Source organism: Pseudomonas sp. SC3(2021) (genome assembly GCF_019856535.1).
GTDB lineage: Bacteria > Pseudomonadota > Gammaproteobacteria > Pseudomonadales > Pseudomonadaceae > Aquipseudomonas > Aquipseudomonas monsensis.
The window spans coordinates 6,061,799-6,176,026 of the sequence record NZ_CP082236.1; the positions used below are offsets into that span (position 1 = coordinate 6,061,799).

Annotated in this window: 107 protein-coding genes, 3 pseudogenes and 1 riboswitch (1 of these 111 running past the window's edge); of the genes and pseudogenes, 36 read left to right on the forward strand and 74 right to left on the reverse strand. The window is 59.8% G+C overall.

The window, feature by feature from the left end:
• Window positions 1-155: 155 nt before the first annotated feature.
• Entirely contained in the window at window positions 156-638 is a 483-nt protein-coding gene (locus tag K5Y35_RS26860; protein WP_123465930.1) for a hypothetical protein, read from the forward strand.
• Window positions 639-784: 146 nt separating this feature from the next.
• A complete protein-coding gene (locus K5Y35_RS26865; RefSeq protein WP_123465928.1) occupies window positions 785-2,056 on the forward strand; it encodes an OmpP1/FadL family transporter in 1,272 nt (423 codons plus the stop codon).
• A gap of 127 nt (window positions 2,057-2,183) precedes the next feature.
• Here the strand turns inward: K5Y35_RS26865 and K5Y35_RS26870 are convergent, their stop codons facing one another.
• The 14 genes from K5Y35_RS26870 to cobO form a co-directional block, all read right to left on the reverse strand.
• Window positions 2,184-2,744: a glutathione peroxidase gene (locus K5Y35_RS26870; RefSeq protein ID WP_186748353.1), complete on the reverse strand. Its 561-nt coding sequence runs from the start codon at window positions 2,742-2,744 to the stop codon at window positions 2,184-2,186.
• Between the two features lie 54 nt (window positions 2,745-2,798).
• Complete coding sequence (locus tag K5Y35_RS27995) at window positions 2,799-2,921, reverse strand: hypothetical protein (protein WP_256591474.1); 123 nt, start codon at window positions 2,919-2,921, stop codon at window positions 2,799-2,801.
• Entirely contained in the window at window positions 2,918-4,126 is a 1,209-nt protein-coding gene (locus K5Y35_RS26875) for an MFS transporter (RefSeq protein ID WP_222833377.1), read from the reverse strand. Before K5Y35_RS26875 ends, K5Y35_RS27995 begins: the two co-directional genes overlap by 4 nt.
• Window positions 4,127-4,178: 52 nt before the next feature.
• Complete coding sequence (locus K5Y35_RS26880; protein ID WP_123465922.1) at window positions 4,179-4,583, reverse strand: MarR family winged helix-turn-helix transcriptional regulator; 405 nt, start codon at window positions 4,581-4,583, stop codon at window positions 4,179-4,181.
• A 192-nt stretch (window positions 4,584-4,775) separates the two neighbouring features.
• Window positions 4,776-5,507 carry an adenosylcobinamide-GDP ribazoletransferase gene (locus K5Y35_RS26885; RefSeq protein ID WP_123465920.1) on the reverse strand — a complete coding sequence of 244 codons (732 nt, stop codon included), beginning with the start codon at window positions 5,505-5,507 and terminating at the stop codon, window positions 4,776-4,778.
• Between the two features lies 1 nt (window position 5,508).
• A complete protein-coding gene (gene cobC, locus K5Y35_RS26890; protein WP_222833378.1) occupies window positions 5,509-6,084 on the reverse strand; it encodes an alpha-ribazole phosphatase family protein in 576 nt (191 codons plus the stop codon).
• Window positions 6,081-7,136: a nicotinate-nucleotide--dimethylbenzimidazole phosphoribosyltransferase gene (gene cobT, locus K5Y35_RS26895; RefSeq protein ID WP_222833379.1), complete on the reverse strand. Its 1,056-nt coding sequence runs from the start codon at window positions 7,134-7,136 to the stop codon at window positions 6,081-6,083. Before cobT ends, cobC begins: the two co-directional genes overlap by 4 nt.
• Window positions 7,133-7,654, reverse strand: a complete 522-nt coding sequence (gene cobU / locus K5Y35_RS26900; protein WP_222833380.1) for a bifunctional adenosylcobinamide kinase/adenosylcobinamide-phosphate guanylyltransferase — start codon at window positions 7,652-7,654, stop codon at window positions 7,133-7,135. The genes cobT and cobU overlap by 4 nt, the downstream gene beginning before the upstream one ends.
• A gap of 148 nt (window positions 7,655-7,802) precedes the next feature.
• A complete protein-coding gene (locus tag K5Y35_RS26905; RefSeq protein WP_222833381.1) occupies window positions 7,803-9,254 on the reverse strand; it encodes a cobyric acid synthase in 1,452 nt (483 codons plus the stop codon).
• A complete protein-coding gene (gene cobD / locus K5Y35_RS26910) occupies window positions 9,251-10,243 on the reverse strand; it encodes a threonine-phosphate decarboxylase CobD (RefSeq protein WP_123465910.1) in 993 nt (330 codons plus the stop codon). The genes K5Y35_RS26905 and cobD overlap by 4 nt, the downstream gene beginning before the upstream one ends.
• Window positions 10,236-11,144, reverse strand: a complete 909-nt coding sequence (gene cbiB / locus K5Y35_RS26915; RefSeq protein WP_186748361.1) for an adenosylcobinamide-phosphate synthase CbiB — start codon at window positions 11,142-11,144, stop codon at window positions 10,236-10,238. The genes cobD and cbiB overlap by 8 nt, the downstream gene beginning before the upstream one ends.
• A complete protein-coding gene (gene bluB, locus K5Y35_RS26920; protein WP_186748367.1) occupies window positions 11,141-11,791 on the reverse strand; it encodes a 5,6-dimethylbenzimidazole synthase in 651 nt (216 codons plus the stop codon). Before bluB ends, cbiB begins: the two co-directional genes overlap by 4 nt.
• A 47-nt stretch (window positions 11,792-11,838) precedes the next feature.
• Window positions 11,839-13,188 carry a cobyrinate a,c-diamide synthase gene (locus K5Y35_RS26925; protein ID WP_222833382.1) on the reverse strand — a complete coding sequence of 450 codons (1,350 nt, stop codon included), beginning with the start codon at window positions 13,186-13,188 and terminating at the stop codon, window positions 11,839-11,841.
• Window positions 13,185-13,796: a cob(I)yrinic acid a,c-diamide adenosyltransferase gene (gene cobO / locus K5Y35_RS26930; RefSeq protein WP_123465901.1), complete on the reverse strand. Its 612-nt coding sequence runs from the start codon at window positions 13,794-13,796 to the stop codon at window positions 13,185-13,187. The genes K5Y35_RS26925 and cobO overlap by 4 nt, the downstream gene beginning before the upstream one ends.
• 80 nt (window positions 13,797-13,876) lie before the next feature.
• Window positions 13,877-14,109: riboswitch (cobalamin riboswitch) on the reverse strand.
• A gap of 163 nt (window positions 14,110-14,272) precedes the next feature.
• Here cobO and K5Y35_RS26935 point away from each other — a divergent pair.
• Window positions 14,273-14,857, forward strand: a complete 585-nt coding sequence (locus K5Y35_RS26935) for a hypothetical protein (RefSeq protein WP_186748369.1) — start codon at window positions 14,273-14,275, stop codon at window positions 14,855-14,857.
• A gap of 66 nt (window positions 14,858-14,923) precedes the next feature.
• On the forward strand, window positions 14,924-16,237 hold the full coding sequence (locus tag K5Y35_RS26940; RefSeq protein WP_186748371.1) for a PQQ-dependent sugar dehydrogenase: 1,314 nt from the start codon (window positions 14,924-14,926) through the stop codon (window positions 16,235-16,237).
• Between the two features lie 128 nt (window positions 16,238-16,365).
• On the opposite strand, the gene K5Y35_RS26945 is transcribed toward K5Y35_RS26940, so the two are convergent.
• The 5 genes from K5Y35_RS26945 to K5Y35_RS26965 all read right to left on the reverse strand — a co-directional run bounded on the left by K5Y35_RS26945 (window position 16,366) and on the right by K5Y35_RS26965 (window position 21,039).
• Window positions 16,366-16,902 (reverse strand): C40 family peptidase, encoded by a 537-nt coding sequence (locus K5Y35_RS26945; RefSeq protein WP_123465896.1) that lies wholly within the window; start codon window positions 16,900-16,902, stop codon window positions 16,366-16,368.
• 219 nt (window positions 16,903-17,121) lie between these two features.
• Window positions 17,122-17,736 (reverse strand): C40 family peptidase, encoded by a 615-nt coding sequence (locus K5Y35_RS26950; RefSeq protein ID WP_123465894.1) that lies wholly within the window; start codon window positions 17,734-17,736, stop codon window positions 17,122-17,124.
• Between the two features lie 227 nt (window positions 17,737-17,963).
• The gene (hda, locus tag K5Y35_RS26955; RefSeq protein ID WP_007919828.1) at window positions 17,964-18,668 is read right to left on the reverse strand and encodes a DnaA regulatory inactivator Hda; all 705 of its coding nucleotides are present in this window, start codon (window positions 18,666-18,668) and stop codon (window positions 17,964-17,966) included.
• Window positions 18,669-18,874: 206 nt separating this feature from the next.
• Complete coding sequence (locus K5Y35_RS26960; RefSeq protein WP_123465892.1) at window positions 18,875-19,948, reverse strand: AI-2E family transporter; 1,074 nt, start codon at window positions 19,946-19,948, stop codon at window positions 18,875-18,877.
• A 35-nt stretch (window positions 19,949-19,983) separates the two neighbouring features.
• Window positions 19,984-21,039 (reverse strand): DUF2066 domain-containing protein, encoded by a 1,056-nt coding sequence (locus K5Y35_RS26965; protein ID WP_222833383.1) that lies wholly within the window; start codon window positions 21,037-21,039, stop codon window positions 19,984-19,986.
• A gap of 374 nt (window positions 21,040-21,413) precedes the next feature.
• Here K5Y35_RS26965 and purM point away from each other — a divergent pair, with 374 nt between their 5' ends.
• Genes purM through K5Y35_RS26980 form a run of 3 tightly spaced genes read left to right on the forward strand, consistent with a single transcriptional unit; the run spans window position 21,414 to window position 23,844 of the window.
• Window positions 21,414-22,472 (forward strand): phosphoribosylformylglycinamidine cyclo-ligase, encoded by a 1,059-nt coding sequence (purM, locus tag K5Y35_RS26970; protein WP_222833384.1) that lies wholly within the window; start codon window positions 21,414-21,416, stop codon window positions 22,470-22,472.
• Complete coding sequence (gene purN, locus K5Y35_RS26975) at window positions 22,472-23,122, forward strand: phosphoribosylglycinamide formyltransferase (RefSeq protein ID WP_222833385.1); 651 nt, start codon at window positions 22,472-22,474, stop codon at window positions 23,120-23,122. Before purM ends, purN begins: the two co-directional genes overlap by 1 nt.
• An 8-nt stretch (window positions 23,123-23,130) precedes the next feature.
• Complete coding sequence (locus K5Y35_RS26980) at window positions 23,131-23,844, forward strand: DUF3108 domain-containing protein (RefSeq protein ID WP_222833386.1); 714 nt, start codon at window positions 23,131-23,133, stop codon at window positions 23,842-23,844.
• 274 nt (window positions 23,845-24,118) lie between these two features.
• Here K5Y35_RS26980 and K5Y35_RS28345 read toward each other — a convergent pair whose 3' ends face one another.
• From K5Y35_RS28345 to K5Y35_RS26990, 3 genes and pseudogenes are all read right to left on the reverse strand, one after another.
• Window positions 24,119-24,982 (reverse strand): methyl-accepting chemotaxis protein, encoded by an 864-nt coding sequence (locus K5Y35_RS28345; protein ID WP_410055937.1) that lies wholly within the window; start codon window positions 24,980-24,982, stop codon window positions 24,119-24,121.
• A 39-nt stretch (window positions 24,983-25,021) separates the two neighbouring features.
• Window positions 25,022-25,744 (reverse strand): annotated as a pseudogene (locus K5Y35_RS28350) (MCP four helix bundle domain-containing protein); the annotation flags it as partial.
• Window positions 25,745-25,874: 130 nt separating this feature from the next.
• Window positions 25,875-26,930 carry an amidohydrolase family protein gene (locus K5Y35_RS26990; RefSeq protein ID WP_123465880.1) on the reverse strand — a complete coding sequence of 352 codons (1,056 nt, stop codon included), beginning with the start codon at window positions 26,928-26,930 and terminating at the stop codon, window positions 25,875-25,877.
• Window positions 26,931-27,058: 128 nt separating this feature from the next.
• Here K5Y35_RS26990 and K5Y35_RS26995 point away from each other — a divergent pair, with 128 nt between their 5' ends.
• Window positions 27,059-27,475 carry an OsmC family protein gene (locus K5Y35_RS26995; protein ID WP_123465878.1) on the forward strand — a complete coding sequence of 139 codons (417 nt, stop codon included), beginning with the start codon at window positions 27,059-27,061 and terminating at the stop codon, window positions 27,473-27,475.
• Between the two features lie 61 nt (window positions 27,476-27,536).
• Entirely contained in the window at window positions 27,537-28,403 is an 867-nt protein-coding gene (locus K5Y35_RS27000) for a pirin family protein (RefSeq protein WP_222833388.1), read from the forward strand.
• Window positions 28,404-28,603: 200 nt separating this feature from the next.
• On the opposite strand, the gene K5Y35_RS27005 is transcribed toward K5Y35_RS27000, so the two are convergent.
• The 4 genes from K5Y35_RS27005 to K5Y35_RS27020 all read right to left on the reverse strand — a co-directional run bounded on the left by K5Y35_RS27005 (window position 28,604) and on the right by K5Y35_RS27020 (window position 32,311).
• Window positions 28,604-29,332 (reverse strand): dienelactone hydrolase family protein, encoded by a 729-nt coding sequence (locus K5Y35_RS27005; RefSeq protein WP_222833389.1) that lies wholly within the window; start codon window positions 29,330-29,332, stop codon window positions 28,604-28,606.
• 67 nt (window positions 29,333-29,399) lie between these two features.
• Window positions 29,400-31,304 carry a molecular chaperone HtpG gene (htpG, locus tag K5Y35_RS27010; RefSeq protein ID WP_123466006.1) on the reverse strand — a complete coding sequence of 635 codons (1,905 nt, stop codon included), beginning with the start codon at window positions 31,302-31,304 and terminating at the stop codon, window positions 29,400-29,402.
• Window positions 31,305-31,385: 81 nt separating this feature from the next.
• Complete coding sequence (locus tag K5Y35_RS27015) at window positions 31,386-31,838, reverse strand: PaaI family thioesterase (protein ID WP_123465872.1); 453 nt, start codon at window positions 31,836-31,838, stop codon at window positions 31,386-31,388.
• Window positions 31,835-32,311 carry a PaaI family thioesterase gene (locus K5Y35_RS27020; protein WP_123465871.1) on the reverse strand — a complete coding sequence of 159 codons (477 nt, stop codon included), beginning with the start codon at window positions 32,309-32,311 and terminating at the stop codon, window positions 31,835-31,837. The genes K5Y35_RS27015 and K5Y35_RS27020 overlap by 4 nt, the downstream gene beginning before the upstream one ends.
• A gap of 158 nt (window positions 32,312-32,469) precedes the next feature.
• Here K5Y35_RS27020 and K5Y35_RS27025 point away from each other — a divergent pair, with 158 nt between their 5' ends.
• Window positions 32,470-32,706: a hypothetical protein gene (locus tag K5Y35_RS27025; RefSeq protein WP_123465870.1), complete on the forward strand. Its 237-nt coding sequence runs from the start codon at window positions 32,470-32,472 to the stop codon at window positions 32,704-32,706.
• Between the two features lie 75 nt (window positions 32,707-32,781).
• Here the strand turns inward: K5Y35_RS27025 and K5Y35_RS27030 are convergent, their stop codons facing one another.
• The 12 genes from K5Y35_RS27030 to sdhC form a co-directional block, all read right to left on the reverse strand.
• Entirely contained in the window at window positions 32,782-33,183 is a 402-nt protein-coding gene (locus K5Y35_RS27030) for an MAPEG family protein (protein WP_128614442.1), read from the reverse strand.
• Window positions 33,183-33,920 carry a DUF599 domain-containing protein gene (locus K5Y35_RS27035; RefSeq protein ID WP_123465868.1) on the reverse strand — a complete coding sequence of 246 codons (738 nt, stop codon included), beginning with the start codon at window positions 33,918-33,920 and terminating at the stop codon, window positions 33,183-33,185. The genes K5Y35_RS27030 and K5Y35_RS27035 overlap by 1 nt, the downstream gene beginning before the upstream one ends.
• A 258-nt stretch (window positions 33,921-34,178) precedes the next feature.
• On the reverse strand, window positions 34,179-35,492 hold the full coding sequence (brnQ, locus tag K5Y35_RS27040; protein WP_123465867.1) for a branched-chain amino acid transport system II carrier protein: 1,314 nt from the start codon (window positions 35,490-35,492) through the stop codon (window positions 34,179-34,181).
• A 403-nt stretch (window positions 35,493-35,895) separates the two neighbouring features.
• Window positions 35,896-36,777, reverse strand: coding sequence for a succinate--CoA ligase subunit alpha (gene sucD / locus K5Y35_RS27045; protein ID WP_007919877.1), 882 nt, complete (start codon window positions 36,775-36,777; stop codon window positions 35,896-35,898).
• Window positions 36,777-37,943, reverse strand: a complete 1,167-nt coding sequence (sucC, locus tag K5Y35_RS27050; RefSeq protein ID WP_085732277.1) for an ADP-forming succinate--CoA ligase subunit beta — start codon at window positions 37,941-37,943, stop codon at window positions 36,777-36,779. The genes sucD and sucC overlap by 1 nt, the downstream gene beginning before the upstream one ends.
• Window positions 37,944-38,145: 202 nt before the next feature.
• Complete coding sequence (gene lpdA / locus K5Y35_RS27055; protein ID WP_123465866.1) at window positions 38,146-39,582, reverse strand: dihydrolipoyl dehydrogenase; 1,437 nt, start codon at window positions 39,580-39,582, stop codon at window positions 38,146-38,148.
• Between the two features lie 108 nt (window positions 39,583-39,690).
• Window positions 39,691-40,911: a 2-oxoglutarate dehydrogenase complex dihydrolipoyllysine-residue succinyltransferase gene (gene odhB, locus K5Y35_RS27060; protein WP_186748379.1), complete on the reverse strand. Its 1,221-nt coding sequence runs from the start codon at window positions 40,909-40,911 to the stop codon at window positions 39,691-39,693.
• Between the two features lie 42 nt (window positions 40,912-40,953).
• Window positions 40,954-43,785, reverse strand: coding sequence for a 2-oxoglutarate dehydrogenase E1 component (locus tag K5Y35_RS27065; protein WP_222833390.1), 2,832 nt, complete (start codon window positions 43,783-43,785; stop codon window positions 40,954-40,956).
• A gap of 259 nt (window positions 43,786-44,044) precedes the next feature.
• A complete protein-coding gene (locus K5Y35_RS27070; RefSeq protein ID WP_038364054.1) occupies window positions 44,045-44,749 on the reverse strand; it encodes a succinate dehydrogenase iron-sulfur subunit in 705 nt (234 codons plus the stop codon).
• A gap of 11 nt (window positions 44,750-44,760) precedes the next feature.
• Window positions 44,761-46,533: a succinate dehydrogenase flavoprotein subunit gene (gene sdhA / locus K5Y35_RS27075; protein WP_123465862.1), complete on the reverse strand. Its 1,773-nt coding sequence runs from the start codon at window positions 46,531-46,533 to the stop codon at window positions 44,761-44,763.
• 3 nt (window positions 46,534-46,536) lie between these two features.
• Entirely contained in the window at window positions 46,537-46,905 is a 369-nt protein-coding gene (gene sdhD, locus K5Y35_RS27080; RefSeq protein WP_007919900.1) for a succinate dehydrogenase, hydrophobic membrane anchor protein, read from the reverse strand.
• Window positions 46,899-47,273: a succinate dehydrogenase, cytochrome b556 subunit gene (sdhC, locus tag K5Y35_RS27085; RefSeq protein WP_045122948.1), complete on the reverse strand. Its 375-nt coding sequence runs from the start codon at window positions 47,271-47,273 to the stop codon at window positions 46,899-46,901. The genes sdhD and sdhC overlap by 7 nt, the downstream gene beginning before the upstream one ends.
• A gap of 362 nt (window positions 47,274-47,635) precedes the next feature.
• Here sdhC and gltA point away from each other — a divergent pair, with 362 nt between their 5' ends.
• Window positions 47,636-48,925, forward strand: coding sequence for a citrate synthase (gene gltA, locus K5Y35_RS27090; protein WP_003222994.1), 1,290 nt, complete (start codon window positions 47,636-47,638; stop codon window positions 48,923-48,925).
• A gap of 891 nt (window positions 48,926-49,816) precedes the next feature.
• On the opposite strand, the gene K5Y35_RS27095 is transcribed toward gltA, so the two are convergent.
• The 3 genes from K5Y35_RS27095 to K5Y35_RS27105 all read right to left on the reverse strand — a co-directional run bounded on the left by K5Y35_RS27095 (window position 49,817) and on the right by K5Y35_RS27105 (window position 52,883).
• Window positions 49,817-51,475, reverse strand: a complete 1,659-nt coding sequence (locus K5Y35_RS27095; RefSeq protein ID WP_222833391.1) for a cation acetate symporter — start codon at window positions 51,473-51,475, stop codon at window positions 49,817-49,819.
• Window positions 51,472-51,783, reverse strand: coding sequence for a DUF485 domain-containing protein (locus tag K5Y35_RS27100; protein ID WP_007919908.1), 312 nt, complete (start codon window positions 51,781-51,783; stop codon window positions 51,472-51,474). Before K5Y35_RS27100 ends, K5Y35_RS27095 begins: the two co-directional genes overlap by 4 nt.
• Window positions 51,784-52,031: 248 nt before the next feature.
• Entirely contained in the window at window positions 52,032-52,883 is an 852-nt protein-coding gene (locus tag K5Y35_RS27105; protein WP_123465857.1) for a glycine betaine ABC transporter substrate-binding protein, read from the reverse strand.
• A 286-nt stretch (window positions 52,884-53,169) separates the two neighbouring features.
• On the opposite strand from K5Y35_RS27105, the gene K5Y35_RS27110 reads away from it, so the two are divergent.
• Window positions 53,170-54,765: a beta (1-6) glucans synthase gene (locus tag K5Y35_RS27110; protein WP_222833392.1), complete on the forward strand. Its 1,596-nt coding sequence runs from the start codon at window positions 53,170-53,172 to the stop codon at window positions 54,763-54,765.
• 122 nt (window positions 54,766-54,887) lie between these two features.
• Here the strand turns inward: K5Y35_RS27110 and K5Y35_RS27115 are convergent, their stop codons facing one another.
• Entirely contained in the window at window positions 54,888-55,256 is a 369-nt protein-coding gene (locus tag K5Y35_RS27115; protein ID WP_222833393.1) for a hypothetical protein, read from the reverse strand.
• Window positions 55,257-55,480: 224 nt separating this feature from the next.
• Between K5Y35_RS27115 and K5Y35_RS27120 the strand changes: the two genes are divergently transcribed.
• Window positions 55,481-56,779 (forward strand): serine/threonine protein kinase, encoded by a 1,299-nt coding sequence (locus K5Y35_RS27120; protein WP_123465851.1) that lies wholly within the window; start codon window positions 55,481-55,483, stop codon window positions 56,777-56,779.
• Complete coding sequence (locus K5Y35_RS27125; RefSeq protein ID WP_123465849.1) at window positions 56,772-57,560, forward strand: VacJ family lipoprotein; 789 nt, start codon at window positions 56,772-56,774, stop codon at window positions 57,558-57,560. The genes K5Y35_RS27120 and K5Y35_RS27125 overlap by 8 nt, the downstream gene beginning before the upstream one ends.
• Window positions 57,561-57,688: 128 nt before the next feature.
• Here the strand turns inward: K5Y35_RS27125 and K5Y35_RS27130 are convergent, their stop codons facing one another.
• The gene (locus tag K5Y35_RS27130; protein WP_128614998.1) at window positions 57,689-58,603 is read right to left on the reverse strand and encodes a DUF808 domain-containing protein; all 915 of its coding nucleotides are present in this window, start codon (window positions 58,601-58,603) and stop codon (window positions 57,689-57,691) included.
• 133 nt (window positions 58,604-58,736) lie between these two features.
• Between K5Y35_RS27130 and K5Y35_RS27135 the strand changes: the two genes are divergently transcribed.
• Entirely contained in the window at window positions 58,737-59,345 is a 609-nt protein-coding gene (locus K5Y35_RS27135) for a TetR/AcrR family transcriptional regulator (protein ID WP_123465845.1), read from the forward strand.
• Window positions 59,346-59,455: 110 nt separating this feature from the next.
• On the opposite strand, the gene K5Y35_RS27140 is transcribed toward K5Y35_RS27135, so the two are convergent.
• Window positions 59,456-59,914, reverse strand: coding sequence for an REP-associated tyrosine transposase (locus K5Y35_RS27140; RefSeq protein ID WP_222833394.1), 459 nt, complete (start codon window positions 59,912-59,914; stop codon window positions 59,456-59,458).
• Between the two features lie 209 nt (window positions 59,915-60,123).
• The gene (locus K5Y35_RS27145) at window positions 60,124-60,564 is read right to left on the reverse strand and encodes a GlcG/HbpS family heme-binding protein (protein WP_128614996.1); all 441 of its coding nucleotides are present in this window, start codon (window positions 60,562-60,564) and stop codon (window positions 60,124-60,126) included.
• Between the two features lie 268 nt (window positions 60,565-60,832).
• On the opposite strand from K5Y35_RS27145, the gene gcl reads away from it, so the two are divergent.
• The 8 genes from gcl to K5Y35_RS27185 all read left to right on the forward strand — a co-directional run bounded on the left by gcl (window position 60,833) and on the right by K5Y35_RS27185 (window position 70,488).
• Window positions 60,833-62,608, forward strand: coding sequence for a glyoxylate carboligase (gcl, locus tag K5Y35_RS27150; RefSeq protein WP_123465839.1), 1,776 nt, complete (start codon window positions 60,833-60,835; stop codon window positions 62,606-62,608).
• An 89-nt stretch (window positions 62,609-62,697) separates the two neighbouring features.
• Window positions 62,698-63,480 (forward strand): hydroxypyruvate isomerase, encoded by a 783-nt coding sequence (gene hyi, locus K5Y35_RS27155; protein WP_123465837.1) that lies wholly within the window; start codon window positions 62,698-62,700, stop codon window positions 63,478-63,480.
• A 202-nt stretch (window positions 63,481-63,682) separates the two neighbouring features.
• Entirely contained in the window at window positions 63,683-64,576 is an 894-nt protein-coding gene (locus tag K5Y35_RS27160) for a 2-hydroxy-3-oxopropionate reductase (protein WP_222833395.1), read from the forward strand.
• 161 nt (window positions 64,577-64,737) lie between these two features.
• Window positions 64,738-66,012 (forward strand): glycerate kinase, encoded by a 1,275-nt coding sequence (locus K5Y35_RS27165; protein ID WP_222833396.1) that lies wholly within the window; start codon window positions 64,738-64,740, stop codon window positions 66,010-66,012.
• Window positions 66,009-67,424, forward strand: coding sequence for a pyruvate kinase (gene pyk / locus K5Y35_RS27170; RefSeq protein ID WP_222833397.1), 1,416 nt, complete (start codon window positions 66,009-66,011; stop codon window positions 67,422-67,424). Before K5Y35_RS27165 ends, pyk begins: the two co-directional genes overlap by 4 nt.
• A gap of 200 nt (window positions 67,425-67,624) precedes the next feature.
• Window positions 67,625-68,539 (forward strand): urea transporter, encoded by a 915-nt coding sequence (locus tag K5Y35_RS27175; protein WP_186748451.1) that lies wholly within the window; start codon window positions 67,625-67,627, stop codon window positions 68,537-68,539.
• A 21-nt stretch (window positions 68,540-68,560) separates the two neighbouring features.
• The gene (locus tag K5Y35_RS27180; protein WP_123465825.1) at window positions 68,561-69,385 is read left to right on the forward strand and encodes an ion transporter; all 825 of its coding nucleotides are present in this window, start codon (window positions 68,561-68,563) and stop codon (window positions 69,383-69,385) included.
• A gap of 104 nt (window positions 69,386-69,489) precedes the next feature.
• Window positions 69,490-70,488, forward strand: coding sequence for a sulfate ABC transporter substrate-binding protein (locus tag K5Y35_RS27185; RefSeq protein WP_123465824.1), 999 nt, complete (start codon window positions 69,490-69,492; stop codon window positions 70,486-70,488).
• Between the two features lie 514 nt (window positions 70,489-71,002).
• Here K5Y35_RS27185 and K5Y35_RS27190 read toward each other — a convergent pair.
• Window positions 71,003-71,623 (reverse strand): DUF5666 domain-containing protein, encoded by a 621-nt coding sequence (locus K5Y35_RS27190; protein WP_222833398.1) that lies wholly within the window; start codon window positions 71,621-71,623, stop codon window positions 71,003-71,005.
• Window positions 71,624-71,865: 242 nt separating this feature from the next.
• Between K5Y35_RS27190 and K5Y35_RS27195 the strand changes: the two genes are divergently transcribed.
• Window positions 71,866-73,053, forward strand: coding sequence for an MFS transporter (locus K5Y35_RS27195; protein WP_128615909.1), 1,188 nt, complete (start codon window positions 71,866-71,868; stop codon window positions 73,051-73,053).
• Between the two features lie 63 nt (window positions 73,054-73,116).
• Here K5Y35_RS27195 and K5Y35_RS27200 read toward each other — a convergent pair.
• Window positions 73,117-73,239: pseudogene (locus tag K5Y35_RS27200) on the reverse strand (type II toxin-antitoxin system HicA family toxin); the annotation flags it as partial.
• Between the two features lie 219 nt (window positions 73,240-73,458).
• Between K5Y35_RS27200 and K5Y35_RS27205 the strand changes: the two are divergent.
• From K5Y35_RS27205 to K5Y35_RS27215, 3 genes are read left to right on the forward strand one after another with little or no spacing between them, the layout of a single operon-like run.
• Window positions 73,459-74,115, forward strand: a complete 657-nt coding sequence (locus K5Y35_RS27205; RefSeq protein WP_222833399.1) for a peroxiredoxin-like family protein — start codon at window positions 73,459-73,461, stop codon at window positions 74,113-74,115.
• Between the two features lie 27 nt (window positions 74,116-74,142).
• Window positions 74,143-74,862: an SDR family oxidoreductase gene (locus K5Y35_RS27210; protein WP_123465816.1), complete on the forward strand. Its 720-nt coding sequence runs from the start codon at window positions 74,143-74,145 to the stop codon at window positions 74,860-74,862.
• Between the two features lie 57 nt (window positions 74,863-74,919).
• A complete protein-coding gene (locus tag K5Y35_RS27215) occupies window positions 74,920-75,807 on the forward strand; it encodes a LysR family transcriptional regulator (RefSeq protein WP_222833400.1) in 888 nt (295 codons plus the stop codon).
• Between the two features lie 312 nt (window positions 75,808-76,119).
• Here K5Y35_RS27215 and K5Y35_RS27220 read toward each other — a convergent pair whose 3' ends face one another.
• The 10 genes from K5Y35_RS27220 to ccmA form a co-directional block, all read right to left on the reverse strand.
• Window positions 76,120-76,524, reverse strand: a complete 405-nt coding sequence (locus K5Y35_RS27220; RefSeq protein ID WP_128615814.1) for a hypothetical protein — start codon at window positions 76,522-76,524, stop codon at window positions 76,120-76,122.
• 25 nt (window positions 76,525-76,549) lie between these two features.
• Window positions 76,550-77,752, reverse strand: a complete 1,203-nt coding sequence (ccmI, locus tag K5Y35_RS27225) for a c-type cytochrome biogenesis protein CcmI (protein WP_123465811.1) — start codon at window positions 77,750-77,752, stop codon at window positions 76,550-76,552.
• A complete protein-coding gene (locus K5Y35_RS27230; protein ID WP_123465809.1) occupies window positions 77,749-78,219 on the reverse strand; it encodes a cytochrome c-type biogenesis protein in 471 nt (156 codons plus the stop codon). The genes ccmI and K5Y35_RS27230 overlap by 4 nt, the downstream gene beginning before the upstream one ends.
• Window positions 78,216-78,752: a DsbE family thiol:disulfide interchange protein gene (locus tag K5Y35_RS27235; RefSeq protein ID WP_007961670.1), complete on the reverse strand. Its 537-nt coding sequence runs from the start codon at window positions 78,750-78,752 to the stop codon at window positions 78,216-78,218. Before K5Y35_RS27235 ends, K5Y35_RS27230 begins: the two co-directional genes overlap by 4 nt.
• Window positions 78,749-80,737: a heme lyase CcmF/NrfE family subunit gene (locus K5Y35_RS27240; protein WP_222833401.1), complete on the reverse strand. Its 1,989-nt coding sequence runs from the start codon at window positions 80,735-80,737 to the stop codon at window positions 78,749-78,751. The genes K5Y35_RS27235 and K5Y35_RS27240 overlap by 4 nt, the downstream gene beginning before the upstream one ends.
• Before the next feature lie 3 nt (window positions 80,738-80,740).
• A complete protein-coding gene (gene ccmE, locus K5Y35_RS27245; RefSeq protein ID WP_222833402.1) occupies window positions 80,741-81,196 on the reverse strand; it encodes a cytochrome c maturation protein CcmE in 456 nt (151 codons plus the stop codon).
• Window positions 81,193-81,369, reverse strand: coding sequence for a heme exporter protein CcmD (ccmD, locus tag K5Y35_RS27250; RefSeq protein WP_123465805.1), 177 nt, complete (start codon window positions 81,367-81,369; stop codon window positions 81,193-81,195). The genes ccmE and ccmD overlap by 4 nt, the downstream gene beginning before the upstream one ends.
• Window positions 81,366-82,121 (reverse strand): heme ABC transporter permease, encoded by a 756-nt coding sequence (locus K5Y35_RS27255; RefSeq protein WP_123465803.1) that lies wholly within the window; start codon window positions 82,119-82,121, stop codon window positions 81,366-81,368. Before K5Y35_RS27255 ends, ccmD begins: the two co-directional genes overlap by 4 nt.
• 90 nt (window positions 82,122-82,211) lie before the next feature.
• Complete coding sequence (ccmB, locus tag K5Y35_RS27260; protein ID WP_034151525.1) at window positions 82,212-82,880, reverse strand: heme exporter protein CcmB; 669 nt, start codon at window positions 82,878-82,880, stop codon at window positions 82,212-82,214.
• On the reverse strand, window positions 82,877-83,512 hold the full coding sequence (gene ccmA / locus K5Y35_RS27265) for a cytochrome c biogenesis heme-transporting ATPase CcmA (protein WP_123465801.1): 636 nt from the start codon (window positions 83,510-83,512) through the stop codon (window positions 82,877-82,879). The genes ccmB and ccmA overlap by 4 nt, the downstream gene beginning before the upstream one ends.
• A gap of 197 nt (window positions 83,513-83,709) precedes the next feature.
• Between ccmA and K5Y35_RS27270 the strand changes: the two genes are divergently transcribed.
• The 4 genes from K5Y35_RS27270 to K5Y35_RS27285 all read left to right on the forward strand — a co-directional run bounded on the left by K5Y35_RS27270 (window position 83,710) and on the right by K5Y35_RS27285 (window position 88,302).
• On the forward strand, window positions 83,710-85,284 hold the full coding sequence (locus K5Y35_RS27270) for a flagellar hook-length control protein FliK (RefSeq protein WP_222833403.1): 1,575 nt from the start codon (window positions 83,710-83,712) through the stop codon (window positions 85,282-85,284).
• Complete coding sequence (locus tag K5Y35_RS27275) at window positions 85,281-85,610, forward strand: EscU/YscU/HrcU family type III secretion system export apparatus switch protein (protein WP_222833404.1); 330 nt, start codon at window positions 85,281-85,283, stop codon at window positions 85,608-85,610. The genes K5Y35_RS27270 and K5Y35_RS27275 overlap by 4 nt, the downstream gene beginning before the upstream one ends.
• A 277-nt stretch (window positions 85,611-85,887) precedes the next feature.
• Window positions 85,888-87,612: a hypothetical protein gene (locus K5Y35_RS27280; protein WP_222833405.1), complete on the forward strand. Its 1,725-nt coding sequence runs from the start codon at window positions 85,888-85,890 to the stop codon at window positions 87,610-87,612.
• Window positions 87,613-87,654: 42 nt separating this feature from the next.
• On the forward strand, window positions 87,655-88,302 hold the full coding sequence (locus K5Y35_RS27285; RefSeq protein WP_222833406.1) for a hypothetical protein: 648 nt from the start codon (window positions 87,655-87,657) through the stop codon (window positions 88,300-88,302).
• Between the two features lie 80 nt (window positions 88,303-88,382).
• Here K5Y35_RS27285 and K5Y35_RS27290 read toward each other — a convergent pair whose 3' ends face one another.
• The 15 genes from K5Y35_RS27290 to flhA all read right to left on the reverse strand — a co-directional run bounded on the left by K5Y35_RS27290 (window position 88,383) and on the right by flhA (window position 104,664).
• The gene (locus K5Y35_RS27290) at window positions 88,383-90,026 is read right to left on the reverse strand and encodes a hypothetical protein (RefSeq protein ID WP_222833407.1); all 1,644 of its coding nucleotides are present in this window, start codon (window positions 90,024-90,026) and stop codon (window positions 88,383-88,385) included.
• 218 nt (window positions 90,027-90,244) lie between these two features.
• A complete protein-coding gene (locus K5Y35_RS27295; protein WP_123465795.1) occupies window positions 90,245-90,640 on the reverse strand; it encodes a DUF2802 domain-containing protein in 396 nt (131 codons plus the stop codon).
• Complete coding sequence (locus K5Y35_RS27300; protein ID WP_007919980.1) at window positions 90,641-91,126, reverse strand: chemotaxis protein CheW; 486 nt, start codon at window positions 91,124-91,126, stop codon at window positions 90,641-90,643.
• 90 nt (window positions 91,127-91,216) lie between these two features.
• Window positions 91,217-92,173, reverse strand: coding sequence for a CheW domain-containing protein (locus tag K5Y35_RS27305; RefSeq protein WP_222833408.1), 957 nt, complete (start codon window positions 92,171-92,173; stop codon window positions 91,217-91,219).
• Window positions 92,174-92,175: 2 nt separating this feature from the next.
• A complete protein-coding gene (locus K5Y35_RS27310) occupies window positions 92,176-92,964 on the reverse strand; it encodes a ParA family protein (RefSeq protein WP_008077691.1) in 789 nt (262 codons plus the stop codon).
• A 43-nt stretch (window positions 92,965-93,007) separates the two neighbouring features.
• Window positions 93,008-93,898: a flagellar motor protein MotD gene (gene motD, locus K5Y35_RS27315; RefSeq protein ID WP_064586597.1), complete on the reverse strand. Its 891-nt coding sequence runs from the start codon at window positions 93,896-93,898 to the stop codon at window positions 93,008-93,010.
• 15 nt (window positions 93,899-93,913) lie between these two features.
• Window positions 93,914-94,654: a flagellar motor protein gene (locus K5Y35_RS27320; RefSeq protein WP_003222929.1), complete on the reverse strand. Its 741-nt coding sequence runs from the start codon at window positions 94,652-94,654 to the stop codon at window positions 93,914-93,916.
• Window positions 94,654-95,790 (reverse strand): chemotaxis response regulator protein-glutamate methylesterase, encoded by a 1,137-nt coding sequence (locus K5Y35_RS27325; protein WP_123465791.1) that lies wholly within the window; start codon window positions 95,788-95,790, stop codon window positions 94,654-94,656. Before K5Y35_RS27325 ends, K5Y35_RS27320 begins: the two co-directional genes overlap by 1 nt.
• Before the next feature lie 49 nt (window positions 95,791-95,839).
• Window positions 95,840-98,116: a chemotaxis protein CheA gene (locus tag K5Y35_RS27330; protein ID WP_222833409.1), complete on the reverse strand. Its 2,277-nt coding sequence runs from the start codon at window positions 98,114-98,116 to the stop codon at window positions 95,840-95,842.
• A 36-nt stretch (window positions 98,117-98,152) separates the two neighbouring features.
• On the reverse strand, window positions 98,153-98,941 hold the full coding sequence (locus K5Y35_RS27335; RefSeq protein WP_095190695.1) for a protein phosphatase CheZ: 789 nt from the start codon (window positions 98,939-98,941) through the stop codon (window positions 98,153-98,155).
• Window positions 98,942-98,959: 18 nt separating this feature from the next.
• Window positions 98,960-99,331 (reverse strand): chemotaxis response regulator CheY, encoded by a 372-nt coding sequence (locus tag K5Y35_RS27340; RefSeq protein ID WP_003183998.1) that lies wholly within the window; start codon window positions 99,329-99,331, stop codon window positions 98,960-98,962.
• Window positions 99,332-99,498: 167 nt separating this feature from the next.
• Entirely contained in the window at window positions 99,499-100,239 is a 741-nt protein-coding gene (gene fliA, locus K5Y35_RS27345) for an RNA polymerase sigma factor FliA (RefSeq protein ID WP_003222919.1), read from the reverse strand.
• The gene (gene fleN, locus K5Y35_RS27350; RefSeq protein ID WP_003222917.1) at window positions 100,236-101,066 is read right to left on the reverse strand and encodes a flagellar synthesis regulator FleN; all 831 of its coding nucleotides are present in this window, start codon (window positions 101,064-101,066) and stop codon (window positions 100,236-100,238) included. The genes fliA and fleN overlap by 4 nt, the downstream gene beginning before the upstream one ends.
• A 116-nt stretch (window positions 101,067-101,182) precedes the next feature.
• Window positions 101,183-102,523, reverse strand: coding sequence for a flagellar biosynthesis protein FlhF (gene flhF, locus K5Y35_RS27355; RefSeq protein ID WP_123465787.1), 1,341 nt, complete (start codon window positions 102,521-102,523; stop codon window positions 101,183-101,185).
• 11 nt (window positions 102,524-102,534) lie between these two features.
• Complete coding sequence (gene flhA / locus K5Y35_RS27360) at window positions 102,535-104,664, reverse strand: flagellar biosynthesis protein FlhA (RefSeq protein ID WP_123465785.1); 2,130 nt, start codon at window positions 104,662-104,664, stop codon at window positions 102,535-102,537.
• Window positions 104,665-105,330: 666 nt separating this feature from the next.
• Here flhA and K5Y35_RS27365 point away from each other — a divergent pair.
• The 5 genes and pseudogenes from K5Y35_RS27365 to K5Y35_RS27385 all read left to right on the forward strand — a co-directional run bounded on the left by K5Y35_RS27365 (window position 105,331) and on the right by K5Y35_RS27385 (window position 112,721).
• Window positions 105,331-105,690 (forward strand): DUF6124 family protein, encoded by a 360-nt coding sequence (locus K5Y35_RS27365; RefSeq protein WP_186748458.1) that lies wholly within the window; start codon window positions 105,331-105,333, stop codon window positions 105,688-105,690.
• Between the two features lie 469 nt (window positions 105,691-106,159).
• Complete coding sequence (locus K5Y35_RS27370) at window positions 106,160-108,451, forward strand: hypothetical protein (RefSeq protein ID WP_222833410.1); 2,292 nt, start codon at window positions 106,160-106,162, stop codon at window positions 108,449-108,451.
• 17 nt (window positions 108,452-108,468) lie between these two features.
• Window positions 108,469-108,843, forward strand: a pseudogene (locus K5Y35_RS28355) (hypothetical protein); the annotation flags it as partial.
• A gap of 266 nt (window positions 108,844-109,109) precedes the next feature.
• Window positions 109,110-111,806 (forward strand): hypothetical protein, encoded by a 2,697-nt coding sequence (locus K5Y35_RS27380; RefSeq protein ID WP_222833411.1) that lies wholly within the window; start codon window positions 109,110-109,112, stop codon window positions 111,804-111,806.
• A 555-nt stretch (window positions 111,807-112,361) separates the two neighbouring features.
• Window positions 112,362-112,721, forward strand: a complete 360-nt coding sequence (locus K5Y35_RS27385) for a DUF6124 family protein (protein WP_222833412.1) — start codon at window positions 112,362-112,364, stop codon at window positions 112,719-112,721.
• Window positions 112,722-112,952: 231 nt separating this feature from the next.
• On the opposite strand, the gene flhB is transcribed toward K5Y35_RS27385, so the two are convergent.
• Both flhB and fliR read right to left on the reverse strand, forming a co-directional pair.
• Window positions 112,953-114,092 carry a flagellar biosynthesis protein FlhB gene (flhB, locus tag K5Y35_RS27390; protein WP_222833413.1) on the reverse strand — a complete coding sequence of 380 codons (1,140 nt, stop codon included), beginning with the start codon at window positions 114,090-114,092 and terminating at the stop codon, window positions 112,953-112,955.
• Between the two features lie 3 nt (window positions 114,093-114,095).
• Window positions 114,096-114,228, reverse strand: partial view of a flagellar biosynthetic protein FliR gene (gene fliR, locus K5Y35_RS27395; protein ID WP_222833414.1) — the end only. It continues 653 nt past the right edge of the window; 133 of the gene's 786 nt are visible here — the last part of the coding sequence; the start codon falls outside the window, past its right edge; the stop codon is at window positions 114,096-114,098.

Sequence of the window (114,228 nt, forward strand, 5' to 3'; positions counted from 1 at the left end):
GCCGGAAATATTTTAAAAACAGACCTTTACATCGCGAATATGACACTACACTTCAACTCAAGCGGCTTGATCCGCTTGCGGCGAGCCTGAGTCGATCCACCGCTGCCAAGGCCCCCTTCAGGACTCGCCGAACCATTACAAGATCCGAGGGTTTTATGGGTATCGCTGCCAGCGAACTGTGCCGCTATGTGATCCGTCCTACATTGATTTACCTGGGACGCCACTGCGCAACCGCCGAATCCCTGCTACTGGGCATCGCCGCCAGCCAGTCCGCCCTCGGATCCGCCCTGCATGACCGCCGTGGCCATGGCCTCTACCGTATTGCCGAGCATCGCCATCAGGCCCTTTGGGATGACTATCTGGCCCTCGACCCGGAGCGCGCCAGCCTGGTGCGCGGCCTCGCCAGTCAGCACGCTTTCCTCAGCGGCCCGCACCTGGAATTGACCGTTAATCTGCGTTACGCCACTGCCATTGCCTGGCTGCTGGTCGAAGAACAAAACCCCACCCTCCCCGACCCGAACGACTTGCTGGGAATGGCGCGCATCTGGCGTCAGACCTTTCAACCCCAAGGTCGTCTGCGCGACTTCACTTACGCCTGGCACACCTGTGTTTCAACGGTGAATCAGGTCGCTTGCTGACCGCCCGGTTTCAGAAGATCGGCCAACAGGTCGCGAATCTGGTCTGATTGTCCTACAAAACCGCTCTAACTCAAGGCATACGGACTATAGCGCTGGGACGAAAATGTTGGTAATTTTCGCCCCGGTGATCACCAGGAGTTCTAATAATGAAAAAAGTCATGCTCAAAACCACCCTTAGCCTCGCCGTTACCCTTGCTTCCACTCAAATTTTCGCGGCCGGCTTTGCCCTAAACGAACAAAGCATCAGTGGGATGGGGACTGGTTTTGCCGGGCGATCTTCTGCTGCCGACGACGCAAGCACTGTTTTTGGCAACCCTGCCGGCATGTCGCGCCTCAAGCGTGAACAAGTTACCGGTGGTGTAGCCGTTGTCGATGCTCATACCGATATCAGCAATGCCAGTTCCAGCCCCAATGGCGGCAGCAACAAAGGCGACATGGTGCCCTTCACCGCTGTACCTATGGGCTTCTACGTCAAACCAATTGATGAGCACTGGGCATTCGGCCTGGGCGTGTACGTGCCGTTCGGTCTGATTACCGACTACGAAAAAGGCTTTGCCGGCCGCTACTTCGGCAGCAAGTCCGAAGTACAAGTGATCACATTCCAGCCAACTGTCAGCTACGCCTTCAACGACAAGGTATCGATCGGTTTCGGTCCGACCATCAACCGCATCGACGGCTCGCTGGAGTCCAATCTGTCGATCTCTCCGGCATTCCCGGACGGCAAGGTCAAGATCAAGGGTGACGACACCGCACTGGGCTACAACGTCGGCGTACTGGTGCAAGCCACCGACACCACGCGCCTGGGTCTGACGTACCACTCGAAAGTCGACTACAAGCTCGAAGGCGACACCAAGGTCAACTATGGTCTGCTCGGCGCAGTCGGCCTGGGCGCCAACCAGAAGTACGACGCTTCGCTGAAGATCACCACGCCTGAATCCATCGACTTCTCGGTCACCCAGGCAATCAACGATCGCTGGAACGTCTATGCCGGTACCACTTGGACCCGCTGGAGCCAGCTGGAAAAAATCACCGTCAAGAACTCCGGTGTACAACCGCTGCTGGCCGGTCAGTTTGGCGAGATCACCGAAGACCAGAACTGGCACGATTCCTGGGCTTACGCCTTGGGTACGTCGTACCAGTTGAACAAGGAATGGGTACTGCGTACCGGCCTGACCTTCGACCAGTCGCCGACCAACAACGTCGACCGTTCGCCACGCATCCCGACGGGTGACCGGACCATCTTCAGCATCGGCGCTGGCTGGAGCCCGACCGAAGACCTGACCATCGACGTCGCTTACTCGTACCTGAAGGAAGAGTCGGTCAAGATCCGCAACGAAAACGCACGTGGCCAGACCTACGACGCCAAGTATGAAAACTCGGCAAACGGTTTCGGTGTCGGCGCGACCTACCGCTTCTGATGCTGCCGGGCGGGGTTAACCCCTCGCCCACTAAAAAGCCCCGCTCTCTTGTACAGAGGCGGGGCTTTTTTAATGACTTGAGACTCCTGCTGAAATACACAAGGCTCCCACCAAAGCACTCAACGCATCAGGGCTTCAGCGGTTTCGAAGCGATGGCCTTCTCGATCGCCGCAATAAACTCCGGATCATCCGGCTTGGTCAGGCTTGAAAAACTGGCGATCACCTTGCCCTGGCGATCGACCACGTATTTGTAGAAGTTCCACTTCGGCGCGCTACTCTGCGCAGCGAGTACCTGAAACAGATGCGTAGCGTCATCTCCCCGAACTTTTTGAGGCTCGGTCATGGCGAAGGTCACGCCGTAGTTGGCGTAGCAGACCTTGGCGGTCTCTGCGCTGTCCTTGGACTCTTGCTTGAAGTCATTTGAAGGAACCCCGAGCATTTGCAGCCCTTGCGCCTTGTAGCGCTGATTGAGCGCCTCCAGGCCTTCGAACTGCGGGGCAAAACCGCAGAAGCTGGCAGTGTTGATCACCACCAGCGGTTTATCGGCGTACTGCTGGCACAGGTCGATGGACTCCTTGGCCCGCAATTTGGGCAGCGAACCTTGCAGCAGATCGGGACAGTCAGCGGCCTGGGCCAGGCCAGTCAACGCCATCAGCAACGCGGGAACAGCACACCAGCGCATCAGCATGTCGAGCATCCTTAAGCAGTCATCAGGCTTCGAAGTTACTCGCCACGCCCCGTTCTAGCAAATGCTCATGCCCAACTGCATCAAGGCCAGGCCGCCCTGATGCCAGCCCCACCACACCAACGCCAGCAGAGCAGCGCCGAGGGCAGCGAAGACGAAACGCGGCCAGAGTCGGCTCATGCGGCGTGCGCACGGGATTGCAGACGCGCGACAGGTCGCTCGCGCACCGGCCAGTTCAACGCGGCGGCCAACAGGCTCAGAAGAATTGCCACTTGCCAGATCAAGTCATAACTCCCGGTACGGTCATAGACCACCCCGCCCAGCCAGCCGCCCAGAAACGAGCCGAGCTGGTGGAACAGGAACACGATGCCGCCAAGCATGGACAGATTGCGCACACCGAACAAGGTCGCCACCGTACCGTTGGTCAACGGTACGGTCGACAGCCACAGGAAGCCCATGGCCATACCGAACAGATAGGCCGAGGTGGTCGTCACCGGCAGCCAGAGGAACAGCACGATCACCACCGCACGCAGCAAATACAGAGCGGTGAGCAGACGCGGCTTGGACATGCGCCCGCCCAGCCACCCGGCCGTATACGTGCCGAAGATATTGAACAGACCGATCAGCGCCAGCACTGTGGTGCCAACGGTGGCCGGCAAATGTTGATCGACCAGATACGCCGGCAGGTGCACACCAATGAACACCACTTGAAAACCGCAGACGAAAAACCCGAACGCCAGCAGCCAGAAACCGGAATGCGAACAGGCTTCGCGCAACGCTTCGGACAGGGTCTGTTCATGCCCCGACACTGGCAGCGGCTTGTCCTTGAGCATGCTCACCAGCGGCACGATCAGCGCCACCAGCAGGCCGAGCACCAGCAACGCCGCCGACCAGCCGAGCCAGCCGATCAGGCCGAGCGTACCCGGTAACATGGCAAACTGGCCAAAGGACCCCGCCGCACTGGCGATGCCCATGCCCATGCTGCGTTTTTCCGGGAGTACGGCACGGCCGACCACACCGAGGATCACCGAGAACGAAGTGCCGGACAGACCGATGCCGATCAACAGACCGGCACTCAAGGACAGGGTCAACGCCGAATCGGACAACCCCATGCATACCAGGCCCAAGGCGTAGAGCACGCCGCCGATCAGCACCACTTTCGCCGCACCGAAACGATCGGCCAACGCGCCGGTAAACGGCTGCGCCAGACCCCAAATCAGATTCTGCAAGGCAATGGCGAAGGCAAACACTTCGCGCCCCCAGCCGAACTGCGCGCTCATCGGTGACAGAAACAACCCGAAGCCGTGTCGCACGCCCAATGACAACGCCAGAATCAGCGCACTCCCCAGCAACACCCAACCGCACGTACGCCACATCGTTGTCATTGTTATTCTCCAGTCGCGGGTATATACCCGCTTGAACCCGAAAAAACCGGCATCAGGCCAGTTCGTCCAGTAATTTCAGCAAGGTTTCACGCTTCTCGGCACCCAGACGGTCAATCAACCGTTGCTGCGCCGCTTCCCAGGCTGGCAGTGCAGCGGCCAGACGTTGCGCGCCGGTTTCGGTGAGCCGGACGATGCGGTTGCGCATGTCTTCGCCCTCGGCCAGCGCCACCAGACCGTCGCCTTCCAGCACCCGCAGATTGCGGCCCAGGGTGCTGCGATCCAGGCCCATGGCTTCGGCCAGTTCCGAGATGCTCGGCTGATCCAGACGCTGCAGGTTACACAGCAAAGAATACTGGGCAACGTTGATCCCGAAGCCGTCGAGGGCGCCGTCGTAATGCCTGCTGACGCCACGCGCGGCGCGACGCAGGTTGGTGCACAAACACTGAGAAGGAAGCATGATGCGTGTATATACCCGCGACTGTGTTAAATCAAGTTACACATGAGTTTATCAATAAGATTTGTGGCGTCTGCCCCACCGCCATCGCTGGTCCCACAGTTTTTGCAAGTCGTCACAAAATCTGTAAACGCCCTCAATACCTGAGGGCGCTGGCTTGCCAGCGAAGAGGCCTGAACATTCACCATAAACCGGTCAGACCAACGCCAACCCCACCAGTACCGCCATCTCCAGCAATTCCAGCAACGCCCCCGCCGTATCGCCCGTAGTCCCGCCCAACCGCCGCATCATCACCTGCCGCAGCCAGACAAACATCCCGAACGCAACAACCAGCGCAACAACCGCTTCAACCCCGGCGATCAGCAAAGAGCCCAGCATACTTGCGCCAAGCACCCACCATCCTGCCCTGCGCGGCAGATGATCGGCCAACGCCTGCCCCAATCCTCCCGCCCGCACATACGGCGTGGTCAAAAACAACCCCAACAGCGCCGCACGCCCCAGCATCGGCACGATGAGCAACACCACGCCCTGCTGTTGCTCGATCAGCGCCAGCAATGCGGCAAACTTGAGCAGCAACACCAACACCAGCGTGACCACCGCAATCGGCCCGCTGCGCGGATCCTTCATGATTGTCAGGGTGCGCTCCCGATCACCGAAGCCACCAAGCCAGGCGTCAGCGCTGTCGGCCAGTCCGTCGAGATGCAGCGCGCCGCTGAGCAGCACCCACACGGTCAGCAACAGCGCCGCATGCAACAACAATGGTGCGCCGGCCAACGCCAGGTTCAACCCCCAGAGCATCACCCCGAACAGCAACCCCACCAGCGGATAACACAGCAACGAACGGCCGAGCTGCTCCGGCTGCGGCATCCCCGGCAGACGAATCGGCAGACTGCTGAGAAATTGCAGGGCGATCCACAGTGGCAACATGTCAGTGACCTTCCTTGAGCGAACCATTGGCTTCGACCGTCAGGGAAAACACTGATGCATGCGCGACCTCGACACTCAGCAACTGCTCACGGGGCAGCCCCCGCGCCTGCGCCAGCAACAGGCGCATCACGCCGCCGTGACTGATCAGCAAGACGCGCTCGCCAGCATAGGCCTGATGCAGGCGCGTAATCGCGCCGAGCACGCGAGCCGCAAAATCGCTGACCGCCTCACCCTGTGGCGGGGTGAACGCATACGGGTCCGCCCAGAACAGCCCCAGCGCCTCGGCATCGGACTCCATGAGCGCTGCGGCACTTTGCCCTTCCCAGGCGCCGAAATGCAGTTCCTGCAGATCCTTGTCCAGTTGCACCGGCAGATTCAGTTGCTCACCCAATTCTGCAGCGAACCGTGCACAACGCTGCAGCGGCGAGCTGACCAGCCGATCCCACGGCCCGCCTGCGACCACTGCCGCGCGCATCTGCGCCCAGCCTTGTTCGGTCAGCGCATCATCGAGACTGCCGCGCAAACCACCGCCCAGTTCAGTCTCACCGTGACGCAGCAGATCCAGACGCAAGGTCATGCCGGACGATCCGCCACCGCCGCTTCGGCGAAGGTCGCCATCTGTCCATGCAGGTCGCACGCCAGACGCAACAACGGCACCGCCAGCGCTGCCCCGCTGCCCTCGCCCAGACGCAAGCCGAGTTCCAGCAGCGGTTCGGCGCCGAGGGTTTCCAGCACATGGCGATGGCCCGGTTCGGCACCACGATGACCGAACAGCAGCCATTCGCGGCAGGCGGGATTCAAACGCACGGCAACCAGCGCGGCGACGCTGCAGATAAAGCCGTCGACCAACACTGCAACGCCTTCCTGGGCTGCCGCCAGGTACGCACCGACCAGCGCCGCAATCTCGAAACCGCCGAGGTTGAACAGGGTTTGCAGCGCGTCGCCACGCTGTGCAGCGTGCAGGGCCAACGCGCGCTCGATGACTTGGGCCTTATGGCTGACACCTTCGGCATTCAAACCGGTACCGGGACCGGTCAAGTGGGCCACCGGGCAATCGAGCAAGGCGCAGGCCAGCGCACTGGCAGCGGTGGTGTTGCCGATGCCCATTTCGCCACCGATGAACAGCTGCGCACCCACCGCTTTCGCCCGCAACACGCTGTCGCGACCGGCCTGCAAGGCGAGTTCGCCCTGCGCTGGAGTCATCGCCGCGCCCTTGACGAAGTTCGCCGTGCCCGGACCGACATTCAGGTGCAACACGCCCGGCAGGTTCAACGACGGCGTCACGGTGCCGAGGTCCACCACTTCCAATTGCGCACCGAGTTGGCGCGCCAGCACACTGATCGCTGCGCCACCACTGACGAAGTTGAGCAGCATCTGCCCGGTGACTTCCTGCGGGAACGCAGACACCCCTTCGGCGACCACGCCGTGATCGCCGGCAAAAATCGCGATCCAGATCTGCTTAAGCGTCGGCTTGACCTGCCCTTGCAGGCCCGCCAGTTGTACCGCCACGGTTTCCAGGCGACCGAGGGAGCCGGCCGGCTTGGTCAATTGCTGTTGCCGCGCCGCCGCTTGGGCGACAACCTCGGCATTCACCGGTTTGCACGGATTGAGCCACCAGGTTTGAGTCATAACGCAGGTCCTTTCAGAGTCAGGGGCAGGCCGGCGACGGTCAGGACGACACGCTGACAGCGCTCAGCCAGAGCTTGATGCAGCCAACCGGCTTCATCGACGTAGCGGCGAGTCAATTCGCCCAGCGGCACGACACCCATTCCGGTCTCGTTGCTGACAAAAATGATTTCCCCCGGCAATGACGCCAGGCCGTCCAGCAGGGCGTCACGTTCAGCGACCAGACGCTCTGCGTCATCGAGCATCAGCAGATTGGTCAGCCACAGAGTCAGGCAATCGACCAACAGGCAGCGCTCGGCACTGGCAGACTCGCGCAGCACGCGGGCCAGTTCGAGCGGCTCCTCGATCAGGGCCCATTCCACAGGACGGCGGGCGCGGTGATGGGCGACGCGGTCGCTCATTTCGCCGTCCAGCGGTTGGCTGGTGGCGATATAAGTGACCTGCAACTGGCTGTCGCTGGCGAGTTTTTCCGCCAGGCGACTTTTGCCGGAGCGGGCGCCGCCGAGGATCAGTTGGAGCATTTTTTTATCCAGAAAAGGTTTAGTGAGATCACCGGCCTCATCGCGGGCAAGCCCGCTTCCGCAGGTTTCAGTGGTGTTCACAAAATATGTACCCGACATCAAACCCTGTGGGAGCTGGCTTGCCAGCGATGGGGCCTGGTCAGGCCACTCAAATCCCACAGAGCTGACGCAATAGCCCGGTATCCAGATGCTTTTCCACCAGATCCGCCAGCCGTTCGATATCGCGCTCGCGCAGTCTGTGGTAATCCACCTCCTGCACATCGCTCAACCCGGCCCAACGCAACAGCGCCGCACAGGCTTGCGGCGATTCGAACAGACCGTGCAAATAGGTGCCGAACACCTGCCCGTCCAGACTCTGCGCACCGTCGCAACGACCGTCATCCAGATGCACCGCCGCGTTTTCCAGCGCCGGCCCCACCGTCACGCCTGCATGGATTTCATAGCCGCTGACCTCTGCGTCTTCCAGCGCCAGCCGCCCGCGCACGTTGCGTAATTGTTTTTCGGCTTCCAGCGTCGTGTCGAACGCCAGCAAGCCCAACCCGGCGCTGGAACCTGCGGCCCCTTCCAGCCCCAGCGGATCGTGCACCTGCTCGCCCAGCATTTGCAGACCGCCGCAAATCCCCAGCACTTTGCCGCCGTAGCGCAAATGCCGGTTGATGGCTGCTTCCCAGCCATTGGCGCGCAGATACGCGAGATCGCTGCGCACACTTTTCGACCCCGGCAGGATGATCAGATCGGCGGCAGGAATCGCCTGCCCCGGGCCGATGAATTGCAGGTCCACTTGCGGGTGCAAACGCAGCGGATCGAAATCGGTGTGGTTGCTGATGCGCGGCAACACCGGCACCACCACTTTCAGCACCTGTTCGGCCTTGTCGGTCTGGCGCTGATCGATGCCGTCCTCGGCCTCCAGATGCAGATCCATCACATAGGGCAAGACGCCAACCACCGGTTTGCCGGTGCGTTGTTCCAGCCAGTCGAGGCCTGGTTGCAGCAAGGCGATATCGCCGCGAAAGCGGTTGATGATGAAGCCTTTGACTCGCGCCTGCTCGCTCGGCGAGAGCAGCTCCAGCGTGCCGACCAGATGCGCAAACACCCCACCGCGATTGATGTCGGCAATCAGCAACACCGGGCAATCCACCGCCTCGGCAAAACCCATGTTGGCGATGTCACCGGCACGCAGATTGATCTCCGCCGGCGAGCCTGCACCTTCGACCATCACCAGCGGATACGCTGCAGTGAGGCGTTGGTGCGAAGCGAGCACCGCCTGCATGGCGATGGCTTTGTAGTCGTGATACGCCACGGCGTTCATGCTGGTGACGGCGCGGCCGTGGATGATCACTTGCGCGCCGGTATCGCTGTTGGGTTTGAGCAGCACCGGGTTCATGTCGGTGTGCGGCTCAAGAAACGCCGCCTGCGCCTGCACCGCTTGCGCACGGCCGATCTCGCCGCCGTCGGCGGTCACCGCGCTGTTGAGCGCCATGTTCTGCGGTTTGAACGGCACGACCGCCACGCCCTGACGGGTCGCCCAGCGGCACAGCGCTGTCACCAGCGTGCTTTTGCCGGCGTCGGAAGTGGTGCCCTGCACCATCAGGGTGGTCATTTCGATTCCTTGGTAAAGGCTTGCAGCGCTTTTTCGAGCCGCGCCTCTTCAGCCGCGTCGGCGGGCAGGCCGAAACGCAGACTGCTGTTGTGGGTGAAGAGACGCAGGAGAATGCCGCGGCGGGCCATGAATTCATGCAACGTCGCCGCATGCTCGGTGCTCAGCCACTGGAACAGTGCGCAACCACCCTGCGGCTTGAAACCATAACGCTCAAGCAACGAGGCCAGGCGCTCGCTGGCTTCGTCGCTGCGAATGCGTTGACGTGTATGACCTTCAGTGTCTTGCAGACAGGCCTGCCCGAGCACCCGCGTCGGTCCGCTGACGGCCCACGGCCCGACCTGTTCGGCGAGCAATCGGAGCAGCCGGCGTTCGGCCAGGACAAAGCCGAGGCGAACGCCGGCCAGACCAAAAAACTTGCCGAACGAACGCAAGACAATCAGACCGACCAGATGAGTGTGCGCGGCCAGACTCAGCTGCGGCGTGTTGTCCATGAACGCCTCATCGACCACCAGCCAGCCGCCACGCTGGGCGAGCCGCGCGTGCCAGTCGAGCAGACGCGCCGGGGTCAGGCTCAGGCCGGTCGGATTGTTCGGATTGACCACCACCAGCACATCGAGGCTGTCGAGAAAAAACTCGACTTCCTGTTCCAGCACTTCGCGCACGATATAGCCGCTGCGCCGCCACGCTTCGGCGTGTTCGGCATAACACGGCGACAACACACCGACCTTGCCGGCGCGGCGCAAACGCGGCAACAACTGGATGGCCATCTGCGAACCGGCCACCGGCAATACCTGCGGTGCGCCATAGTAGTCGCACGCGGCCTGCTCCAGACCGTCATCGGTTTCCGGCAGGCGCGCCCAGGCGCGCAGCGGAATCGCCGGGACCGGAAACGGCCACGGCGCCAGACCGCTGGACAGATCGAGCCAGTCGGCCTCGGCGATACCGTAATCGAGTGCAGCCTTGCGCAGCCGGCCACCGTGCTCAAGCATAGAATTCAGCCCCCACGCAGAGAATCAGCAGCCATAACCATACCCCGCGCTGGACCAATTGCCAGCCGCGATCAATGGAATCGGCATCGGCCGGCACACCCTCACCGAGTTGTGGACGCTCGTGCAGTTCGCCGTGGTAGATCGCCGGGCCGCCCAGCTCCACACCCAGCGCGCCAGCGCCGGCCGCCATGACCGGGCCAGCGTTGGGGCTGTCCCACTTGGGCGCCTGGCTACGCCAGCACTTCCAGGCCAGTCGGGTATTGCCGAGCAACGCGTAGGTCAACGCCACCAGACGCGCAGGAATGTAGTTGAGGACGTCGTCGATTTTCGCCGCTGCCCAACCGAAGCGCTCGAAGCGTTCGTTGCGATAGCCCCACATCGCGTCGAGCGTATTGCTCAAACGATAGAGCACCACGCCCGGCGCACCGGCGACGATAAACCAGAACAGCGCGGCGAACACCGCGTCGCTGCCGTTTTCCAGCACCGATTCGGTGGCGGCGCGAGCGACGGCGGTGCTGTCCAGTTCACAGGTCTGGCGGCTGACCAGATAGCCGACGCGCTTGCGCGCCTCTTCCAGATCATCGCTGCGCAGGGCTTTGGCTACGGGCTCGACGTGTTCGCCAAGACTGCGCATGCCGAGGGCGCAATACAGCGCGAGAATCTCGACGATCCAGCCCACGTAAGGCGCCCAGGAAAACGCGGTGGCGAGCAGCGTCAGCGGCAGCACGGCGATCACCCACGCGGTGACCCCATGGCTGCGCCAGCCGCGCCCGCCCGCATTGAAACGTTGCTCGATGCGCCCGGCGAAATTGCCGAACGCCACCAGCGGATGCCAGCGTTTCGGTTCACCCAGCAGCGCATCCAGCGCCACGGCGGCGACACTCAACAACGCCACACTCATTGACTCACTCCCCAAAAATTTTCAAACAGCAACTCATTCAGCGGACGCGCCTGCGCCCACCCTTCGAGGACCAGCATCGGTGCCGGATAAAATGCCTTGACCGGCCCCAGACACAACACAGCCAGCGGCTTGGCCCCGGCCGGCAGTTGCAGCAGATCGGCCAGCGCCTGCGGTTCGAACAGCGACACCCAGCCCATGCCCAGGCCTTCGGCGCGAGCGGCCAGCCACAGGTTCTGGATCGCACAGGACAACGAGGCCATGTCCATTTCCGGCAACGTGCGGCGACCGAAAATATGTTTTTCGCGATCGTCCATCAGCGCCGCGACCAACACCTCGGCGCAGTCGTTGATGCCTTCGACCTTGAGCTTCATGAACTCATCGCTGCGCTCGCCAAGGGCTTCGGCAGTGCGGATGCGTTCTTCTTCCACGAGGTTCTGGATCTGCCCGCGCAAGGTGCGATCACTGATGCGGATGAAGCGCCACGGCTGCATCAGACCGACGCTGGGCGCCTGATGCGCGGCTTCGAGCAGACGGCGCAGCAGCTCCGGCTCGACCGTGCCGCCAGCAAAGTGGCGCATGTCGCGGCGTTCGGCGATGGCTCGATAGACGGCTTGGCGCTCGGCCTCGGTAAATGCGTTGTCGGTCATGGCCTCTTCGCGAGCAAGCTCGCTCCCACATTGGACGGGGTGCTTGCTCAAGAAACGCGATCCCCTGTGGGAGCGAGCTTGCTCGCGAAGGCGGCGTCACGATCTGGCGCAAACAATGCGGCAATCGCAGCAGGATTCGACGGAAAATAAAAGTGCACATACGAAGCCGTCATCCGCCCCTCGCGATAAACCGCCTCGGCCCCGCGTCCGCCATTCGGGCTCAAGCCACGGGCAATCGGTGTCAGCTCAGTGGTGGTCAGCGAATGATGATAGGTGTGGCCGCGCAACGAACCTTCCGGCAGGTCCACCGCTTGCAGCGCCAGTGCCGCCAGACGTTTTTGCATCACCGCATCACCGCGCAGCAGCCCGAGCAGTTCGGCACGGCGGCCTTCGACATCGGTCAACGAATCAAGCAGATAGAGCATGCCGCCACATTCGGCGAGCAACGGCTTGCCGGCCGCATGGTGCGCGCGGATCGCGTCGAGCATTGCGGTGTTTTGCGACAACGCCGCGTGGTGCAGTTCCGGGTAACCGCCAGGCAGATACAGGCTGTCGGCCTCGGGCAATTGCGTGTCGCGGATCGGCGAGAAGAAACTCAACTCGGCGCCCATCGCCCGCAACAGGTCGAGGCTGGCGCCGTAGATAAAGGCAAAGGCTTCATCGCGGGCGACGGCAATGCGCACGCCTTCGAGCAATGGTTCGGCGGTGATGACTTCAGGCGCGGCAAATTCCACGGCCGGTGGCAGCGCTACCTCGCAACTGCTGGCCAATGCTTCGGCGGCCGCGTCGAGACGCAGATCCAGGTCATTGAGTTCACTGGCCTGCACCAGACCGAGGTGCCGGCTCGGCAACTCGATTCCGGTTTCGCGGGACAACGCACCGTACCAGCGCAGGCCTTCAGTGAGGCTGCCTTCGAGCAATTGCGCGTGACGCAAGGTGCCGACGCGGTTGGCCAGCACGCCGGCGAACGGTAGATCCGGTTGATACTTCGCCAGGCCCAGCGCCAACGCACCGAAAGTCTGCGCCATCGCGGTGCCGTCGATCACGCCAAGTACCGGCACACCAAAATGCCGCGCCAGATCGGCGCTTGATGGCGTGCCGTCGAACAGGCCCATCACACCTTCGATCAGGATCAGATCGGCCTCGGCGGCCGCTTCCCACAGCAAACGCCGACTGTCCTGCTCGCCGACCATCCACATGTCCAGCTGATACACCGGCGCACCGCTGGCGCGCTCGAGAATCATCGGGTCGAGAAAGTCCGGGCCGCACTTGAAGACGCGCACCTTGCGCCCCTGATTGCGATGCAAACGCGCCAGCGCAGCGGTGACGGTAGTCTTGCCCTGACCGGAGGCCGGCGCGGCGATCAACACCGCCGGGCAGTGACGTGGCTGATTCAAAGTTCGACGCCTTTCTGCGCTTTGATGCCGGCCTGGAAGGCATGTTTGAGCATGCCCATTTCGGTGACGGTGTCACCCATCTCGATCATTTCCGGCTTGGCTGCGCGACCGGTGACGACCACGTGCTGCATCGGCGGACGCGCCTGCAAGTCGCTCAGTACCCGATCGAGGTCGAGGTAGCCGTGCTTGAGGGCGATGTTCAATTCATCCAGCACCACCAGGCCGATCGACGGATCGCGCAACAGCTCGCGGGACACTTCCCACGCTGCTTCGGCGGCGGCGATATCGCGCTGACGATCCTGGGTTTCCCAGGTGAAGCCCTCGCCCATCACATGAAAGCGCACTTGCTCCGGGAAGCGGCGGAAAAACAGCTCTTCGCCGGTACTGTTACGGCCCTTGATGAACTGCACCACGCCGCACTGCATGCCGTGGCCCATCGCGCGGGCAAGCATGCCGAACGCCGAACTGCTTTTGCCTTTGCCGTTGCCGGTCAGCACCAGCACCAGACCGCATTCATCGGGCGAGTTGGCGATGCGCTCGTCGATCACGGCTTTTTTGCGCTGCATGCGCGCCAGATGGCGTTCATCACGCTCGGGGGAATCAGTCATGGGGGAGCTCTCCGTTGAGGCTGAATAACGGCGGGCAGGCACAAGAATAGACGGCAAAAAGCCTGGCATCGCCCACCGTGATGCCGCTAGATGGATCAGGCCGGTCTCCGGGCTCATGAGCGGCGATGCGCCTGGCTGCGCGCCTTCCCGCTTCTGTCGAGGCAGTGGCTCAAGGCGCAGCTTTTACTCATTTACCGTTGCGGGGGCAGCGCCGGGATTGTGGTGGTTCTTCGCGCGAAGACAACCCTCACCGGCTTCCCTGTTTCACTCTGTCGACGGGGTGTCACAGAGCACCTGAAACAAGCCGCGAAGGTTAGAGGGTTGGGGGTGGAGCGTCAATTAAAGAGGGGGACATCGGTCGAATAACTGCCGTCGATCAATTATCTGACGCCAATCTTGTGCCACACTGATACAAGTGATATCAAAGAGCCATGCTTTTCTCGGAAAAGCTCATCACAACAATAAGGATGATGACGATGCAAGGCATGATCATCAGCAACCCGCGCCTGGAATTCCTGCGCCCGGTGCTTGAACGCTGGTTTGACTGTATCGACCGTTACAACGCCGTGCGCGGCGACAGCGACACGCCTTACTGGCATGACGAGAACGCCAATCTCGGATTGCTCTCGGCGGCAGCCTGGATGGCCGAGCTGGTGACCCTCGGCCAGACGCCCACCCGCAAACAGAACGAGGATGGCGAGCGCAACGCCCGCGCCGATCTGTTTATCGCCGGGACTGACGACCGCGCCTTCATTCAGGCCACGCAGCGCTGGCCCCGGGTCAACAACCTCAACCTGACCCAGGCCCTGCAGGACATCACCAGCGACGCCAAACGCATCAGCTACGCCAGTGATCTGCGGCTTGGCTGCCTGTTCGTCGCCCCGCAAAAGGCCCAGCACAGCGCCAGCCCTGAAGAATTGCAGGACATGGTCGACGACCTGCAAAAGGAACACACCTGCGCAGTCGCCTGGTACTTCCCTTACGCCTACCGAAAACTGCGCAGCGAAGCCGGCAACTATCACCCGGGCATCGCCGTGCTGTTCAAAGAGGCCCGTGGCTAAGCGGTTGAACCATCGGGCGCGTCAGCTCCTCTATGATTAGGAATGCATTCATAGGGAAGATCAGTAATGCGCAAAACCCGACTCGCTTTCGTCATCGCCCTCGCCGGAGGGCTCACCGCCTGCGGTGAATCCTCCAGCCTGCAAGTCTCCGACGGCACCGGCCCGTCACCGAAACTGCCCGAACCGAACAAGACCCTGATCCCGACAGTGAACATCGCTCCGGCAGTCGGCTGGCCCGCCGGCGGCAAACCAACCGCTGCGGCCGGCACCCAAGTGGCCGCGTTTGCCGAAGGCCTCGATCATCCGCGCTGGCTCTACGTACTACCCAACGGTGACGTGCTGGTAGCGGAAACCAACGCCCCGCCGAAACCGGACGACAGCAGCGGCATTCGTGGCTGGGTCATGAAAAAAGTCATGGGCAAGGCCGGTGCCGGCGTGCCGAGCCCGAACCGCATCACCCTGCTGCGCGATGCCGATCACGACGGCGTAGCGGAGACCCGCACAGTATTTTTGCAAAACCTCAACTCGCCGTTCGGCATGACACTGGTGGGCAATGACCTGTATGTCGCCGACACCGATCGCCTGCTGCGCTTTCACTACGAACCCGGCGCGACCGAGATCAAGACGCAGCCGATCAAGGTCACCGATCTTCCGGGCGGCACGCTGAATCACCACTGGACCAAAAACGTCATCGCCAGCAAGGACGGCAGCAAGCTGTACGTCACCGTCGGCTCGAACAGCAACGTCGGCGAAAACGGTCTGGATAAAGAAGAAGGACGCGCAGCGATCTGGGAGGTGGATCGCGCCACTGGCAATCACCGGATCTTCGCCTCGGGCATCCGCAACCCCAACGGCCTGGCCTGGGAACCCACCACGGGCGCACTGTGGACGGCGGTCAACGAGCGTGACGAAATCGGTAGCGACTTGGTGCCGGACTACATCACTTCGGTCAAGGACGGTGGCTTCTATGGCTGGCCATTCAGCTATTACGGGCAGCATGTGGATGAGCGCGTGAAACCGCAAAACCTTGATCTGGTGGCCAAGGCCATCGCCCCGGACTATGCCGTAGGCCCGCACACCGCTTCGCTGGGCCTGACGTTCGCCGAGGGCAATAGCCTGCCGGCGCAGTTCAAGGAAGGCGCGTTCATTGGGCAGCACGGCTCATGGAACCGCAAGCCGCACAGTGGCTATAAAGTGATTTTTGTCCCGTTCAGCGCTGGCAAACCGAACGGAACACCGGTGGATGTGCTGACCGGTTTCCTCGACAAGGATGAGAATGCGCTAGGTCGCCCGGTGGGCGTGGTGATCGACCAGCAAGGGGACTTGCTGGTGGCCGATGATGTGGGCAACAAAGTGTGGCGAGTATCGTCCGCCAAATAACTTTTGCCTGAACCAAAACAACTGCAGGAGTGAGCCTGCTCGCGATGACAGCGTCATCTTCAACATCACTGTTGATTGACCGCTATCGCGAGCAGGCTCACTCCTGCATTGGAGGGTGAGTCATTGAACTAAGGGTTACGCGCCAGGTGCTCAGGTTGCAACACGCGCTTGGCACTCAGATACGCTTTCTGCCAATACGCCTTCGACAGGCTGTCCAGCTTCACCGTACCGCCGGTTGCCGGCGCATGCACGAAGCGCCCTTCCCCGACATAAATCCCCGCATGACTGACCTGCGAACCGCCATTGGTGGCAAAGAAGATCAGGTCACCGGTCTGCAAGCCTTCCTTGCCGACATTCGGCGCCTGCATCACGATCATCTCTCGCGTGGAACGCGGCAAGCTGATACCCGCCGCATCACGGTAGACGAAACCGATCAGACCACTGCAATCAAACCCGGAGTCTGGTGTATTGCCGCCCCAGCGATAAGGCGTGCCAACCAGGCCCAGGGCGCGAAACAGCACGTCTTCAGCAGCGGGTGAGAATGACTGGGAGGGTCCGAACACTACCGGGGCGCGCACCACAGGCGCGGGCGGTGGTGTGCGACTGGCGCAGGCGCTGAGCAGCGCTGCGCAGAAGATCAAAGCAAGGCGGGCCGACATCGTCATAAGCAGAACATCCTGATCTGGCTGCGGCTTTCTCTGCCGGATGGACAGAAAACAAAACCGCCTGCGGAGCACGCAGGCGGTTTGCCATCAATATAGATACAGGATTCTAGCGGCTATACGACAAACTTCAAGTAAGACTTTAACTTCACCTTGTAAAGTCTGGGTCTACTCGGCTGCCGGCGCCGTTTTGGTCGCCACGGACGTGGCGACAACGGGGAATTACTTGCGAGCGGTGACCACGGTCGGAGCCATCGCCAGGGCGCGCTTGGCTTCAATGAAGGTTTTGCTCCAGTAGCTGTCACCCAGGCTGTCGATGCGAACACCGCCGCTGCGACGACTGCTGGAGTGAATGAACTGGTTGTCACCCAGGTAGATCCCGGCGTGACTCACACGACCGCGACGACCGTTGGTGGCGAAGAACAGCAGATCGCCCGGTTCGAGGTTGCTGCGCGAGACCAGCGGGGCATCCACGTTGATCATTTCGCGAGTGGAGCGCGGCAGGTTCATGCCGGCTTCTTCGCGGAACAGATAGCCGATGAAACCGCTGCAATCGAAACCGGCTTCAGAGGTGCCGCCGAAACGGTAACGGGTACCGATCAGGGACATGCCGCGTTCGAGAATGCTGTCGGCCAGAACAGGCAGCTCATACGGCTTCTTGTTGAAGTCCGACAGCTCTTTTTCGGTGTCCAGCTCTTCCTGGAAAATAACGGAAGACTGGGCAGTGGCAGAATTTTTAACCTGTTGAGGCTGCTCTTGAACTGGAGAATGAGCAGCGCAACCGAACAACAGGGTGACGAGTGCGAGAGGCACGAGGGGTGCGAAGCGATTTAGCATGGGCACGACCGTGGCTGATAGTTGTAAAGAAGCCGAGACTATGCCCGCTATCGACCTCATTTGCAAATTCAATCGACCTTTTTGTGACTTCTCGGTTTCTCGTTTACATCTAAGCGCTTAAGCCCATTTGAACCGATACGCAGCCTGCCAACCGTGCAGGAAAGCGGATTTTCTGACGCCTGAAATATGGCAAAACCCGCTGCAAGCCGCAGTTTCAGCGGGTTTGGCTACCAGCCCAGGGTTTCTTTGAGGAAAGGAATAGTCAGCTTGCGCTGGGCCTGCAAAGAGGCCTGATCGAGTTGTTCGAGCAGATCGAACAATGCACTCATGCTGCGGGTACCGCGCGTCAAAATAAAATGACCGACTTCATCGGTCAGGTGCAGACCGCGACGGGATGCGCGCAATTGCAGCGCACGCAATTTGTCTTCATCGGAAAGAGGACGCATCTGGAAAATCAACGCCAGGGTCAGGCGCGATTTCAAGTCCGCCAGTTTGACGGGCAACTCACGCGGCGAAGTGGAAGCGGCGATCAGCAGGCGCCGTCCGCTGTCACGCAAGCGGTTGAACAGATGAAACATCGCCTCTTCCCAGTCAGCCTTGCCGGCGATCACCTGCAGATCATCCAGGCAAACCAGCTCGTACTGCTCCAGGTTGTCGAGGATTTCAACGCCGCGATCCATCAATTCGGCCAGTGGCAGGTACACCGCCGGCTCGCCCATCTGCTCGAAACGCAGGCAGGCCGCCTGTAACAGATGCGTACGCCCTACGCCGTGTTTGCCCCACAGGTAGATCAGGCTTTCTGTCCAGCCGGCGTCGGCTTCGCATAGGCGCTCGACATAGCCGAGTGCAGCGGCATTGGCGCCTGGGTAGTAGTTGATGAAGGTGGCGTCGTCACGCAGACGCACACCTAGGGGCAGCTGAATCGGTTTCATGCTGACTGAACAGTTCTCAAGGAACCGTTAGTGGCCTCTGTGTAAAGTTTGCGAAGTTTATACCCGTGAAGCTGAGCGCACAATGCGACAGAGTCCAAGCAAAATCAAAGGTTTGCGTTAACACGCTGGTTTTATGACAGATTCTTTGGCGCCAGGGCCTGCAGGACACGGGCCAACCCGGCGCTTCGCCGGGTTGGCCCTCTCCTCTACAGCTCTGGCTCATCCACGCCACTATAGATGTCGGAATCCTTGTACAAGTCGTGCACATGGCGCACCAGCACCATGATCACCGCCGCCACCGGCAGCGCCAGCAGCACACCGGTGAAGCCGAACAACTCGCCACCGGCGAGGATGGCAAAGATCACCGCAACCGGGTGCAGACCGATGCGATCGCCGACCAGCAGCGGCGTCAGCACCATGCCCTCGAGCGCCTGACCGACCATGAACACCGCGACAATCCCGATCATCGGATACAGGTCGCCACCGAACTGGAACAACCCGGCAATCAGCGCCGCGCCAATCCCGATCACGAACCCCATGTACGGCACGATCGCCGCCAGCCCCGCAATCAAGCCAATCAACAGACCCAGTTCCAGGCCGACGATCATCAACCCCGCGGCATAGATCACGCCCAGTGCCAGCATTACCAGCAATTGCCCGCGCACAAACGCGCCGAGCACCTCATGGCATTCACCGGCCAGCGAGACGATGGTCTCCTCACGATCACGCGGCAACAGGCTGCGGATCTTGGCCATCATCACGTCCCAGTCGCGCAGCAGGTAAAAGCTCACGACCGGAATCAGCACCAGATTCGCCAGCCAGCCGATCAGCGCCAGGCTGGAAGCCGTGGCCTGACTCAGCACCACACCGACAATGTCAGTGGTCTGCCCCATGTGCTCGCTGATCGCCGCCTTGACCTTGTCGAACTTCCAGAAGCCGTCTGACAGCCCCAGTTTCGACTGCGCCCACGGCAACGCCGTGTGTTGCAGCCAGTCGAGCATCTGCGGCGCCAGTTCATACAAACGCAGCAACTGCTTGGCGAGCATGGGCACCAACACCAGCAACAGGGTTGTGACGATCAGCGTGAACAAGGCAAACACCGCGATTACGCCCCAGGTTCGCGACAGGCCGAGCCGCTCAAGGCGATCCACCAGCGGATCGAACAGATAGGCCAGCAGCAAGGCCACCAGAAACGGCGTGAGGATCGGATGCAGCAACCAGACAAACGCGCAAAGCAGGACTACCCCACCGAGCCAGAACCAACGCCGCGAATCGGCCATGTACCCACTCCTGTTGCTTCTATATAAGGAAAGACTTACCAGCGAAACCGCAACGATGGCGCCACAGGTGCCGGAGCCGCAGCGACAACCGGCGCTGCACCGGCAACCGTCGGTTGTGGCGCCGCCGGTGCCGGCGCTTCAGCCGGCAATTCCTGCAACTTCGCCAATGACAATTGCGCACGCAACTGATCGGCACTGCCGTTGACCCGATAGACGATGCGATCACCCTCGACACTTTGCAGACGCACACCGAACGGCTCGAGTAACCGCAGCAATGCGGCGTAGTGCTCCAGATTCATCCCCTGCACTTCCAGGGTCTGTTGCCCCGACACCCCAGGCTTGGCAACAAACCGCGGTGCCAGACGCTCGGCCACCGCCAGCATCACCGCGTCGGCCACCGCCGCCTGGTCGGCGCCCTGCACGCTGCCGGCCTCTTTCTGATCGCCCAGCCACAGATGCCATTTGGCCTGCCACTGCCCGCCCTCTTCACGCGCATGCACCGCCAGCAAGGCGTCAGCGCTGTAACGTTCCGAAGCGCCACGCAGTGGTGCCGGATCGGTGCCTTCCAGCGCGGGCGCGGTAGCCACCAGTTGCTCGCTCAGATCCGCCAGCGGCAAACGCAGCGGTAATCCGCGATGCTGGGCAGCGGTGCGCAACGGCGCAGCTGCGGCCTGACCGTCACCGACCAGGCTTGAGCCTTCAGCCGAATCGTTCAGCCACCAGCTCAGAATCGAGGGACGACTGGCACCCCACAATGACAACCCGGCACGACGCAGCGCCTGCTCGGTGGTGGCCGGATCGAAATCGACTTTCAGCACCTCCGGCGGCCCGGCATCGAAACCGAACTGACTGATGATCTGCTGCGGATCCTTGCGAATGGCCGCCAGTCCCGGATTTTGCACAGCCTTCGGGTCGCCGGTCAGGCGCAGCACCAACGTGTCCAGCGCGGCTTGCGTGGCGCGATCACGCTCTTCCGGCGCCTGACCGTGGACCGGCTCACGCACCTGATAAAGGCCTTTGAGGTTTTCGGCATGACTCGCCAGGCTGACCAGAGACAAACAACCCACAAACAACAATTTACAAAAACGCATGGAAAATTCCCGTCGACAGGAGCGGCTGGAACAGGCCGCGTGAACCGGTTGAGCAAGGCTGTGACAATCTGCCATCGCAAAACATTCACACGGCGGCGGTAAGTTTTTGCACAGTGATAACGATAGACGGTTAATTGAGCCACCTTATACAGGCACCCGCACGCCTCAATTGCAAAAAATTTCCGCTGATATGGCTCTGCCCGTCGGTGCGAGGATGGCCGCTGCCCCTCAAGCCTGATAAAATCGCGCGCCTTCGCAGACCGGCAACAGCCGGGCACCCCGAACTTCGCGTGAGGCAATCGCCCCTGTCGGATTCGGTGTTCCCGCTGAACTCGGTCGTTACCCCTGAATCCCCTCCCCTAAAGGCCTGGATCATGAGCAAGCAACCCTCCCTGAGCTACAAGGACGCCGGTGTAGACATCGACGCCGGTGAAGCATTGGTCGAACGCATCAAGAGCGTCGCCAAGCGCACTGCGCGCCCGGAAGTCATGGGCGGCCTGGGCGGTTTCGGCGCCCTCTGCGAAATCCCGGCCGGCTACAAGCAGCCTGTACTGGTTTCCGGCACTGACGGTGTCGGCACCAAGCTGCGTCTGGCGCTGAACCTGAACAAGCACGACAGCATCGGCATCGACCTGGTCGCCATGTGCGTCAACGATCTGGTGGTGTGCGGCGCTGAGCCACTGTTCTTCCTCGACTACTACGCCACCGGCAAACTGAATGTCGACACCGCTGCCCAGGTTGTGACTGGCATCGGCGCCGGCTGCGAACTGTCCGGCTGCTCGCTGGTGGGCGGCGAAACCGCTGAAATGCCAGGCATGTACGAAGGCGAAGACTACGACCTGGCCGGCTTCTGCGTCGGCGTCGTGGAAAAATCGGAAATCATCGACGGCTCGAAAGTCGCCACCGGTGACGCCCTGATCGCCCTGCCTTCGTCCGGCCCGCACTCCAACGGCTACTCGCTGATCCGCAAGATCATTGAGGTATCCGGCGCCGACATCGAAAGCATCCAGCTCGACGGCAAACCGCTGACCGACCTGCTGATGGCCCCGACCCGCATCTACGTGAAGCCGCTGCTCAAGCTGATCAAAGACACCGGCGCCGTCAAAGCCATGGCCCACATCACCGGTGGCGGCCTGCTGGACAACATCCCGCGCGTTCTGCCAAAAGGCGCTCAGGCCGTGGTCGACGTAGCAAGCTGGACTCGCCCTGCCGTGTTCGACTGGCTGCAAGAGAAAGGCAACGTCGACGAGACCGAGATGCACCGCGTGCTGAACTGCGGCGTTGGCATGGTGATCTGCGTGGCTCAGGAGCACGTTGAAGTCGCCCTGAACACCCTGCGTGACGCCGGCGAACAGCCTTGGGTCATCGGCCAGATCGCCGTGGCCGCCGAAGGCGCCGCTCAGGTTGAGCTGAAGAACCTCAAGGCTCACTGATGTCCAAGACCTGTGATGTTGTGGTGCTGTTGTCCGGCACCGGCAGTAACTTGCAGGCTCTGATCGACAGCACGCGGACCGGCGACAGCCCGGTCCGCATCGCTGCGGTGATTTCCAACCGCGCCGACGCCTACGGCCTGCAACGTGCCAGCGACGCGGGTATCGCCACCCGCTCGCTGGATCACAAGGCTTTCGAAGGTCGCGAGGCCTTCGATGCTGCCCTGATCAAACTGATCGACGAATTCAACCCCAAACTCGTGGTACTGGCCGGTTTCATGCGCATTCTCAGCGCCGATTTCGTGCGCCACTACCAGGGTCGCCTGCTCAACATCCACCCCTCGTTGTTGCCCAAATACAAAGGGTTACACACTCATCAGCGGGCGCTTGAGGCCGGCGACAGCGAACATGGCTGCTCCGTGCATTTCGTCACCGAGGAACTCGATGGTGGACCACTGGTCGTACAGGCAGTAATACCGGTAGAGTTGCACGACACGCCGCACAGTCTGGCGCAGCGAGTCCACGTTCAGGAACACCTGATCTACCCGATGGCCGTACGCTGGTTTGCCGAAGGCCGGCTGGCACTCGGTGAACACGGTGCTTTACTGGATGGCCAGTTACTCGCGGCCAGCGGCCACTTGATTCGAAACTAGGAGATATTATGCGTCGCGCCCTGCTCTTCGCTTGCGCTCTGCTCGCCCTGCCCTTCGCGCAGGCAGCCGAACTTCAACCGTTCTCCGCCAGCTACACCGCCGACTGGAAGCAGTTGCCCATGAGCGGCACCGCCGAGCGCAGCCTGACCAAGGAAGCCAACGGCACCTGGAAACTCAGCTTCAAGGCCTCGATGATGATCGCCAGCCTGACTGAAGAAAGCACCCTGACGCTGGACAAGGACACGCTGCTGCCACAGTCCTACCACTTCGAACGCGGCGGCCTGGGCAAAGCGAAAAAGGCCGATCTGGACTTCGACTGGACCAACAAGCTCGTCACCGGCACCGACCGTGGTGACGCGGTGAAGATCCCGTTGAACCGTGGCATGGTCGACAAGTCCACCTATCAACTGGCGCTGCAGCACGATGTCGCCGCCGGCAAGAAGACCATGAGCTATCAGGTGGTCGATGACGGTGAAGTCGATACCTATGACTTCCGCGTGCTCGGTTCGGAGAAAGTCGAGACCAAGGCCGGCCAGATCGATGCGATCAAGGTCGAGCGCGTACGCGATCCGACACAAAGCAAGCGCATCACCGTCCTCTGGTTCGCCAAGGATTGGGATTACCTGCTGGTTCGTCTGCAACAGGTTGAAACCGACGGCAAGGAGTACAACATCATGCTCCAGGACGGCACGGTCAACGGCAAGGCTGTCAAAGGCAGCTGATCCGCCGCTACAGCAAAGAGCCCCGCGAAATGCGGGGCTTTTTTTCGCCTGCGTTTAACCCGGCTTTTTGTGCCACCTTTGCCCCTCACCCGAGCCCTCTCCCGAGGGAGAGGGATCTGACCGAGATGTCTGAGGCTATGTATCGACCTGAAAGATCGAGTCGATTATGGATTCACCCAGGCAGTTTCAGGTCGACGGATGTACAAAGCATCGCACGGTCGGTCCCCTCTCCCTCCGGGAGAGGGCTAGGGTGAGGGGCTTTTGAAGGCGAAACTCAAACCGAAAATTTCGCCACCATGCTGTTCAAATCCACCGCCAACCGCGACAACTCCTGACTCGCCGCACTCGTCTGATTGGCCCCCGCCGAGGTCTGCATCGCCAGATCGCGAATGTTCATCAGGTTGCGATCCACCTCTCGCGCCACCGCCGCCTGCTCCTCCGAAGCACTGGCTATCACCAGATTCCGTTCATTGATCAGGGTAAATGCCGAGGCAATCTCCTCCAGCGCGGTGCCGGCCGCTTTCGCCAGCTCCAGCGTCGAACGCGCCCGGGTGTTGCTTTGCTGCATCGAACTGACCGCCGAATCGGTGCCCTGTTGGATGCCACCAATCATCTGTTCAATCTCCTGCGTTGACTGCTGGGTGCGATGGGCCAACGCCCGCACCTCATCGGCCACTACCGCGAATCCGCGTCCGGCATCACCGGCCCGCGCGGCTTCAATCGCGGCGTTCAATGCGAGCAGATTGGTCTGCTCGGCGATTGAACGAATCACATCCAGCACCTTGCTGATGCCATGAACCTTCTGCGCCAGATCTTCGACCTGCGACACATTGTTGGTCACGTCTTCGGCGAGTAACTCAATCGACGAAACGGTTTGCTGCACTTGTTCGCGACCATGCTGGGCAATGCGGTCAGACTCGCGCGACGCCTCGGAAGTCGCCACCGCATTGCTCGCCACCTCTTCCACGGCAGCGGTCATCTGATTCACCGCCGTGGCGGCCTGCTCAATCTCCAGGCTCTGCTGATGCAAGCCGCGCGTCGCGTCTTCCGTGACGCAGCTGAGCTCCTCCGACGCCGACGCCAGTTGACTGGACGACTCGGAGATCTTGCGAATGGTGTCGCGCAGGTTGTGTTGCATGCTTTTCAGCGCATGCAGCAGCCGCGCCGGCTCGTCCTTTCCGGAGATGCTGATGTCGCCGGTCAGATCGCCGCCCGCCACCACTTCGGCAACACCCAGCGACTGCGCCAGCGGCAGCACAATGCTACGGGTCAGCAGCAGCGCCAGTCCGATCGTAATCAGCGCCGTGACACCGATCATGACCCCGACCCACAACCGCGAATTGATAAACACCAGTCGCGCCGCCTCGGTGGCGAGACTGGCATTGTGTTTGTTCAGCTCGACCAGTTCTTTGAGGGTCACCGCCATCTCATCGGCCAAGGGACTCATCTCGCCGTTGAGAATCGCAGCGGCTTCCTCCACGCGGTTTTGCGCGGACAACTGCATGACCTGCGCCTGCAACTCCAGGTACTTGTGCTCGGCAACCTTGAAGCGGTCAAACAGCTTGCGCTCCTCGGGCAGCACGATCAGCACGTCATAACGCTGCTGGGCCTCGCTGAGTACCCCACGCAGATCATCAAGCTTGGCGACATTCTGCGAAATCGCTTGCGGATCGCGATTGAGCAGCAGCCGCATGGTCAGGGCCCGCAAGCGCAGTATGTCCTGACTCATCTCGCCCACTGCCATGACGCTCGGCAGCCAGTTGTTATCGACTTCATCGGATTGCGCCCGCATGTTCGACATTTGCAGCAAGGCGAAAGCCCCCAAGGCAAATACCATCAAACCCAGCAAGCCAAACCCCAGCCCGGCGCGCGGGGCAATATTGAGACTTCGGATACTCATTACGCTGGTTCCTTCCAAAAGCGCTGCATCAACCCTGCAGCTGGTTGCTTTAGAAGGTATCGGCCCGGCGAAAATTTGCGTAAGACCAAAAGGTGATATCAAAAGGCCTTAATACTTCGAACCTTTGGCATTAACGTTTCAGCGAGGTTTTCCCGGACTTAGCCGCTGTTCGCGGCAATATAGCCAGGAAGTTATCCCGGGCGACTTTACGGGCAACGTCTTCGGGCAAGGCATCAAGAAAGGGCGTGAAACTGTGCATCTCTCGGCCGAGCTTGTTGAATCGGCCGACGACGTCAGAGCCGAGCATGAAGCGCTCCGGGTATTTCTCCACCAAGGCCAGCCATTCCGCACGTGGTCTGCCCTGCTCATCCAGCAGATACGGCGTGAGCATGCTCCACGACAGATCGACGAACAGATTCGGATAAGCCTCAAGCAACCGGCTGACGGTGGGCAGAAGAAATTTCAGTTGCGTCTGGTGCCGATGAATTTCCGCGCTCGTCCCCGCGTGCGCCCAGATAAAGCGCGTATGCGGATGATTGCGCAGCGGCTCTTCGATTTCCTTCAGGTACAGCGGATTTTTCTCACGCTTGGAGGTGATGTTCGAATGCAGCATCACCGGCAGATCGTTTTCCGCCGCCAGGTGATAGATCTTCGTCATCGCCTCATTGTTGGCACGCGGCGTGTCACCGGAGGTCAGCGCCGTGAGATCGTCGTGACGCGTAAACACCTCGCCAATGCCCTGCCACAGCCCCGGATACAGATCGAGCATGCGCTGGATGTGCGCAGCAGAGTTCTTGTCGTTGGGATTGAACCCCGAGAGGAATGGGTGAAAGTACGGACGCTGCTCCGGGGCGAGTTTTTGCACCGCATCGGCGATGATCACATCGGTGGCGCTGTACCAATAGGCATCAGCGTCATCACCGGCGTAATAGCGCGGGCGCTTGGGTTCGTCTTCATGCCACTTCTTCGCCACCGGAATACCGGAAATCATCACGTGCTCGACGGAGTTGTCCTTCATCGCTGTCAGCAGTTTCGCCATACCCGCGGTCTCCTGGAAAAAATCCACGTAGTGCAGGTGCGCATCGCTGTAGGTGTAATCGCGGGCACTGGCGGCGCCGGCAAATACCAGCAAGCAGGCAAGACTCAAACGAAACAAGGGCACAAGTAATCTCCGGCAGGTAGACATAGCCTAGACCCCGAGCCGGCGACAAGGGTTCATCCTGCAGGAAAGTGGAACGCACCTCTGTAGGAATGCTCTATAACTGCAAGGTCTTTTTTGATCGAATGACTTTTCCTACTGCCAGTGAGGTTGCCATGACCGTTACCGTCAATACCGTCTCCGCCGAAGGTTTTCGTCACACCGTACAGATCGACGACCACGAATTGTTTGCCGACGTACCGAAGTCTGCCGGTGGCGAAGGCTCGGCGCCCGAGCCACACGATTATTTCGATGCCGCACTCGGTGCCTGTAAAGCCTTGACCCTGAAGATGTACGCGAAGAAGAAAGACATCCCGCTGACCGGCGTCGGTGTCGAGGTCAAACGCGACAACAGCGAAGAGCAGAAAGGCAAATATGTGCTGCACGTGACGCTCACCCTTAAGGGCGTCCTCACCGATGCCCAGCGTGAGGAGTTGCTGCGCGTAGCGGATCGCTGCCCGATCCACAAGCTGATGACCACCAGCGAAGTGACCATCGAAACCCACGCCCCACAGGGCTTCGACAGCCAGTAATCACCCTCTTGCCAGCGGCGGGTTATGCTTCTGGCATCACCCGCTCAGCCTGGAATGCACCATGGACACGCAACCTCTGATCATCCGCCCGCGCGCCGAAGACGTCGAAGGCCAGCCGATTCTGCGCCCGTTGCCGTCAGCCAAATGCCGCAGCGTCGGGCCTTTCGTGTTTTTCGACCACATGCTTGAAACGGTTTATCCGACGGGCAAAGGCATGAACATCCGACAGCATCCGCACATTGGTCTGTCGACACTCACCTATTTGTTTGAAGGGCAGATCCAGCACAAGGACAGCCTTGGTTCCGACCAGGTGGTCCAGGCCGGTGATGTCAGCTGGATGACCGCCGGCAGTGCGATCGCGCATGTCGAGCGCACACCGGAAGCGTTGTGGGAACAAAGCTTCACGATGCACGGCTTGCAGATCTGGTTGGCCTCGCCCAAGGAACACGAACAAGGTCCGGGGCACTACAGCCACTATCCGGCGGCAACTTTGCCGGTCAGCGATAACCTTGGCGTACAGATCCGCATGATTGCCGGGTCAGGCTTTTGCCTGGAATCGCCGGTGCCGGTGCTTTCTCCTACGCTGTACGCCGAAGTGCAGATGCAAACCGCGACCACGCTGCTGATTCCCGCCGAGCATGAGGAGCGGGCGGTGTATGTGTTAAGTGGTGATGCGCAGTTGAACGGTGAAGTGATCGAACCGCATGCGCTGGTGGTGTTGCCGACAGGCGAAGAGATGAGTCTGTTTGCCGACAGCAATGTACATGCGGTGGTGTTCGGCGGCGCGGCGCTGGACGGCCCGCGGCGGATCAACTGGAATTTTGTCGCGAGCGATCCGGCGGCGATTGATGAGGCGCGGCGCAAGTGGGCGGCCGGGGACTGGCCGACGGTGCCGGGAGAAATCGAGCGGATCGAATTGCCGCGTTAAGCCTTGACCCTCACCCCAGCCCTCTCCCAGAGGAAGAGGGCTGGGGTGAGGGTCATACACCGACCTGAAAAGTCTTGGCGATTATGGATTCACCAACACACTTTCAGGTCGGGTTAACTCATCAACATCCCCCATTCAGCCCCCTCTACCTCCGGTAGAGGGTTAGGCGGACGGCGTTCCGATGAGGGGCTTTTCACTTCTCAGTCCTTGAACACTTCATCCAGCAAATCATGCATCGACTTGAACGCGCGCTTGGCGGTTTTTGCGTCGTACATCATCTTGCCCGGCACATTGGCTTGCGGATCGGTGAACGAGTGCACCGCACCGCCATAGCTCAGCAACTGCCAATCCACGTTCGCTGCATTCATCTCATCTTCAAATGCCGGCAATTGCTCTTTCGGCACCAACGGATCGGCAGCGCCGTGCAGCACCAGCACCGAGCCTTTGATGTTCTTCGCGTCTGCCGGGTTCGGCGAATCCAGCGTACCGTGGAACGACACCGCCGCCTTCACCGGCACGCCTGTGCGCGCCAGATCCAGTGCGCAGCAACCGCCGAAGCAGAAACCGAACACCGCCAGTTTCGAGGTATCGACCGCCGCTTCGCCCTGCTTTTGCAACTGCTCGAACGCCGCCTGCATGCGCTTGCGCAGCAGTGCGCGGTCGTCCTTCAGCGGCATCATCGCGGCACCTGCCTGATCCGCGTTTTGCGGACGCACGGCCTGACCGTAGACGTCGGCAATCAACACCACGTAGCCCTTGGCCGCAACTGACTTGGCGATTTCTTCCGCGCCAGCGCTGACGCCCATCCAGTTTGGCGCCATCAACAGGCCCGGGCGTGCGCCCTTGTGCTCGGCGTCAAACGCCAGACGACCTTCAAAAGGCTGGCCATCAAGCTGATAGACCACGGAACGTACAGTGACTTGGCTCATTTATGACTCCTGAATGTTAAACACCAGAATGAAAAAACCCGCCGAAGCGGGTTTTTCTACAACGTGATTAAGCTGACAGCTCAACCAGCAGCTTGTTCAGACGGGTCACGTAAGCGGCCGGGTCTTTCAAGCTTTCGCCAGCCGCCAGAGCGGCCTGATCGAAGAGGATGTGCGACAGGTCGCCAAAACGCCCTTCGTTCTGCTCGCCGTCGAGTTTCTCGATCAGCGGGTGGCTCGGGTTGAATTCGAAGATCGGCTTCGAATCCGGCACTTTCTGGCCGCTGGCTTCAAGGATCTGGCGCATTTGCAGGCCCAGGTCCTGTTCGCCGATGGCCAGAATGGCTGGCGAGTCGGTCAGACGGTGGGACACGCGAACCTCGGCAACGGAATCGCCCAGCGCGGTTTTCAGGCGCTCGACCAGACCTTCTTTGGACTTGGCGACTTCTTCTGCGGCCTTCTTGTCCTCTTCCGAGTCCAGGTTGCCCAGATCGAGATCACCACGTGCCACGTCAACGAAGGTCTTGCCGTCGAATTCGCTGAGGTAGCTCATCAGCCACTCGTCGATGCGGTCGGTCAGCAGCAGCACTTCGATGCCTTTCTTGCGGAAGACTTCCAGGTGCGGGCTGTTCTTGACCTGCGCGTAGGTTTCGCCGGTGAGGTAATAGATCTTGTCCTGACCTTCCTTGGCGCGGGCCAGGTAGTCGGCCAGACCGACGATCTGCTCGCCGTCGTCGCCATTGGTCGATGCGAAACGCAGCAGACCGGCAATTTTTTCCTTGTTGGCGAAATCTTCTGCCGGGCCTTCTTTCATGACCTGACCGAAGTTCTTCCAGAAGCCCTTGTATTGCTCAGGCTCGTTTTTCGCCAGTTTTTCCAGCATGTCCAGTACGCGCTTGGTCAGCGCGGTTTTCATCGAGTCGATGATCGGGTCTTTCTGCAGGATTTCCCGCGACACGTTCAGCGACAGGTCGTTGGAATCGACCACGCCTTTGATGAAGCGCAGGTACAGCGGCAGGAAGGACTCGGCCTGATCCATGACGAACACACGCTGCACGTACAGCTTCAGGCCTTTCGGCGCTTCACGCTGGTACAGGTCGAACGGTGCACGGGCCGGCACGTACAGCAGCGAGCTGTATTCGAGCTTGCCTTCGACCTTGTTGTGGCTCCAGGCCAGCGGGTTTTCGAAGTCGTGGGCAATGTGCTTGTAGAACTCCTGGTATTCCTCGTCCTTCACCTCAGTGCGCGGACGGGTCCACAGGGCGCTGGCGCGGTTGACGGTTTCCCATTCAACTTCAGGCTTCTCTTCGCCTTCGGCAGCAGCCACTTCTTTCGGCAGCTCGATCGGCAGCGCGATGTGATCGGAGTACTTCTTGATGATATTGCGCAGACGCCAGCCATCGGCGAACTCGTCTTCACCGGATTTCAGGTGCAGGACGATGCGAGTACCGCGCTCTGGCTTGTCGACAGTGGCGACTTCGAACTCGCCCTCGCCTTTTGACGACCAGTGCACACCTTCGCTGGCCGGGGTGCCGGCGCGACGGCTGTACACGTCAACTTTGTCGGCAACGATGAAGGCAGAGTAGAAGCCGACACCGAACTGGCCGATCAGGTGCGAATCCTTCTTCTGATCGCCCGAGAGATTCTTCATGAAATCGGCGGTGCCCGATTTGGCGATGGTCCCCAGGTGGGTGATCACATCGTCACGGTTCATGCCGATACCGTTGTCTTCGAGCGTGACGGTCTTGGCGTCCTTGTCGAAGCTCACACGGATTTTCAAGTCAGCGCCACCTTCGAGCAACTCAGGCTTGGCCAGGGCTTCGAAGCGCAGCTTGTCGACAGCGTCAGAGGCGTTCGAGATCAATTCGCGAAGGAAGATTTCCTTGTTGGAATACAGCGAATGGATCATGAGGTGCAGCAGCTGCTTTACCTCGGTCTGGAAGCCCAGGGTTTCCTTTTGAGTTTCCACACTCATGGTCATCAAACTCCAATCAGATGGCATTGGCCGCGACCCGAATGGTCGGCGGCGGGTTGTTCACTGAGTTGGGGGCAGCGTTCAGGATTTCAAGGGCTCATCAATTTTGAAGTGCGCGCGGGCGGTGGCAATCGGCTCGCTTTCGGTACTTTGCCAGGCGGTCACGGCAACGTTGGCGACGCGTCGCCCCTGGCGGCAGACCTGACACTTGGCCCAGGTGTCGCGAAACTGCCCGGCCCGCAGATAATCAAGGGAGAAGTCGATAATCTTCGGTACGCCCGGTGCGCCGGTGAAGATCAACAGATGCAGGGCGGCGGCCAGTTCCATGAACCCGGCAATCACCCCGCCGTGGATCGCCGGCAGTAAAGGGTTACCAATGTTGTCCTTGTTCGCTGGCAGCTTGAACAGCAGCTCATCGCCGACCCGCGAGCATTCGATGCCGATCAGGCCGGCATATGGAATCAGCTTCAGTAACGGTGCGTAATCACCCTGAGCGTGAGCGGCTTGCAACTGTTGTTTCAGGTCGTCACTCACTGCCCCTCTCCTTTTATTTTGCCGCCAAAGCCTTGAGCGCCCTTGATGCCCTTGCCCATGCGCATAAACGTGCCGACCACGTGGGCAATGGGTGTGTCGGGATCGTCCTGATAGGCAAAACCGCGAGCGAAGATCACATCGGTGGTCACCCGATAGCATTGGGCGAAACCGTAGACATCCTTGTGCGGTTCAGCGGCGTGCATGTAGTCGATACGCAGATCGAGGGTCGGGCAGACTTCAAACTCCGGCAGCACGCACAACGTTGACATGCCACAAGCCGTGTCCATCAACGAGGTAATGGCGCCGCCATGAATCACTCCGGTCTGTGGATTGCCGACGATTTGCTGGCTGTACGGCAGGATAACGGTGAGCCCTTCGCTGGAGGCGCTGTGCACCTTCAAGCCTAGGACCTGACAGTGGCGCAAGGCGGAAAGAAATCGTGTCGCGCGCTCAAAAACGGGGTTTTCGGCCATTGGATAATTACCCTCGCTGGAGCCTTTTGCCAGTAGTAGGAATCAGCGCAAAAGTTCCGCTGCAAAACAAACTTATATATCTGAAAGAAATGAGGAACTTAACCCTCACGACCGAGTTCTTAAGGCCAGTAGTTATTTTCCATAAGGAGAAACACCCCATGCGTAAGACTTTAGCTATTGCCTTGATGTTGACCGCTTCCCTCGGTCTCGCTGCCTGCGATAAAAAATCCGAGGACAAAGCTCAAGATGCCAACCAACATGCTGAACAAGCTCAGCAAGACATGAACAAAGCTCAGGATAAAGTGAACGACGCAGCAAAAGAAAACGCCGAAGCTGCCAAAGCTCAGGCTGAATCGAATCAGGCTGCACAAGACGAAGCTGCCAAGAAGCAATAATTGCGACTTGATGCAGAAAAAGAAAACCCGCCAAGTGCGGGTTTTCTTTTGCCTGAGATTTAGCGGTCATCCGCGTTAGAGCAAAACAGTTCTAAAAGTCGGACTAATCATCAGTAACAAAGAGCAAATGAGGCCGACCAGCCACGTCAGACTGCGCAGGGACGGTTTATCAGCCAGGTACAACCAGATGTAGAGAATCCGCGCGATGACAAAGATGATCGCCAGGGCATCAATCAACCATCCCTGGGTTTGCGTGGTGTGCGCCATCAGCACGCCGACGGCAAACAGGATGAACGCTTCGATGCTGTTCTGATGGGCCGCCAGTGCCCGCGCACCGTAACCGGTAAGTTGCGCCTGTTGCTGGCGCGGCAGGTGATTGTTGTAACCGCCCTGCTCTTTCATGGCTTTGCCGACCGGCATGCGGGCGATGTAAATCAACAAGGCACTGATAAACACGCACCAGAACGGAATACTCATCAAGCAGCCTCTTTAGTCGCTTCGGGCAACGGCGCCTCAGTAGGGGTATAGACCATCACGTCGAGAACGTCGGAATGAAATTCGCGACGATACAAAACCAGCACGACGCCGGCACTCATCAACATGAACAGCCACGGGCTGACAAACCACGCCAGCATGCTCATGCCGAAGTAGTAAGAACGCAGGCCGAAGTTGAACTGGTTGGCCGCCATCGAAATAACTCGCGCCGCCCGTAATGCGAACGCCTTGCGCTCCTGCTCGGACACCTGACGCTCGCCGATCATCGGTGCCGAACCCACCAGTACAGCGGCAAAGTTGTATTGGCGCATGCACCAGCTGAACGTAAAGAAGGCATAGACGAACACCAGCGCCAGGCACAACAACTTGATCTCCGACATGCCTTGGGAGGCTTGCTGCACCATCGGAATATCCGCCAGCAAGGACACCGCCCGCTCCGACGCGCCCAGCACGGTCAGAATGCCAGCCAGGATGATCAGGGTGCTGGAGGCGAAGAACGAGGCGTTTCGCTCCAGATTGCCGATCACGCTGGCATCGGCAATGCGGTTGTCACGTAGCAACATGCGGCGCATCCAGTCTTCGCGGTACAGGTGCAGTACGCTGGCCAGGCACGCGGTGTCGCGGGCCTTCCAGCTGGCATAGCGGGTGTAACCGCCCCAGCAGGTGACAAACCAGAGCGCGGCGAGCAGGTGGATCAGGTTGGCTTGGATGAACGACATGCAATTCCCTGTGGAGTGTGAACACGGTACCTGTAGCAGTGAGCCTGCTGGCGATAACGGTTTGTCAGCCAACTTCAATGGTGACTGACACAGCGTGATCGCAAGCAGGCTCACTCCTACGTTAATTCTGTGCAGTGCTTCGACGTTAGCTCAGGGAAAAAGACACTGCCTCACGCACATAAAAAATGCCCCGTATCGTTTGATACGAGGCATTTCTGTTCAAGCGTTCAAGCCCCGCTTGTGGCGGGTCAGGGAACGTCAGGCAACGGCTTCGCTGCGCTTGCCCAGCAGGCGATCGCAAACCACCGCGACCACCAGGGTCATCACGCACGGCACCAGCCACGCCAGGCCCTGCTCGCTCAGCGGCAGGTGGGACAGTTGCGACGGCATCCAGTCGGCCAGGCCGGCACCTTTCAGCGCGTCGATCATGCCGAACACGAACGACACCAGCATCACCGGACCGATGATGCGGCCATGCTCATGCCAGAAGTCTTTGCAGAAGCTCAGCGCCACCAGCACGATGCACGGCGGGTAGATCGCGGTCAGGACCGGGATCGAGAAGGCGATCAGCTTGGTCAGGCCCAGGTTGGACACCAACAGCGAGAACGCCGCCAGAATGATCACCAGGGTCTTGTAGGACAGTGGCAGCACACGGCTGAAGTATTCGGCACAGGCGCAGGTCAGACCGACCGCCGTGACCAGACACGCCAGCGAAATCAGTACGGCGAGGAAACCGCTGCCCAGCGAACCGAAAGTGTGTTGCACATAAGCGTGCAAGACCGCGGCGCCGTTGGTGGCGCCAACAGCCACTTCGTGGCTGCCGGAACCGAGACGGAACAGGCTGACATACACCAGCGCCAGACCCACGCCGGCAATCAGCCCGGCGATGATCGCGTAACGGGTGATCAACGCTGGCGATTCAACGCCGCGAGAGCGGATGGCATTCACGATGACGATGCCGAATACCAGCGCACCCAGGGTATCCATGGTCAGGTAACCATTGATGAAGCCCTGGGAGAACGGCGCGGCGACGTACTCTGGCGTGCCTTGACCGATATCACCGGCCGGCAAGGCGAAGGCAGCGATGCCGAGAACGGCCAGTGCAATGATCTTCAACGGCGCGAGGAAACGGCCGACAGTGTCGAGCAAACGGCCCGGATACAACGATATGAAGAACACCAGCAGGAAGTACACCGAGCTGTAAAGGAACAGCGCCAGCGGGCTCTCGCCGGTCAGCGGCGCCAGGCCGACTTCGAAGGACACGGTCGCGGTACGCGGCGTGGCGAACAACGGGCCAACTGCCAGGTAGCACGCCGCCGCGAGGATGCCGCCAGCGACCTTGCCGATCGGGCTGCTCAGTGCGTCCATCGCCCCGCCGACCTTCGCCAGCGCAACGACGGTGATGACCGGCAGACCGACTGCAGTGACCAGAAAGCCCAGCGCCGCCATCCAGACATGAGGCCCGGCCTGCAAACCGACGATAGGCGGGAAGATGATGTTGCCGGCCCCGACGAACAGGGCAAATGTCATAAAACCAAGTGCCAGGATGTCCTGACCTTTCAAAACTTTCATTAAGGAAATACCACACTACTGAATCGGAATTTAGAGGGGGATTTCCCTGTGGGGTTAGGGAAATGCTGTCAGTCCGTATAAGACTGACCCGTTTAGCGCGTTGCATGCCTTGTGGGCGGCAGACGCAAAAATGGCTGCTAGCCTAACGAATTTGTCTGACAAACGCACTGTTTGAGGGCGAACTATCCGATACGCGACGTTTCCGTGTCGCGTTTTTGCATGTAATTGGGTAGATGTCTATAAATCGCCTTCGCGAGCAAGCTCGCTCCCACTTGGGAATGCGTACAAATGTGGGAGCGAGCTTGCTCGCGGAGGCGATATCACTGATGACGCAGGTGCCAGAAACGACAAAGGCCACCCGAAGGTGGCCTTTGCCTGGTGAAGCGTCAGCTAAGCGCGAGGCTTACTTGACAGCCCAACCGGTCAGCTCGGCCAGGGCCTTGCCGATGTCTGCCAGCGAACGCACGGTTTTTACACCGGCGTCTTGCAGTGCAGCGAACTTCTCGTCTGCAGTGCCTTTGCCGCCAGAGATGATTGCGCCAGCATGGCCCATGCGCTTGCCCGGAGGAGCAGTCACACCAGCGATGTAGGAAACAACCGGCTTGGTCACGTGTGCCTTGATGTAGGCAGCCGCTTCTTCTTCAGCCGAACCGCCGATCTCACCGATCATCACGATCGCTTCGGTCTTCGGGTCTTCCTGGAACAGCTTCAGGATGTCGATGAAGTTCGAACCCGGGATCGGGTCACCACCGATGCCGACGCAAGTCGACTGACCGAAACCGGCGTCAGTAGTTTGCTTAACAGCTTCGTAGGTCAGGGTGCCGGAACGCGAAACGATACCGACCTTGCCTGGCAAGTGAATGTGACCTGGCATGATGCCGATCTTGCATTCGCCTGGGGTGATCACGCCTGGGCAGTTAGGGCCGATCAGGACTACGCCCAGCTCGTCGCACTTAACTTTAGCGTCCAGCATGTCCAGGGTAGGAATGCCTTCGGTGATGCAGACGATCAGCTTGATGCCGCCGAATGCCGCTTCCAGGATCGAGTCCTTGCAGAAAGGAGCCGGAACGTAGATCACGCTGGCGGTAGCGCCAGTGGCCGCGACTGCGTCTTTAACGGTGTTGAACACTGGCAGACCCAGGTGCTCGGTGCCGCCTTTGCCCGGAGTTACGCCGCCAACCATCTTGGTGCCGTATTCGATGGCTTGCTGGGTGTGGAAACTACCTTGCGAACCGGTAATACCCTGGCAGATAACTTTGGTGTCTTTATTGATCAGGACGCTCATTATTTGCCCTCCGCAGCTTTGACAACTTGTTGAGCAGCGTCGGTCAGGCTGGTAGCAGCGATGATGTTCAAACCGCTTTCTGCCAGTACTTTAGCGCCCAGCTCAGCGTTGTTGCCTTCAAGGCGAACAACAACCGGGATTTTCACGCCGACTTCTTTCACGGCGCCGATGATGCCTTCGGCAATCATGTCGCAGCGAACGATGCCGCCGAAGATGTTGACCAGTACTGCAGCGACGTTGGTGTCGGACAGAATGATCTTGAACGCTTCAGTAACGCGTTCCTTGGTAGCACCACCACCTACGTCGAGGAAGTTGGCTGGCTTGCCGCCGTGCAGGTTGACGATGTCCATGGTACCCATGGCCAGACCGGCACCGTTGACCATGCAGCCGATGTTGCCTTCCAGGGCTACGTAGTTCAGTTCGAACTTGGCAGCGTGCGCTTCGCGCGGATCGTCTTGCGACGGATCGTGGAAAGTCTTCAGCTTAGGCTGACGGTACATGGCGTTGGCGTCGATGTTGATCTTGGCGTCCAGGCAGTGCAGATCGCCGTCAGCCTTGATCACCAGCGGGTTCACTTCCAGCAGAGCCAGGTCGTGATCCTTGAACAGCTTGGCCAGACCTACGAAGATCTTGGCGAACTGAGCAACCTGCTTGCCTTCCAGACCCAGCTGGAATGCCAGCTCGCGACCCTGGAATGGCTGAGCGCCAACCAGTGGATCGATAGTGGCTTTCAGAATTTTTTCTGGAGTGTCGTGAGCGATTTTCTCGATGTCCACGCCACCTTCGGTGGAAGCCATGAACACGATGCGACGGCTCGAACGGTCAACGACAGCGCCCAGGTACAGCTCTTTAGCGATATCAGTGCACGATTCAACCAGGATCTTGGTGACAGGCTGACCATTGGCGTCAGTCTGGTAAGTCACCAGACGCTTGCCCAGCCACTGCTGTGCGAAGGCTTTGGCGTCTTCTTTGCTGCGAACCAGCTTGACGCCGCCCGCTTTACCGCGACCACCGGCGTGAACCTGGGCTTTGACAACCCACTCGTTGCCGCCGATTTTGTCGCAAGCTTCTGCTGCTGCTTCCGGGGTGTCTACTGCGTAACCAGTGGATACTGGCAGGCCGTATTCAGCGAACAGCTGCTTACCCTGATACTCGTGAAGATTCATGCTTTTTACCGTCTTCGTTAGGTACTGCGCATTCGGCGCTGCGCTCTTGATGAGTGCCGCGCCACCTGTGACTGCTGCTTGCGTAGCCTTTCCGGGTACCCGGTGCAGCTACGCAAGACTGCGTCCAGCGGACATTCCGCGGTGAGACTTGCTCGCAAGGCTCACGACGGGCCGTTACCGCCGTGGTTTCTTATTGTGTGTCTTAACGCTTCTTGCGGTTGGCAATGTGGATGGCGCCGCCATTCACAGCCAGAGCAGCTTCGTGCAAGGCTTCAGACAGGGTCGGATGGGAGAAAACCATCATGCCCAGGTCTTCAGCGCTGGTGCCGAATTCCATACCGATCGCGCCCTGCTGAACCAGTTCTGCAGCGCTCGGACCAATCACGTGCACGCCCAATACGCGGTCAGTCTTGGCATCAGCGATGACCTTGACGAAACCACCGGTATCGTTGGCGGCCATGGCACGGCCGGAAGCGGCGAACGGGAAGGTGCCGACGTTAACTTCAACGCCTTCAGCTTTCAAGGCCTGCTCGGTTTTGCCAACCCACGCGATTTCCGGGTGAGTATAAATAACCGAAGGGATCAGGTCATAGTTCATCTGGGCTTTGTGGCCCTTGATGCGCTCGACAACCATGATGCCTTCTTCGGATGCCTTGTGCGCCAGCATCATGCCGCGAACCACGTCACCGATGGCGAAAACGCCCGGTACGGTGGTAGCGCAGTGATCGTCAACGTGCACGAAACCGCGCTCGTCCAGGGTCACACCGCTGTCGGCTGCCAGCAGATCAGTGGTCACCGGACGGCGACCAACGGCTACGATCAGCTTGTCAAAGGTGATGGTCTGTTCGCCGTTGGCATCGGTGTAGTTCACCACGACTTCGTCGCCGTTCACTTTGGAACCGGTTACGCGAGCGCCCAGCTTGATGTCCAGACCCTGTTTGGTCAGGGTTTTCAGCGCTTCCTTGGAAACAGCGGTGTCCGCTGCCATCAGGAAGGTGTCCAGGGCTTCCAGGACAGTCACTTCTGCACCCAGACGCGACCAGACCGAACCCAGTTCCAGACCGATCACGCCAGCGCCGATCACGCCCAGACGCTTCGGTACGGATTGGAATTCCAGAGCACCAGTCGAATCAACGATGACTTTCTGGTCGACCGGAGCCGGTGGAATGTCGATCGGACGCGAGCCTGGTGCCAGGATGACGTTTTCAGCTTCGATGACTTCAACCGAACCGTCTGGCTTGGTGACTTCGACTTTCTTGCCGGCCAGCAGTTTGCCGTGGCCCTGAATCGAAGTAACGCCGTTGGCCTTGAACAGGGTGGCAACGCCGCCGGTCAGGTTCTTGACGATGCCAGCCTTGCGGCCAACCATCGCAGCGACGTCCATTTTGACTTCGCCAGTCGAGATACCGTGAACGTTGAAGCTTTCTTTTGCTTCCTTGTATTTCCAGGAGCTGTCCAGCAGCGCCTTGGAAGGAATGCAGCCCACGTTCAGGCAGGTACCGCCCAGGGCTTGCTTGCCTTCGGCGTCGGTGTACTTCTCGATGCAGGCAGTGGTCAGACCCAGCTGCGCGGCCTTGATGGCAGCTACGTAACCGCCAGGGCCGGCACCGATCACTACTACGTCAAATTTCTGCGACATTCAAAAAATCCTCTTTAGCAATAAAGCTACAAGCCGCAAGCCAAAAGCTACAAGCCAATCCGCTCGTATTGAGCTTGAGGCTTGTAGCTTGACGCTTGCAGCTGCTTTTTAGATATCCAGCAACAGACGAGCCGGATCTTCCAGCAGGTTCTTGATGGTCACCAGGAAGGTCACAGCTTCTTTGCCATCGATCAGACGGTGATCGTAGGACAGTGCCAGGTACATCATCGGACGGATCACGACCTGACCGTTGATGGCCATCGGACGCTGGATGATGTTGTGCATGCCCAGAATCGCTGCCTGCGGCGGGTTGACGATCGGGGTCGACATCATCGAACCGAAGGTACCACCGTTGGTGATGGTGAAGGTACCACCGGTCATCTCGTCCATCGACAGTTTGCCGTCGCGGGCTTTTTTGCCGAATGTTGCGATGCCGCCTTCGATTTCAGCCAGGCTCATCAGCTCGGCGTTACGCAGAACCGGTACCACCAGACCACGGTCGCTGGAAACAGCAACACCGATGTCGGCGTAGCCGTGGTAAACGATGTCGCCGCCGTCGATCGACGCGTTGACAGCCGGGAAGCGCTTCAGCGCTTCGGTGGCGGCCTTGACGAAGAACGACATGAAGCCCAGGCGTACGCCGTTGTGGGACTTCTCGAACAGATCCTTGTACTTCGAACGCAGAGCCATGACTTCGGTCATGTCAACTTCGTTGAAGGTGGTCAGCATCGCCATGTTCGACTGAGCTTCAACCAGACGCTTGGCCACGGTGGCACGCACGCGGGTCATCGGCACGCGCTTCTCGATGCGGTCGCCAGCGGCGAACACAGGAGCGGCGGCAGCTGGAGCAGCAGCCTTGGCAGGCGCGGCAGCCGGAGCGGCTTTCTTGGCGGCAACAGCAGCCACCACGTCTTCCTTGGTCACACGCCCGCCTTTGCCGGTGCCGGCAACGGAAGCGATGTTGATGCCGTTTTCTTCAGCCAGCTTGCGCGCGGCAGGAGCAGCAACAGGATCGTCTTCGCCTTCAGCAGCGGCCGGGGCAGCGGCGGCCGGAGCAGCAGCTGGAGCAGCTGGAGCAGCGGCAGCAGCGCCGCCTTCAACGATGGAGCCCAGTACTTCGTCGGACAGGACGGTTTCGCCCTCGCCCTTGACGATTGCGCCCAGCACGCCATCAGCAGTAGCCAGAACTTCCAGTACGACTTTGTCAGTTTCGATGTCGACGATCAGTTCGTCGCGCTTGACGGCGTCGCCCGGTTGCTTGTGCCAGGTGGCAACGGTGCCATCGGCAACCGATTCCGGGAAAGTGGGGGCTTTGATCTCGATAGCCATTATCTGTAGTTCCTTAAATTCGGTTTCAGGTGCGCGAAGGCGTTAAACGGTAAACGCGTCTTGCAGCAGTTTTTCCTGCTGCTCGGCGTGCATCGAAGCGTAACCACAGGCTGGGGCAGCAGAAGCCTCACGGCCCGCGTACTCAAGTACGAGAGACTTGTCGAGGTTGCTGATGCTACGGCGCAAGTGATGCTGGCTGCAGTACCAGGCACCCTGGTTCATCGGCTCTTCCTGACACCAAACGGCATGTTTGACGTTGGTGTAAGGCGCCAGGACTTCTTTCAAGTCGTCCTCAGGGAATGGATACAGCTGCTCGATACGCACGATGGCGATATCTTCACGGCCTTCGGCACGGCGTTTTTCCAGCAGGTCGTAGTAGACCTTGCCGCTACACAGAACAACGCGCTCGACCTTTTTCGGATCCAGGGCATCGATTTCCGGGATAACGGTCTGGAACGAACCTTCAGCCAGATCTTCCAGGGTCGAGATGGCCAGTTTGTGGCGCAGCAGCGACTTAGGTGTCAGAACAACCAATGGTTTGCGCAGCGGGCGAATCACCTGACGACGCAGCAAGTGGTAGATCTGCGCCGGGGTAGTCGGCATGCACACCTGAATGTTGTGCTCGGCGCACAACTGCAGGTAACGCTCAAGACGTGCCGAGCTGTGCTCAGGACCCTGACCTTCGTAACCGTGTGGCAACAGCATGGTCAGACCGCAGAGACGGCCCCACTTGTGCTCGCCGCTGGTGATGAACTGGTCGATGACAACCTGTGCACCGTTGGCGAAGTCGCCGAACTGGGCTTCCCAGATCACCAGCGCGTTCGGCGTGGTGGTCGAGTAACCGTATTCGAATGCCAGTACCGCTTCTTCCGACAGGAACGAGTCGTACAGGTCAAAACGTGGCTGACCGTCGTACAGGTTCTGCAGCGGAATGTAGGTGCCCGCGTCTTTCTGGTTGTGCAACACAGCGTGACGGTGCGAGAACGTACCGCGGCCGATGTCCTGACCGGTCATGCGAATCGGGTGACCTTCGAACGCCAGGGTCGCGTACGCCATGGTTTCGGCGTAACCCCAGTTGATCGGCAGGCCGCCGGCTTGCATCTTCTGACGGTCTTCGTAGATCTTCGCGACCTGACGCTGAACCACGAAGCCTTCCGGAATCTCCAGCAGCTTGGCGGACAGTTCTTGCAGGGTCTTCAGATCGAAGCGCGTGTCGTGACGCGCAGTCCAGGCATGGCCCAGATACGGACGCCAGTCCACGAACAGCTCTTTGTTCGGCTCTTTGACCAGCGACTTCACCACGTGCAGACCGTTGTCCAGCGCGTTGCGGTACTCGTCGACCTTGGCCTGAACGCGATCAGCGTCCAGCACACCGGCCTGGGTCAGGCGATCAGCGTACAGCTCACGGGTGGTGCGCTGCTTGGTGATCTGCTGGTACATCAGCGGCTGGGTGCCGCTTGGCTCGTCGGCCTCGTTGTGGCCGCGACGACGGTAGCAGACCAGGTCGATCACCACGTCACGCTTGAACTGCATGCGGTAGTCGATGGCCAGCTGGGTCACGAACAACACGGCTTCCGGATCATCGCCATTCACATGGAGAATCGGCGCCTGGATCATCTTCGCAACGTCGGTGGCGTACTCGGTGGAACGCGAGTCCAGCGGGTTGCTGATGGTGAAACCGACCTGGTTGTTGATCACGATGTGCACGGTACCGCCGGTCTTGAAACCGCGGGTCTGCGACATCTGGAAGGTTTCCATGACCACGCCCTGACCTGCGAACGCAGCGTCGCCGTGGATGGAGATCGGCAGCACCTTCTCACCGGTAGCGTCGTTACGACGATCCTGACGGGCACGAACCGAACCTTCAACCACCGGAGAAACGATTTCCAGGTGGGACGGGTTGAACGCCATGGCCAGGTGAACTTCACCGCCGGCAGTCATCACGTTGGACGAGAAGCCCTGGTGGTATTTAACGTCACCGGAACCCAGCTCGACCTTCTTCTTGCCTTCGAACTCGTCGAACAGCTCGCGCGGGTTCTTGCCGAAGGTGTTGACCAGGACGTTCAGACGGCCACGGTGAGCCATGCCGATGACGACTTCCTTGGTGCCGTAGGAACCGGAACGCTGGATCAGTTCGTCGAGCATCGGAATCAGGCTTTCGCCGCCTTCCAGACCAAAACGCTTGGTGCCCGGGTATTTGGTACCCAGGTATTTCTCCAGACCTTCACCGGCGGTCACGCGCTCAAGCAGGTGGCTCTTGATGTCGGCGGAGTACGTCGGACGACCACGCATGCTTTCCAGACGCTGCTGGAACCACTGGCGCTGCTCGGAATCGGTGATATGCGTAAATTCAGCGCCGATGGTGCGGCAATATGTCTGCTGCAACGCTTCGTGAATTTCGCGTAGGCTCGCTTCCTCTTTGCCGATGAACAGGTCGCCGGCACGGAAGGTCGTATCAAGATCGGCATTGGTCAAGCCGTAATGATTGATCGACAGGTCTGCAGGTGCAGGACGCTGCCACAGTCCCAGCGGGTCAAGCTGGGCTGCCTGGTGGCCACGCATACGGTAGGCCTGGATCAATCGCAGCACTTCAACTTGCTTCTTCTCGTGCTCACTGCTCACGCTGCCGGCGGAAACCGGTTGGGCGCGGCGCTGGTTCTTTGCCAGCAGCACGAAATGATCGCGAATTGTGGAGTGCGAAACATCAGTGGCAGAGTTGCCGTCGGCAGGCAACTTCTGAAAGTAGGTGCGCCACTCTTCTGGCACAGCGTTAGGGTCGTGCAGGTAGAGCTCATAAAGCTCTTCCACATAGGCAGCGTTTCCACCTGAAAGGTAGGCGCTGTTCCACATGCGCTGCATCACGCTTTCTTGCATGCTTGGTCACCCTCGGTTAGGGGAACACCATCGGCGTCGACACCGAGCAAACTTGCAGAAGTCCGAATGCAGCGACCAAAACAAGCCACTTAGGATCACGCTGATAGTCCGGGTACCAGCCCGGATGCCCCTGCTTGTCTCATTTCTTCAAAATAAGAGCTGCAGCTTGTGACTACGGCTCTGGTTATAGCCATGACGCGGGTTGAAGCCCGCGCCACAGCCTCTTCGGTACAGCGGTTCTACGGTTACAGCAGCTGAATCACACGCCGCTCGAGAGCAACATGTTACGGATGTGACCGATGGCCTTAGTCGGGTTCAGGCCTTTCGGACATACGTTGACGCAGTTCATGATGCCCCGGCAGCGGAAAACGCTGAACGGGTCATCGAGCGAAGCCAGACGCTCGTTGGTCTTGGTGTCACGGCTGTCTGCCAGGAAGCGGTAGGCTTGCAGCAGCGCAGCTGGACCCAGGAACTTGTCCGGGTTCCACCAGAAGGACGGGCACGAGGTCGAGCAGCAAGCGCACAGGATGCACTCGTACAGACCGTCGAGCTTTTCACGCTCTTCAGGGGACTGCAGACGCTCGATGGCCGGAGCCGGCGTGTCGTTCTGCAGGTAAGGCTTCACCTTCTCGTATTGCTTGTAGAAGATGCTCATATCGACGACCAGGTCACGAATAACCGGCAAACCTGGCAGCGGACGAACGATCAGCTTGTTGCCTTTTACGACAGCGGACAGCGGCGTGATGCACGCCAGACCGTTTTTGCCGTTGATGTTCATGCCGTCGGAGCCGCAGACACCTTCACGGCAAGAGCGACGATAGGAAAAACCCTCGTCCTGCTCTTTGATCAGGGCCAGCACGTCCAGCACCATCAGGTCTTTACCACCGGTATCGACCTGGAATTCCTGCATGAACGGCGCAGCGTCCTGATCAGGGTTGTAACGATAAACACTGACTTGCAACATGGCGGTCACCCTTAATAAGTCCGGACTTTAGGTTCGAAAGTCGGAACAGTCTTCGGCGAGAAGTTAACGGCACGCTTGGTGACGCGCTTGTCACCCGGGAAGTACAGGGTGTGGCACAGCCAGTTTTCGTCGTCACGGTCTTCAAAGTCTTCACGGGCGTGAGCGCCGCGGGACTCTTTACGTACTTCGGCCGCGATGGCGGTAGCTTCAGCCACTTCCAGCAGGTTTTGCAGTTCCAGCGCTTCGATACGTGCAGTGTTGAACGCCTGCGACTTATCGTTGATCTTCACGTTGGCGATACGCTTGCGCAGATCGGCCAGCTGAGCGATACCCTTCTGCATGTATTCGCCGGTACGGAATACACCGAAGTAGTTCTGCATGCAGCTTTGCAGCTCGCGACGCAGGGTGGCGACGTCTTCGCCATCGGTACGGCTGTTCAGCGCGTTCAGACGCGACAGGGCTGCTTCGATATCGGCTTCGGTAGCGTCGTCGTATTCGATGCCGTCGGTCAGCGCCTTTTCCAGGTGCAGGCCGGCAGCGCGGCCGAATACCACCAGGTCGAGCAGCGAGTTGCCGCCCAGACGGTTGGCACCGTGAACCGATACGCAAGCCACTTCACCTACCGCGAACAGACCAGGAATGATCTGGTCCACGCCTTCAGCGTCCTGGGTGATCGCCTGGCCGTGAATGTTGGTGGCAACGCCGCCCATCATATAGTGGCAAGTCGGAACAACCGGAACCGGCGCAACCACCGGGTCAACGTGTGCAAACGTCTTCGACAATTCGCAGATGCCTGGCAGACGGCTGTGCAGCACTTCCTCGCCCAGGTGGTCGAGCTTGAGCATTACGTGGTCGCCATTCGGACCGCAACCGTTGCCGGCGATGATTTCTTTAACCATCGAACGAGCAACCACGTCACGACCAGCAAGGTCTTTCGCGTTCGGAGCATAACGCTCCATGAAACGCTCGCCGTGCTTGTTGATCAGGTAACCACCTTCACCACGGCAACCTTCGGTCACCAGTACACCGGCGCCGGCGATGCCGGTCGGGTGGAACTGCCACATTTCGATGTCTTGTACCGGCACGCCAGCACGCAGTGCCATGCCGACGCCGTCACCGGTGTTGATCAGGGCGTTGGTGGTGGAAGCGTAGATACGACCTGCACCGCCGGTAGCCAGTACGGTGGCCTTGGCGCGGATGTAGGTGGTTTCGCCGGTTTCGATGCAGATCGCGATCACACCGACGAATTCGCCTTCCTGGTTTTTCACCAGGTCGACAGCGTAGTACTCGTTCAGGAACGTGGTACCGGCTTTCAGGTTGCCCTGATAAAGGGTGTGCAGCAGCGCGTGACCGGTACGGTCGGAGGCTGCGCAAGTACGGGCAGCCTGGCCACCTTTACCGTAGTCCTTGGACTGACCACCGAACGGACGCTGGTAGATACGGCCTTGCTCGGTACGCGAGAACGGCAGACCCATGTGGTCCAGCTCGAAAACCGCGGCCGGGCCTTCCTGACACATGTATTCGATAGCGTCCTGGTCACCGATGTAGTCGGATCCCTTGACGGTATCGTACATGTGCCAGCGCCAGTCATCGTTCGGGTCAGCCGACGCGATGGCGCAGGTGATGCCGCCTTGGGCGGACACAGTGTGCGAACGGGTCGGGAAAACCTTGGTGATCACGGCAGTCTTGTGACCACCCTGTGCCAGTTGCAGCGCAGCGCGCATGCCGGCACCGCCACCACCAATAATGATGGCGTCGAAAGAAATCGTTGGAATGTTAGCCATGAATCAGATACCCCAGAGAATCTGCACACCCCAGACGAAGTAAGCGAACATCGCGATGCCGCAAACTGCCTGGAAAAGGAAACGTACTGCGGTCGCGGACTTGCCCAGCGCCATTGGCGTCAGGTAGTCGGTCGCGATGGTCCACATGCCGACCCAGGCGTGAGCGCCCAGGGCAACGAGGGCCAGCAGACTGAAGATACGCATCCCGTTGTGAGCGAACAGGCCGTGCCACTGGTCGTAGCCAATGCCCGGATTCGCTGCAAGGTATCCGATCAGGAAAATGAAATAAGCCGCGAGAACAACCGCAGACACACGTTGCGCCATCCAGTCATAGAGGCCCGAACGCGAAAGGTTCGTAACGCTGGTTACCATATCCAAACTCCTGCCAGAACGATCAGCACCACGGAAATGGCGATGATGATTTTCGAGCCCAGGCGGCCGCCTTCCAGCGTCTCACCGATGCCCATATCCATGATCAAGTGGCGCACACCGGCTACCAGGTGATACAGCAGAGCGGACAGGAGGCCCCATGCTACGAACTTGGCCAGCGGGCTGGTCAAGCATGCCTTCACTTCGGCAAAACCTTCCTCGGAACCCAGGGATTTGCCCAATGCATAAAGCATGAAGCCGAGGCCCAGGAAGAGGATGATGCCGGAAACACGGTGAAGAAACGACGTAACGCCGGTGATGGGGAGTTTGATGGTCCTTAGGTCTAGGTTTACAGGTCGTTGGCTTTTCACGGCTTTTTTTTCACACTGAAGAGCCCCTAACAATCAGGGCAAAGTTGTTGGGGAGTGCACTGGTCAGGTAACCACCACCCAGGGATGCGACCCCCAATAAAGCAGGCCCAAAAGCCCTTGGCGGTCGGTGGCCGAGTATAGACAGTTAGGCTACTAATGACAACGCAATCACCTACCCCAAATAGCTGATTGCACAAGTCGTATAAAAGGCGTAAATGGCAGTCAATTTCGAGGAAAAAGTACGCTTAAAGCCTTCTGGAGCAAGACTTTAGGCAAATTGACATTCGAATTTATCTCACTATAGTGGTGCGGGCCCTGCGTGGGGGGTCTGTCTGATGGTTCAAGCATAAATAGGAGGCCACATGGCTGACAAAAAAGCGCAGTTGATCATCGAGGGCGCAGCCCCCGTCGAGCTGCCCATTTTAACCGGCACCGTTGGTCCCGATGTAATTGATGTTCGGGGCCTGACGGCCACGGGCCGCTTCACTTTCGACCCAGGCTTCATGTCGACCGCCTCGTGCGAGTCGAAGATCACCTATATCGACGGCGACAACGGCATTCTGTTGCACCGCGGCTACCCGATCGAACAACTGGCTGAAAAGTCGGACTACCTGGAAACCTGCTACCTGCTGCTCAATGGCGAACTGCCAACCGCAGAACAGAAGGCCCAGTTCGTCAGCACCGTGAAAAACCACACCATGGTTCACGAGCAGTTGAAAACCTTCTTCAACGGTTTCCGTCGCGACGCCCACCCGATGGCCGTCATGTGCGGTGTAGTCGGCGCCCTCTCGGCCTTCTACCACGACTCCCTGGACATCAATAACCCGCAGCATCGTGAAATCTCCGCGATCCGTCTGGTTGCCAAGATGCCGACCCTGGCAGCGATGGTTTACAAGTACTCCATGGGGCAACCCATGATGTACCCGCGCAACGACCTGACGTACGCGGAAAACTTCCTGCACATGATGTTCAACACCCCGTGCGAGATCAAACCAATCAGCCCGGTGCTCGCCAAGGCCATGGACCGGATCTTCATCCTCCACGCCGACCACGAGCAGAACGCGTCGACTTCCACCGTGCGTCTGGCCGGCTCCTCGGGTGCCAACCCGTTCGCCTGTATCGCCGCCGGTATCGCCGCACTGTGGGGCCCTGCCCACGGTGGTGCGAACGAAGCCGTATTGACCATGCTCGACGAAATTGGTGATGTGTCCAACATCGACAAGTTCATCGCCAAGGCCAAGGACAAGAACGATCCGTTCAAGCTGATGGGCTTCGGTCACCGCGTTTACAAGAACCGCGACCCTCGCGCGACTGTAATGAAGCAGACCTGCGACGAAGTACTGAAGGAGCTGGGCATCAACAACGATCCGCAACTCGAACTGGCCATGCGCCTGGAAGAGATCGCGCTGACCGACCCGTACTTCATCGAGCGCTCGCTGTATCCGAACGTCGACTTCTACTCGGGGATCATCCTCAAGGCGATCGGCATTCCGACCAGCATGTTCACCGTGATTTTTGCACTGGCACGTACTGTCGGCTGGATCTCCCACTGGAAAGAAATGCTCTCCAGCCCGTACAAGATTGGCCGTCCGCGCCAGTTGTACACCGGCTACGAGTCGCGTGACATTACCAAGCTGGAAGACCGCAAATAAGGCTTGTCTTGCGATAACGTCTTGAAGTTGTACCGGGAACGGCCTCTATTTATATAGGGGCCGTTTTTGTTTATTTGGTCTCAGCGGCCTGCGGGCCGACTGTGACTGTGGTTAGGGGGCATATCCGTTTCTGCGGGTGTTGCCGCTGGCGGTTTCGCTCTTACAGCGAGTCACTTTTTCCAAACGCCGGAATGCCGGCCCAGCGAAAAAGTAACCCAAAAGGCTTTGCCCCGGCGTACGGCACCTCGCTGAGGACACCTTCGCTCGGCCTGCCGATGGGGCAAAAAATCAAAAGCCAAAGCCGGATCAAGAGCCCCTCACCCTAGCCCTCTCCCGGAGGGAGAGGGGACTGACCGTGGTGTTTGGGGGAGCTGCGCCGACGTGCAATACCGCGTTGAACTCAGGTTCTAAAAAGCAAACAAATCAGCCCCCTCCCATGAGGAAAAGGAGACTGACCGAGGTGTTTGGGAGAGCTACTTCGATGTGAAATACCGAGTCGAACTCAGATTTTGACAAGCCCAAAAATCGGCTCCCTCTCCCTCCGGGAGAGGGCTGGGGTGAGGGGCAGTTCCAACACAAATCCAAAGCCGAGCACGCTGCGCTCCTCACCACTCAACAGGATGAGCGTTAGCTCGGCTGCAGCTCTTGATCTGTAAGGCGACGTCGGAAGGAACCCCGAGCCCCAGCGAGCGGGCCGTACGTAGGAGCAAGCGTTTTTTGCTTACTTTTTTTGGCGCTTGAAAAAAAGTGAGTCGCCGTAAGGGCGAAACCCTAAACCGCCGTTACCGCAGCAACGGATATGTACACAGCTCAAGCCGATAACCGCCCACAAAAAATGCCCCGATCTCTCAACCGGGGCATTCAGCACAACATTACAAAACCATCAAACCATCAATGCGAAACCGCCCCACTCGCCCCCAACCCAGTCTGCGAACGCACAAACTGCGGGAAGAACAGCGCCCGCTCGTTATCAGCAGCCGCCGACTTGTCAGTAATCGAGAAGAACCAGATCCCGATGAAAGCAATGATCATCGAAAACAGCGCCGGATACTCGTAAGGGAAAATCGCCTTCTCGTGATGCAGAATCTGCACCCAGATGGTCGGGCCAAGGATCATCAAGCCAACCGCACTCACCAGACCCAGCCAGCCGCCAATCATCGCACCGCGGGTGGTCAGCTTCTTCCAGTACATCGAAAGCAGCAGCACCGGGAAGTTGCAGCTCGCCGCGATGGAGAACGCCAGGCCAACCATGAACGCAATGTTCTGGCTTTCGAACAGGATGCCCAAGCCAATCGCCAGCAACGCCAAGGCAATGGTGGTGATCTTCGAGACACGAATCTCGTCCTTCTCGTTCGCCTTGCCCTTTTTGATCACACTGGCATACAGGTCGTGAGACACAGCCGAAGCACCGGCCAGAGTCAGACCCGCCACAACCGCCAGAATGGTCGCGAACGCCACCGCCGAGATAAAGCCGAGGAAGATACTGCCGCCGACCGCGTTGGCCAGGTGCACCGCCGCCATGTTGTTGCCGCCCAACAGCGCGCCAGCAGCATCTTTGAAGGCCGGGTTAGTGCTGACCAGCAGGATCGCGCCGAAGCCGATGATGAAAGTCAGGATGTAGAAGTAGCCAATGAAACCAGTTGCGTAGAGCACGCTCTTGCGGGCTTCTTTTGCATCACTCACGGTGAAGAAGCGCATCAGAATGTGTGGCAGGCCAGCCGTACCGAACATCAGCGCCAGACCCAGCGAGAAGGCCGAAATCGGATCCTTGACCAGACCGCCCGGGCTCATGATCGCTTCGCCTTTGGCGTGAACCTTGATCGCTTCGGAGAACAGCGTGTTGAAGTCGAAGCCTACGTGCTTCATTACCATCAGCGCCATGAACGAGGCACCGGACAGCAACAGCACAGCCTTGATGATCTGCACCCAAGTGGTCGCCAGCATGCCGCCGAACAGCACGTACATGCACATCAGCACACCGACCAGAATCACCGCAACGTGGTAGTCCAGACCGAACAACAGCTGGATCAACTTGCCGGCACCGACCATTTGCGCGATCAGGTAGAACGCCACCACCACCAGCGAACCGCAAGCGGACAGCGTGCGGATCTGGGTTTGCCCGAGGCGGTAGGACGCTACGTCGGCAAAGGTGTATTTGCCCAGGTTACGCAGGCGCTCGGCGATCAGGAACAGAATGATCGGCCAGCCCACCAGAAAGCCGATCGAGTAGATCAGACCATCGTAGCCGGAGGTGAACACCAGCGCGGAAATCCCCAGGAAGGATGCCGCCGACATGTAGTCACCGGCAATCGCCAGACCGTTCTGGAAACCGGTGATCTTGCCGCCAGCGGCATAGTAGTCGGCCGCCGAGTTGTTTTTCTTCGAGGCCCAGTAGGTGATGTACAGGGTCGCGCCAACGAACGCGACGAACATCAGGATCGCAGGAATGTTCAGTGGCTGTTTGGCCACTTCACCGGTCAACGCGTCAGCCGCCCAGACACTCGGTGCGACCGCAGCAACGCTCAAAAGAGCCAGTAGACGCCGGATCATTGCTGAGCCTCCTTGAGAATCGCATTGTTCAGGTCGTCGAACTCGCCATTGGCGCGGCGCACGTAGATAGCGGTGAGGATGAATGCAGAAAGAATGAGTCCGACACCGATTGGAATTCCCCAGGTAATCGAGGATTCCGGACTGAGTTTCGCGCCCAGAATATGCGGCCCGTAAGCGATCAACAGGATGAAGCCAGAGTAAAGCCCGAGCATGATCGCCGAGAGTATCCAGGCGAACTTTTCCCTTTTTCGCACCAGCTCCTTGAATCGGGGACTGTTTTGAATCGAGAGGTAAATGCTGTCGTTCATTGTTTTTATCCTCGCAGCACAAATTATTGTTGGAACGTAGCTAATGTATGCGGCTGCGAGCGCGGTAACAGACGACCTTAGTAGTAGAACGCCATGACGTAATCGCCATTCTTGAGCACACATAAAAAACTGTGGGAGCTGGCTTGCCAGCGATGGCGTCGTGTCAGCCAACTATTAGTCAACTGACAGACCGCTATCGCGGGCAAGCCCGCTCCCACAGGGTTTGTGGTGAAAGATGCTATTTCGGGTTATTTGGTCCAGTCAGCCACGCGATCAGGGTGCTTGGCGACCCATTCCTTGGCCGCGGCGTCAGGCTTCGCACCGTCCTGAATTGCCAGCATGACTTCGCCGATCTCGTCTTTCGACGCCCACTGGAAGTTTTTCAGGAACTTGGCCACTTCCGGGGCTTTGGTGGCGAGTTCCTTGCTGCCGATGCTGTTCACGGTTTCAGCCGCGCCGTACACGCCTTTCGGGTCGTCGAGGAAGCGCAGTTTCCACTTGGCGAACATCCAGTGCGGGACCCAACCGGTAACCGCAATCGACTCGTTCTTCTTCTCGGCACGGGTCAGCTCGGCAATCATGCCGGCGCCGGAACTGGCCTTGAGGGTGTAACCGGTCAGGTCGTAATCCTTGATTGCCTGATCCGTCTTGAGCATCACGCCGGAACCGGCGTCGATGCCAACAATACGCTTTTTGAAGCTGTCGTCGGTTTTCAGGTCTTCGATGGATTTGGCTTTCACGTATTCCGGCACGATCAGGCCGATTTTCGCGTCCTTGAAGTTCGGGCCGTAATCGACCACCTGGTCCTTGTTCTTCGTCCAGTATTCACCGTGGGTCACTGGCAGCCAGGCCGAGAGCATGGCGTCGAGTTTGCCGGTGGCCACGCCTTGCCACATGATCCCGGTGGCGACGGCTTGCAGTTTCACGTCGTAGCCGAGTTTCTGCTTGATCACTTCGGCCGCCACGTGGGTGGTCGCGACGCTGTCGGACCAGCCGTCAACGTAACCGATGTTAAGGGTCTGTTTTTCAGCGCTGGCGAATGTGGAACTCATCGCAAGCACCAGAGCGGCACCTGCGCCTAAAAGTCGTCGCATCTTCATCGTTACTTCCCCGAAATGCTGCGCCCGACGGATGCCGGGCATCGTCAACGTATTGTTATGGTGCACAGCGCCCCCATCACGCCTGACCGCAAACTCGCCCGACCGTCAGTGGAGTACTGACGCTTTCGATCATCGGCCTGACGCCCGCAGCGACCTGCTCTGTCAGCGACCTCAATACACCGAGAAACGACATCAGAAAGCCATTAATTGCAGCTGAATAAATGACGCCAGATAATCCGCCCGAACTTTGCATGGCAAATCATGCCGGCCACCAACGCGTGGATAAATGCAGGTAACATGCGTCGCTTTGCAGCCACTCGGCCTGACCATGTCCGCGACGTCCCGCTTCCCGTTTATTCCTTATCTCTTCGCTTGCCTGCTCGGCCTGCTGGCCATTGGCGGCTTCTGGTACGACCTCGGCAAGCCGGTGATCCTCCCGGACGCCGCGACCCCGACGCATAAATTGCAGTGCGCCTCCTACACGCCTTTCGACAAGGATCAGTCGCCGTTCGACGTGCCGTTCAAACTGCGTCCGGAACGCATGGATGCCGACCTTGCCCTGCTGGCGACGCGCTTCGAATGCATCCGCACCTATTCGATGACCGGCCTCGAAGCCCTGCCGGAACTGGCGCGCAAGCACGGTTTGAAGCTGATGATCGGCGCCTGGGTCAACAGCAACCCGGTGGACACCGAAAAAGAAGTCGATCTGCTGATCAAGTCGGCCAACGCCAACCCGGACGTGGTCAACGCGGTGATCGTCGGCAACGAAGCCTTGCTGCGCAAGGAAGTCACCGGCGCACAACTGGCCAAACTGATCAACAAAGTCAAAAGCCAGGTCAAGCAACCGGTCACGTATGCCGATGTCTGGGAGTTCTGGCTCAAGCACCCGGAAGTCGCGCCGGCGGTGGATTTCCTGACCATTCACCTGCTGCCGTACTGGGAAGACGACCCGTCGAACATCGACGTCGCCCTGCAACACGTGGCGGATGTGCGTCAGGTGTTCGGCAACAAGTTTGCGCCCAAGGACGTGATGATCGGCGAGACCGGCTGGCCCAGCGAAGGCCGCCAGCGCGAGACCGCCCTGCCGAGCCGAGTCAATGAAGCCAAGTTCATTCGTGGTTTTGTCGCGATGGCCGAAAAGGAAGGCTGGCACTACAACCTGATCGAAGCGTTCGACCAGCCATGGAAGCGTGGCAGCGAAGGCGCGGTTGGCGGTTACTGGGGCCTGTTCGACGCGGATCGTCAGGACAAAGGCGTACTCGCCGGGCCGGTGACCAATGTGCCGTACTGGAAGGAATGGCTGGGCCTCGGCGGGCTGATTTTCCTCGGTACGCTGCTGCTCGGCGGCCGGGTGCGCAGCACACAATCGGCATTGATCCTGCCGCTGCTCGGTGCGGTGGCTGCCTGCTCGATCGGCGCCTGGGGCGATCTGGCGCGGGTGACCACGCGGTTTGCCAGCGAATGGCTGTGGGTCGGCTTGCTGACCGTGTTGAATCTGTCAGTGCTGGTGCACGCTGCGTTGACCTTGAGCGCCCGCCAGGGTTGGCGTGAACGCGCGTTCAATTGGCTGGAGCGCCGCGCCGGGTGGCTGGTCGCTGTGGCCGGTTTTGCCGCTGCGGTGATGATGCTGGAGATGGTGTTCGACGCACGTTATCGCAGCTTCGCCAGCATGGCGTTCATTCTGCCGGCGCTGGTGTACGTGTGCCGCCCGGTCAGTGTGCCGCGCCGGGAAATCGCCCTGCTGACCTTCATCATCGGCGCAGGGATTGCCCCGCAGCTGTATGAAGAGGGATTGTTGAATCAGCAGGCGTGGGGCTGGGCGCTGGTCAGTGGCTTGATGGTGGCGGCGCTTTGGCGTTGCCTGCGGGTTCGCAAGGGCTGATCTTCAGCGTCTGAACCGGCCTCATCGCTGGCAAGCCAGCTCCCACAGGTTTTCGGGGCGTACACACATGCTGTGTTCACCCACGCCCTTGTGGCAGCGGGCTTGCCCGCGATGACTGACTGTCAGGCGCTACGGGTCGCCCGGACCAGGCGCAACCCGGCAATCACCAGCGCAAACACCGCCAACGTGGTGTTGTACAACGCCAGCGCCGGCAGGCCGAACGCCAGCGCGAGCACCGCCAGCCACCACCCTGCCCGCCCGGGCAACACAAACCCCAGCAACGCTGCAACCAGCGCGGTCCAGCCCAACACCTTGAAGTGAATCATCAGCCCCAGGTTCGAGCGCACCGTACATTCCCAGCGGCTTGCCTCGTCGACGCAGATGCCGACCCACCGTCCATCCTCCATGAAGCCGTAACGCGCGCCATAGCTGGCAGCCAGCCACAACGGCAACAGGACAAGCAACAGCACCACGGGCAAGCGGCGAGACATGAATCACTCCAATCTACGGAAATCGGCGGCCAGCTTAATCGGACTTGTACCGTTGGCAAGTACTAACAACTGTTAACTGTTCATTCGACCGCTGCAAAGTGTATCGTCCAGCTACTATTACTCCGAATTCTGCCTGTTTGGTGCCGAGGCATGGCACTTTGGCGCAAGCCCGGTGGTCATAGCCTGCGAACTTCATTCGGCACCTTCCTTTAAGGGATCCAGTCATGCTCCGTTCCTTGCGCTTCGCCGCGCTGTTCAGCGGCCTTATTCTGAGTGCGTCCGCACTGGCGGTGGATATCGATGCCGCCAGTTATGGCTATCCCCTGACCAACCCGTTCGAGGCAACCATCGCCACGACGCCACCGGACCTGCGCCCGGAATTGCCGTCCAACGACGACATCAACCAGTCCGACCAAAGCATCACCTTGCGCCCGGAGCGGGCCTTCATCCTCCCTGACAACTTCTGGGCGGTGAAGAAGCTCACCTACCGCATCGCCGAGCAGGACAAACCGGCGCCGCTGATCTTCCTGATTGCCGGCACCGGCGCACGCTATGACAGCACGCTCAACGAATACCTGAAGAAGCTCTACTACAAGGCCGGTTATCACGTCGTGCAGTTGTCCTCGCCGACCAGTTTCGATTTCATCAGTGCCGCTTCACGCTTCGCCACGCCCGGTATCACCAAGGAAGACGCCGAAGACATGTACCGGGTGATGCAGGCCGTACGGGCGCAGCACCCGAAACTGCCGGTCACCGAGTATTACCTGACCGGCTACAGCCTCGGCGCCCTCGATGCCGCGTTTGTCGCGCACCTGGACGAAACCCGGCGCAGCTTCAACTTCAAGAAAGTCCTGCTGCTCAACCCGCCAGTCAACCTCTACACCTCGATCAGCAACCTCGACAAGCTGGTTCAGACCGAAGTGAAAGGCATCAACAACAGCACCACCTTCTATGAACTGGTACTGGGCAAGCTGACCCGTTACTTCCAGCAGAAAGGCTACATCGACCTCAACGACGCCCTGCTGTATGACTTCCAGCAGTCCAAGCAGCACCTGACCAACGAGCAGATGGCGATGCTGATCGGCACGTCGTTCCGCTTCTCGGCCGCCGACATCGCCTTTACTTCGGACCTGATCAACCGTCGCGGCCTGATCACCCCGCCGAAATTCCCGATCACCGAAGGCACCAGCCTCACGCCGTTCCTCAAGCGTGCGCTGCAATGCGACTTCGATTGCTACCTGACTGAACAGGTGATTCCAATGTGGCGCGCGCGCACCGACGGCGGCAGCCTGCTGCAACTGATCGACCAGGTCAGCCTGTATGCGCTCAAGGATTACCTGCACGACAGCCCGAAAATCGCCGTGATGCACAACGCCGACGACGTGATCCTCGGCCCGGGCGACCTGGGCTTCCTGCGCAAGACGTTCGGCGATCGCCTGACCGTTTATCCACTGGGCGGCCATTGCGGCAACCTTAACTACCGCGTCAACAGCGACGCCATGCTGGAGTTTTTCCGTGGCTAAATATCTCCTGCTGATTGCAGCGCTCCTCAGCGCAGGCGTGGCCCAGGCCGACAACAGCAAAGCCAACGCGCCGGTGGTGGTCGACAGCGACGGCTTCAAGGAGCCGTTGTCCAAACTCAAGTTCAACCCGGGTCTGGACCAGCGTGAGTTCGAGCGCTCGACGCTCAACGCGCTCAACGTGTATGACCCGCTGGAGTCGTGGAACCGTCGCGTCTACCACTTCAACTACCGCTTCGACCAATGGGTGTTCCTGCCGGTGGTCGACGGTTACCGTTACGTGACCCCTGGCTTCCTGCGCACCGGGGTCAGCAACTTCTTCAATAACCTCGGCGACGTGCCGAACCTGGTCAACAGCCTGCTGCAGTTCAAGGGCAAGCGTTCGATGGAAACCACCGCACGCCTGTTGCTCAACACCACCATCGGCATTGCCGGCCTGTGGGACCCGGCGACCGCCATGGGCCTGCCGCGCCAAAGCGAAGACTTCGGCCAGACCCTGGGCTTCTACGGTGTACCGGGCGGCGCCTACTTCGTGCTGCCAATTCTCGGCCCGTCGAACATCCGCGATACCGCCGGGCTCGCGGTGGACTACACCGCCGAATCGGCGATCAACTATCTGAACGTCTCGGAAGTCAGCTCCAACCATCCTGAGGTCTGGGCCCTGCGCGCCGTCGACAAGCGCTACCAGACCAACTTCCGCTACGGCCAGATGAACTCGCCGTTCGAGTACGAGAAAGTGCGCTACGTGTACACCGAGTCACGCAAGTTGCAGATTGCCGAGTAAAAACGGCTGCCACAAAACAGTGTGGGAGCGAGCTTGCTCGCGAATGCGGTAGTCCAGTCAACGTTTAAGTCGACTGATACTCCGCTTTCGCGAGCAAGCTCGCTCCCACATTTGTTTTGTGTCGCTGGTTAGCTCTTCAAGGCGCGCCAGATTTTGCCGACCACCGAAACCACCGCCAGCACCACCGCGCCCGCGATGATCCCCGCCACACCGTTGAGCAGCACCGGCACCGCAAACCCGGCACCGCCCGCCGCTGCGCCAACGCCTTCAATCCAGTGATGCACCACAGGAATGCCGTGGGTGAGGATGCCACCGCCGACCAGAAACATCGCCGCCGTACCGATCACCGACAGGCCTTTCATCATGTACGGCGCGGCGCGCAGGATCGCGTTGCCGATGCTTTTTGCTGCCGAGCCGGATTTCTGCGTCAGCCACAGGCCCAGGTCGTCGAGTTTGACGATGCCGGCCACCAGACCGTAAACGCCAACGGTCATGACAATCGCGATGCCGGACATCACGATCACTTGCTGGGTCAACGAGGCATCGGCCACGGTACCGAGGGTGATGGCGATGATTTCCGCCGAGAGGATGAAGTCGGTGCGGATCGCGCCTTTGATCTTGTCCTTCTCGTAGGCCACCAGATCGGTGGTCGGGTCAGCGACCGCCTCGGTGAGTTGCGCATGCTCGGCGTCATCTTCGGCCTTGCTGTGCAGGAACTTGTGCGCGAGCTTTTCAAAACCTTCAAAACACAGATAGGCGCCGCCAACCATCAGCAGCGGCGTCACCAGCCACGGCACGAACGCACTGATCGCCAGCGCCGACGGCACCAGAATCAACTTGTTGAGGAACGAACCCTTGGCCACCGCCCAGACCACCGGAATTTCCCGCTCGGCGCGCACCCCGGAGACCTGCTGGGCATTGAGCGCCAGATCGTCGCCGAGCACCCCGGCGGTCTTCTTCGCGGCCATCTTGCTCATCAACGCCACGTCATCCAGAACGGTGGCAATATCGTCGATCAGCACCAGCAAACTGCTTCCTGCCATGAATCTTGTTTCCTTATGTGAATAATGCCGTGCAGCATACCGCGACTGCAGGCCACACGGGCATTCTTGAGCCACGCGCGAGGCCGGTGCTACCATGCGCAACCGCCAGAACAGGCAAGGAACCACCGGGTTTATGAGCACAATCCGCGAGCGCAACAAAGAACTGATCCTGCGTGCCGCCAGCGAGGAATTCGCCGACAAGGGCTTCGCGGCGACCAAAACCAGCGACATCGCCGCCAAGGCAGGATTGCCCAAACCCAACGTCTACTACTACTTCAAGTCCAAGGAAAACCTCTACCGCGAGGTGCTGGAAAGCATCATCGTGCCGATTCTGCAGGCCTCGACCCCGTTCAACCCGGACGGCGTGCCGAGCGAAGTGCTCAGCGGCTACATCCGCTCGAAGATCCGCATCTCCCGCGACCTGCCCTTCGCCTCGAAAGTGTTCGCCAGCGAAATCATGCACGGCGCCCCGCACCTGAGCGCCGACCTGGTCGAGCAACTCAACAGCCAGGCCAAGCACAACATCGACTGCATCCAGACCTGGATCGACCGCGGCCAGATCGCCCCGATCGACCCCAACCACCTGATGTTCAGCATCTGGGCCGCGACCCAGACCTACGCCGACTTCGACTGGCAGATCTCTGCGGTCACCGGCAAGGACAAGCTCGACGAGGCGGATTATGAAGCGGCAGCGCAGACGATTATCCGATTGGTGTTGAAGGGGTGTGAGCCGGATCAGTAAGACTGCGGTGACTGCTTCGCGAGCAGGCTCACTCCTACAGGGATTTGTGAACGCCACAAATCCAATGTGGGAGCGAGCTTGCTCGCGAATGGAGCGACTCGGTTAGCCTGTCAGACCCAAATCGCATCCCACAGCGGATAGTCGCCAAACTTTTGTACTAAACCTGCCCGCAATGGGTTAGCCACGACATAACGTGCCATTTTCACCAAATCGTCTTCCCGCCTCATCGCGCGATCATGAAATCCCTGCTGCCATAAACGGCCCTTTCTACCCGCATGCATATTCACCGCCCGCGCGCTCAGGGATTTGGTCCTTTGCATCAGCTCACTAAGTGAACCCCGCTTCAAGTCAATCAACCAATGGAAATGATCGGGCATGACCACCCACGCCAACGAGTCAGCAAAGTCCTGATCCTGGGCGCTGCGAAGTTGGTCAACGACCAACCTGCCCAACGCAAAATCGTGGAAAACAGGTTCGCGATATAGGGTATTGGCAGTCAGCAGATAAATTCGGTTGGGCTCGTCGTAACGACCAAAGCGCAAGCGATGTGAAGCGGACAGTTTCGGCATTCCTTTGCCCCTTTCAAGCGATGACCTGAAAGGTTAGATCTGCAAACGGGGAGGAATCGTCAAGACTGTTAGCCAGATGTGTCCGTTGAATCGCCTTCGCGAGCAAGCTCGCTCCCACAGGGGATTTGAGGTGTTCACACTTTATGTGTCAGAACACAAACCTGTGGAAGCGAGCTTGCTCGCGAAGACTTTTGGTCAGCCGCTACTGATCAAGCCGCCACCCCAGCATCCGCCTTCAACTCCAGCGCCTCCACTGCCCTGATCGCCACCTGCTCATCAATATCCGACAGATCGCCGCTGATGCCGATCGCTCCCAGCACATTCCCCGCCTGATCCCGAACCAACACCCCGCCCGGGGCCGGGACGACGCTGCCCTGGCCCATGCTGTTGAGTGCGGCGACAAAGGCCGGGCGTTGTTGGGCGTCCAGCGCCAGCAGGCGTGAGCCCTTGCCCAAGGCGATAGCGCCCCAGGCTTTGCCGATGGCGATCTGCGGGCGCAGCAGACTGGCGCCGTCTTCGCGTTGCAGGGTGATCAGGTGGCCGCCGGTATCGAGTACCGCAATGGTCAGCGGCGCAGCGTTGATAGCGCGCCCGGCGCTGATGGCTTCGTTGACCAGGTTGACTGCGACTTTCAAGGTTAAAGCGCTCATGGTGCCGTCCTCATTTTGTTATTGGGAAAGTCGGGGGGCTGCGGTTTTGTGCCGCAGCTCGATGCAACAAATAGAACACAATGAGTTATTTTTTTGTATACAATAATTCTCGAAAAGCGCCACATGCGACGAAAAGCCACAGTAGATAAGGCTTCCGACGAATGAAACAGGCGCTTGAGAAAATGGATTGACCTGCGCCGTCCGCCGTGAATACACTCTGCGCAAAGCCACTTGTATACAATTACAAAACGTAAAGAGGCACAAAACCATGAGCAAAATGAGAGCAATCGAAGCCGCCGTTCTGGTGATGCGCCGTGAAGGGGTTGATACCGCCTTTGGCATTCCCGGCGCTGCGATCAACCCGCTGTACTCCGCCTTGCAGAAAGTCGGTGGCATCGATCACGTCCTCGCTCGCCACGTCGAAGGCGCGTCGCACATGGCCGAGGGTTACACCCGCACCAAGGCCGGCAACATCGGCGTGTGCATCGGTACTTCCGGCCCTGCCGGTACCGACATGGTCACCGGGCTCTACAGCGCCTCGGCCGACTCGATCCCCATCCTCTGCATTACCGGCCAGGCACCCCGCGCCCGTATGCACAAGGAAGACTTCCAGGCGGTCGACATCACCAGCATCGTCAAGCCCGTCACCAAGTGGGCGACCACCGTTCTGGAGCCGGGCCAGGTGCCTTACGCGTTCCAGAAAGCTTTCTATGAAATGCGCTCCGGCCGTCCAGGCCCAGTGCTGATCGACCTGCCGTTCGACGTGCAGATGGCCGAGATCGAATTCGACATCGACGCTTACCAGCCGCTGCCGCTGGCCAAGCCGACTGCGACCCGCGTTCAGGTTGAAAAAGCTTTGGCGTTGCTGGATCAGGCCGAGCGTCCATTGCTGGTGGCCGGTGGCGGCATCATCAACGCCGATGCCAGCGATCTGCTGGTTGAATTCGCTGAGCTGACCGGGATCCCGGTGATTCCGACCCTGATGGGCTGGGGCACCATCCCGGACGATCACCCGCTGATGGTCGGCATGGTCGGTCTGCAGACGTCGCACCGTTACGGCAACGCGACGATGCTGAAATCCGACGTGGTACTGGGCATCGGTAACCGCTGGGCCAACCGTCACACCGGTTCGGTCGATGTGTACACCGAAGGTCGCAAGTTCATTCACGTCGACATCGAAGGCACGCAGATCGGCCGCGTGTTCACCCCGGACCTGGGCATCGTGTCCGACGCTGCTGCCGCACTGACCGTGTTCATCGAAGTGGCGCGTGAATGGCAAGCCGCCGGCAAGCTGAAAAACCGCTCTGCCTGGCTGCAGGATTGCCAGCAGCGCAAGTCCAGCCTGCACCGCAAGACCCACTTCGACAACGTGCCGGTCAAGCCGCAGCGCGTTTACGAAGAGATGAACCAGGTGTTCGGCAAAGACACCTGCTACGTCAGCACCATTGGTCTGTCGCAGATTGCCGGCGCGCAGTTCCTGCACGTCTACAAGCCGCGTCACTGGATCAACTGCGGTCAGGCCGGCCCGCTGGGCTGGACCATTCCGGCAGCACTGGGCGTGGTCAAGGCCGATCCGAGCCGTAAAGTCGTGGCCCTGTCGGGGGACTATGACTTCCAGTTCATGATCGAGGAGCTGGCGGTCGGCGCTCAGTTCAAACTGCCGTACATCCACGTTGTGGTGAACAACTCGTACCTGGGCCTGATCCGCCAGGCACAGCGCGGGTTCGAAATGGACTACTGCGTGCAGCTGTCCTTCGATAACCTGAACGCGCCGGAACTCAACGGTTACGGGGTTGACCACATCGCAGTCGCCGAAGGCCTGGGCTGCAAGGCGCTGCGTGTGTTCGAACCCTCGGAAATCGCCCCTGCCCTGCGCAAGGCCGAACAGATGATCGAAGAGTTCAAGGTGCCGGTGATCGTCGAAATCATCCTGGAGCGTGTGACCAACATCTCCATGGGGACCGAGATCAACGCCGTCAATGAATTCGAAGACCTGGCGCTGGTCGGCAACGATGCGCCAACGGCGATTTCGCTGCTCGACTAAACGTAATTGGCCCCCTCCTCCTCCGGGAGAGGGGACTTGATCGCGTTCAGTCTGATCAACCGTGTCACATGCGTTTTTAGGAGACCACCATGCCGCGTTTCGCAGCCAACCTGTCCATGCTGTTCACCGAACAGGATTTCCTTGCCCGTTTCGACGCCGCCGCCAAGGCCGGTTTCAGTGGTGTGGAATACCTGTTCCCGTACGACTTCAGCTCCGCCGAAATCAAGGCCAGGCTCGATGCCAACGGTCTGACCCAAGTGCTGTTCAACCTGCCGGCCGGTGACTGGGCCAAGGGCGAGCGCGGTATCGCCTGCCTGCCGGACCGGGTTGAAGAATTCCGCGCCGGTGTCGATCTGGCGATCGCCTATGCGCAAGTGCTGGGCAACACTCAGGTCAACTGCCTGGCCGGTATCCGCCCGCAAGGCGTCGACGATGCCACCGTCGAAAGAACCTTCGTCGCCAACCTGAAATACGCTGCCGACAAGCTGCAGGCAGCGGGCATCAAACTGGTGATGGAAGCGATCAACACCCGCGACATTCCGGGCTTCTACCTGAACAACACGGCGCAAGCCCTGTCGATCCGCGAGCAGGTCGGCAGCGCCAACCTGTTCCTGCAATACGACATCTACCACATGCAAATCATGGAGGGCGATCTGGCCCGCACCCTGCAATCGCACCTGGGCGAGATCAACCACGTGCAGCTCGCGGACAACCCGGGGCGCAACGAGCCGGGCACTGGCGAGATCAACTACCGCTTCCTGTTCGAACACCTCGATCGCATCGGCTATCAGGGTTGGGTGGGTTGCGAGTACAAGCCGCTGACCACCACTGAAGCGGGCCTCGGCTGGCTGAAAACCCACAACGCAATCTGATTGACCACGCATAGCCCGTGTGGCGAGGGGATTTAGCGAATCGTCGCACCGCCCCGTTCGGCTGCGCAGCAGTCGTAATAGCTACACCCGCGCATTGCAAAAAATCTGGGGCAGCTTTGCTGCCCATCGGGGATAAATCCCCTCGCCACAAAAGCTCACCGACTCGGTGTTGGGAGCAAGACAAAAACAAGAGGATTTTCTCATGGCTAAAATCGGATTTATCGGCACCGGCATCATGGGCCACCCAATGGCGGCAAACCTGCAGAAAGCCGGTCACAGCCTGTTCCTGTCGGCGCACCACGACGCCGCGCCTGCCGACCTGGTTGCCGCTGGCGCCGTCGCCCTGGCCAACCCGCGCGAAGTGGCGCAGGAAGCTGAATTCATCATCGTCATGGTCCCGGACACCCCGCAGGTCGACGACGTGCTGTTCCGCGCCGACGGCGTTGCCGCCGGTATCGGCAAAGGCAAAGTGGTGATCGACATGAGCTCGATCTCGCCGACCGCCACCAAGGCCTTCGCCAAGAAGATCAACGAAAAAGGCGCGCAGTACCTCGACGCCCCGGTATCCGGCGGTGAAGTCGGCGCCAAGGCGGCGACCCTGAGCATCATGGTCGGTGGCGACGCCGATGCGTTCGAACGCGCACTGCCGCTGTTCCAGGCCATGGGCAAGAACATCACCCTGGTCGGTGGCAATGGCGACGGTCAGACCGCCAAGGTCGCTAACCAGATCATCGTCGCGCTGAACATTCAGGCCGTGGCCGAAGCGCTGTTGTTCGCCTCGAAAAACGGTGCCGATCCGGCCAAGGTGCGTGAAGCACTGATGGGCGGTTTCGCTTCGTCGAAGATCCTCGAAGTGCACGGCGAGCGCATGATCAAGGGCACCTTCGATCCGGGCTTCCGCATCAGCCTGCACCAGAAGGACCTGAACCTGGCCCTGCAAGGTGCCAAAGAGCTGAACATCAACCTGCCGAACACCGCCAACGCCCAGCAAGTGTTCAGCACCTGTGCGGCCATCGGTGGCAGCAACTGGGACCACTCGGCGCTGATCAAAGGTCTGGAGCACATGGCCAACTTCTCGATTCGCGACAAAAAATAAGCCACTGCCCCACCGCTTAAAACCTGTGGGAGCGAGCTTGCTCGCGAAGAGGGCGTGTCAGTCGACATGGATATTGACTGATCCATCGCTTTCGCGAGCAAGCTCGCTCCCACAGGGATCTCTACCGCCCTTTCGAATAACAAGAATTCCGGGAGCCCGCCATGTCGGTCGATCCGCAACAACTGCTGCGCGAGCTGTTTGCCACAGCCATCGACGCGGCCCATCCGAACCAGGTCCTTGAAGCTCATCTGCCTGCCGATCGCACTGGCCGAGTCATCGTCATCGGCGCCGGCAAAGCGGCCGCCGCGATGGCGCAAGTGGTCGAGCGCTGCTGGCAGGGTGACGTCTCGGGCCTCGTGGTGACCCGTTACGGTCACGGCGCCCCGTGCGAAAAAATCGAAGTGGTCGAAGCCGCGCATCCGGTGCCGGACGCTGCCGGTCTGGCCGTGGCCAAACGCGTGCTGGAACTGGTCAGTAACCTGACTGAAGACGACCGTGTGATCTTCCTGCTCTCCGGTGGCGGCTCTGCCCTGCTCGCCTTGCCGGCCGAAGGCATCACCCTCGCCGACAAGCAGTCGATCAACAAAGCCCTGCTCAAATCCGGCGCAACCATCGGCGAGATGAACTGCGTGCGCAAGCACCTCTCGGCGATCAAGGGCGGGCGTCTGGGCAAGGCCTGCTGGCCAGCCACGGTGTATACCTATGCGATTTCCGATGTGCCGGGCGACCTCGCCACGGTCATCGCGTCCGGCCCGACCGTGGCCGATCCAGGCACGTCTGCCGAAGCACTGGCGATCATCAAACGCTACGGCATCGAGATTCCCGCTTCCGTGCGTAACTGGCTGCAAAGCCCTGAGTCGGAAACGGTCAAACCCGGCGATCCGAGTCTGGCGCGCAGCCACTTCCAGTTGATCGCCCGCCCTCAGCAATCGCTGGATGCCGCTGCGGTGAAATGCCGCCAGGCCGGTTTCAGTACGCTGATCCTCGGCGACCTCGAAGGCGAGTCGCGCGAAGTGGCCAAGGTCCACGCCGGCATCGCCCGCCAGATCATCAACCACGGCCAGCCATTGGCGGCGCCGTGCGTGATTCTCTCCGGCGGCGAAACCACCGTGACCGTGCGCGGCAATGGCCGTGGCGGACGCAACGCCGAATTCCTCCTCAGCCTCACCGACAGCCTCAAGGGCCAGCCCGGCGTCTACGCCCTGGCCGGTGACACCGACGGCATCGACGGCTCGGAAGACAACGCTGGCGCGATCATGACCCCGGACAGCTACGCCCGCGCCGCCGCCCTCGGTTTGAGCGCCAGCGACGAGCTGGATAACAACAACGGTTACGGCTACTTCAAGGCGCTCGATGCGCTGATTGTCACCGAGCCGACCCGCACCAACGTCAACGACTTCCGCGCCATTCTGATCCTCGAGAGCTCTAAATCATGACGCCTGATAAAAAGGTCAAAATCCTCGCCACCCTCGGCCCTGCCGTCGATGGCATCGAAGACATCCGTGAGCTGGTCGAGGCCGGGGTCAATATCTTCCGCCTGAACTTCAGCCACGGCGATCACGCCGACCACGCCAAGCGCTATCAGTGGATCCGCGAAGTCGAGCGCCAGCTCAACTATCCGCTGGGTATTCTGATGGACCTGCAAGGGCCAAAACTGCGCGTCGGCAAGTTCGCGGAGGGCAAAGTGCAGCTGCATCGCGGCCAGGCGTTCCGCCTCGATCTGGACGCCACGCCCGGTGACGAACGCCGAGTGAATCTGCCGCACCCGGAGATCATCGCCGCGCTCGAAGCCGGTATGGATCTGCTGCTCGATGACGGCAAACTGCGCCTGCGGGTGGTCAGCAAATACACCGACGCGATCGACACCACCGTGCTCAACGGCGGTGAGCTCTCCGACCGCAAAGGCGTGAACGTGCCGCAAGCGGTGCTCGACCTGAGCCCGCTGACCGCCAAGGATCGCCGCGACCTGAGCTTCGGCCTCGAGCTGGGGGTGGACTGGGTGGCGCTGTCGTTCGTGCAACGTCCGCAGGACATCATCGAAGCCCGCGAGCTGATCGGCGACAAGGCCTTTTTGATGGCGAAAATCGAGAAGCCGTCGGCGGTTGAGCAACTGCGTGAAATCGCCGAGCTGAGCGATGCGATCATGGTCGCCCGTGGTGACCTTGGCGTGGAAGTGCCGGCGGAAAGCGTGCCGCAGATCCAGAAAAACATCATCAGCACCTGCCGCGAACTGGGTAAACCGGTGGTGGTGGCGACGCAGATGCTGGAGTCGATGCGCTTCTCCCCGGCGCCGACCCGCGCCGAGGTCACCGACGTCGCCAACGCCGTGGCCGAGGGTGCCGATGCGGTGATGTTGTCGGCGGAAACCGCGTCCGGTGAATACCCGCTGGAAGCCGTGCAGATGATGAGCAAGATCATCCGTCAGGTGGAAAACGGCCCGGACTATCAGACGCAGCTCGACGTCAGCCGACCAAAGGCTGAAGCGACCGTATCCGACGCGATCAGCTGTGCGATCCGCCGCATCAGCAACGTGCTGCCGGTGGCGGTGCTGGTCAACTACAGCGAGTCGGGTGCATCGACCCTGCGTGCGGCCCGGGAACGGCCGAAAGCGCCGATCCTCAACCTGACGCCAAACCTGCAGACCGCACGCCGCTTGAGTGTCGCGTGGGGGATTCACTCGGTGGTCAACGATCGCCTGCGTCAGGTCGACGAAGTCTGCTCGACCGCGCTGGAGATCGCCCAGGCCCAAGGCATGGCCGAGCGCGGCGACACGCTGCTGATCACCGCTGGTGTGCCATTCGGGCAGCCGGGGTCGACTAACTCGCTGCGTATCGAAACCTTGATCTAAAGAAAGCTACACAACCTGTGGCGAGGGGATTTATCCCCGTTCGGCTGCGCAGCAGTCGTCGCTTTTAAGGGTATGACGGTTTCCACAGAGAAACCGCATTCTCCGATGGGGGGCCGCTTCGCAGCCCAACGGGGATAAATCCCCTCGCCACAGTTATTTGCAAGACCTTTTGATTTTCCAACTGCCCAGATTTTCTCGACATGCCTGCCAATCATTTCAACACCCACTGCCCCGACTGGGCCGAGGCTTTGCTCAACGGTTTCAGTCAGATATTCCTCCAGCGCCATCCTTTGTGCGGTCTGTTGTGCCTGTTGGCGATCCTGCTGACGGCACCGGTGCTGTTCGCCGGCGCGCTGCTCGGTGCCGTCGCCGGGTTGCTCACTGCACAGCGGCGCAACTACGCCAAGGCGGATCGCCAGGCCGGATTGTTCAGTTACAACGGCGTGCTGCTCGGTTTGTTGCTGAGCCTGTATTTCCCCTGGTCGCCGCTGCTGCCGCCACTGATTCTGGCGGCTGGCGGCCTGAGCGCGATGCTCACTCAGCAGTGGCTCAAACATGTGTACCGCAGCCGGTCGATACCGGCCTACACCTCGCCGTTCGTGGCGATGAGCTGGATGTTGCTCCTGTTCGCCGAACCGTCCGCGCCAATGGCACACATCGAGATGAACACGCTGAACCTGCTCGCCGCTGAACTGCGTGGATTGGGTCAGGTGATGTTCCTCGGTCATCCGCTGGCCGGCGCATTGGTCGCCGCCGGTCTGCTGGTCGCGGATCGCCGTGCGTTTGCCTGGGCGCTATTGGCTTCAGCCATCGGCCTCGGTTCCAGTCTGCTGCACCATGAAACCCACGCGGCGTTGCTCGGCCTCGGCAGCTACAACGCCGTTCTCGCCGCCCTCGCCTTCAGTGGTCAGCGCCAACAGCCGTGGTTGCCGCTGCTCGGTATCGTGCTGGCATTGCTGGTGACGCCGCTGTTCGCCGCCATCGGCCTGGCGACGCTGACGGCGCCGTTCATCCTCGCCGGCTGGCTGATCCGCGCCGGGATCCAGGTGCTCGGCAAAGCGGCCGTGGACGGCACGCCTTGCGTACAGGGGGAGAATCAACCTAGGCTGCGCTGATCTTTAATTCAGGCGTTATCCATGGACAGCAACAACGGTTGGCGTGAACGGCTTTACGTCATGATTTTCCAGAGTGACACCCTCGCCGGGCGGCGCTTCGACGGCACCTTGCTGTTGATCATCCTCGCCAGCCTGGTGGTGGTGATGCTCGACAGTATCGACAGCATTCACCAGAACTACGCCGATGTGCTGGCCTACATCGAGTGGGGCTTCACCATCATTTTTCTCGGTGAGTACATCCTGCGGTTGTACTGCTCACCGAAACCGTTGCGCTACGCCTTCAGTTTCTACGGCCTGGTGGATCTGCTGGCGATCGTGCCGGGGATTCTCGCGCTGTACTACAGCGATGCGCAGTACCTGCTGATCATCCGGATCATTCGCATGCTGCGGATCTTCCGCGTGCTCAAGCTCAGCCCGTACCTCAAGCAAGCCAACTACCTGATGTCGGCGCTGCGTGGCAGCAAGCAGAAGATCGTGGTGTTTCTGGTCAGCGTCTGCACCCTGGTGACAGTGTTCGGCACCCTGATGTACGTGATCGAAGGCCCGGAACACGGCTTCACCAGCATCCCCAAGGGCATCTATTGGGCTATCGTGACCCTGACCACCGTCGGCTTCGGCGACATCGTGCCGAAGACCCCGTTGGGCCAGGTGATTTCGTCGCTGGTGATGATCACCGGTTACTCGATCATCGCCGTGCCGACCGGGATTTTCACCGCAGAACTGGCCAACGCCATGCGCGGCGAACAGCTGCAACACGACTGCCCGGTGTGCAAGAAAAACAGCCATGAACATGGCGCGGCGTTCTGCTCCCGTTGCGGCAATGCACTGTTCAAGAAAATGGAATAAGCACAGAGCTTTTTAATCTTTAAGCGACTATGCGTGCCCCGTTATAGTCGCTGGCAAAACGGTATCCCCCCCGACCGCTATCACGACACAACAAGGAATGCGCAGTGAAAAAACTCTTTGGCGCCTCACTTCTCGCCGCCGGTCTTGCCTTTGGCAGTGTGGCGCAAGCCGCACCGCCCCTGCTCAACGTCTCCTACGACGTGATGCGCGATTTCTACAAGGACTACAACACTGCCTTCCAGAAACACTGGCAAGCCGAGCACAACGAGAACATCACCGTGCAGATGTCTTTCGGTGGCTCGAGCAAACAGGCACGTTCGGTGATTGATGGCTTGCCGGCTGACGTCATCACCATGAACATGGCGACCGACATCAACGCCCTCGCCGACAACGGCAAACTGGTCCCGGAAAACTGGGTCACCCGCCTGCCGAACAACAGTGCGCCGTTCACTTCGGCCACCGTGTTTATCGTGCGCAAAGGTAACCCGAAAGCCCTGAAAGACTGGCCGGACCTGCTCAAGGACGGCGTGCAGGTAATCGTGCCGAACCCGAAAACCTCCGGTAATGGCCGCTACACCTACCTGTCGGCCTGGGGCTACGTGCTGAAGAACGGCGGAGACGAGAACAAGGCCAAGGACTTCGTCGGCAAGCTGTTCAAACAGGCGCCGGTGCTCGACACCGGTGGCCGCGCCGCGACCACGACGTTCATGACCAACCAGATCGGCGACGTGCTGGTGACCTTCGAGAACGAAGCGGAAATGATCGCCCGCGAGTTTGGTCGCGATCAGTTCGAAGTGATCTACCCGAGCGTCTCTGCCGAAGCCGAACCACCCGTGTCGGTGGTCGACAAAGTGGTCGACAAGAAAGGCACCCGCGCTGCGGCGGATGAATACCTGAAGTACCTGTGGTCGCCGGAAGGCCAGGAAATTGCCGCCGCCAACTACCTGCGTCCACGGGACCCGGCGGTGCTGGCGAAATACACTGACCGCTTCCCGAAAGTCGATTTCCTCTCGGTCGAGAAGACCTTCGGTGACTGGCGATCGGTGCAGAAGACCCACTTCAATGATGGTGGGGTTTTTGACCAGATTTATACCGGCCAGTAAGGCTTGAGTGACAACGAAAAAGGCGACCCTCTGCGGTCGCCTTTTTTTGTGGAAGCCTGCCCCTCACCCCAGCCCTCTCCCGGAGGGAGAGGGGGCCGACCGAGGTGTCTGGCGTCAGACATCGACCTGAAATATCGAGTCGATTATGCGGTCGCCCAAGCAGTTTCAGCTCGGTGCACCTCTCAAGCATCGCCCAATCAGTCCCCTCTCCCTCTGGGAGTGTTGGGAGAGGGGGCCGACCGAGGTGTCTGGCGTCAGACATCGACCTGAAATATCGAGTCGATTATGCAGTCGCCCAAGCAGTTTCAGCTCGGTGTACCTCTCAAGCATCCCCCAAGCAGTCCCCTCTCCCTCTGGGAGTGTAGGGGGCCGACCGAGGTGTCTGGCGTCAGACATCGACCTGAAATATCGAGTCGATTATGCGGTCGCCCAAACAGTTCCAGGTCGGCGTACCTCTCAAGCATCCCCCAATCAGTCCCCTCTCCCTCTGGGAGAGGGTTAGGGTGAGGGGCTTTTACATCGGTGGAGTGACGCCATCCTTGCCGGCGGAAATCGATTGCGCGGTCAGCGTGCCATCCGGGCCCTGGGTCACGAAGGTGACAATCTTCACCCCGACCTTGAGCAAACTGCGATCCCCCGGCGTCAGATTGACGATCGGCACATCCTCCGGCACCAGGATCCTCTGCTGCCCGCCCTTGTAATTGACGGTCAGCACCCGCCCATTACTCACCACCAGATCACCGACGCTGCCATTGGTCATGCTGCTGCCCCTGGCCAGGTCGAACGGCCGATGGCCGTCGCCACTGCCGGCCAGTTCCGGCGGGAATACGTGCACTTCAAGGGCCTTGAGCGTGCCATCCTCCTGGGGCATGGCCGCCGAACCGATGTAGCTGCCGGGTTTGATGTCTTCGATATTTGCCAGCGTGACGGCGCGGACCTTGGTGTCGGCGGTCAACTGGATGACCACGTTTTCGCCGCTGTTGACGTGGACTTTCAGCGCCTCGGCGCTGACCCCGGTGATCTCGCCGCGCACACCGATGCGCATCCCCGGGGCGTCCGCGGCCTGTACGCTGGCCGTGCCAAGCAGGCTGATCAAGGCAATGGTTACGGTGTGGCGAAGCCTCTGACGAAACATTGCAATCCTCCGGTCATGAATGTTGAACAAGCCGCTGCAAACATAAGCACGCTATCGAAGAAGATGTAAGTGAATGTATCATCGCCTTTCAACGGTCGGACGCAAAGTCCACCGATGGATGCCCCCTGACAGAAGCCAGTCATTCCGCAACGGAATAATTGATATCAACCGAAGGCTTCTTCTGCGCACCCGGTTTGTCCCTTAGCCTCACCGCATCCCCTTTCGCCGGATCGAGAAATCTTATGACCGCCACTACACACGCAATGACCCGAGGCATGGTGCTGCTGTTCGCCTTCTGCTGCGGCGCCATCGTCGCCAACATCTACTACGCACAGCCAATCATCGGCCTGATCGCCCCGGACATCGGCCTGTCCGACACCATGGCCAGCTTCATCGTCTCGCTCACGCAGATCGGTTATGCGCTGGGCCTGTTCTTTCTGGTGCCGCTCGGCGACCTGCTGGAAAACCGCCGGTTGATGATCATCACCACCGTGGTGGCGATTGCCAGCCTGCTCGGCGCGGCATTCACCAGTCAGCCGAATGTGTTCCTGCTGATTTCATTGCTGGTGGGCTTCAGTTCGGTGTCGGTGCAGATCCTGATTCCCCTCGCCGCGCATCTGGCGCCGGAAGAATCCCGTGGCCGGGTGGTCGGCGGGATCATGGGGGGTCTGCTGCTGGGTATCCTGCTGGCGCGGCCGGTGTCGAGCGTCGTGGCTGACCATTTCGGCTGGCGCGCAATGTTCATGATTGCTGCCGCGTTGATGGCGGCGATCAGCGTGGTGCTGGCGTTGACCGTACCCAAGCGTCAGCCGGATCACAGCGCTTCTTATGGCCAGTTGATCGGTTCGTTGTGGACCCTGCTGCGCCAGCAACCGGTGTTGCGTCAGCGCGCGTTTTATCAGGGCTGCATGTTCGCCACGTTCAGCCTGTTCTGGACGGCGGTGCCGCTGGAACTGGCGCGCAACCATGGTCTGTCGCAAAGCGAAATCGCGATCTTCGCCCTGGTTGGTGCCATCGGGGCCATCGCCGCCCCCATCAGCGGGCGTCTCGCGGATGCTGGACACACTCGCATCGCCTCGCTGCTGGCCATGCTGTTCGCCAGCCTGAGCTTTCTGCCGGCCTTCATTCACCCGGCCTACAGCGTGATCGGCCTGGCCGTCACCGGCGTGGTACTCGACTTCTGCGTGCAGATGAACATGGTCCTCGGCCAGCGCGCTGTCTATTCGCTGGACGCCAAAAGCCGCGGTCGCCTGAACGCCCTGTACATGACCAGCATCTTCATCGGCGGCGCCTTCGGCTCCTCGGTCGCCAGTGCGGTGTACGAACATGGCGGCTGGTTGTGGATCGTGATTGTCGGCAGCGTGTTCCCGCTGCTGGCGCTGTTGCGGTTTCTGAGTGTCTCGCAGCGTGGTGCATTGGCAACGGCGTAAGACGTCAACGCATCGCGAGCAGGCTCGCTCCCACAGGTTGCTGACTGGACCTGTGGGAGCGATGACGCTTAATACCGAACCAACTGGCGGGTTGTATCGGTGCCTGAAGATGTGATGACTGCCGGTAACCCGATCCAGCGTCCAGCCTGCCTCCTCCAGCTCCTTGATCAATAGCCTGCTCTGCACCCACCGCCTCCTTGCCTCGGCCTGTTAAAAGCAACCCTGGAGTTATCTTTACTCAAGCACAGAAATCTACGGAGTGACGTCCGGCTGTTTTACCGAATGTGATGAACGGCCCCATTCCCCCCAGGCATGAGTGCTATGCCACGCGCCTGTGTTCCGCCGCACTCGCCTCACGGTCAATCTTGAATCCAGCCACTACCGGCGCTCCTTGGGACTTCGACCATGACCCTGCAAGCAAGACTCGACGCGTTCAAAGCCGACTTCAAGGCCGGCAAGCCCCCTTACAACGCCCCCGCCGACATTCACCCGGTGATGGAGCGCGCCACCGCCGAGCTGATCGCCTCCGGCGCGGCAAACCGTGCCTTGAAAGTCGGTGACATGGCGCCGCTGTTCACCCTGAAAGACCCCGAAGGCCATCCCGTATCGTCGGCGGATCTACTGGCGCAAGGGCCGTTGGTGTTGACGTTCTATCGCGGTGTCTGGTGCCCGTACTGCAACCTGGAATTGCAGGCGTTGCAGGCCTTTCTCCCGTCGATTCAGCACGCCGGCGCCAGTCTGCTGGCCATTTCGCCGCAGATCGCGGCCAACAGCCGCAAGTCGCAACGCATCAACCAATTGCAATTCCCGATCCTCAGCGACCCGCGCAATGACGTGGCGGCGGCGTTCGGCCTGCGTTTCGAATTACCGGACTACCTGATCGAGCTGTACAAGAACCTGCGCAACGACCTACCGACCTTCAACGATGATCCAGCGTGGACATTGCCGATGCCGGCCCGTTTTGTGATCGGTCAGAATGGCGTGATTCGTTACGCCGAGGTCAACCCGGATTACACTCAGCGTCCCGAGCCTGAAGCGATGCTGGATGCATTGCGCGGCTGATCCGATCCCCTGTGCCCAGGAGTTGCCATGACCCGACGTACCTTCCTCATCACCGGCGCCAGCAAAGGCATAGGCCGGGCGCTGGCCGAGCATCTGGACCGTGCCGGACATCGGGTGGTGGGGATTGCCCGCCAGCCTGACCTGAGCTTTCCGGGCATCCTGTTTCCACTGGATCTGAGTGATCGCAAGCTGACCGGCGAGGTACTGGCGGAACTGGCACGCACCTATGAATTCGACGGGCTGGTGAACAACGTCGGACTGGTACGACCGCAGGCCTTGGGCGACATTGATCTGGACGCGTTCGACGAGGTCATGCGGCTCAATCTGCATTCGGCGTTGCAGGCGACTCAGGCGCTGTTGCCGGGGATGCGCACGCGGGGCTGGGGTCGGGTGGTGAACATCTCCAGCCTGACGGTGCTGGGCATTACTCAGCGTACAGCCTATGCCGCAGCGAAAGCAGCGCTGGTCAGCTTTACCCGTTCGTGGGCGCTGGAACTGGCGCAGACCGGCATCACCGTGAACGCCGTCGCGCCCGGACCGACCGAGACCGAGCTGTTCCGCGCCAACAATCCGCCCGGCAGCGAAGGCGAAGCGCGCTATCTGGCCGGGGTGCCGATGGGCCGCCTGGGGCAGCCGGAGGAGATCGCCGCGGCGATCGCGTTTCTGTTGTCCGAGCAAAGCGGGTTCATCACCGGGCAGACATTGTTTGTCGATGGCGGCGCCTCTGTGGGCAAAGCCGCGTTCTGAGCAACACCTTATTGCCCGGTGGGGTTACGACAACTTTCAGACTGCACAGGAATACCGATGGACCGTCTCGCCGCCATGGAAACCTTCGTCTGCGTCGTTGAAACCGGCTCGTTTTCCGCCGCTGCCCGGCGCTTGAATATCGGCCAGCCGGCTGTGTCGAAGACCATCGCTCTGCTGGAAAAGCGCCTGGCCGTCAGCCTGTTGCTGCGCTCGACCCGCGGCCTGACCCCGACCGAAGCCGGGCTGGCCTATTTCGAGCGGGCCAAACGTGCCATCGACGAAGCCGACGAGGCCGACAACGCCGCCCGTGGCAGTGCAGGCGGTTTGAGCGGCAACTTGCGCATCAGCGCGGCGGTGACCTTCGGCCGTCTGCACATCGTTCCGCACCTGGGGGCGTTTCTCGATCAGCACCCGCAACTGAACATCGACCTGATGCTCGACGATCGCAACATCAACCTCGTCGAGGAAGGCATCGACGTCGCCCTGCGCATGGGCGCATTGACCGATTCGGGCCTGACCGCGCGCAAGATCGCCGATTGCCGCCGCGTGGTGCTCGGCACCCCGGCGTACTTCGCCAGACACGGCGAGCCGAACTGCCCTGCCGATTTGAGTAAACACCAGGCCGTCGTCTACAACCTCGGCGGCGGCAACACCTGGCAGTTCGCCAAAGGCGCGGAACGACAATCGGTCATTATCAGTGGTCGCCTGCGCGTCAGTGCGGCCGAGGGCGTGCGCGAAGCCGTGCTGGCCGATCAGGGCCTGACGCTCGCCTCCGAATGGATGTTCGCCCCGGAACTGGCCAGCGGTGCGGTGAAGACCGTCATGCCCGACTGGACCCTGCCCGACATGGATTTATGGGCGGTGTTTGCGACGGGAAGGATGGCGAGCGCCAAGGCGCGGGCGTTTGTCGAGTACGTGCAAGGGTTGCTGGCTAGCGAACATTAGCACCCAGCGCTTCGTTTATTGCGATTTTCGTTTATTCGAATAAGGTCCCGACATCCCTCCTTTGCGAATGCCGGAACACCCCGTGTCGATCATCACCCATCCGCGGATTCGGCTACGGCCAGCGCTGCCGCTCAACAGCAACGATCACACTTGAAATTTCCAGCGCTGGACGTCGAACCTTTTCTCAATCTGCTACAGCGCCAAGGCCTGATTCAATCGGTGCAGGCATTGCGCAAGTTCGGCGCAATGCTCTGAAGACTCGCCCCCGAAACGCGGACAAAAAACGGCGATCCAAAGATCGCCGTTTTTTCATTACTGCCCGAACTGTTTGCCCAATCCCGGCGGCACGCCGTGGATGTTGGTGTCTTCCCACGGACCGTTGGGGCTGATCGAGCGGCTCCAGCCGTTGTTCCAGCGGTAGTAGGTGCGCTGGCGGTAGAAAGTGTTGGGCTGGTCGTCGAGGACATAGACGCCGAGCTTCTGATCCCAGTGGCTATTGCCACCCGGTGGCGGGGCGAAGCTGGCCGAGGTGCGTGGCACCGGTTTGGACGGTTTGGCCGGGATGCTTTTGCCAGGGGTTGGCGAGGTGGACGGGGTCGGGCTCGGCTGGGACGGCGGAATCGGCGGCAGATTGGTGGTCGGTTCCGGTCGTTGCACCGCACATGCACTCAAGCCCAGGGCCAGTGTGAGGACTGTGATTCGGGCGATGGTGTGCATGGCGGTGCTTTCCTGTTGTGTCCGGCTATTTGTCCGGGCTGTCGATGATCAGTTTTTGTAGCGCGGTGGTGCTGCTGGCCAGAGGCCCGCTGCGACCGACCCACTCACCAGCCGTTGGCTGGCCGGCGCGGGAGATGCGCGCAACCAGTTGGACTTCAGGGAAGTTCGACAGTTTCAACTGCGGCATCATCGCGTCGGCATCGCCCAGTTCGACAGTCACCGGCAGATCCGCCACGGTCAGGCGTTTGGCCGCCAACGGTGCCGGCGGGCCGGAGGTGGCGCGGGCAAAGATGAACACACTGTCGCCCGGTTGCACTTTGCTTCTGAGTTCGCTGGAAAGATCGACGCTGACTTTCAACAGTGCGGCTTTCGCGGCTACCGGTGCCTGAGCGACTTTGCCGCCGCTGGCTTCCAGACGCTCGGCGGCACGTTTGATCCCGCCTTGCAGCGCGGCGCGGGAGTTGTCGTCCGGCGGCAGTTGCGCCAGCAGACGATTCCAGTAATCGATCGCCTCCTGATAACGCTCGCCCTCGAACGCGGCAATACCGAGCAGGCCAAGGCTGGTGACCTCTTTCGGATCGGCCTTCAGTGCTTCGTCCGTCAGCGCCTGGATCTTCGCCGACCACTTTTTGCCGTCGGCGAAATATTGCGCCTGGGCCCACTGGCCGAGCAGTTCCGGCTGACGCCCGGCGAGGTTGGCGGCGCGCTCGAACATCTTCGCCGCGTCCGCCGGACGCTCCTGAGCCATGTAGGTACGACCGAGGAAATACAGGCCCTCGGCAGAATCCGGTTGCGCCGCGACCGCACGCTCCAGACGCTGGGTCATTTCTTCCATCGACTGCGGCGCCTGGGCGAACTCGCGGGTCAGTTCGACCTTGTCGGCAGCGCCGAAATGCAGGTACAGACCCAGGCCCAGTACCGGCACCAGGACGGCGGCCAGCAGCGGCAACGGTTTGCCCAGTTTCGACACACGTGGCGCGGCAACGCCTTCGGTATCGGCGAGCAGTTCACGGGCAGCCTCGGCGCGCCCGCTGTCCATTTGCCCGGCATCGAGTACGCCTTCGGCCTGCTGCGATTGCAACTCGGCCACGCGTTCCTGATACAACGCGACGTTCAGGGCAGTGCGATCCTCTTCACGCTGGGCGCGACGCTCACGCAGAACCGGGATCAACAGAAAACTCAGGGCGACCAGAAGCAACAGCCCTGCGGCAAGCCAGAAATCAATCATTCTTGGTTTTTATCCAACAGTTGGTCGAGACGCTGACGCTCTTCGGTGGACAGCGATGTCGGGGTCTCGGCGCGCTGGCCGCGACGACGGCGGACAATCACCGCGATCACCACGAAACCGCCAAGCAGCAGCCCGGCCGGGCCGAACCACAGCAGTGCGGTCTTGGCGTTGAGTGCCGGTTTGTAACGGACAAAATCACCGTAGCGGTCGACCATGAAGTCGATGATCTGCTGGTTGTCCTTGCCCTCGCCGAGCATGCGGAAAATCTCTTTGCGCAGGTCGGCGGCAATCGGTGCGTTGGAGTCGGCAATGTCCTGGTTCTGGCACTTGGGGCAGCGCAGCTCCTTGGTCAACTCACGGAAACGCTCGCGATCACCCTCCTTGGCGAACTCATACGTGTCGATCGCGGCGTGAGCCATGCCGGCCAGACTCAGGCCCAGTACCACGGCGGCTAAAAAGCGCTTCATGGCTTGGCCTCATCGACCAGCGCCTGATACTTGGCGGCGAGTTTTTCGCGCCAGACCTGCTCGTCGATCACGCCGACGTACTTGTCGCGGATGATGCCCTTGGCGTCGATGAAGAAGGTTTCCGGGGCGCCGTAGACGCCGAGGTTCAGACCCAGCGAGCCTTCGTCGTCACGGATGTCCAGCACGTACGGGTTGTGGAATTCGGCCAGCCACTTCAATGCATCGGCGTTGGTGTCCTTGTAGTTGATGCCGTAGATCACCACGCCGCGCTCGGCGAGTTTATTCAACACCGGGTGCTCGACCCGGCAGGAAATGCACCAGGTGCCCCAGACGTTGACCAGGGCAGGTTTGCCGAGAATGTCAGCCTTGGTCAGGGTCTTGTCGCCCTGCACGTTCGGCAGGCTGAATTCCGGGAATGGCTTGTTGATCATCGCCGACGGCAACTCCGCCGGATCGAGGTACAGACCGCGATACAGAAACACCGCCACCAGCAGGAAAATCGCCAGTGGCACCAGCATCAACCAACGTCTCATGCAGCCGCTCCCGTCATGCCCAGTGCTTCACGCACCTTGGCTTTCACCTTGACCCGATAACGCCGATCCAGCGCCGCCAGCAATCCGCCCAGACCGGTGAGCAGGCCACCGAACCAGATCCAGCGCACGAACGGCTTGACGTGAACCCGCACCGCCCACGCGCCGTTTTCCAGCGGTTCGCCGAGTGCGACGTAGAGATCGCGTGTGAAACCGGCGTCGATCCCGGCCTCGGTCATCATCGAACTCTGCACCGTGTACAGGCGTTTTTCCGGGTGCAGCACGCTGACTTCCTTACCGTCGCGGATGATCCGGACAGTGCCTCTGTCGGAGGTGAAGTTCGGCCCTTCGAAGTGTTTGGCGCCTTCGAAGATGAAGTGATAACCAGCCAGGTCCATCGACTCGCCCGGCGCCAGACGCAGATCGCGTTCAGCACTGTTCTGGCTCGACAACACCACACCGAGGGCGCATACGGCGATGCCGAGGTGAGCGATCTGCATGCCCCAGTAACTGCGGGTCAGGGCTGGCAGGCCTTTGATCAGGCCTTTATGGCGGGTCTTGTCGAAGATGTCGCGCACGCCGGCCAGCAGCACCCACGCGGCGAGCAGGAAGGTCGCGATCACCGCCCAGTTGAAATCGCCGTAAGCGATACCGGCCACCACGGCCAACGCGACGCTGCCGAGCAACACCGGGGTCAGCATGTTCGCCAGCCATTTCACCGGAGTGTCTTTCCAGCGGACGATCACACCGACGGCCATCACCACCATCAGCAACGCCATCAGCGGGATGAACAACGCATTGAAGTACGGTGGGCCGACCGACAGCTTGGCACCGCTCAGGGCATCGAGAATCAGCGGATACAGGGTGCCAAGCAGGATCATCGACGCCGCTACCACCAACACCAGGTTGTTGCCCAGCAACAGGGTTTCCCGCGACCACAGGTTGAAACCGACCTGACTCTTCACCACCGGGGCGCGCAACGCGAACAGCGTCAGCGAACCACCGACCACGAACAGCAGGAAAATCAGGATGAATACGCCGCGCTCCGGATCGGAAGCGAACGCGTGCACCGAGGTCAGCACGCCCGAGCGGACAAGGAAAGTGCCGAGCAGACTGAGGGAGAACGCGGCAATCGCCAGCAACACCGTCCAGCTCTTGAACACGCCACGTTTTTCCGTGACTGCCAGCGAGTGGATCAGCGCCGTACCGACCAGCCATGGCATGAAGGAAGCGTTTTCCACCGGGTCCCAGAACCACCAGCCGCCCCAGCCGAGTTCGTAGTAAGCCCACCACGAACCAAGGGTGATACCGATGCCGAGGAAGGCCCACGCGACGATGGTCCACGGACGCGACCAACGCGCCCACGCCGCATCAAGACGACCGCCCATCAATGCCGCGATGGCAAAAGCGAACGCCACCGAAAAGCCGACATAACCCATGTACAACATCGGCGGGTGAACGATCAGGCCAATGTCTTGCAACAGTGGATTGAGGTCAGCGCCATTGCTCGGCATTTGCGGCAGGATGCGTTTGAACGGGTTGGACGTGAGGATGAGGAACAGCAGGAAGCCGGTGCTGATCATGCCCATCACCGCCAGAACGCGGGCGAGCATGACTTGCGGCAACTGCCGCGAGAACACCGACACGGCAAAGGTCCAGCCGCCGAGGATCAACGCCCACAACAGCAACGAACCTTCGTGGGCGCCCCACACTGCGCTGAATTTGTAATACCACGGTAAAGCGGTATTGGAGTTGTTGGCGACATAGGCGACGGAGAAGTCATCGGTCATGAACGCGTAGGTCAGAATGCCAAACGCAAACAGCAAAAACGCAAACTGGCCCCACGCCGCCGGCTGGGCCAGGCTCATCCAGAAACGGTCGCCACGCCAGGCACCGACCAATGGCACCACGGCCTGCACCAGCGCAAAACACAGCGCCAGAATCATCGCCAGATGGCCGAGCTCGGGAATAAACAGTGCGGACGTCATCGATCAACCCTCCTTCGCAGGGGTCGGCGCGGATAGACCACTGTCTTTCAACGCTTTGGTCACTTCCGGCGGCATGTACTTCTCGTCGTGCTTGGCCAGCACTTCATCGGCCACTACTACACCGTCGGCATTGAGCTTGCCGAGGGCGACGATGCCCTGCCCTTCGCGGAACAGGTCCGGGAGGATCCCGCGGTAGGTGATGGTCACGGCTTTGTTGAAGTCGGTGACGACGAATTTGACGTCCAGCGAGTCCGGCGAACGTTGCAGCGAGCCCTTCTCGACCATGCCGCCGGCGCGGATGCGCGTGTCATGCGGCGCTTCGCCGTTGGCGATCTGGGTCGGCGTGTAAAACAGGTTGATGTTTTCCTGCAGGGCGCTCAGGGCCAGGCCGACGGCAGCGCCGACCCCGACCAGGATCGCCAGAATGATGATCAGACGTTTTTTGCGCAGCGGATTCACTTGCCGTTCTCCCGGCGCAGACGACGCGCCTCTTGTTGCAGATACCGCTTGCGGGCCAGGACCGGCGCCGCCACGTTGAAGGCCAGCACCACCAGACAGATGCCATAGGCCGACCAGACATACAGGCCATGATGGCCCATGGCGAGGAAGTCGCCGAATGAAGCAAAACTCATCGCGCGGCCTCCAGACTGTTCTGCACTTCTTCTTTCACCCAACTGGCGCGGGCTTCGCGCTTGAGCACTTCAAGGCGCATGCGCAGCAACAGCACGGCGCCGAAGAAACAGTAGAAACCCAGCACGGTCAGCAACAGCGGCAGCCACATCTCTGCCGGCATTGCCGGTTTTTCGGTGAGGGTGAAGGTCGCGCCCTGATGCAGGGTGTTCCACCACTCCACCGAGTATTTGATGATCGGGATATTGATCACGCCGACGATGGCCAACACCGCGCAGGCCTTGGCGGCGCTGTCGCGGTTGCTGATGGCATTGCCCAGCGCGATCACCCCGAAGTACAAGAACAGCAGAATCAGCATCGAAGTCAGGCGCGCGTCCCACACCCACCACGACCCCCACGTCGGTTTGCCCCAGATTGCCCCGGTGACCAGCGCCACGGCGGTCATCCACGCGCCGATCGGCGCGGCGCATTGCAGGGCGACGTCGGCCAGTTTCATCTTCCACACCAGCCCCACCACACCGCACACCGCCAGCATCACGTAGATCGACTGCGCGAGCATCGCCGCAGGCACGTGGATGTAGATGATGCGAAAGCTGTTGCCCTGCTGATAGTCCGGCGGCGCGAAGGCCAGGCCCCAGACGACGCCGACGCCGATCAGCAGCAACGCTGCAATGCTCAACCAAGGCAGGAACTTGCTGCTGATGCCGTAGAACCACTTGGGCGAGCCGAGCTTGTGAAACCAGGTCCAGTTCATACTGTTTCCATCACGGGTGCCGCTCATCGGTGTGAGCTGGCAAGGGTCATTCTTTAAAAAAAGTGGTCAATTTTTGACCAGACCTCATTATTATTCGCCGACGCTGATCTTCAGGCCAGCAGCTATTGCAAAGGGTGTCAGGGTGATCGCCAGGGCGGTCAGGCTACCCAGCCAGAGCAGATACCCGGTCGCCGGCATGCCTTGCAGCGCGGCCTGCAAGGCGCCACTGCCAAGGATCAACACCGGGATGTACAGCGGCAGAATCAACAGCGCCAGCAACAGGCCGCCGCGTTTCAAACCGACCGTCAGCGCTGCGCCCACCGCGCCGAGCAGGCTCAGCACCGGTGTACCCAGCAGCAACGACAACAGCAACACCGGCAGGCAGGCGACCGGCAAACCGAGCATCAACGCCAGCAACGGCGAGAGCAGAACCAGTGCCAACCCCGAAAAAAGCCAGTGTGCCAGCACCTTGGCCAGTACCAGAAGAGGCAGCGGGTGCGACGAAAGGACCCACTGTTCAAGGGACCCGTCTTCGAAATCACTGCGGAACAGCCCGTCCAGCGAGAGCAGCACCGATAACAGCGCGGCCACCCAGACTAACCCGGGGGACAGGTTTTGCAACACTTGAGTTTCCGGGCCGACGGCCAGCGGGAACAGCGCGATGACGATGGCGAAGAAAATCAGCGGATTGGCCAGCTCCGCCGGACGGCGAAACAGCAGGCGCGATTCACGGGCAACCAGCAGGCCGAACACACTCATACTGCCCAGTTCCCCAGATCGAGATCACGATAGCCGGCCGGCATCCGGCTCAGCGTGTGGTGCGTGGTCAGGACCACAAGGCCGCCGCGTTCGCAGTGCCCGGCCAGATGTTCTTCGAGCTGCGCCACGCCCTGTTTGTCCAGGGCGGTGAACGGCTCATCGAGAATCCACAGTGGCGGGCTGTCCAGATACAGCCGCGCCAACGCCACGCGACGTTGCTGACCGGCGGACAACGTGTGGCAGGGAACATCTTCGAAACCGCGCAATCCTACGGCTGCCAGCGCTTGCCAGATCGCGTCGCGCTCGGCGGGATGATGCAGGGCACAGAGCCACGAGAGGTTTTCTTCCGGGGTGAGCAAATCCTTGATCCCGGCGGCATGGCCGATCCACAGCAGGTTGCGCGCCAGTTCGCCGCGTTGTTCGGTCAGCGGCTGGCCATTGAGCAGGACCTGACCGTCGGTCGGCTGCATCAGCCCGGCGAGCAAACGCAACAGACTGGTTTTACCGCTGCCGTTGGGCCCGCTGATCTGCACCATATCGCCACTGGCCAGTCTCAATTCGAGATTTTCGAAGAGCAGCCTGAGATCGCGTTCACACGCGAGGGCAACGGTTTGCAGGACAGGACTGGTCAAGGGATCACGGGCCTTATACGGTTCAAGTCGGCTCTGGCGCGGCCGTTAAAGAGGTGCAGCATAGATGCATTGACGGCTCGATCTAGAGAGCTGGGTCAAACAATTGCTATGTTTTTTGAACGAAGCGCAAGACGGGCGGCATTATACATGCCGTGCCTTACTCTCAAGAGTGCATTTTCCTCAGGTTGTGTCCGCGTATGACAGGCGAAATGAACATCCTCCCGCTCCCGCCCGCCACCCCGGCGACCGTTCGCCCGCAGGTCGGTGAGCTGCTCAAGCTGCTGACCCCGGTCGAAGGCCTGATCGGCGCCGGGCAAAGCGCCAAGGCCGAGGTGTTGTCGCTCAAGCAAGCGGACCAGACCTTTCAGTTGCTGCTCAAGGTGACGCTGGACAGCGGCCGTCAGACCACCGTGCAAGCGACCAGCAATCTGCCGCTGCCCCAAGGCACCAGTCTGGCGATCACTCAGCCCTCGGCGGGCAATCTGGCGATTACTGTGCAACAAGCCATTGCCAGCAGCGTCGCCGCCCTCACCCGCATCGACACCGCGCAATTGCCGATCGGCACGCTGCTGCAAGGCAAAGTGCTGACCTCGCAGGCGCTGCCGCAAACGCCGGGGCAAGTGGCGGTGTTTCGCTCCTTGGTCAGTTTGCTCAACACCGCACAGAGCGGCAGCACCCTGACCATCGACAGCCCGCAGCCACTGCGCATCGGCACTTTGCTGTCGGCATTGGTCGAAGACTCACACACCCTGAAATTCCTGCCGATGAGCAGCCGCCAGGAACAACTGGCCGTGAGTCAGCAACTGCTCGGCCAGCAAAGCCGTCAGGCCTCCCTGACGGGGTTGCTGAACGCCTTGCAAAATCTGCCGAGCGATACCGATCAAACATCACAGGATCTGCGCGCAGTGGTCGACAAACTGCTCGCCAGCCTCCCCGATGTACAACAACTGAGTACCGCCAAAGGCGTGGCACTGGCCTTGGCCAACAGCGGCGTGTTCCTCGAAGGCAAACTGCTGACCGGGCAGAACCCGACGCTGGCACCGGACATGAAAGCCGACCTGCTCAAGCTGATCGCACAACTGACCCCGGGCCTGCCGGGCAACAGCAGTTTCAACGCGATCATCGCCGCCAACACCCTGGCGCAAGCGCTGCCGAGTTTCGTTCGCAACGCCCTCGGCATGCTTGGCCAGGTCAGCGCGAAACCGGTGCCAAGCAGCTTCCCGCTGCCCGAGCGTTTGCTGCAAAGCCTGGAAGGCGAAGGCGATCTGGAACAGTTGTTGCGCCTCGCCGCTGCCGCCGTTTCGCGCCTGCAAAGCCATCAGTTGTCGAGCCTGGAGCAGACCGGCGTTACCGACGACGGGCGCCTGCTCAGCACCTGGCAACTGGAAATTCCCATGCGCAACCTGCAGGACATCGTGCCGTTGCAGGTCAAGTTTCAGCGTGAAGAAGCGCCGGAAAGAGAACCGCAACCGAACGAACGTCGCGATGAGCGCGAACCCAGGCAACAACTGTGGCGCGTTGATCTGGCGTTCGACATGGAACCGCTCGGGCCAATGCAGATTCAGGCGCAATTGATCAGCGGCAGCCTGTCGAGCCAGCTCTGGGTCGAGCGGCCGTACACCGCCGACCTGATCGAAAACAACTTGTTCGCCCTGCGTCAGCGTCTGCTCGATTGCGGGCTGAATGTCGGCGACCTCGACTGCCACCTCGGCGCCCCGCCGCAAGGCAACCAAACCCGTCTCGAACACCGCTGGGTCGACGAAACCGCATGAACGATTCCACCGCACCACGCCAGGCCATCGCCCTCAAATACGACGGCAACCACGCCCCGACCCTCACCGCCAAGGGCGACGAAGAGCTGGCCGAAGAAATCCTGCGCATTGCTCGCGACTACGAAGTGCCAATCTACGAGAACGCCGAGCTGGTGCGCTTGTTGGCACGAATGGAATTGGGCGACAGCATTCCCGAAGAGCTCTACCGGACAATTGCCGAGATCATCGCGTTTGCGTGGAATCTGAAGGGGAAATTCCCCGAGGGACAGGACCCGGATGCGCCGATGGTCGAGAAGGATGTTACCGAGCGTGGGGATGATTATTAAGCCCTGAAAGCAAAAGATCGCAGCCTTCGGCAGCGCCTGCAGGGGAAACGCTAATCCTGATGTAGGAGCTGCCGAAGGCTGCGATCTTTTGATTTTGCTTGCCGCTTGAATCTTCTAGCGACGCGATCGCCCCGGCTCTGACTCGAAGCCCTACCCAGTTATACCGTTCATCGCAACTGTCAGATCTGACAGTTGCGCGAAAAGTCGCGGTTGTCGCCTGATGAAGTGACAGCTCCGATGGAATAGTTCTCGGCGCTGCACTGACAGGAGCGCTCCGATGACTTTGCCCCCCGAGACCAATGAGAACTCCACGGACAGCAATACGCTGGCCCTAGGAGCACCATATATTCCCGCATTGATTTCACCGATTGGTGGTAATGAGGGTTACCACGGCGGCATTGGCGCCGCCCCCCTTAATGCCGATCTGCTCGTCAGCGTTGATCCGTGGCTCGATAACGCAATAGGCCAAAGGTGCCAGCTCTTCTGGGGCGACGACGTAACTCCCGTACTGACGGAAATCCTCGACACCTCCGAAAAACTTACAGCCCCCATTTTTTTCCATGTACCGGCGGGCCAGATCCTGGATGGAAGGGCGTTTCCGGTTTTTTATCGTGTTATCCGTTCCAGCAACAACAAAGCCGACTCGTTCAAGCTCAACATTCTGATCAAGCGAACACTTCCGGGTGGTGTGCTCGATAAACCCGAACCACAAGGTCATCCCCGCCTGTTGTATAGCTTCATTCCCGATATCGGGAAGGGTGTCGATGCCGCAATGGCAAAAAACGGCATTGTCATGCTTATCGAACCTTATCCGAACATCACGCCATTCGACCGCATAATCGCGCGATGGGGCAATGAAGAACAGGTGATGTTTTATCCCGTCACTCCTGAGCAAATAAGTGACCCGAAAAACCATCCGATTTTAATCTTGTTCGATGAGAAGCTGATCAAGCGTGCGGGGGATGGTAAGCACTCAATTACCTTCCAGGTGATTGATCGCTGTGGCAACCGTCCACATGCCTTTGCTCCTTGGGCCATTCCCACTGAAGTCAGCGTAAACGTGAATCGCATACCTGCACCCACGGTTACAGGCGAACAAGGAGGTGTACTGGATCCTGCTTACCTTTCCAGCATTCAGGTTGTTGCCTCAGGTGCCGGTCTATTGGCCGACGACAGCGTCCGCGTTAATTGGCAGGGGCGAATAGAGCGCGAGACTACGCCCAAGACCTATTCAGGAAACGGAACACTAGAGTTCCCTATACCGTTGGCTTGGGCCAACGAAAGCGACCAAAGCGCGGTCAATGTCACCTTGCGCGTGGCTCGTGGAAGTGCATCGCCCGAGTCCGAGGCTAAATCCTTCACAGTCAAAACCACAATCATCTTGAAGCCCGCCAAAGTCCTGGAAGCCTATGGCGCGCAAGGTGATCGCCTGAAAATGTCCGACATCTACACTGCCAGGCACATAACAGTTCAGATTGAACAATATGTAGGAATGGCGATTGGGCAGACCATTCGTGTCCGTTACGCGTCCGCGCGGAATGTCTACGACAGTGCAATCACACCGGTGACGGCCGTTGGCGCAATGAACCTGAACGTTCCACGCATGGAAGTTGTGGATTCCATAGGCAGTACCGTTCCCGTCAGTTTCACGGTACGTACCTACCCGAACGGCCCATTGCACCGATCCGATCCGCTAAGCCTGGCGGTAGACGCCCAGGAATTCGTGCTACCCCCTCCAAGGCTTACCCCCGACCAAACCACAGTGACGGTGCGATATCCAGCAATGGCCAACGGATATCAGGCTCGCGTCCGTTTCGGCGGAATCATCACCCGCCGGACGCAATGGCAGGATATGAAAACAGGGGTCACTGCAGAGTTTTCAATCCCCGCGGACTGGGTATCAGAAAACAAAGGAAAAACCGTATTGATCAACTACAGCGTCAATCGGCCCGGTGACGATGAGCAAAGCCAATTTTCTCAAGTATTAAGAGTCGAGCTCTAACTTGCACAAACAACCTGGCTGTCTTTTCAGAAGGAGTTAAAAATGAGTACTCAATTGAACGCATTAAACCTTATAGCCCCCAAAGTCCTGGAGGCTTATGGCGCCGAGGGTAAGCGCCTGAACTTTAACGACGTCTATCACAGCACACATGTCAATGTGCAGGTACCACACTTCGTCGGCATGCTCGACGGACAAGCCGTGACGGTGCGCTGGACAAATGGTCGCTATAAGTACGACACCGATACATTGATCGTTGGCACCCCCGGGCCTCTCAACTTCAGAATCCCTCGGCTTGAAGTGATCGATTCCATTGGCAGCCTTGTCACGGTCAACTACGGCGTCCGCATGAGCCCTGGCGCGCCGCTGATCATTTCCAAATCGCTCTCATTGAATGTAGATCAACAAATGTTTGACCTCAGTGAACCGCGACTATCGGGGGACAGAAAAAATGTGACAGTCAAGTTTTTGAACATGACTTCGCCTTATTCCATCAGAGTCAGATGGCACGGCGTGGTCGTGCGGGATACTGAAAGCCAGCCGATTCAAAACAGTTCGTCGATGGCTTTTAGCATTCCAGCAGGCTGGATAACAGAGAACGCAGGAAAAGTCGTATTGATAAACTACAGTGTTCATCGCTCCGGCTCGAATGACAACCTGATGTTTTCTCGCGTGTTGCGCGTCATTCTTTGAATACTTGCGCAAAAAAGGCATAAGGTGCAAACGAACCACACCTTATGCCTTTGTTTTTTTTCTGAGTCGATTCATCACCCTCAACGACCTTTCAACGCCGTGGCCTGATCTCCTTCGTGAAAACTGAAAACCGTCGCAGTCCCAGGTGCGAGATCGACCCTGATAACAGGCAACACATCACCGGTCATGTTGAAATAGTCCTGCTGGATGTACTTGGCCCCGGTCACGCCAGCACCGCCACTCTGATGCTGAAGATAGAAAAACGCGTAAAGTGGCAATTGCTTTGGAATATCCTGTGGCCACAGTGAAAGAATCACTTCGTTGTGGTGCACACGCTCACTCTCAGTTTCAAGACTGCCTCTCACCGTAAGACTTAACGCAAATTGCGCAACACTTGAAATAAAACCGCACTGATGCTTATTTTTTTCTGACCAGTAACTCGATCCAGGGACTGACCGATAATGAGTAATCCATTTGGCGACCGTGTCTACCCCTTCTTCAGGGCAGGAGCGGCTATTTGCAGGGTAAGTGTTATAGGCACCACAACCGCCCGTCCCTGCACGACTCCAACTACCCGCATCGGTTGGAAATGAACAAAGCAGATTTATTGGATACGTACCCAAGCGCTCCGCAGTTGCAAAGTCTTTAAAAATAAAACCGTGAAGGTCACCCCACGCCAGTGTTGTGATGCCTAAATCCTTACGCAGGTAAGAAAAAGGAACCCCTTTCTTGTTGATTGCCGTAGGGCTTGGATTCCAGGAATGGTAAGACGGCTTGGCCCCAGTTGTACGCACTATTACACCACTGCAATAGTACGCCGACTTTCCGTTGCAGTTGTTTGAAACACTGTTATATCTACTGTTCAGTCTTTCAGCGACCAGCTGGCCAAACCTTTGATCTTTGGCATCGAAACTGAATATTTGCTTGTTGGCTGCGGCCATATTGATTTTTACAACAGGCACATACAAAGAAGTCTCAAGATAATATTCACGTTGAAATTTTTGCGCGTCTGCCAATTTGGCGGGCGCCGAAGCCTCGTAAAACACTGCCTCGACTGGAAGTTTCTCAGGCTTGCTTTCATCCCAGACTTTAACCAGAACTTCCGTTGGCTTGGCCGTCCACGCTGCATCTACGAGTTTGTGTGCCTCCAGACTGGCCTTGAATTGCGTAGCGACAACCGTACTTAACGAACATTGGTTCTTTGGCAAAGAATCATGTTCCTTGAAATTCTTCAACCATGCCGCAGCCGTAGTGGGAGAACCCCCTAACTTTGCACAATTGGCAAGATCAGGATCCGCTTGTGCCACTTTCGGTGCAAATCCACAACCGTGGTCTGCCCGTTCATTGAGTGATTCGGTCGGAAAAGGGAAAATACAACGCAGACTCACGGCCTTACCCACCGCCAATGCTGAAGTCTGGTCCTTCAAGATAAAGCCGCTTTTTCTGTTCCCATTAAGTGCAGTACTACCGACATCCGAGCGGATATAAGTGAATGCAACGGATCCAAGTTTTGTGGCCTGTGAACCATAATCCCAAAACTTGAAAGCTGTGCTGTAGTCTACCGCCCGCAAAAGAACACCAGAACAATAATAGGCAGGAGTTCCATTTGAACACTGCGCAACATTGTTTTGATATTTTGCATTCAAGTCTGCCACTAACGCCGGACCAGACATGGCATTAACAGCAGCGGAAAAAACTAAAGTCAAGAACAGTAAGAGTTTCATAGTCACACCCTGATGAAGTTGATTTCATCTTGAGTATGTTGAGCATCGAAGATTGTCATCTACTGTCAGATCTGACAGTCCCGACAGGCGGTACTTTATGCACAAATGAAAAGATCGCAGCCTTCGACCGCTCCTACATCAGGATTAGCGTTTCCCCTGTAGGCGCTGCCGAACGCTGCGATCTTTTGATTTTGCTTGCCGCTATAAGCTTGAAGCTCTTAGCTGCCCTTATGTAATTTGCGCATCAACTCCGCCTCAGCCTGGGTCAACCCGCAGGACTGAGTCAGTTCATCGACGCTCGCGCCCATGCCCACCAGTTTCGCCGCTTGGGCGAATGACAGGCTCGATGGATCGCGCTGCTCAAGCGCAACGATTTTGTCCGGCAAAGGACCGACCACCGAGCGCAACTCATGCAGGGCGTCGCCCATGCGCACGTTGCCGTTCTGGTAATCGTCGACACGTTTGGCCAGTTCCTTGATGCGCTGATCACGCAGCGCATCGCCCTGGGCCTGTTGCGCAGCGATCACCCGCTGCGCCTTGATGTACGCCAGAAACATCGCCAGCGTGCCTGCCCAGAAGAGGAACAGGACAATGACTGCAACCTCAAGAATCAATCAGATGTTCTCCAGATCCGACCATTCTTCTTCGCTCATCATCTTGTCGAGTTCGACGAGGATGAGGAGTTCGTTGTTCTTGTTGCACACGCCCTGGATGAACTTGGCCGACTCTTCGTTACCGACGTTCGGTGCGGTCTCGATTTCCGACTGACGCAGGTAAACCACTTCAGCAACGCTGTCGACCATGATGCCGACGACTTGCTTGTCGGCTTCGATGATGACGATACGGGTGTTGTCGCTGATCTCGCCGCTGTTCAGGCCGAAGCGCTGACGGGTGTCGATCACGGTGACCACGTTACCGCGCAGGTTGATGATGCCCAGCACGTAGCTCGGCGCGCCCGGCACCGGAGCGATCTCGGTGTAGCGCAACACTTCCTGAACGCGCATCACGTTGATGCCGTAGGTTTCGTTGTCCAGTTTGAAGGTCACCCATTGCAGGATCGGATCTTCAGAACCTTTTGCATTCGTCGCCTGACTACTCATACCCTGACCCCTCGAAAAAACCGCTCTGGGCGGTGTGTGTTCTGTGTGGCGGCATTCAACAATGCCGTCGCCTGATTGTTATGTCGGCTGCTACGTCGGTTTATGTAGCGGCTTGTGGCCGCCGAGGTGCTTTGCCCCACCGCTGGCGATCAACTCGGCCAGTGCGGAAACGTCAAGCAATGCACACATGTGCTCAATCACGGTGCCGGCGAGCCAAGGCCGCTGACCCCGGTGACTTCTCCATTTGATTTCATTCGGGTCCAGACGCAACGAGCGGCTGACCTGATGCACCGCCAGCCCCCACTCGTAACCTTGTACCGAAATCACGTACTGCAGGCCCTGACGGAAGTCATCGCGATAGCGATCCGGCATGACCCAGCGTGCGGTGTCCAACACTTTCAGGTTGCCGGCCTGGCTCGGCAGAATCCCGAGGAACCATTCCGGCTGGCCGAACAGTGGCGTCAGCTCGTGGCCGGCCAGCGAATAAATCGAGCCGAGGCACACCAGCGGCACGGCCAGGGTCAACCCGGCAACGTCGAACAGCAGGCATTCGAACGCTTCCGAAGCCCAGGCCGGGCGGCCATCGGTTTCCACCGGTGGCGGCGTATTGCTCGGCGGCAGATGCACTTCTACCAGCGGCGGGACCAGGGTCTGCTCGACCGGCGTACGCGCAACTGGAGCCGGAGCCGGCTCGACCACCGCCGGTTCCGGCGTGGTTTTCAGCAATTGGGTTTGCAGCAGGGGCGCGAGCGTCGAAACCGCTGCGCGCACCGGCTCAGCCTCTTCAAGCAACGTGACGGGGGCCTTGGCCACCGGGGCGGCGGCAGGCACAGCAAGCGGTGCGGCAGGCTTGGCCGCTTTCAGGGCATCACGCGCCTGTTCTTCCAGTACCGCGGCCTGGAACTCGTCCAGTGCCTCGGTGCTTTCGATCACCTCGACCGGCGCCTCAACTGGCAGCAACTCGTCAGGAATCTCCTGCAGCAAGCCATCCAGATAGGATTGCAACGCCAGTTGCGGACGCGACGTCAATTTGATCGGCCGATTCATGCTCAAGCCACCTGCGGAACAAGTTGTTGCGCCAACAGATGCTTGAGCAGCGCGCGGTAAGCCAGCACGCCACGGCTCTTGCCGTCGAATTGCGAAGGCGTGACACCGGCCCGGCTGGCGTCGCGCAGACGGGTATCGACCGGGATATACCCCTGCCAGATCTCGTCGGGGAATTTGTCGCGCAGCACGCGCAAGGTGTGCATCGAGGCTTGCGTACGACGGTCGAACAGGGTCGGCACGATGCTGAACGGCAGCGCCTGTTTGCGCGAGCGGTTGATCATCGCCAGGGTGTTGACCATGCGCTCCAGACCTTTGACGGCAAGGTGTTCGGTCTGCACCGGGATCACCAGTTGCTGGCTCGCGGCCAAGGCGTTGACCATCAGCACGCCGAGCAACGGCGGGCTGTCGATCACTGCGTAATCAAAGTCCTGCCACAACTGCGCCAGACTCTTGGCGATCACCAGGCCCAGACCACTCTGCCCCGGCGACTGACGCTCAAGGGTCGCGAGCGCGGTGCTCGATGGCAGCAGGGAAATGCGCTCGTCACTGGTCGACAACAGCAACTGCCCCGGCAGGCCTTGCGGCACGCTGCCCTTGTGCAGAAACAGGTCGTAATTGCTGTGTTCCAGGCTGTCGGGGTCGTAGCCGAAATAGCTGGTCATCGAGCCGTGCGGGTCGAGGTCGACCACAACCACGCGCTTGCCCGCCTCCGCCAGCAATCCGGCTAAAGCGATGGAAGATGTGGTTTTACCGACACCACCCTTTTGATTGGCGACTGCCCAGACTCTCATTCGGTTCGTTCCTCCCGGCCGAGATGCTCGACCGAGACATAGCTCAGCGTATTAATGCGGGTGACGGAGAATTGACGGCACTCTCGCGTCCCGGCGTCTTGACCGGGGTCGGTGCAGTTTGTGTGCCAGCGCGCTTCAACGCCGCGTCCGGTTGTGCATTGGCGGTGCCGGTGCCGGTCAGACTGCGGCGCACATCCAGATTGCGCGACACCACCAACACCACGCGCCGGTTCTTTGCGCGACCTTCGGCGGTGGCGTTATTGGCCACCGGCTGGAACTCGCCATACCCCACCGATGCCAGACGCCCGGGGTTCACCCCCTGCATCGCCAGCATGCGCACGATGCTCGCCGAACGCGCCGAGGACAGTTCCCAGTTGGTCGGGTACTGCGCGGTGCGGATCGGCTGATCGTCGGTGAAGCCTTCGACGTGGATCGGGTTGTCGAACGGTTTGAGGATCGCCGCGACCTTGTCGATGATGTTGAACGCGATGTCGCTCGGCATCGCGTCGCCGCTGCCAAACAACAGGCTGGAGTTGAGTTCGATCTCGACCCACAACTCGTTGCCGCGCACGGTCATCTGGTTGGAAGCGATCAGGTCGCCGAATGCGGCGCTGATATCATCGGCGATGCTTTTCAGCGGATCACTGGCCCCGGCGATCCCGGCGTCGACTTGCTCGGCGTCCTTGACCAGCGGCTTGGCCGGGGTCACGGTTTTCGGCCGTTCGTCACCGATCGGGATCGGCTTGAGCGAGCGGTCGGAGTCGGTGAAGACCCCGATCAGCGCCTCGGAAATGACCTTGTATTTGCCTTCGTTGATCGACGAGATCGAGTACATCACCACGAAGAAAGCGAACAGCAGCGTGATGAAATCCGCGTAGGACACGAGCCAGCGCTCGTGGTTAACGTGTTCTTCCTGATGCCTGCGGCGAGCCATAGTCCATTACCCCCATCAATCCATGAAGCCCTGAAGCTTCAGCTCGATAGAGCGTGGGTTTTCACCTTCGGCGATCGACAGAATTCCTTCCAGCAACATTTCGCGATAACGCGACTGCCGCAACGCGATTGACTTGAGCTTGGCCGCCACCGGCAGCAACACCAGGTTGGCACTGGCCACACCGTAGATGGTCGCGACGAAGGCCACGGCGATGCCGCTGCCCAGTTGCGTCGGATCGGCGAGGTTGCCCATCACGTGAATCAGGCCCATCACCGCGCCGATGATACCGATGGTCGGCGCATAGCCGCCCATGCTCTCAAAGACTTTCGCCGCTTCGATATCGCGGGCTTCCTGGGTGTAGAAATCCACTTCAAGAATGCTGCGGATGGCTTCCGGCTCGGCGCCGTCGACCAGCAGTTGCAAGCCCTTGCGCGAGTAGTTGTCCGGCTCGGCATCGGCCACGCCTTCCAGGCCGAGCAGGCCTTCCTTGCGCGCAGTGAGGCTCCAGTTGACCACGCGGTCGATGCCGCCGGCCAGGTCCACGCGTGGCGGAAACAGAATCCACGCCAGGATCTGCATGGCGCGCTTGAAGGCGCTCATCGGCGATTGCAGCAACGCGGCACCGATGGTGCCACCGAGGACGATCAGCGCCGCCGGGCCGTTGGCCAGCGCGCCGAGGTGACCGCCTTCCAGGTAGTTGCCGCCGATGATGGCGACGAACGCCATGATGATCCCGATAAGGCTTAGAACATCCATCAGATACACGCCTCGACGATGTGCTTGCCGATGTCGTCCAGGCCGTAGACCGCGTCAGCCAGGTCGGCTTTGACGATGGCCATCGGCATGCCGTAGATCACGCAGCTGGCTTCGTCCTGCGCCCAGACCGAGCTGCCGCCTTGCTTGAGCAGGCGCGCGCCTTCGCGGCCGTCGGCGCCCATGCCGGTCAAGACGACCGCCAGAACTTTGTCACCGTAGGACTTGGCCGCGGAACCGAAGGTGATGTCCACGCACGGCTTGTAGTTCAGACGCTCGTCGCCCGGGAGGATTTTCACCGCGCCACGGCCGTCGATCATCATCTGCTTGCCACCCGGCGCCAGCAGCGCCAGGCCCGGACGCAGGATGTCGCCATCCTCGGCTTCCTTGACGCTGATGCGGCACAGCTTGTCCAGACGCTCGGCAAACGCCTTGGTGAACGCCGCCGGCATGTGCTGGATCAGCACGATCGGTGCCGGGAAGTTCGCCGGCAACTGGGTCAGCACCCGTTGCAGGGCAACCGGGCCACCGGTCGAAGTACCGATGGCGACCAGTTTGTAGGCTTTGCGTTTCGGTGCCGGCGACGAAGCGCTGGCGGCCGGAGCGCGCGCCGGAGCAGGCGCCGGTGCCGGGCGAGCCGGAGCACTGGTGCTGTGGCTGCTGAAGCTCGATGCCGCCGGTGCTGGCGCAGGCGTCGGTGCAGCGGCCGGAGCCGGCGCACTGTAGGCACTGAAACGACGATTACTGCGCGAGATGCTGTGGACCTTCTCGCACAGCAGTTGCTTGACCTTCTCCGGGTTACGCGAGATGTCTTCAAAATTCTTCGGCAGGAAATCCACCGCGCCGGCGTCCAGCGCATCCAGGGTTACCCGGGCGCCTTCGTGGGTCAGCGAGGAGAACATCAACACCGGGGTCGGGCAGCGCTGCATGATGTGCCGCACTGCCGTGATGCCATCCATCATCGGCATCTCGTAGTCCATGGTGATCACGTCTGGCTTGAGCGCCAGGGCCTGATCAATCGCCTCTTTACCGTTGGTTGCGGTGCCGACCACCTGAATGCTCGGATCCGCTGAAAGAATTTCCGAGACGCGGCGGCGGAAAAAACCCGAATCGTCCACCACCAGGACTTTGACTGCCATAAACACTCCATTAGGTGCAGCGGGACGTTGTCGCCCCGCTGCCCCGGATTCAAATACGCCGTGCGGCGTAACGCTTGAGCATGCTAGGAACATCGAGGATCAGCGCGATGCGGCCGTCACCGGTGATGGTGGCGCCGGACATGCCCGGAGTGCCCTGCAGCATTTTGCCCAATGGCTTGATGACCACTTCTTCCTGGCCGACCAGTTGATCGACGACGAAGCCGATCCGCTGGGTGCCCACCGAAAGGATCACCACATGGCCTTCGCGCTGCTCTTCGTGAGCGGCGGAGCTGACCAGCCAGCGCTTGAGGTAGAACAACGGCAACGCCTTGTCCCGCACGATCACCACTTCCTGGCCGTCCACCACGTTGGTGGTCGACAGGTCGAGGTGGAAGATTTCGTTGACGTTGACCAGCGGGAACGCGAACGCCTGATTGCCAAGCATCACCATCAGCGTCGGCATGATCGCCAGGGTCAGCGGCACCTTGATGACGATCTTCGAGCCCTGGCCCTTGGTCGAGTAGATGTTGATCGAACCGTTGAGCTGGGAAATCTTGGTCTTCACCACGTCCATGCCGACACCGCGGCCGGACACGTCGGAGATCTCGGTCTTGGTCGAGAAACCCGGGGCGAAGATCAGGTTGTAGCACTCGGTATCGCTCAGGCGATCGGCCGCGTCCTTGTCCATCACGCCGCGTTTTACCGCGATCGAACGCAGGACGTTCGGGTCCATGCCCTTGCCGTCGTCGGAGATCGACAACAGGATGTGGTCGCCTTCCTGCTCGGCTGCCAGCACCACGCGACCGCCACGTGCCTTGCCCGACGCTTCGCGTTCTTCCGGCGACTCGATGCCGTGGTCGACAGCGTTGCGCACCAAGTGGACCAGCGGGTCGGCCAGGGCCTCGACAAGGTTTTTGTCGAGGTCGGTTTCTTCACCCACCAGTTCCAGGTTGATCTCTTTCTTGAGCTGACGCGCGAGGTCGCGAACCAGACGCGGGAAGCGCCCGAAGACCTTCTTGATCGGCTGCATCCGGGTCTTCATCACCGCGGTCTGCAAGTCAGCCGTGACCACGTCGAGGTTCGACACGGCCTTGGACATGGCTTCGTCGCCGCTGTTGAGACCCAGGCGCACCAGGCGGTTACGCACCAGCACCAGTTCGCCGACCATGTTCATGATTTCGTCGAGACGCGCGGTGTCGACTCGCACGGTGGTCTCGGCTTCGCTCGCCGGTTTTTCCGGTGGCGGAGTTGCTGGAGCACGAGCCGGCGCCGGTGCAGCAGCGGCAGCCGGTTTTGGCGTTTCAGCTTTTGGCTCAGGCTTGGCAGCGGCCTTCGGCGCGGCGGCCGGAGCCGCTGCAGCCTTGGCGGCAGGCGCGGCGACTGTCGACGCGGAGCCGGCCGTCGCAGCGCTTGCATCGAACTTGCCTTTGCCGTGCAGCTCGTCGAGCAGCGATTCGAATTCGTGATCGCTGATCAGGTCGCTGCCGGCAGCAGCGGCTACCGGTGCGGCAGGTGCCGCCGGTGCCGAGGCGATCGCCGACTCCAGCGCTTCCACGGCGAAGTTGCCCTTGCCGTGCAACTGATCAAGCAGTGCTTCGAATTCGTCGTCGGTGATGTCCGAGCTGTCGCCCGCCGCCGGGGCCGCAGGCGCTGCCGTCGGTGCAACGGCGTCAGGTGCGAACTGGCCTTTGCCGTGCAACTGATCGAGCAGCGACTCGAACTCGGCATCGGTGATTTCATCGCTGGCGGCCGCTTCGGCAGTTTGCACCGGTGCAGCAACGACCGGGGCTTCGGCTTCGGCCTTGACGGCGTTCAGCGAGTCCAGCAGCTGTTCGAATTCGTTATCGGTGATGTCGCCCGAATCGCCGGAATCGCCTTCGACGACCAGTTCTTCGATCATCTCGGCCACCGGTGAAGCCGGGGCTTCATCGGCCGTTTGCGGCTCGGCCAGACGCGCCAGCGCGGCCAGCAGTTCCGGGGTGGCGGCGGTGATCGGGGCACGTTCACGGACTTCGCTGAACATGCTGTTCACCGCGTCCAGTGCTTCGAGCACCACGTCCATCAGTTCTGCATCAACGCGGCGTTCACCCTTGCGCAGGATGTCGAACACGTTTTCGGCGATGTGACAGCACTCCACCAGCTCGTTGAGCTGAAGGAAGCCGGCGCCCCCTTTTACAGTATGGAAACCGCGAAAAATTGCGTTGAGCAGATCTGCATCATCCGGGCGGCTTTCCAGCTCAACCAGTTGTTCGGACAGTTGCTCAAGAATCTCGCCGGCCTCAACCAGGAAATCCTGAAGGATCTCTTCATCGGCGCCGAAGCTCATTAATGGGGTGCTCCTACAGGTCTAAAAACCTAAAACTCAAAATCCAAGGCTGGATAGCAAATCGTCCACATCGTCCTGACCGGACACAACGTCTTCTCGTTTATCGGCATGAATCTGCGGACCTTCACCCTGCGAGAGATGTTTTTGTGGATCTTTTTCTGCAAGCATCGCGGCGCGGTCATGTTCGATGCCCGCAAAGCGGTCCACCTGACTGGCCATGAGCACGAGTTTGAGCAAATTGCTTTCGACTTCGGTGACCAGCTGGGTCACGCGCTTGATCACCTGACCGGTCAGGTCCTGGTAATCCTGGGCCAGCAGGATGTCGTTGAGGTTGCTCGACACCGCACGGTTGTCCGTGCTGCTGCGCGACAGAAAACCGTCGACCCGACGCGCCAGTTCGCGGAACTCTTCAGCCCCGACCTCGCGACGCATGAAGCGACCCCAATCGGTGCTCAGGGCCTGGGCTTCGTCAGCCAGGCCATTGACCACCGGGGTGGCGCTTTCCACCAGATCCATGGTGCGGTTGGCCGCGGCTTCAGTCAGCTTGACCACATAGCCCAGGCGTTCGGTGGCGTCGGTGATTTGCGACACTTCCTCGGCCTGCGGCATGTGCGGATCAATCTGGAAGTTGACGATCGCACTGTGCAGTTCGCGCGTGAGCTTGCCCACTTCCTGATACAGGCCGCGGTCACGGGTCTGATTGAGCTCATGGATCAGTTGCACAGCGTCGCCGAACCTGCCTTTTTCAAGGCTCTCGACCAGTTCGACCGCGTGTTTTTTCAGGGTCGACTCGAAATCGCCCTGTGAAGATTCGTTATGCTCCATAGCTCCCCCGCGCGTTCATCAGCCGATGCGTTCGAAAATCTTCTCGATTTTTTCTTTCAGCGCCTGAGCCGTGAAAGGTTTGACCACGTAGCCGTTCACACCGGCCTGGGCCGCTTCGATGATCTGCTCACGCTTGGCTTCTGCCGTCACCATCAGCACCGGCAGGTGCTTGAGTTTTTCATCGGCACGCACGTGGCGCAGCAGGTCGATACCGGTCATGCCCGGCATGTTCCAGTCCGTTACCAGAAAGTCGATGCTTCCGCTGTTGAGCACCGGAATGGCAGTGGTGCCATCGTCGGCCTCGACGGTGTTGGTGAACCCCAGATCACGCAGCAGGTTCTTGATGATCCGCCGCATCGTTGAGAAGTCATCAACGATGAGGATTTTCATGTTCTTGTCCAATTCGACCTCCAAGCAGTCTTAAACGCGCCCAGCACCTGGACGCGCCATTTCAATCAATCCGGCGTAGCATTCGAAGACTGTCTGGAGCACAACAGAGCAAGACCGGTGCCGTTCATCACCGCACCAGCCTCGTTCGCAGTGTCCCCACACTGCCTTCAGCGCGCTCGCCACTCCCCCAAACGCCCCCGCAAGCGGGCCGCGCACTGGCTGTGTAACTGGCTGACCCGCGACTCACTGACGCCAAGGACTTCACCGATTTCCTTGAGGTTCAGCTCTTCGTCGTAGTACAGCGCCAACACCAGTCGCTCACGCTCCGGCAAATTGGCAATCGCGTCCGCCAGTGCGGCCTGGAAACGTTCATCTTCCAGATCGCGTGACGGCTCAAGATGAGCACTGGCGCCATCCTCGTGCAGCCCTTCGTGTTCGCCGTCCTGCAACAGGTCGTCGAAACTGAACAGGCGGCTGCCCAGGGTGTCATTCAAAATCCCGTAGTAATCGTCGAGACTCAATTGGAGTTCGGCCGCAACCTCGTGATCTTTAGCATCACGGCCGGTTTTAGCTTCAATTGCCCGAATTGCGTCGCTGACCATACGGGTGTTGCGGTGAACCGAGCGTGGCGCCCAGTCCCCTTTACGGACTTCATCGAGCATCGCGCCGCGGATTCGAATGCCCGCGTACGTTTCGAAACTGGCGCCTTTGCTGGCGTCGTATTTGGTCGAGACTTCGAGCAGACCGATCATGCCGGCCTGAATCAGGTCTTCGACCTGCACACTGGCCGGCAAGCGGGCCAGCAAGTGGTAGGCAATGCGTTTGACCAGTGGCGCGTAACGCTCGATCAACTCGTATTGCGCGTCGCGTGCCGACTTCTTGTAGTAATTCATACCGCTGGCGGTCATAGCACTGGTCCTGCCGTTTGCTGCACGAGGCGCTCGACGAAAAATTCCAGGTGGCCGCGCGGGTTCGCCGGCAACGGCCAGGTGTCGACTTTCTGGGCGATGGCCTTGAACGCCAGGGCGCACTTGGAACGCGGAAAGGCTTCATAGACCGCACGCTGCTTCTGCACCGCCTTACGCACGCTTTCGTCGTAAGGCACAGCGCCGACGTATTGTAGGGCCACGTCAAGGAAGCGATCCGTGACCTTGGTCAACTTGGCGAACAGGTTGCGCCCTTCCTGCGGGCTCTGGGCCATGTTGGCCAGCACGCGGAAGCGGTTCATGCCGTAATCGCGGTTGAGCAGTTTGATCAGCGCGTAGGCGTCGGTAATGGACGTCGGCTCGTCGCAGACCACCAGCAACACTTCCTGCGCGGCGCGTACAAAACTGACTACCGAGTCACCAATACCCGCAGCGGTGTCGATCACCAGCACGTCGAGATTGTCGCCGATGTCGCTGAACGCCTGAATCAGGCCGGCGTGCTGCGCCGGGCTCAGGTGCACCATGCTCTGGGTGCCGGAAGCGGCCGGCACGATGCGGATCCCGCCGGGGCCCTGCAACAGGACGTCGCGCAGCTCGCAGCGGCCTTCGATCACGTCGGCCAAAGTACGTTTGGGGGTCAGTCCCAGCAGAACGTCGACGTTCGCCAGCCCCAGGTCGGCGTCCAGCAGCATGACCCGACGGCCAAGCTCTGCCAGCGCCAGAGACAAGTTCACTGACACGTTAGTCTTGCCGACGCCACCTTTGCCGCCGGTCACCGCGATCACCTGTACGGGATGCATGCTGCCCATGTTATTTCTTTACCTTGTCTTGCATAGACGGAGGCCACATTACTGGCTGCGCGTTCACAACCGGAACAATGCATGGCAGACCATCGATGTAGGTACAAAAACTGTTCATGAATACCTCAGCCTACCTGCTTGGTCGGGCTGTGATAGATATCAGCGAACATGTCAGCCATGGCTTCTTCGCTGGGTTCTTCCTGCATTTGCACGCTGACGGCGCGGCTGACCAGTTGATGACGGCGCGGCAGATGCAGATCATCCGGAATCCGTGGGCCATCGGTCAGGTACGCGACCGGCAATTCATGACTGATCGCCAGGCTCAACACTTCGCCAAGGCTGGCCGTTTCATCCAGTTTAGTCAGGATGCACCCGGCAAGCCCGCAACGCTTGTAACTGTGATAAGCAGCGGTTAGAACCTGTTTCTGGCTGGTGGTTGCCAGCACCAGATAATTTTTTGAACGGATACCGCGCCCGGCCAGACTTTCCAGCTGCATGCGCAGGGCCGGATCACTGGCTTGCAGGCCGGCAGTATCAATCAGCACCACGCGTTTGCGCAGCAACGGATCCAGCGCCTGCACCAGCGACTGGCCCGGATCGACGTGCGTCACCGGCACATTGAGAATCCGCCCGAGGGTCTTGAGCTGTTCCTGTGCACCGATGCGGAAGCTGTCCATGCTCACCAGCGCCACGTTGTGCGCGCCGTATTTGAGCACATAACGCGCGGCCAGTTTGGCCAGAGTGGTGGTCTTGCCCATGCCGGCCGGGCCGACCATGGCAATCACCCCGCCCTCTTCCAGCGGCTCGACTTCCGGCACGGCAATCATCCGCGCCAGATGCGCGAGCAACATGCGCCAGGCCTGACGCGGCTCTTCGATATCGGTGATCATCGACAGCAGATCGCGCGACAGCGGGCCGGACAGGCCGATGCGCTGCAGACGGCGATACAGATTGGCCTGCGCCGGGCGGCTGCCTTGCAGCTGATTCCAGGCCAGGGTGCCAAGCTGCACTTCCATCAGTTCGCGCAGGCTGTTCAATTCGAAGCGCATCGAGTCCAGCGCACGCGGGTCGACACCGCCGGAGGACTGCGCAGGGGCCGGGGCCGGACGCGCCGGAGCGGCGTAGGCCGGCTCGCTCAACGGTTCGGCAGCAGTCAGCGGCAGGCCGGCCGTCAACGGCAGCCCGGCGAACAACTGGCGATTGGTATTGCCGTCGGCTTCGCCACGCAGGCTCAGTTCGGCCTGGGCGGTGACGATGCGCGATTGGGTCTTGCGCAGCTCGTCTTCGAGTTCCATGTTCGGAACCCGAGGCGCCAGCGCCGACAATTTGTAATCCAGCGCCGCCGTCAGCTCGACGCCGCCGGCAATGCGGCGGTTGCCAATGATGGCGGCATCAGCGCCCAGCTCATCACGAACCAGCTTCATGGCCTGACGCATATCGGCGGCGAAAAAACGCTTAACTTGCATAAACCACTACCTCAGCCGTTGGGCCCTACTGTCGCAACGATGGTCACTTGCTTGTTGTCCGGAATTTCCTGGTAGGCCAGCACGTGCAATCCAGGGACTGCCAGGCGACCAAAGCGCGAGAGCATCGCGCGTATCGGGCCGGCTACCAAGAGGATCACCGGCTGACCTTGCATTTCCTGACGCTGCGCCGCTTCGATCAACGAACGCTGCAGCTTCTCGGCCATGCTCGGCTCCAGCAAAACGCCCTCTTCCGAGCCTTGTCCTGCCTTCTGCAGACTATTGAGCAATATTTGTTCCAACCTTGGCTCCAGGGTGATCACAGGCAGCTCGGATTCAGTGCCTACAATGCTTTGGACGATGGCGCGAGAAACGCCAACCCGGACCGCAGCCACCAATGCGGCGGTATCTTGACTCTTGGCAGCGTTGTTGGCGATGGCTTCGGCGATGCTGCGGATATCGCGCACCGGCACGTGTTCGGCCAACAGCGCCTGCAGCACCTTGAGCAGTTGCGACAGCGACACCACACCCGGCACCAGCTCCTCAGCCAGTTTCGGCGAGCTTTTGGCCAGCAATTGCATGAGTTGCTGCACTTCTTCGTGGCCGATCAGCTCACTGGAGTGCTTGTACAGAATCTGGTTCAAGTGAGTCGCGACCACGGTACTGGCATCGACCACGGTGTAACCGAGCGATTGTGCCTGCGCACGCTGGCTGATCTCGATCCACACCGCCTCCAGGCCAAAAGCCGGATCTTTGGCGTTGATCCCGTTGAGCGTGCCGTAGACCTGCCCCGGGTTGATCGCCAGTTCGCGATCGGGATAGATCTCGGCTTCGGCGAGGATCACACCCATCAGGGTCAGGCGATAAGCGCTCGGGGCCAGGTCGAGGTTGTCGCGAATGTGCACGGTCGGCATCAGGAAGCCCAGATCCTGCGAGAGCTTCTTGCGCACGCCCTTGATTCGCGCCAGCAATTGCCCACCCTGATTGCGGTCGACCAGCGGAATCAGGCGATAGCCGACTTCCAGGCCGATCATGTCGATCGGTGTCACGTCGTCCCAGCCCAGCTCTTTGGTTTCCATGGCGCGGGCCGGCGACGGCAGCAGTTCCTGCTGGCGCTTGACCTCTTGCAGAGCCTGCACCTTGGCGACGTTCTGCTTCTTCCAGAACAGGTACGCGCCACCGGCAGCCAGCGCGGCCATGCTCAGGAACGAGAAATGCGGCATGCCCGGCACCAGGCCCATGACCGCCATCAGGCCCGCCGCCACCGCCAGCGCTTTGGGCGAGGCGAACATCTGACGATTGATCTGCTTGCCCATGTCTTCCGAACCGGAAGCACGGGTCACCATGATCGCCGCCGCTGTCGATAACAACAGTGATGGCAATTGCGCCACCAAACCGTCACCGATGGTCAGCAAGGCGTAAACCTTGCCGGCGTCGGCAAAACTCATGTTGTGCTGGAAGATACCAACGGCCATGCCGCCGATCAGGTTGATGAACAGAATCAGCAGGCCGGCGATGGCGTCACCCCGGACGAACTTGCTGGCACCGTCCATCGAACCGTAGAACTCGGCTTCCTGAGCAACTTCGGAACGCCGGGCCTTGGCCTGGTTCTGGTCGATCAGGCCGGCGTTGAGGTCGGCGTCGATCGCCATTTGTTTGCCGGGCATTGCGTCGAGGGTGAAGCGTGCGCTCACCTCGGAAATCCGCCCGGCACCCTTCGTCACCACGACGAAGTTGATGATCATGAGGATCGCGAACACCACGATACCGACCACGTAGTTACCGCCGATCACCACCTCACCGAAGGCCTGGATCACCTTGCCGGCGGCGGCGTGGCCGTCCTGACCGTGGAGCATCACCACCCGCGTCGACGCCACGTTCAGCGCCAGCCGCAGCAGCGTCGCCACCAGCAGAATGGTCGGGAACACCGCGAAATCCAGCGGCCGCAATGCATAGACGCAGACCAGCAGGACGACGATCGACAGGGCAATGTTGAAGGTGAAGAACACGTCGAGCAGGAACGGCGGCACCGGCAACATCATCATCGCCAGCATGACCAGCAGCAACAATGGCACGCCCAGATTGCCTCGACTGAGGTCGGCAACATTCGAGCGAGCAGTGTTGAATAACTGAGAGCGATCCACCGGTTTTCCCCGTTCCTTTAAAGCAAACTTTTGACGCCCAGAGCGGGCTCACGGCGGGTACTGCAAGAAGCTTTCCAACTTTTGCGATTGATTGAAACAGAGAGGGAGGTGTACGCGACCCATGTAGGCCTTCGCCTGCTCGCGATGAGGATTCTTCCAGTCAATACATTCAAACCAGACAGACCGCTATCGCGAGCAGGCGAAGGCCTACAGGGGACCGCATTCCAGATGTCAGATTGAAATGCAATCCAAATGTGGGAGCGAGCTTGCTCGCGAAGGGGCCCTTATGTTCGGCGCAAATTTCTTCATTAAACGAAGATGTTTAAAAGACACCTTCAGACACGTCTTACAGGCTACAAATTCTTGCGCCATTGCCTACAGCTACGCCAGAATCCGCCGGCTTGTGCGCTTTGGGGTCGGGTTCTATTGTGGTCCGGTCGCTGACGAATCAGCGATCGGGTTTAGCGACTCGGACTACCTCAGTGCATCAGCGTTCATGGCTTCGTTGTGGGACTCTTCGCCCGCAATTACGTTATGGCGGCTGTATGCGGGAGACCTTTGGGTCTACCGGGGTGCCTGAGACCGGTTCGCTAACCTGCGTACAGCTGCCACCTTCATCTGTTTAGCGACAGAGGAAAGTGGCTCCATAACCTCAGGAGCTTCACCATGATCAAACCAACACCCAACCCGCCCGAAACCGACGCCACCTCCCCCTACGAATCCCTCGACTCAAAAAAACTCCACGAAGCCGCCGACCGCGCCCTCGATCACTACCTCTGCCCGCCCGGCTCCACCCCACTGCCACGCAGAAGCCGCGGGATGTACGCCGTCACCGCCGACTTCAAAAACGAGGAACTGCTGGTCGATGCCAGCGACACACTCGCTTCAGCCAGAACCATCGCCCATGACGCCGCCGCCCTGTTGCCGGTAGCGCAGCGCCGGACGCTGCTGGGGATTGCGCAACTGATCATGCTGAGTGAGCTGGCGGTGAACCGCGCGCTGGATAATCTGCAATTGCCCCAATAGCAGGGATCTGTGACAAGGACTGAGCAAGGCGTTGTGGCCGCTGACGCCATCGCGGGCAAGCCCGCTCCCACAGGTTCTGCGTGTAAATACAGGTTTGTGAGCAACACTGCCCCCTGTGGGAGCGGGCTTGCCCGCGATGGCGGCCTCACAGCCAGCACAAGTCTTAATGCATAAAAAAACCGCCGCCCCGTTCAACCGGGACGGCGGTTTTCTTGTTTCATCACAGCACACTCAGAAATCGCGCCGTAAATCCGGCGGAATCGGCAAACCTTCCCGCTGTTTAATACAAAACATCGCAGCCCTCACCGGCTTTTGCAGAAATCAGGGAGCCGCCAAAGGCAGCGATCTTGTGCTTTTCAAGCGCCACCCCACCTGCCACTCGTCGCCACCTGTCAGATCTGACAGGTGCGCTTTCCCCCGCAAAGCGCTCTGATAACTCCTGCCCGCCCACCGACCAGGAGCCGTAAACATGGCCACAGCCAAATCCAGCGACAACACCATATTGGCGCTATTCCCTCCTCACGCTCCAGACGCCACCACCCCGGTGGTCGGTGCTGTCTATGGTGTGCCCAAGCATGTCTACGACCTCAAGCCCATGGGCCTGACCATCGTCGTCGATCCGCCGCCAGACGACTTGCTGGAAGAAGGCGATGTCATTCGGCTGCGGCTCAACGGCGCCGATACCGAAGCCACAAAAACCGTCCTGGCTGGCGAAGAAAATTCCCGTCACACCCTGTACCTGCCCAAGGGCCTGCTGCTGACCGATCGCGTCAATACCCTCGTTTACACCATCACCCGCATCAGCCAGAACAAAGGCACCTCCACGCCGGAGCTGACCCTGCTGTACAACACCATCCGCCCCGGCATCGAGGACCGCTCGCCCGGCGATAGCGCCCATTCGGAACTGCAACTGATCCTGCCCCAGGACGTGCTCGACGACGGCATCGACGCCGACCGCGCCAAACAGGGCGTGCAAGTGTGTTTCGCCTACCCTTACTGCCGCGCCTACGACCAGATCCGATTGAACTGCAACGGCCAGGATGTCACGCACACCGTGACCGCCGCCGAGGCTCCGCCCACTCCCTCGGCCGAGCCGACCAGGGTCTGCTTGATGGTCGAGGAAGCGGTGTTCCTGAGCGCCGGGGATACCCCGAAGTTCATCTTTTCCTACACCGTCACCGACCAGCTCGGCAACGGACCGGACACCGATTCGCCCTATTCCGGCACGGTGGAGGTCGATGTGCATCTTCGGGAAACCCGCCTGGCCGCCCCCGATCTGGCCGAGGATCCGGACGATCCGACCGACGATCCGAGCACCATCGATCTGGACAAACTCGCCGGCAAGGACCTGACCGTATTGGTCCAGACCTTTGCTCCGTTGTGGCAACCCAACGATAAAATCCGCGTGAGCTACAGCGCCACCTCGTCGAACGGCACCGTTACCCTGCACAGCGTGGAACAGGACGTCGTGCGGATCCCGTTCACCTACAAACTGATGGTGCCCAACGCCAAAGTGATCGCCGGCAGTGTGGTGCGGGCGAAGTACGAATTGCTGAGAAATGGCAACGTCTTCGCCACTTCGAAAAATGCCGTGGCCGAAGTCATCGGTTCAGAGGTTATCGAGTTGTTGCCGCCAGTACTGCTGAAACCAGCGGTGAGCCCGATCGACGCGCTGGCCTATCCGCAAGGCGTGACCATCCGGGTCGAATATCTGGGCGCTCTGCCAGGCGACAAAGCGCGGCTGGTGGAAGTTAACCCCCCCGCAGGTGCACCAGGGTTTCCATTGGTGGAATTCAACGCCAATAAACGCACCAACACCCTGTTGAGCCAGGCTTTTCTGATCGCACGACAAGGCAAGCCCCTGATGTTTCGCTGGCACCTGAATCGCAATAACGCAGAGGTTGCCCAATCGCATGAGCTGAACCTGAGCGTGTCGAAGATTAACGAGGGCGATACGCGTTTGCCGACGCCGCTCATTGATGGCAAGACCGGCAATGAACTCGACATTCTGCTGTTGCTGCCCACCGCCCAGCTTACCGTTGCGGCATGGCCGCACGTCGAAGGTGAGCGACTGTGGTTGCAATACGAGGGCAAGGACAATCAGGACCAGACCGTGACCTTCGACGACCTTCGCGGTGAAGTGGGCGTGGGTGCATCAGGCTTGAGCCGGACGGTGCCGCTGGACTGGTTGAAAGACTTGAAAGATGGCAGTGAGTTGAAAGTGACGCTCAAGGTTAATTTTGATGGGGTGGCGAATGCGGCGACGGCGGTTGGGTTTCCTCGGCGCATTTACACCGTCAGCACCGTGGAGGATGTGAAACCGACAATCGACTCAATCAAAGGCTTACCACCGAGCAACATCGAAATCCCGGACAACGGCTACACAGTAGAAACTTCAGTGATTCTCATCGGTATAGCCGCAAGGGGCCAACAAGTTGATGTAGTGGATGGTGACGAATCTAAAGGTGAGCCCTTCGCAAGTCCGACAGATGGAGAATGGAGGCTGACTGTTACAGATCTGGACTTGGGCAGTCACAGTTTTACTGCCAAAGCGCTGTACGGCTCTGGCGCATCGTCGCCGGCCAGAACACTGACAGTAGCGCCACCATTCGTTATAGATACATCGACAATGCTCATCAACAGCGTTTCCGTAAAATACAACTGGCCAACCACCGGGCTTGAATCAATAGGTAACTCAAAAACAAGAACCCCACCGGCGGACTTGAACCGTACAGCTACGAGTCTAGCAATACAGCTGTAGCCACTGTTTCGAATCAGGGCGAAGTTAAACGCCTGAAAAACGGCAACGTCACCATTACGGTGTACGACGCCGTTAGAAATTCTGTGAGCTATCCGGTCAGGCTGGAAAATGTGTGGCAAATGCACGTAAAAAATGTGGGTGCAGTAAATTTTGATGGGGCAGTGGCGTGGATGAACAGCCTCGGCGCCTCGCCAATGACGCAAGAAGCAGTCAATGATTTCTTACGCGTCTACCAGACTCCCTATACCTTCTTTGGGCAGAACGCCTGGTGGTGCACAACCGCTGGATGTTCCGGAAACGCTGCACTTCTTTTTGATCCATCCCCCCGCATTTCTCGATGTGAAAATAAAGGAGGTCCAAACGGGGCTTGGGCATTGAAGCCATTCAACTAGGGAGCTGAACGGAGCCAAACCACATTTTCCCGTTTTTTAGTGCAAAAGATCTCAGCCTTCGGCGACTCCTGCAAAAATCAGGAACTGCCGAAAGCTGCATCTTTTGCTGTTGAGGACTTACCCGATTCGAACCGGTCCGCTAACAGTTAGCCGCACTCTGACCACTCGTCGAAAACCCCAACGCACCTGTCAGATCTGACAGGTGCGCTTTCCCCCACAACGCGCTCTGATAACTCCTGCCCGCCCACCGTCCAGGAGCCGTAAACATGGCCACAGCCAAATCCAGCGACAACACCATATTGGCGCTATTCCCTCCTCACGCTCCAGACGCCACCACCCCGGTGGTCGGTGCTGTCTATGGTGTGCCCAAGCATGCCTACGACCTCAAGCCCATGGGCCTGACCATCGTCGTCGACCCGCCGCCAGACGACTTGCTGGAAGAAGGCGATGTCATTCGGCTGCGGCTCAACGGCGCCGATACCGAAGCCACAAAAACCGTCCTGGCTGGCGAAGAAAATTCCCGTCACACCCTGTACCTGCCCAAGGGCCTGCTGCTGACCGATCGCGTCAATACCCTCGTTTACACCATCACCCGCATCAGCCAGAACAAAGGCACCTCCACGCCGGAGCTGACCCTGCTGTACAACAGCATCCGCCCCGGCATCGAGGACCGCTCGCCCGGCGATAGCGCTCATTCGGAACTGCAACTGATCCTGCCCCAGGATGTGCTCGACGACGGCATCGACGCCGACCGCGCCAAACAGGGCGTGCAAGTGTGTTTCGCCTACCCTTACTGCCGCGCCTACGACCAGATCCGATTGAACTGCAACGGTCAGGATGTCACGCACACCGTGACCGCCGCCGAGGCCCCGCCCATTCCCTCGGCCGAGCCGACCAGGGTCTGCTTGATGGTCGACGAAGCGGTGTTCCTGAGCGCCGGGGACAACCCGAAGTTCATCTTTTCCTACACCGTCACCGACCAGCTCGGCAACGGGCCGGACACCGATTCGCCCTACTCCGGCACGGTGGAGGTCGATGTGCATCTTCGGGAAACCCGCCTGGCCGCCCCCGATCTGGCCGAGGATCCGGACGATCCGACCGACGATCCGAGCACCATCGATCTGGACAAACTCGCCGGCAAGGACCTGACCGTATTGGTCCACACCTTTGCTCCGTTGTGGCAACCCAACGATAAAATCCGCGTGAGCTACAGCGCCACCTCGTCGAACGGCACCGTTACCCTGCACAGCGTGGAACAGGACGTCGTGCGCATCCCGTTCACCTACAAACTGATGGTGCCCAACGCCAAAGTGATCGCCGGCAGTGTGGTGCGGGCGAAGTACGAATTGCTGAGAAATGGCAACGTCTTCGCCACTTCGAAAAATGCCGTGGCCGAAGTTACCGGCTCAGAGGCTATCGAGTTGTTGCCGCCGGTGCTGCTGAAGGCGGTGAATCCGATCGACGTTCTGGCGTATCCGCAGGGCGTGACCATTCAGGTCGAGTATTTAGAACACCTGCCAGGCGATAAAGCGCAGCTGGTGGAAGTTAACCCACCCGCAGGTGCACCAGGGTTTCCATTGGTGTCGTTCAACGCCAATAAACGCACCAACACCTTGTTGAGCCAGGCTTTTCTGACCGCACGACAAGGCAAGCCCCTGGTGTTTCGCTGGCACCTGAATCGCAATAACGCAGAGGTTGCCCAATCGCCTGAGCTGAACCTGAGCGTGTCGAAAATTACCGAGGGCGATGCACGTTTGCCGACGCCGGTGGTGGATGGCAAGACCGGCAATGAACTCGACATTCTGCTGTTGCTGCCCACCGCCCAGCTCACCGTTGCGACCTGGCCGCACGTCGAAGGTGAGCGGCTGTGGTTGCAGTACGAAGGCAAGGACAATCAGGACAAGACCGTGACCTTCGACGACCTTCGCGGTGAAGTGGGCGCGGGTGCGCCAGGCTTGAGCCGGGCGGTGCCACTGGCCTGGCTGAAAGGCTTGAAAGATGGCCGTGACTTGAAGGTGACGCTCAAGGTTAATTTTGACGGGGTGGCGAACGCGGCAACGGCGGTGGGGTTTCCGGTGCGCTCTTATACCGTCAAGGCAGGCGCCGACGTGCAACCAGTGATCACTCGGGCCGAAGACAGCCAAGGCGTGGAGATCCCGCAGGGAGGCACGACACGTGACACCACCGTAATCCTCACCGGCAGCGCAACCCCGGGTCAGACGGTGCAAATCTTCGACGGCGCCGCCGACAAGGGCGAAGCCAGCGCCGACCCGCTGAGCGGAATCTGGAGCCACAGGATCAACGGACTGACCGTCGCAGAGCACCCCTTCACCGCCAAGGCCTTGTACGGTTCAGGCCAGACATCGACCGTGCGCAGCCTGAAAGTCTCCGCGTTACCCGAGCTGATTATTGAAAAAACACCGGTGGTGCTCAGCGCCCGCAACTGGATCGCGGTGGGGGAAGAACTGCAGAAAATTCTGGTCGCCAATCCGACACCGCCGGTCGGCACCTACGCAGACCGATTTCCGCAGCAAGGCACCCCGCCCTATACCTACACGTCTGCCAATGAGGAGATTGCCGTTGCCAACCCAACCAACGGGCGGATTTCCGGGACGGGGAATGGCACGACGACCATTACCGTTGCGGATGCGAGTGGGGATGTGGTGGAGATTCAGGTGACGGTGAGTGATGTCAGGCGGATACATCGGTCGCCTACCATCCTTAACAGCCACCTGGACGCCATGGCTTGGCGGGAAACCAATGGATATGCCACGATCACAATCTTTGTCTTTTCAAAAGAAATAGAAAAGTTTTTCCCTGCCCAGTTGTCAACTGCTCCCTCAAACTCGATGTTATTCCATCTTGAATACAGCAACACTCTCTGTATGAATATGCGAGCGCAGCGTGAATGGAGCTTGGCGGGGACAAATTGGGATCTCTACGCTGTGGGGTTTAAACTTTGACCACATGCGGTATCAACGAAATCCCCAAAACCAATATCACAGCCAACTGATAGAAAAACGTAATTCCCCTCCCCCCGTTAAGGGCGTAGAGGGGAATTGATTAGGTAGCGGCAGACAAATCAAAGAGATCGCAGCCTTCGGTAACGCTTACATTGTTCTCTGTAGGAGATGCCGAAGGCGGCGATTTTTTGCATTTAAACCACTGCGTTTAAAAAACACCTTCAGACACACCTCCCAAGCTACAGAACCTTGCGCCTTTGCCTACAGCTACGCCAGAATCCGCCGACTTGTGCGCCTTGTGCCGGGTCTCTATCGTGGATCGGTCGCTGACGAATCAGCGATCGGGTTTAGCGATCCGACAACTTACAGACGCACCAGTGCCCAGTCTCAAACTGCAGTTTTTCGATCTGCACTTGATGTCATGGTGGCTGTGCGTGGGAGACCTTCGGGTCTACCCGGGGTTTCTGTGACCCGGATCGCTAACCTGCGTACAGCCGCCACCTTTACTTGTTTAGCGATGAGCCGTGGCGGCTAAATCAACCACGGAGCTTTACCATGATCAAACCAACACCCAACCCGCCCGAAACCGACACCACCTCCCCCTACGAATCCCTCGACTCAAAAAAACTCCACGAAGCCGCCGACCGCGCCCTCGATCACTACCTCTGCCCGCCCGGCTCCACCCCACTGCCACGCAGAAGCCGCGGGATGTACGCCGTCACCGCCGACTTCAAAAACGAAGAACTGCTGGTCGATGCCAGCGACACACTCGCTTCAGCCAGAACCATCGCCCATGACGCCGCCGCCCTGTTGCCGGTAGCGCAGCGCCGGACGCTGTTGGGGATTGCGCAACTGATCATGCTGAGTGAGCTGGCGGTGAACCGCGCGCTGGATAATCTGCAATTGCCCCAATAGCAGGGATCTGTGACCAGCCCCGAGCAAGGCGTTGTGGCCGCTGACGCCTTCGCGGGCAAGCCCGCTCCCACTGGTTCTGCGTGTAAATACAGGTTTGTGAGCAACACCGCCTCCTGTGGGAGCAGGCTTGCCCGCGATGACGGCCTCACAGCCAGCACAAGTCTTCAGGCATAAAAAAACCGCCGCCCGGTTCAATCGGGACGGCGGTTTTTTTGTTTCATCACGGCAGAGTCAGGAATCACGCCGCAGATCCGGCGGAATCGGCAAATCATCCTTGAGCGGGTCCGGGCGCTTGCCCTTGCCCGCACGGTGCTGGCGGATCTGGTAGACGTAGGCCAACACTTGAGCGACGGCCAGATACAGCCCGCCGGGGATTTCCTGCTCCAGCTCGGTGGAGTAGTAGATCGAACGCGCCAGGGCCGGCGATTCGAGGAGCATGACGTTGTTGGCCACGGCGATTTCGCGGATTTTCAGTGCGAGGAAGTCGCTGCCCTTGGCCAGCAGCACCGGTGCCCCGCCCTTCTCCGAGTCGTACTTGAGCGCCACGGCGTAGTGGGTCGGGTTGGTGATGACCACGTCGGCATCGGGAATCGCCGCCATCATCCGCCGCTGGGACATCTCGCGCTGCACCTGACGGATCCGCTGCTTGACCTCGGGCCGGCCTTCCTGGTCCTTGTGCTCGTCGCGCACTTCCTGCTTGGTCATCTTGAGCTTTTTCATGCTCTCCCAGATCTGCACCGGCACGTCCACCGCCGCGATCAGGATCAACCCGCAGGCCATCCACAATGTGCTCCAGCCGACCAGCAAGACGCTGTGAATGATCGCCTGGTCCAGCGGCTCATGGGCAATGCGCAGCAGGTCGTCGACGTCCGCCGACAACACCACGAGCGCCACCGCCAGCACGATGAAAAACTTCGCCAGCGCCTTGAGCAGCTCAACAATCGCCTTCATCGAAAACATGCGCTTGAGACCGGCGCCGGGGTTCATCCGGCTGAACTTGGGCGCCATGGAACCGGCGGCAAACAGCCAGCCACCGAGGGCGATCGGCCCCAGCAGTGCAGCGAGCAGCAAGGTGATCATGATCGGCTGAATCGCCACCAGGGCGATCTTCCCTGAATGCAGGAGAAAGGTGCCCATCGAGCGTTGATCCATGATCACTTCCCGCGACAGCGAGAAGTTCATGCGCATCAGCTCCATCAGTTCCTGCGCGAGCATGCCGCCGAAAATCAGCAGGCCACCGGCGCCGGCCAGCATCACCGCGAGGGTGTTGAGCTCTTTGGAGCGCGCAACCTCACCCTTTTCACGGGAATCCTTTTTGCGTTTCTCCGTGGGGTCTTCTGTTTTGTCCTGACCGCTTTCGCTCTCAGCCATGACTCAGCGCGCCTGTGCCAGTTCGCGTAAAAACTGCAGAGCCTCGGCGGCCAGCGGTTGATACTGATTGAGAATGTCCGCCAGACCGACCCAGACGATGAACAGGCCGAGCACCAGGGTCAGCGGGAAACCGATG

Bases quoted from the DNA above. Each gene is read 5' to 3' on its own strand.
- K5Y35_RS26860 (WP_123465930.1), top strand. From the start codon at position 156: ATGGGTATCGCTGCCAGCGAACTGTGCCGCTATGTGATCCGTCCTACA.
- K5Y35_RS26865 (WP_123465928.1), top strand. From the start codon at position 785: ATGAAAAAAGTCATGCTCAAAACCACCCTTAGCCTCGCCGTTACCCTT.
- K5Y35_RS26870 (WP_186748353.1), bottom strand. From the start codon at position 2,744: ATGCTGATGCGCTGGTGTGCTGTTCCCGCGTTGCTGATGGCGTTGACT.
- K5Y35_RS27995 (WP_256591474.1), bottom strand. From the start codon at position 2,921: ATGAGCCGACTCTGGCCGCGTTTCGTCTTCGCTGCCCTCGGCGCTGCT.
- K5Y35_RS26875 (WP_222833377.1), bottom strand. From the start codon at position 4,126: ATGACAACGATGTGGCGTACGTGCGGTTGGGTGTTGCTGGGGAGTGCG.
- K5Y35_RS26880 (WP_123465922.1), bottom strand. From the start codon at position 4,583: ATGCTTCCTTCTCAGTGTTTGTGCACCAACCTGCGTCGCGCCGCGCGT.
- K5Y35_RS26885 (WP_123465920.1), bottom strand. From the start codon at position 5,507: ATGTTGCCACTGTGGATCGCCCTGCAATTTCTCAGCAGTCTGCCGATT.
- cobC (WP_222833378.1), bottom strand. From the start codon at position 6,084: ATGACCTTGCGTCTGGATCTGCTGCGTCACGGTGAGACTGAACTGGGC.
- cobT (WP_222833379.1), bottom strand. From the start codon at position 7,136: ATGACTCAAACCTGGTGGCTCAATCCGTGCAAACCGGTGAATGCCGAG.
- cobU (WP_222833380.1), bottom strand. From the start codon at position 7,654: ATGCTCCAACTGATCCTCGGCGGCGCCCGCTCCGGCAAAAGTCGCCTG.
- K5Y35_RS26905 (WP_222833381.1), bottom strand. From the start codon at position 9,254: ATGACCACCCTGATGGTGCAGGGCACCACTTCCGACGCCGGCAAAAGC.
- cobD (WP_123465910.1), bottom strand. From the start codon at position 10,243: ATGCTTGAGCACGGTGGCCGGCTGCGCAAGGCTGCACTCGATTACGGT.
- cbiB (WP_186748361.1), bottom strand. From the start codon at position 11,144: ATGAGTGTGGCGTTGTTGAGTGTCGCCGCCGTGGCGCTGGATGCGCTG.
- bluB (WP_186748367.1), bottom strand. From the start codon at position 11,791: ATGACCGACAACGCATTTACCGAGGCCGAGCGCCAAGCCGTCTATCGA.
- cobO (WP_123465901.1), bottom strand. From the start codon at position 13,796: ATGACTGATTCCCCCGAGCGTGATGAACGCCATCTGGCGCGCATGCAG.
- K5Y35_RS26935 (WP_186748369.1), top strand. From the start codon at position 14,273: ATGCAAGGCATGATCATCAGCAACCCGCGCCTGGAATTCCTGCGCCCG.
- K5Y35_RS26940 (WP_186748371.1), top strand. From the start codon at position 14,924: ATGCGCAAAACCCGACTCGCTTTCGTCATCGCCCTCGCCGGAGGGCTC.
- K5Y35_RS26945 (WP_123465896.1), bottom strand. From the start codon at position 16,902: ATGACGATGTCGGCCCGCCTTGCTTTGATCTTCTGCGCAGCGCTGCTC.
- K5Y35_RS26950 (WP_123465894.1), bottom strand. From the start codon at position 17,736: ATGCTAAATCGCTTCGCACCCCTCGTGCCTCTCGCACTCGTCACCCTG.
- hda (WP_007919828.1), bottom strand. From the start codon at position 18,668: ATGAAACCGATTCAGCTGCCCCTAGGTGTGCGTCTGCGTGACGACGCC.
- K5Y35_RS26960 (WP_123465892.1), bottom strand. From the start codon at position 19,948: ATGGCCGATTCGCGGCGTTGGTTCTGGCTCGGTGGGGTAGTCCTGCTT.
- K5Y35_RS26965 (WP_222833383.1), bottom strand. From the start codon at position 21,039: ATGCGTTTTTGTAAATTGTTGTTTGTGGGTTGTTTGTCTCTGGTCAGC.
- purM (WP_222833384.1), top strand. From the start codon at position 21,414: ATGAGCAAGCAACCCTCCCTGAGCTACAAGGACGCCGGTGTAGACATC.
- purN (WP_222833385.1), top strand. From the start codon at position 22,472: ATGTCCAAGACCTGTGATGTTGTGGTGCTGTTGTCCGGCACCGGCAGT.
- K5Y35_RS26980 (WP_222833386.1), top strand. From the start codon at position 23,131: ATGCGTCGCGCCCTGCTCTTCGCTTGCGCTCTGCTCGCCCTGCCCTTC.
- K5Y35_RS28345 (WP_410055937.1), bottom strand. From the start codon at position 24,982: ATGCAACACAACCTGCGCGACACCATTCGCAAGATCTCCGAGTCGTCC.
- K5Y35_RS26990 (WP_123465880.1), bottom strand. From the start codon at position 26,930: ATGTCTACCTGCCGGAGATTACTTGTGCCCTTGTTTCGTTTGAGTCTT.
- K5Y35_RS26995 (WP_123465878.1), top strand. From the start codon at position 27,059: ATGACCGTTACCGTCAATACCGTCTCCGCCGAAGGTTTTCGTCACACC.
- K5Y35_RS27000 (WP_222833388.1), top strand. From the start codon at position 27,537: ATGGACACGCAACCTCTGATCATCCGCCCGCGCGCCGAAGACGTCGAA.
- K5Y35_RS27005 (WP_222833389.1), bottom strand. From the start codon at position 29,332: ATGAGCCAAGTCACTGTACGTTCCGTGGTCTATCAGCTTGATGGCCAG.
- htpG (WP_123466006.1), bottom strand. From the start codon at position 31,304: ATGAGTGTGGAAACTCAAAAGGAAACCCTGGGCTTCCAGACCGAGGTA.
- K5Y35_RS27020 (WP_123465871.1), bottom strand. From the start codon at position 32,311: ATGGCCGAAAACCCCGTTTTTGAGCGCGCGACACGATTTCTTTCCGCC.
- K5Y35_RS27025 (WP_123465870.1), top strand. From the start codon at position 32,470: ATGCGTAAGACTTTAGCTATTGCCTTGATGTTGACCGCTTCCCTCGGT.
- K5Y35_RS27030 (WP_128614442.1), bottom strand. From the start codon at position 33,183: ATGAGTATTCCGTTCTGGTGCGTGTTTATCAGTGCCTTGTTGATTTAC.
- K5Y35_RS27035 (WP_123465868.1), bottom strand. From the start codon at position 33,920: ATGTCGTTCATCCAAGCCAACCTGATCCACCTGCTCGCCGCGCTCTGG.
- brnQ (WP_123465867.1), bottom strand. From the start codon at position 35,492: ATGAAAGTTTTGAAAGGTCAGGACATCCTGGCACTTGGTTTTATGACA.
- sucD (WP_007919877.1), bottom strand. From the start codon at position 36,777: ATGAGCGTCCTGATCAATAAAGACACCAAAGTTATCTGCCAGGGTATT.
- sucC (WP_085732277.1), bottom strand. From the start codon at position 37,943: ATGAATCTTCACGAGTATCAGGGTAAGCAGCTGTTCGCTGAATACGGC.
- lpdA (WP_123465866.1), bottom strand. From the start codon at position 39,582: ATGTCGCAGAAATTTGACGTAGTAGTGATCGGTGCCGGCCCTGGCGGT.
- odhB (WP_186748379.1), bottom strand. From the start codon at position 40,911: ATGGCTATCGAGATCAAAGCCCCCACTTTCCCGGAATCGGTTGCCGAT.
- K5Y35_RS27065 (WP_222833390.1), bottom strand. From the start codon at position 43,785: ATGCAAGAAAGCGTGATGCAGCGCATGTGGAACAGCGCCTACCTTTCA.
- K5Y35_RS27070 (WP_038364054.1), bottom strand. From the start codon at position 44,749: ATGTTGCAAGTCAGTGTTTATCGTTACAACCCTGATCAGGACGCTGCG.
- sdhA (WP_123465862.1), bottom strand. From the start codon at position 46,533: ATGGCTAACATTCCAACGATTTCTTTCGACGCCATCATTATTGGTGGT.
- sdhD (WP_007919900.1), bottom strand. From the start codon at position 46,905: ATGGTAACCAGCGTTACGAACCTTTCGCGTTCGGGCCTCTATGACTGG.
- gltA (WP_003222994.1), top strand. From the start codon at position 47,636: ATGGCTGACAAAAAAGCGCAGTTGATCATCGAGGGCGCAGCCCCCGTC.
- K5Y35_RS27095 (WP_222833391.1), bottom strand. From the start codon at position 51,475: ATGATCCGGCGTCTACTGGCTCTTTTGAGCGTTGCTGCGGTCGCACCG.
- K5Y35_RS27100 (WP_007919908.1), bottom strand. From the start codon at position 51,783: ATGAACGACAGCATTTACCTCTCGATTCAAAACAGTCCCCGATTCAAG.
- K5Y35_RS27105 (WP_123465857.1), bottom strand. From the start codon at position 52,883: ATGAAGATGCGACGACTTTTAGGCGCAGGTGCCGCTCTGGTGCTTGCG.
- K5Y35_RS27110 (WP_222833392.1), top strand. From the start codon at position 53,170: ATGCAGGTAACATGCGTCGCTTTGCAGCCACTCGGCCTGACCATGTCC.
- K5Y35_RS27115 (WP_222833393.1), bottom strand. From the start codon at position 55,256: ATGTCTCGCCGCTTGCCCGTGGTGCTGTTGCTTGTCCTGTTGCCGTTG.
- K5Y35_RS27120 (WP_123465851.1), top strand. From the start codon at position 55,481: ATGCTCCGTTCCTTGCGCTTCGCCGCGCTGTTCAGCGGCCTTATTCTG.
- K5Y35_RS27130 (WP_128614998.1), bottom strand. From the start codon at position 58,603: ATGGCAGGAAGCAGTTTGCTGGTGCTGATCGACGATATTGCCACCGTT.
- K5Y35_RS27135 (WP_123465845.1), top strand. From the start codon at position 58,737: ATGAGCACAATCCGCGAGCGCAACAAAGAACTGATCCTGCGTGCCGCC.
- K5Y35_RS27140 (WP_222833394.1), bottom strand. From the start codon at position 59,914: ATGCCGAAACTGTCCGCTTCACATCGCTTGCGCTTTGGTCGTTACGAC.
- K5Y35_RS27145 (WP_128614996.1), bottom strand. From the start codon at position 60,564: ATGAGCGCTTTAACCTTGAAAGTCGCAGTCAACCTGGTCAACGAAGCC.
- gcl (WP_123465839.1), top strand. From the start codon at position 60,833: ATGAGCAAAATGAGAGCAATCGAAGCCGCCGTTCTGGTGATGCGCCGT.
- hyi (WP_123465837.1), top strand. From the start codon at position 62,698: ATGCCGCGTTTCGCAGCCAACCTGTCCATGCTGTTCACCGAACAGGAT.
- K5Y35_RS27160 (WP_222833395.1), top strand. From the start codon at position 63,683: ATGGCTAAAATCGGATTTATCGGCACCGGCATCATGGGCCACCCAATG.
- K5Y35_RS27165 (WP_222833396.1), top strand. From the start codon at position 64,738: ATGTCGGTCGATCCGCAACAACTGCTGCGCGAGCTGTTTGCCACAGCC.
- pyk (WP_222833397.1), top strand. From the start codon at position 66,009: ATGACGCCTGATAAAAAGGTCAAAATCCTCGCCACCCTCGGCCCTGCC.
- K5Y35_RS27175 (WP_186748451.1), top strand. From the start codon at position 67,625: ATGCCTGCCAATCATTTCAACACCCACTGCCCCGACTGGGCCGAGGCT.
- K5Y35_RS27180 (WP_123465825.1), top strand. From the start codon at position 68,561: ATGGACAGCAACAACGGTTGGCGTGAACGGCTTTACGTCATGATTTTC.
- K5Y35_RS27190 (WP_222833398.1), bottom strand. From the start codon at position 71,623: ATGTTTCGTCAGAGGCTTCGCCACACCGTAACCATTGCCTTGATCAGC.
- K5Y35_RS27195 (WP_128615909.1), top strand. From the start codon at position 71,866: ATGACCGCCACTACACACGCAATGACCCGAGGCATGGTGCTGCTGTTC.
- K5Y35_RS27205 (WP_222833399.1), top strand. From the start codon at position 73,459: ATGACCCTGCAAGCAAGACTCGACGCGTTCAAAGCCGACTTCAAGGCC.
- K5Y35_RS27210 (WP_123465816.1), top strand. From the start codon at position 74,143: ATGACCCGACGTACCTTCCTCATCACCGGCGCCAGCAAAGGCATAGGC.
- K5Y35_RS27215 (WP_222833400.1), top strand. From the start codon at position 74,920: ATGGACCGTCTCGCCGCCATGGAAACCTTCGTCTGCGTCGTTGAAACC.
- K5Y35_RS27220 (WP_128615814.1), bottom strand. From the start codon at position 76,524: ATGCACACCATCGCCCGAATCACAGTCCTCACACTGGCCCTGGGCTTG.
- ccmI (WP_123465811.1), bottom strand. From the start codon at position 77,752: ATGATTGATTTCTGGCTTGCCGCAGGGCTGTTGCTTCTGGTCGCCCTG.
- K5Y35_RS27230 (WP_123465809.1), bottom strand. From the start codon at position 78,219: ATGAAGCGCTTTTTAGCCGCCGTGGTACTGGGCCTGAGTCTGGCCGGC.
- K5Y35_RS27235 (WP_007961670.1), bottom strand. From the start codon at position 78,752: ATGAGACGTTGGTTGATGCTGGTGCCACTGGCGATTTTCCTGCTGGTG.
- K5Y35_RS27240 (WP_222833401.1), bottom strand. From the start codon at position 80,737: ATGACGTCCGCACTGTTTATTCCCGAGCTCGGCCATCTGGCGATGATT.
- ccmD (WP_123465805.1), bottom strand. From the start codon at position 81,369: ATGAGTTTTGCTTCATTCGGCGACTTCCTCGCCATGGGCCATCATGGC.
- K5Y35_RS27255 (WP_123465803.1), bottom strand. From the start codon at position 82,121: ATGAACTGGACCTGGTTTCACAAGCTCGGCTCGCCCAAGTGGTTCTAC.
- ccmB (WP_034151525.1), bottom strand. From the start codon at position 82,880: ATGAGTGTGTTCGGCCTGCTGGTTGCCCGTGAATCGCGCCTGCTGTTT.
- K5Y35_RS27270 (WP_222833403.1), top strand. From the start codon at position 83,710: ATGACAGGCGAAATGAACATCCTCCCGCTCCCGCCCGCCACCCCGGCG.
- K5Y35_RS27275 (WP_222833404.1), top strand. From the start codon at position 85,281: ATGAACGATTCCACCGCACCACGCCAGGCCATCGCCCTCAAATACGAC.
- K5Y35_RS27280 (WP_222833405.1), top strand. From the start codon at position 85,888: ATGACTTTGCCCCCCGAGACCAATGAGAACTCCACGGACAGCAATACG.
- K5Y35_RS27285 (WP_222833406.1), top strand. From the start codon at position 87,655: ATGAGTACTCAATTGAACGCATTAAACCTTATAGCCCCCAAAGTCCTG.
- K5Y35_RS27290 (WP_222833407.1), bottom strand. From the start codon at position 90,026: ATGAAACTCTTACTGTTCTTGACTTTAGTTTTTTCCGCTGCTGTTAAT.
- K5Y35_RS27300 (WP_007919980.1), bottom strand. From the start codon at position 91,126: ATGAGTAGTCAGGCGACGAATGCAAAAGGTTCTGAAGATCCGATCCTG.
- K5Y35_RS27305 (WP_222833408.1), bottom strand. From the start codon at position 92,173: ATGAATCGGCCGATCAAATTGACGTCGCGTCCGCAACTGGCGTTGCAA.
- K5Y35_RS27310 (WP_008077691.1), bottom strand. From the start codon at position 92,964: ATGAGAGTCTGGGCAGTCGCCAATCAAAAGGGTGGTGTCGGTAAAACC.
- motD (WP_064586597.1), bottom strand. From the start codon at position 93,898: ATGGCTCGCCGCAGGCATCAGGAAGAACACGTTAACCACGAGCGCTGG.
- K5Y35_RS27320 (WP_003222929.1), bottom strand. From the start codon at position 94,654: ATGGATGTTCTAAGCCTTATCGGGATCATCATGGCGTTCGTCGCCATC.
- K5Y35_RS27325 (WP_123465791.1), bottom strand. From the start codon at position 95,790: ATGGCAGTCAAAGTCCTGGTGGTGGACGATTCGGGTTTTTTCCGCCGC.
- K5Y35_RS27330 (WP_222833409.1), bottom strand. From the start codon at position 98,116: ATGAGCTTCGGCGCCGATGAAGAGATCCTTCAGGATTTCCTGGTTGAG.
- K5Y35_RS27335 (WP_095190695.1), bottom strand. From the start codon at position 98,941: ATGGAGCATAACGAATCTTCACAGGGCGATTTCGAGTCGACCCTGAAA.
- K5Y35_RS27340 (WP_003183998.1), bottom strand. From the start codon at position 99,331: ATGAAAATCCTCATCGTTGATGACTTCTCAACGATGCGGCGGATCATC.
- fliA (WP_003222919.1), bottom strand. From the start codon at position 100,239: ATGACCGCCAGCGGTATGAATTACTACAAGAAGTCGGCACGCGACGCG.
- fleN (WP_003222917.1), bottom strand. From the start codon at position 101,066: ATGGGCAGCATGCATCCCGTACAGGTGATCGCGGTGACCGGCGGCAAA.
- flhF (WP_123465787.1), bottom strand. From the start codon at position 102,523: ATGCAAGTTAAGCGTTTTTTCGCCGCCGATATGCGTCAGGCCATGAAG.
- K5Y35_RS27365 (WP_186748458.1), top strand. From the start codon at position 105,331: ATGATCAAACCAACACCCAACCCGCCCGAAACCGACGCCACCTCCCCC.
- K5Y35_RS27370 (WP_222833410.1), top strand. From the start codon at position 106,160: ATGGCCACAGCCAAATCCAGCGACAACACCATATTGGCGCTATTCCCT.
- K5Y35_RS27380 (WP_222833411.1), top strand. From the start codon at position 109,110: ATGGCCACAGCCAAATCCAGCGACAACACCATATTGGCGCTATTCCCT.
- K5Y35_RS27385 (WP_222833412.1), top strand. From the start codon at position 112,362: ATGATCAAACCAACACCCAACCCGCCCGAAACCGACACCACCTCCCCC.
- flhB (WP_222833413.1), bottom strand. From the start codon at position 114,092: ATGGCTGAGAGCGAAAGCGGTCAGGACAAAACAGAAGACCCCACGGAG.